The 115,343-nt window shown below is 73.7% G+C and carries 81 protein-coding genes and 1 pseudogene (1 of these 82 running past the window's edge); 39 read left to right on the top strand and 43 right to left on the bottom strand.

The features are described from left to right. Positions 1–1,393: the 5' portion of a non-ribosomal peptide synthetase gene (locus ABT015_RS20240; protein WP_350880871.1), read on the bottom strand. 434 nt of this gene lie to the left of the window's left edge; only the first 1,393 of its 1,827 coding nucleotides appear in the window; it begins with the start codon at positions 1,391–1,393; its stop codon lies off the left edge, out of view. Beyond that, positions 1,390–7,404 (bottom strand): acyltransferase domain-containing protein, encoded by a 6,015-nt coding sequence (locus ABT015_RS20235; RefSeq protein ID WP_350880869.1) that lies wholly within the window; start codon positions 7,402–7,404, stop codon positions 1,390–1,392. Before ABT015_RS20235 ends, ABT015_RS20240 begins: the two co-directional genes overlap by 4 nt. A gap of 785 nt (positions 7,405–8,189) precedes the next feature. Between ABT015_RS20235 and ABT015_RS20230 the strand changes: the two genes are divergently transcribed. Next, positions 8,190–9,581 (top strand): MFS transporter, encoded by a 1,392-nt coding sequence (locus ABT015_RS20230; protein WP_350880867.1) that lies wholly within the window; start codon positions 8,190–8,192, stop codon positions 9,579–9,581. Positions 9,582–9,725: 144 nt separating this feature from the next. Here ABT015_RS20230 and ABT015_RS20225 read toward each other — a convergent pair whose 3' ends face one another. After that, the gene (locus tag ABT015_RS20225) at positions 9,726–10,268 is read right to left on the bottom strand and encodes a hypothetical protein (protein ID WP_350880865.1); all 543 of its coding nucleotides are present in this window, start codon (positions 10,266–10,268) and stop codon (positions 9,726–9,728) included. A gap of 178 nt (positions 10,269–10,446) precedes the next feature. On the opposite strand from ABT015_RS20225, the gene ABT015_RS20220 reads away from it, so the two are divergent. Next, a complete protein-coding gene (locus ABT015_RS20220) occupies positions 10,447–12,525 on the top strand; it encodes an AfsR/SARP family transcriptional regulator (RefSeq protein WP_350880863.1) in 2,079 nt (692 codons plus the stop codon). 37 nt (positions 12,526–12,562) lie between these two features. Here ABT015_RS20220 and ABT015_RS20215 read toward each other — a convergent pair whose 3' ends face one another. Continuing rightward, complete coding sequence (locus ABT015_RS20215; RefSeq protein ID WP_350880861.1) at positions 12,563–13,216, bottom strand: TetR/AcrR family transcriptional regulator C-terminal domain-containing protein; 654 nt, start codon at positions 13,214–13,216, stop codon at positions 12,563–12,565. Between the two features lie 70 nt (positions 13,217–13,286). On the opposite strand from ABT015_RS20215, the gene ABT015_RS20210 reads away from it, so the two are divergent. Both ABT015_RS20210 and ABT015_RS20205 read left to right on the top strand, forming a co-directional pair. After that, entirely contained in the window at positions 13,287–14,738 is a 1,452-nt protein-coding gene (locus ABT015_RS20210) for an FAD-dependent monooxygenase (protein WP_350880859.1), read from the top strand. Positions 14,739–14,980: 242 nt separating this feature from the next. Further along, a complete protein-coding gene (locus ABT015_RS20205; protein ID WP_350880857.1) occupies positions 14,981–16,120 on the top strand; it encodes a WD40 repeat domain-containing protein in 1,140 nt (379 codons plus the stop codon). Positions 16,121–16,134: 14 nt separating this feature from the next. Here the strand turns inward: ABT015_RS20205 and ABT015_RS38000 are convergent. Beyond that, positions 16,135–16,245 (bottom strand): annotated as a pseudogene (locus ABT015_RS38000) (IS982 family transposase); the annotation flags it as partial. A gap of 157 nt (positions 16,246–16,402) precedes the next feature. Between ABT015_RS38000 and ABT015_RS20200 the strand changes: the two are divergent. Together ABT015_RS20200 and ABT015_RS20195 are read left to right on the top strand one after the other, a co-directional pair. Then, complete coding sequence (locus ABT015_RS20200) at positions 16,403–16,816, top strand: actin-binding ADF family protein (protein ID WP_350880855.1); 414 nt, start codon at positions 16,403–16,405, stop codon at positions 16,814–16,816. A gap of 47 nt (positions 16,817–16,863) precedes the next feature. Further along, positions 16,864–17,403 (top strand): GNAT family N-acetyltransferase, encoded by a 540-nt coding sequence (locus tag ABT015_RS20195; protein ID WP_350880853.1) that lies wholly within the window; start codon positions 16,864–16,866, stop codon positions 17,401–17,403. 198 nt (positions 17,404–17,601) lie between these two features. Here ABT015_RS20195 and ABT015_RS20190 read toward each other — a convergent pair whose 3' ends face one another. Further along, positions 17,602–18,504 carry an alpha/beta hydrolase gene (locus ABT015_RS20190; RefSeq protein WP_350880851.1) on the bottom strand — a complete coding sequence of 301 codons (903 nt, stop codon included), beginning with the start codon at positions 18,502–18,504 and terminating at the stop codon, positions 17,602–17,604. Between the two features lie 106 nt (positions 18,505–18,610). Continuing rightward, positions 18,611–19,834, bottom strand: a complete 1,224-nt coding sequence (locus tag ABT015_RS20185) for an FAD-dependent monooxygenase (RefSeq protein ID WP_350880849.1) — start codon at positions 19,832–19,834, stop codon at positions 18,611–18,613. A gap of 329 nt (positions 19,835–20,163) precedes the next feature. On the opposite strand from ABT015_RS20185, the gene ABT015_RS20180 reads away from it, so the two are divergent. Further along, positions 20,164–21,417 carry an MFS transporter gene (locus ABT015_RS20180; RefSeq protein WP_350880847.1) on the top strand — a complete coding sequence of 418 codons (1,254 nt, stop codon included), beginning with the start codon at positions 20,164–20,166 and terminating at the stop codon, positions 21,415–21,417. A gap of 42 nt (positions 21,418–21,459) precedes the next feature. On the opposite strand, the gene ABT015_RS20175 is transcribed toward ABT015_RS20180, so the two are convergent. The 7 genes from ABT015_RS20175 to ABT015_RS20145 form a co-directional block, all read right to left on the bottom strand. Continuing rightward, positions 21,460–22,338: a helix-turn-helix domain-containing protein gene (locus ABT015_RS20175; RefSeq protein WP_244293271.1), complete on the bottom strand. Its 879-nt coding sequence runs from the start codon at positions 22,336–22,338 to the stop codon at positions 21,460–21,462. Positions 22,339–22,450: 112 nt separating this feature from the next. Continuing rightward, positions 22,451–23,293, bottom strand: coding sequence for a class I SAM-dependent methyltransferase (locus ABT015_RS20170; protein WP_350880845.1), 843 nt, complete (start codon positions 23,291–23,293; stop codon positions 22,451–22,453). After that, on the bottom strand, positions 23,290–24,867 hold the full coding sequence (locus ABT015_RS20165; protein ID WP_350880843.1) for a 4-hydroxyphenylacetate 3-hydroxylase family protein: 1,578 nt from the start codon (positions 24,865–24,867) through the stop codon (positions 23,290–23,292). Before ABT015_RS20165 ends, ABT015_RS20170 begins: the two co-directional genes overlap by 4 nt. A gap of 35 nt (positions 24,868–24,902) precedes the next feature. Beyond that, positions 24,903–25,433: a flavin reductase family protein gene (locus ABT015_RS20160; protein ID WP_350880841.1), complete on the bottom strand. Its 531-nt coding sequence runs from the start codon at positions 25,431–25,433 to the stop codon at positions 24,903–24,905. Continuing rightward, a complete protein-coding gene (gene asnB / locus ABT015_RS20155; protein ID WP_350880839.1) occupies positions 25,430–27,265 on the bottom strand; it encodes an asparagine synthase (glutamine-hydrolyzing) in 1,836 nt (611 codons plus the stop codon). The genes ABT015_RS20160 and asnB overlap by 4 nt, the downstream gene beginning before the upstream one ends. A 1-nt stretch (position 27,266) precedes the next feature. Then, on the bottom strand, positions 27,267–28,046 hold the full coding sequence (locus tag ABT015_RS20150; RefSeq protein ID WP_350880837.1) for a hypothetical protein: 780 nt from the start codon (positions 28,044–28,046) through the stop codon (positions 27,267–27,269). A gap of 255 nt (positions 28,047–28,301) precedes the next feature. Next, positions 28,302–29,243, bottom strand: a complete 942-nt coding sequence (locus ABT015_RS20145) for a LuxR C-terminal-related transcriptional regulator (protein WP_350880835.1) — start codon at positions 29,241–29,243, stop codon at positions 28,302–28,304. 742 nt (positions 29,244–29,985) lie between these two features. Between ABT015_RS20145 and ABT015_RS20140 the strand changes: the two genes are divergently transcribed. The 7 genes from ABT015_RS20140 (at position 29,986) to ABT015_RS20110 (ending at position 37,425) form a co-directional block, all read left to right on the top strand. Next, positions 29,986–30,930, top strand: coding sequence for an ABC transporter permease (locus tag ABT015_RS20140; RefSeq protein WP_350880832.1), 945 nt, complete (start codon positions 29,986–29,988; stop codon positions 30,928–30,930). Between the two features lies 1 nt (position 30,931). Beyond that, positions 30,932–31,867 (top strand): ABC transporter permease, encoded by a 936-nt coding sequence (locus tag ABT015_RS20135; protein WP_350880830.1) that lies wholly within the window; start codon positions 30,932–30,934, stop codon positions 31,865–31,867. After that, positions 31,864–32,646, top strand: a complete 783-nt coding sequence (locus tag ABT015_RS20130; protein ID WP_350880828.1) for an ABC transporter ATP-binding protein — start codon at positions 31,864–31,866, stop codon at positions 32,644–32,646. Before ABT015_RS20135 ends, ABT015_RS20130 begins: the two co-directional genes overlap by 4 nt. Beyond that, positions 32,643–33,419, top strand: coding sequence for an ABC transporter ATP-binding protein (locus ABT015_RS20125; RefSeq protein ID WP_350880826.1), 777 nt, complete (start codon positions 32,643–32,645; stop codon positions 33,417–33,419). Before ABT015_RS20130 ends, ABT015_RS20125 begins: the two co-directional genes overlap by 4 nt. A gap of 92 nt (positions 33,420–33,511) precedes the next feature. Beyond that, complete coding sequence (locus tag ABT015_RS20120; RefSeq protein ID WP_350880824.1) at positions 33,512–35,131, top strand: ABC transporter substrate-binding protein; 1,620 nt, start codon at positions 33,512–33,514, stop codon at positions 35,129–35,131. A gap of 67 nt (positions 35,132–35,198) precedes the next feature. Further along, complete coding sequence (locus ABT015_RS20115; protein ID WP_350880822.1) at positions 35,199–36,260, top strand: LLM class F420-dependent oxidoreductase; 1,062 nt, start codon at positions 35,199–35,201, stop codon at positions 36,258–36,260. Positions 36,261–36,333: 73 nt separating this feature from the next. Beyond that, a complete protein-coding gene (locus ABT015_RS20110) occupies positions 36,334–37,425 on the top strand; it encodes an LLM class flavin-dependent oxidoreductase (RefSeq protein ID WP_350880820.1) in 1,092 nt (363 codons plus the stop codon). Between the two features lie 178 nt (positions 37,426–37,603). On the opposite strand, the gene ABT015_RS20105 is transcribed toward ABT015_RS20110, so the two are convergent. Beyond that, positions 37,604–38,362: a helix-turn-helix domain-containing protein gene (locus ABT015_RS20105; RefSeq protein WP_350880818.1), complete on the bottom strand. Its 759-nt coding sequence runs from the start codon at positions 38,360–38,362 to the stop codon at positions 37,604–37,606. A gap of 532 nt (positions 38,363–38,894) precedes the next feature. On the opposite strand from ABT015_RS20105, the gene ABT015_RS20100 reads away from it, so the two are divergent. The 3 genes from ABT015_RS20100 (at position 38,895) to ABT015_RS20090 (ending at position 43,366) form a co-directional block, all read left to right on the top strand. Continuing rightward, on the top strand, positions 38,895–39,632 hold the full coding sequence (locus ABT015_RS20100; protein WP_350880816.1) for a class I SAM-dependent methyltransferase: 738 nt from the start codon (positions 38,895–38,897) through the stop codon (positions 39,630–39,632). 141 nt (positions 39,633–39,773) lie between these two features. Further along, positions 39,774–41,573, top strand: a complete 1,800-nt coding sequence (locus ABT015_RS20095) for an ABC transporter transmembrane domain-containing protein (RefSeq protein ID WP_350880814.1) — start codon at positions 39,774–39,776, stop codon at positions 41,571–41,573. After that, the gene (locus ABT015_RS20090; RefSeq protein WP_350880812.1) at positions 41,570–43,366 is read left to right on the top strand and encodes an ABC transporter ATP-binding protein; all 1,797 of its coding nucleotides are present in this window, start codon (positions 41,570–41,572) and stop codon (positions 43,364–43,366) included. The genes ABT015_RS20095 and ABT015_RS20090 overlap by 4 nt, the downstream gene beginning before the upstream one ends. A gap of 39 nt (positions 43,367–43,405) precedes the next feature. Here the strand turns inward: ABT015_RS20090 and ABT015_RS20085 are convergent, their stop codons facing one another. Then, positions 43,406–43,831, bottom strand: a complete 426-nt coding sequence (locus ABT015_RS20085; RefSeq protein ID WP_350880810.1) for a cupin — start codon at positions 43,829–43,831, stop codon at positions 43,406–43,408. Positions 43,832–43,923: 92 nt separating this feature from the next. Here ABT015_RS20085 and ABT015_RS20080 point away from each other — a divergent pair, with 92 nt between their 5' ends. Beyond that, positions 43,924–44,586: a TetR/AcrR family transcriptional regulator gene (locus ABT015_RS20080; RefSeq protein WP_350880808.1), complete on the top strand. Its 663-nt coding sequence runs from the start codon at positions 43,924–43,926 to the stop codon at positions 44,584–44,586. 28 nt (positions 44,587–44,614) lie between these two features. On the opposite strand, the gene ABT015_RS20075 is transcribed toward ABT015_RS20080, so the two are convergent. The 8 genes from ABT015_RS20075 to ABT015_RS20040 form a co-directional block, all read right to left on the bottom strand. Beyond that, positions 44,615–45,802: an SPFH domain-containing protein gene (locus tag ABT015_RS20075; RefSeq protein ID WP_350880805.1), complete on the bottom strand. Its 1,188-nt coding sequence runs from the start codon at positions 45,800–45,802 to the stop codon at positions 44,615–44,617. Between the two features lie 37 nt (positions 45,803–45,839). Then, positions 45,840–46,076 carry an NfeD C-terminal domain-containing protein gene (locus ABT015_RS20070; RefSeq protein ID WP_350880803.1) on the bottom strand — a complete coding sequence of 79 codons (237 nt, stop codon included), beginning with the start codon at positions 46,074–46,076 and terminating at the stop codon, positions 45,840–45,842. A 154-nt stretch (positions 46,077–46,230) separates the two neighbouring features. Then, the gene (locus tag ABT015_RS20065) at positions 46,231–46,911 is read right to left on the bottom strand and encodes a YczE/YyaS/YitT family protein (protein WP_208869047.1); all 681 of its coding nucleotides are present in this window, start codon (positions 46,909–46,911) and stop codon (positions 46,231–46,233) included. Positions 46,912–47,091: 180 nt separating this feature from the next. Beyond that, positions 47,092–47,724, bottom strand: coding sequence for a LysE/ArgO family amino acid transporter (locus ABT015_RS20060; protein ID WP_350880800.1), 633 nt, complete (start codon positions 47,722–47,724; stop codon positions 47,092–47,094). A 132-nt stretch (positions 47,725–47,856) separates the two neighbouring features. Beyond that, positions 47,857–49,155, bottom strand: a complete 1,299-nt coding sequence (locus ABT015_RS20055) for a coproporphyrinogen-III oxidase family protein (protein WP_350880798.1) — start codon at positions 49,153–49,155, stop codon at positions 47,857–47,859. 65 nt (positions 49,156–49,220) lie between these two features. Then, complete coding sequence (locus tag ABT015_RS20050) at positions 49,221–50,726, bottom strand: radical SAM/SPASM domain-containing protein (protein WP_350880796.1); 1,506 nt, start codon at positions 50,724–50,726, stop codon at positions 49,221–49,223. 35 nt (positions 50,727–50,761) lie between these two features. Next, on the bottom strand, positions 50,762–52,198 hold the full coding sequence (gene amrS / locus ABT015_RS20045; protein ID WP_350880794.1) for an AmmeMemoRadiSam system radical SAM enzyme: 1,437 nt from the start codon (positions 52,196–52,198) through the stop codon (positions 50,762–50,764). 851 nt (positions 52,199–53,049) lie between these two features. After that, complete coding sequence (locus ABT015_RS20040) at positions 53,050–53,688, bottom strand: TetR/AcrR family transcriptional regulator C-terminal domain-containing protein (RefSeq protein WP_350880792.1); 639 nt, start codon at positions 53,686–53,688, stop codon at positions 53,050–53,052. 55 nt (positions 53,689–53,743) lie between these two features. Between ABT015_RS20040 and ABT015_RS20035 the strand changes: the two genes are divergently transcribed. From ABT015_RS20035 to ABT015_RS20015, 5 genes are all read left to right on the top strand, one after another. Continuing rightward, on the top strand, positions 53,744–55,258 hold the full coding sequence (locus ABT015_RS20035) for an FAD-dependent monooxygenase (protein ID WP_350880790.1): 1,515 nt from the start codon (positions 53,744–53,746) through the stop codon (positions 55,256–55,258). Between the two features lie 243 nt (positions 55,259–55,501). After that, positions 55,502–58,306, top strand: a complete 2,805-nt coding sequence (locus tag ABT015_RS20030) for a penicillin acylase family protein (protein WP_502897359.1) — start codon at positions 55,502–55,504, stop codon at positions 58,304–58,306. 217 nt (positions 58,307–58,523) lie between these two features. Then, positions 58,524–59,078 carry a YceI family protein gene (locus ABT015_RS20025; RefSeq protein WP_350880788.1) on the top strand — a complete coding sequence of 185 codons (555 nt, stop codon included), beginning with the start codon at positions 58,524–58,526 and terminating at the stop codon, positions 59,076–59,078. Positions 59,079–59,158: 80 nt separating this feature from the next. Then, a complete protein-coding gene (locus ABT015_RS20020) occupies positions 59,159–60,397 on the top strand; it encodes a threonine synthase (RefSeq protein WP_350880786.1) in 1,239 nt (412 codons plus the stop codon). Positions 60,398–60,546: 149 nt separating this feature from the next. Next, the gene (locus tag ABT015_RS20015; RefSeq protein WP_402448932.1) at positions 60,547–61,932 is read left to right on the top strand and encodes a hypothetical protein; all 1,386 of its coding nucleotides are present in this window, start codon (positions 60,547–60,549) and stop codon (positions 61,930–61,932) included. A 43-nt stretch (positions 61,933–61,975) separates the two neighbouring features. Here ABT015_RS20015 and ABT015_RS20010 read toward each other — a convergent pair whose 3' ends face one another. The 6 genes from ABT015_RS20010 to ABT015_RS19985 all read right to left on the bottom strand — a co-directional run bounded on the left by ABT015_RS20010 (position 61,976) and on the right by ABT015_RS19985 (position 78,367). Beyond that, complete coding sequence (locus ABT015_RS20010; RefSeq protein ID WP_350880784.1) at positions 61,976–63,031, bottom strand: MDR family NADP-dependent oxidoreductase; 1,056 nt, start codon at positions 63,029–63,031, stop codon at positions 61,976–61,978. Then, positions 63,028–64,692, bottom strand: a complete 1,665-nt coding sequence (locus tag ABT015_RS20005; protein ID WP_350880910.1) for a phytoene desaturase family protein — start codon at positions 64,690–64,692, stop codon at positions 63,028–63,030. The genes ABT015_RS20010 and ABT015_RS20005 overlap by 4 nt, the downstream gene beginning before the upstream one ends. A 26-nt stretch (positions 64,693–64,718) precedes the next feature. Then, positions 64,719–66,398 carry a phytoene desaturase family protein gene (locus tag ABT015_RS20000; RefSeq protein ID WP_350880782.1) on the bottom strand — a complete coding sequence of 560 codons (1,680 nt, stop codon included), beginning with the start codon at positions 66,396–66,398 and terminating at the stop codon, positions 64,719–64,721. Beyond that, positions 66,385–75,627: a non-ribosomal peptide synthetase/type I polyketide synthase gene (locus ABT015_RS19995; protein ID WP_350880780.1), complete on the bottom strand. Its 9,243-nt coding sequence runs from the start codon at positions 75,625–75,627 to the stop codon at positions 66,385–66,387. Before ABT015_RS19995 ends, ABT015_RS20000 begins: the two co-directional genes overlap by 14 nt. Positions 75,628–75,695: 68 nt before the next feature. Beyond that, entirely contained in the window at positions 75,696–76,553 is an 858-nt protein-coding gene (locus ABT015_RS19990; protein ID WP_402448923.1) for a sterol desaturase family protein, read from the bottom strand. Positions 76,554–76,906: 353 nt separating this feature from the next. Beyond that, positions 76,907–78,367, bottom strand: coding sequence for a helix-turn-helix domain-containing protein (locus tag ABT015_RS19985; protein WP_350880778.1), 1,461 nt, complete (start codon positions 78,365–78,367; stop codon positions 76,907–76,909). Positions 78,368–78,669: 302 nt separating this feature from the next. On the opposite strand from ABT015_RS19985, the gene ABT015_RS19980 reads away from it, so the two are divergent. Both ABT015_RS19980 and ABT015_RS19975 read left to right on the top strand, forming a co-directional pair. Beyond that, entirely contained in the window at positions 78,670–81,876 is a 3,207-nt protein-coding gene (locus ABT015_RS19980) for a M28 family peptidase (protein WP_502897357.1), read from the top strand. Positions 81,877–82,070: 194 nt separating this feature from the next. Continuing rightward, the gene (locus tag ABT015_RS19975) at positions 82,071–83,309 is read left to right on the top strand and encodes a cytochrome P450 (protein WP_350880776.1); all 1,239 of its coding nucleotides are present in this window, start codon (positions 82,071–82,073) and stop codon (positions 83,307–83,309) included. A gap of 7 nt (positions 83,310–83,316) precedes the next feature. Here the strand turns inward: ABT015_RS19975 and ABT015_RS19970 are convergent, their stop codons facing one another. Then, positions 83,317–83,775 carry a MerR family transcriptional regulator gene (locus ABT015_RS19970; RefSeq protein WP_350880774.1) on the bottom strand — a complete coding sequence of 153 codons (459 nt, stop codon included), beginning with the start codon at positions 83,773–83,775 and terminating at the stop codon, positions 83,317–83,319. A 107-nt stretch (positions 83,776–83,882) separates the two neighbouring features. Here ABT015_RS19970 and ABT015_RS19965 point away from each other — a divergent pair, with 107 nt between their 5' ends. The 3 genes from ABT015_RS19965 to ABT015_RS19955 all read left to right on the top strand — a co-directional run bounded on the left by ABT015_RS19965 (position 83,883) and on the right by ABT015_RS19955 (position 86,865). Next, entirely contained in the window at positions 83,883–85,088 is a 1,206-nt protein-coding gene (locus tag ABT015_RS19965; protein WP_350880772.1) for an MFS transporter, read from the top strand. A gap of 71 nt (positions 85,089–85,159) precedes the next feature. After that, positions 85,160–85,459: a muconolactone Delta-isomerase family protein gene (locus ABT015_RS19960; protein ID WP_350880770.1), complete on the top strand. Its 300-nt coding sequence runs from the start codon at positions 85,160–85,162 to the stop codon at positions 85,457–85,459. A 308-nt stretch (positions 85,460–85,767) separates the two neighbouring features. Then, the gene (locus tag ABT015_RS19955; RefSeq protein WP_350880768.1) at positions 85,768–86,865 is read left to right on the top strand and encodes an eCIS core domain-containing protein; all 1,098 of its coding nucleotides are present in this window, start codon (positions 85,768–85,770) and stop codon (positions 86,863–86,865) included. A gap of 59 nt (positions 86,866–86,924) precedes the next feature. On the opposite strand, the gene ABT015_RS19950 is transcribed toward ABT015_RS19955, so the two are convergent. From ABT015_RS19950 to ABT015_RS19935, 4 genes are all read right to left on the bottom strand, one after another. Then, positions 86,925–87,620 carry a DUF7158 domain-containing protein gene (locus tag ABT015_RS19950; protein WP_350880766.1) on the bottom strand — a complete coding sequence of 232 codons (696 nt, stop codon included), beginning with the start codon at positions 87,618–87,620 and terminating at the stop codon, positions 86,925–86,927. Then, complete coding sequence (locus ABT015_RS19945) at positions 87,617–91,837, bottom strand: glycoside hydrolase family 38 N-terminal domain-containing protein (protein WP_350880764.1); 4,221 nt, start codon at positions 91,835–91,837, stop codon at positions 87,617–87,619. Before ABT015_RS19945 ends, ABT015_RS19950 begins: the two co-directional genes overlap by 4 nt. Positions 91,838–91,921: 84 nt before the next feature. Then, positions 91,922–94,366: an endo-beta-N-acetylglucosaminidase gene (locus ABT015_RS19940; protein WP_350880762.1), complete on the bottom strand. Its 2,445-nt coding sequence runs from the start codon at positions 94,364–94,366 to the stop codon at positions 91,922–91,924. Between the two features lie 215 nt (positions 94,367–94,581). Further along, complete coding sequence (locus ABT015_RS19935) at positions 94,582–95,658, bottom strand: LacI family DNA-binding transcriptional regulator (RefSeq protein ID WP_350880760.1); 1,077 nt, start codon at positions 95,656–95,658, stop codon at positions 94,582–94,584. 170 nt (positions 95,659–95,828) lie between these two features. On the opposite strand from ABT015_RS19935, the gene ABT015_RS19930 reads away from it, so the two are divergent. The 7 genes from ABT015_RS19930 (at position 95,829) to manA (ending at position 105,820) form a co-directional block, all read left to right on the top strand. Continuing rightward, positions 95,829–97,118, top strand: coding sequence for an ABC transporter substrate-binding protein (locus tag ABT015_RS19930; RefSeq protein ID WP_350880758.1), 1,290 nt, complete (start codon positions 95,829–95,831; stop codon positions 97,116–97,118). 97 nt (positions 97,119–97,215) lie between these two features. Continuing rightward, positions 97,216–98,088, top strand: coding sequence for a carbohydrate ABC transporter permease (locus ABT015_RS19925; RefSeq protein ID WP_350880756.1), 873 nt, complete (start codon positions 97,216–97,218; stop codon positions 98,086–98,088). A 5-nt stretch (positions 98,089–98,093) separates the two neighbouring features. Then, complete coding sequence (locus ABT015_RS19920) at positions 98,094–99,002, top strand: carbohydrate ABC transporter permease (RefSeq protein ID WP_350880754.1); 909 nt, start codon at positions 98,094–98,096, stop codon at positions 99,000–99,002. A 76-nt stretch (positions 99,003–99,078) separates the two neighbouring features. Beyond that, complete coding sequence (locus ABT015_RS19915; protein WP_350880752.1) at positions 99,079–100,347, top strand: glycoside hydrolase 5 family protein; 1,269 nt, start codon at positions 99,079–99,081, stop codon at positions 100,345–100,347. Positions 100,348–100,396: 49 nt separating this feature from the next. Continuing rightward, positions 100,397–103,438 carry an alpha-mannosidase gene (locus tag ABT015_RS19910; RefSeq protein WP_350880749.1) on the top strand — a complete coding sequence of 1,014 codons (3,042 nt, stop codon included), beginning with the start codon at positions 100,397–100,399 and terminating at the stop codon, positions 103,436–103,438. A gap of 148 nt (positions 103,439–103,586) precedes the next feature. Continuing rightward, positions 103,587–104,537 carry an ROK family protein gene (locus ABT015_RS19905; protein ID WP_350880747.1) on the top strand — a complete coding sequence of 317 codons (951 nt, stop codon included), beginning with the start codon at positions 103,587–103,589 and terminating at the stop codon, positions 104,535–104,537. A 23-nt stretch (positions 104,538–104,560) separates the two neighbouring features. Further along, on the top strand, positions 104,561–105,820 hold the full coding sequence (gene manA, locus ABT015_RS19900; protein ID WP_350880745.1) for a mannose-6-phosphate isomerase, class I: 1,260 nt from the start codon (positions 104,561–104,563) through the stop codon (positions 105,818–105,820). Here manA and ABT015_RS19895 read toward each other — a convergent pair. The 5 genes from ABT015_RS19895 to ABT015_RS19875 all read right to left on the bottom strand — a co-directional run bounded on the left by ABT015_RS19895 (position 105,703) and on the right by ABT015_RS19875 (position 110,273). Beyond that, complete coding sequence (locus ABT015_RS19895; protein WP_350880743.1) at positions 105,703–106,179, bottom strand: DUF2267 domain-containing protein; 477 nt, start codon at positions 106,177–106,179, stop codon at positions 105,703–105,705. The genes manA and ABT015_RS19895 overlap by 118 nt on opposite strands. A gap of 395 nt (positions 106,180–106,574) precedes the next feature. Then, complete coding sequence (locus ABT015_RS19890) at positions 106,575–107,138, bottom strand: acyl-CoA thioesterase (RefSeq protein ID WP_350880741.1); 564 nt, start codon at positions 107,136–107,138, stop codon at positions 106,575–106,577. Then, positions 107,135–107,434, bottom strand: a complete 300-nt coding sequence (locus ABT015_RS19885) for a hypothetical protein (protein ID WP_350880739.1) — start codon at positions 107,432–107,434, stop codon at positions 107,135–107,137. Before ABT015_RS19885 ends, ABT015_RS19890 begins: the two co-directional genes overlap by 4 nt. Before the next feature lie 289 nt (positions 107,435–107,723). After that, positions 107,724–108,701, bottom strand: coding sequence for a DUF6528 family protein (locus ABT015_RS19880; protein ID WP_350880737.1), 978 nt, complete (start codon positions 108,699–108,701; stop codon positions 107,724–107,726). A 180-nt stretch (positions 108,702–108,881) separates the two neighbouring features. After that, the gene (locus tag ABT015_RS19875) at positions 108,882–110,273 is read right to left on the bottom strand and encodes an NAD(P)/FAD-dependent oxidoreductase (RefSeq protein WP_350880903.1); all 1,392 of its coding nucleotides are present in this window, start codon (positions 110,271–110,273) and stop codon (positions 108,882–108,884) included. A gap of 302 nt (positions 110,274–110,575) precedes the next feature. Here ABT015_RS19875 and ABT015_RS19870 point away from each other — a divergent pair, with 302 nt between their 5' ends. Further along, on the top strand, positions 110,576–111,733 hold the full coding sequence (locus ABT015_RS19870) for a serine hydrolase domain-containing protein (protein ID WP_502897356.1): 1,158 nt from the start codon (positions 110,576–110,578) through the stop codon (positions 111,731–111,733). A gap of 94 nt (positions 111,734–111,827) precedes the next feature. On the opposite strand, the gene ABT015_RS19865 is transcribed toward ABT015_RS19870, so the two are convergent. Next, positions 111,828–112,313, bottom strand: coding sequence for a cysteine/serine endopeptidase inhibitor (locus ABT015_RS19865; RefSeq protein ID WP_350880735.1), 486 nt, complete (start codon positions 112,311–112,313; stop codon positions 111,828–111,830). A gap of 261 nt (positions 112,314–112,574) precedes the next feature. On the opposite strand from ABT015_RS19865, the gene ABT015_RS19860 reads away from it, so the two are divergent. Next, positions 112,575–112,769, top strand: coding sequence for a hypothetical protein (locus ABT015_RS19860; protein ID WP_350880733.1), 195 nt, complete (start codon positions 112,575–112,577; stop codon positions 112,767–112,769). A 58-nt stretch (positions 112,770–112,827) separates the two neighbouring features. Here ABT015_RS19860 and ABT015_RS19855 read toward each other — a convergent pair whose 3' ends face one another. After that, entirely contained in the window at positions 112,828–113,637 is an 810-nt protein-coding gene (locus tag ABT015_RS19855; protein ID WP_350880731.1) for an SMP-30/gluconolactonase/LRE family protein, read from the bottom strand. Between the two features lie 25 nt (positions 113,638–113,662). Beyond that, positions 113,663–113,851 (bottom strand): SDR family oxidoreductase, encoded by a 189-nt coding sequence (locus tag ABT015_RS19850; RefSeq protein WP_350880729.1) that lies wholly within the window; start codon positions 113,849–113,851, stop codon positions 113,663–113,665. Positions 113,852–114,172: 321 nt separating this feature from the next. Here ABT015_RS19850 and ABT015_RS19845 point away from each other — a divergent pair, with 321 nt between their 5' ends. Both ABT015_RS19845 and ABT015_RS19840 read left to right on the top strand, forming a co-directional pair. Beyond that, positions 114,173–114,826 (top strand): 4'-phosphopantetheinyl transferase family protein, encoded by a 654-nt coding sequence (locus ABT015_RS19845; protein WP_350880727.1) that lies wholly within the window; start codon positions 114,173–114,175, stop codon positions 114,824–114,826. 41 nt (positions 114,827–114,867) lie between these two features. Then, a complete protein-coding gene (locus tag ABT015_RS19840) occupies positions 114,868–115,251 on the top strand; it encodes a barstar family protein (protein ID WP_350880725.1) in 384 nt (127 codons plus the stop codon). Positions 115,252–115,343: the final 92 nt, after the last annotated feature.

The raw sequence follows: 115,343 nt of genomic DNA, 5'->3' as shown, positions 1-115,343 counted from the left end.
GCACCATGTAGTCGGGCAGTTCGACGGCGAGCCTGCCGGTGACGGCGCTCTGGAGCGCGGCGTCCAGCCGGGGGCCTCCTTGCGGCGCGTCGTCGGCGGCGGGCACGACGTAGCCGACGAGCCGGTTGCCCCGGACGACGGCGGCGGCCTCCCGGACTTCGGGGCAGCCGGTCAGCCGGGCCTCGACCTCCTCCAGCTCGATGCGGTAGCCGCGCAGCTTGACCTGGTGGTCGGTGCGGCCGAGGAAGCGGAGTTCGCCGTCGTCGGTGAACCTGACGACGTCCCCGGTGCGGTACATCCGCTCGCCGTCGCGGAACGGGTCCGGCACGAAGCGTTCGGCCGTGGTGCGCGGCCGGTTGACGTAGCCGTGCGCGAGGCCGGCGCCGCCGAGGTAGAGCTCGCCGGGCTCACCGGCCGGGAGCGGCTCCAGGTTCTCGTCGAGCACGTAGACCCGGTCGCTGGTGGTCGGCGGGCCGATCGTCGGCTCGTCGGTCCCGTCCTCGGGCACCGGCCCGAACGAGCAGAAGACCGTCCCCTCGGTGGGGCCGTAGGCGTTGAAGACCCGGTCGGCGCCGGTCTCCCGGTAGGTGCGGTCCACCAGCTTGCGGCGCAGGGCCTCGCCGCCGAACACGACCGTGCGCACGTTCGGCGGCAGGGCTCCGGCGTCGAGCAGGCTGTTCATGACCGACGGGACGACGTTCAGGTGGGTGATCCTGTCGGCGTACCGGCTCTCCGGCAGGTGCACGGCGCTCTCGACGAGCACGACGGCGCCGCCGCGGCACAGCGCGTTGAAGATCTCCATCACGGACAGGTCGAAGCAGACCGAGCTCGCCGCCGAGACTCCGCTCAGGTCACAGCCGTCGAGGACCCGGTCCATCTCGGCGAGCATCGCCACGCAGCCGGCGTGCCGGACGGCCACGCCCTTGGGCCTGCCGGTGGAGCCCGAGGTGTAGATGACGTACGCGGTGTCGCCGGGCACGACCGCGACGGGCTTCGCGCCGGGCTCGGTCGTGACGTTCTCCCCGAGCACGACCACGGTCGGTCCGGGCGGACAACTGGCCCGGGACGCGGGTGTGGTGAGCAGCAGGCGGGTCCCGCTGTCCTGGACCATGAAGGTCAGCCGGTCGGCGGGGTAGTTCGGGTCCAGCGGCAGGTAGCAGGATCCGGCGCGCAGGGCCGCCAGGATGCCGACGAGCAGGTCGGGGGTGCGCTCGACGCAGATGCCGACCGGGACGCCGGGGCCCGCGCCGTCGGCGACCAGCCGTTCGGCCAACTCCCGGGAGCGTTCGTTCAGTTCGCCGTAGGTCAGGACGCCGGCGTCGGAGTAGACGGCGGTCGCGTCGGGGTTCTTGAGCGCCTGCTCGACGAACGCGGAGTGCAGCGTCTCGGTCACTGGTCCGTCTCCTCGGGGAGGCCGGTCGGCGCGAGGTCGCCGAGGGCCCGGTCGGGTCGGGCGATCGCGTCGAAGAGCACGGTGCGGTACAGCGCGAGCAGTGCCGTCACGGTCTGCCTTTCCAGGTAGCTCGGTTTGAACTGGACGTGGCCGGCGACCTCGCCGTCGATGTCGGCCATCGAGATCTCGAGGTCGAACTTGGCGAGGTGCCTGCGCACCTGAAGCGGTTCGAGCGGCAGCGCGCCGTCGGGCGTGATGGTGTCGCCGATGCCGTGGAAGAGCTTGACGGACCGGGGGAACGCGTCCGAGGAGAGCCAGTTGACGACCACGTCGAACCACGGGGAGCGGCCCTCGGCCCTCGGCGGGCGCAGCTGGGAGGCCAGCAGGTCGAGGGGGTAGTTCATGTGCTCCAGGAGGCCGAGCGAGAAGGCGTGGACCTCGCGCAGCAGGTCGCGGAAGCTTCGGTCACCGGCGGGGTTCGCCCGCACCAGCACGGTGTTGAGGTAGTAGCCGACGGCGGATTCCCAGCCGGGTTCGGCGCGTTGGGCGATGGCGGTGGCCAGCACCGCGTCCTCGGTGCCGACCGCGCGGTTGAGCGCGGCGAAGAACCCGGCCAGCACGACGGTGCTGATCGACACGCCTTCGCGCACCGCGAACTCCCGCAGCAGGCGGGTCTCTTCGGCGCTCCAGCGGAAGGCGAGGTCGCGGCCCTCGTAGGTGACACCCGGCGGCCGCTCCTTGGTGGACAGGTCGAGGTGGGCGGGCGGGTCGGCCAGCTTCCGCGACCACCAGTCCAGGGCCGCGCCGGCCGCCGGGCCGGCCAGCCACTGCCGCTCCCACGCGACGAACTCCGTGTACGGGGCGACCGGCGCGCTGTCGGCGGGGTCGGCGCCCTCGTAGTACGCCTGGAGTTCGCGGATCATGACGTCGGCCGACGCCGCGTCCGACGCGATGTGGTGGACGAGCACCAGCAGGTAGTGGTCCGCCGGTCCGCGCGTCATGAGGACGATCCGCACCAGCGGCCCGTTGTCCAGGTCGAGCGGCTCGTGCCCGTAGCGGGCCAGTTCCTCGCGGGCCTGTTCGTCGTCCAGGTCGGTGCCGTCCGCCACGACGAACTCGTACACCGGTTCGTCCAGGATGACCTGGTAGGGGCTGCCGCCCGCCTCCACGAAGAGGGTGCGCAGGGCGGGGTGGCGCTCCATCACGGCCCGGACGGCGCGGTCCAGGGCCTTCTCGTCGACGGCGGTCCGGATCCGGGCGGTCACCATGAAGTTGTAGGGCACGGCGTCCGGCGCGACCATCTGCATGAACCACAGCGAGGCCTGGCCGTGCGAGGCCGGTGCCAGGGCGAGGCCGAGGCCGTCGGCGCGCAGCTGGTCCAGGGCCGGTGCGTCGGTGGCCTCCAGCAGTCCGCGCGCGTCCAGTTCGTCCACCAGCTCCTCGGCGTCCAGTTCGGACAGCTCGTCGAGGTACGTCCGGTCCGGCTCGGCCTCGGGGGCCGGGGCGGGAACGGGAGCGGCTGCCGGTACGGGCGGTGCCGTCGCGGGCGCGGCCGGTCCGGCGGTGAGTTCGACGAAGTGGCCGACGACCTCGGAGATGGGCCGGCCGTCCAGGAACACCACCGGCGACACCCGGTGCCCGAACAGCGACTGCAGCCTGTTGACGAGGCGGATCGCCAGCATCGAGTCGAGGCCGAAGTCGAGCATGCTGGCGTTCACGTCGAACCTGCTCACCGGCACGCCCAGCGCGTCGGCGAGCTCGGCGAGGACGGCCTCCGCCACCGGCCGGATCTCCGTCGGCTGCTCCTCCTCCACCACACGGGCCACGGGCACAGCCACGGTTTCGACAGCCGGGGCCGGGGCCGGCGCCTGGGCGGGGCGGGGCTCGGTGTCGATCCAGTAGCGGTCCTTCTGCCACTGGACGAGCGGTGTCTCCACGACCTCGACGTCGTCGCCGAACAGCGGGTCGAAGGTCAGCGGCAGGCCCCTGACGTACAGCGACGCGGCGGCGCCCAGCAGGCAGCGGACGTCGTTCTCGTCGCGCCGCAGGGAGTTGATCGCGTGCACCCGGGCGCCACGGGTCAGCGCGATCTCCTCGACCGCGCCGCGCAGCGTCTCGTGCGGGCCGATCTCGATGAAGGTGCCGACACCCTGGTCGACCAGCGCGCCGATCGTCTCGGCGAACCGGACCTGGTTGCGCAGGTTGTGCACCCAGTAGTCGACGTCGGCGACCGGGTTGACCGTGTCGGCCAGTGCCGTGGAGTGGAAGTCGATGCCGGGCGTCAGCGGGGTGATGCCGTCGATGCCCTCGCGCAGCGGCTGGAGCAGCGGATCCATCCCGGGGCTGTGCACCGGCCGTTCGACCCGGATCCGCCGGGTCGAGATCCCGTCCCGCTTGAGGTCGGCCTCCAGGGCGTCGACGGCTTCGGGCGAGCCGGAGACCGCCGCGCTGGTGGGGCTGTTGACCACGGCGACGGCCGCGTGCGCGGCGTAGGGGGCCAGCCGCGGCAGCAGCTCCGCCTCCGGCAGGTCGACGGAGATCATGGCGCCCGCGGCGGCCTTGCGCTCCAGCAGGTGCGACCGGGCGACCACCACGCGGGCGGCGTCCTCCAGCGACAGCGCACCGGCCACGCAGGCGGCCGCGACCTCGCCCAGGCTGTGCCCGACGACGGCGGTCGGCTGGATGCCGAGTCCGAGCCACACCTTCGCCAGCGAGACCTGGAGGGCGAACAGCACGGGCTGCTGGAAGTCCATCTCCTCGTACCTGGCCTCGTCGGCCGGGGCGGCGAGCCGGTCGAGCACCGAGCAGCCGCCGGCCGCGCGCACGGCGGCGTCGCAGGCGTTCATCCAGGTGCGGAAGCCGGCGTGCGAGCGCAGGAGTTCGCGGCCCATGCCGACCCACTGGGTGCCGCCGCCGGAGAACACCAGCGCGACCCGCCGGTCGACGCTGCCGGAGACCGTGCCCGTGACGACGTCGGGGTGCGGCTGGCCGGCGGCGACCCGGGCGAGGCCGTCCAGGACGTCCTGCCGGTTGCGGGCGAACAGGGCGATCCGGTGGTTGTGGTGGGTGCGCCTGGCGGCGAGCGTGTAGGCGAGATCGCGGACCCGCAGGCCCGCGTCGCGTTCGACGTGGTTGGACAGCTCGCGGCAGGTGTCGGCCAGCGCGCCGGCCGTGCGGGCGGTGACGGGGACGAGGTGCACCTGCTCGTCGGCGGCGGCGTCGCTGCAGCCGGGCGTGACGTGCCGCCCGCGGTCGCCGGCGAGGAAGGGGTGGGCCGCGACGGGGAGGCCGGCGGCGTACAGGGCGCCGAGCGAGCCGAGCAGGGTCGAGGCCTCGTCGGCGCCGCGGCGCAGCGATGGCAGGGTGGCCGCCGTCAGGATCTCCGACACCGACTTGAGCAGGACGGGGTGCGGGCTGATCTCGATCACCGCGTCGACGTCGTGGTCGCGCAGCTTCGTCAGGGCGTCGACCACCCGGATCTCCCGGCGCAGGTTGTCCGCCCAGTAGTCCGGCCCGAGTTCGGCGCCGTCGACGCGCTCGCCGGTGACCGTCGAGATCATCGGGATGCGGGTGGTCCGGGGCCTGATGCCGTCGAGTTCGACCTTCAGCGGGGCGAGGACGTGGTCGACCAGCGGGGAGTGCGGGGCGTGGCCCATCCGGACCCGGTGGTTGGTGACGCCCGCCGCGGTCAGCCGCTGGACGAGGTCGTCGATCTCCTGCGGTGTGCCGGTGACCAGGGTGGAGTTCAGGCCGTTGCGGCCGGAGACGGTGAGCCGGCCGGTCAGGTACGGCTCGACCTCGTCGGCGGCGGTCATCACCACGATGCCCTCGCCGCGCCCCACCGCGAGCTGCTGGAGGAGCCGGCCGTGGTGGGCGGCCAGGCGGGAGGCGTCGTCGAAGTCGAGCGCGCCGGCGATGTGGGAGGCGGCGAACTCGCCGACGCTCTGCCCCACGACGACGTCGGGCTCCACCCCCAGCGAGCGCCAGGCTTCGGCCAGCGCGACCTGGAGGGAGAACAGCAGCGGCTGGAAGACGTCCATGTCGTCGATGCGGCCGTCCGGGGACATCAGCTGCTCGACGAGCGAGAAGCCCAGCAGCTCCCGCATCCGCCGGTCGGACTTCATCATGGACCGGCGGAACACGGGCATCGCGGCGAGCAGTTGCCGGCCCATGCCCACCCACTGCGAGCCGTTGCCCGAGAACAGGAAGGCCACCCGCGGCGTGCGTCCGGTCCGCTCGCCGACGCTGAGCCCGGCGGCCTTCGCCCCGCTGCCGAAGGCGTCGAGCTGGGAGCGGAGTTCGGGCATGTCGCGGGCGGTGGCCGCGAGCCGGAACGGGCCGTCGCCGGGCGTCCGGCGGCAGAGCTCGCGCAGGTCGCTCTCGTCGCGCAGCACCCGGGCCCGCTCGGCCAGCGCCTCCCGGGAGTCCGCGGCCAGCAGGAGCAGCGAGCTCTCGGGGCGCGGCAGTTCCTCGACGGCGACGTGACAGATCGCGCCGCCGAACCCGAACGAGCTGACGCCGCCCCGGCGGGCGTCGGAGCGTCGCGGCCACGGCGTCAGCCGGTCCTGGACGGTGAGGTTGTACTCGTCGAACATGATCTGCGGGTTCGGCGCGCTGTAGTGCAGGCTCGGCGGCAGTACGCCGTTGCGCATCGACATCGCGAGCTTGACCAGGCCGACGATGCCGGCGGCCGCCTCCAGGTGCCCGACGTTGGACTTGACGGACCCGAGCCGCAGCGGCTCCGTACGGCCGCCGCCCAGCACCGCGCCGATGGCGTTGGCCTCGATCGGGTCGCCGAGGGGCGTCGCGGAGCCGTGGCACTCGATGTAGTCCACGAGGTGCGGTGCGATGCCCGCCCGCTGGTACGCGGTGCGGAGCATCTTCTCCTGCGCCTGGGGGTTCGGCGCCGTCATGCCGTTGCTCAGGCCGTCGTTGTTGGAGGAGCTGCCCTTGATCAGGCAGTACACCGGCAGGTCGCGCTCCAGCGCCACGCTCAGCGGGGCGAGCACGACGACGCCGGCGCCCTCACCACGGACGTAGCCGTCGGCGCGGGCGTCGAAGGACTTGCAGCGGCCGTCCGGGGCGAGCGCGCCCATCGCGTCCATGGCGGTGTAGTAGTCGGAGACGAAGCTCAGGTTCACGCCGCCGGCCAGCACCAGGTCGCTCTCGCCCAGCCAGATCGACTGGCACCCCACGTGCACCGAGACCAGCGATCCGGCGCAGGCGGCGTCGATGGCCATGCTCGGGCCCTGGAGGCCGAGGACGTAGGAGACCCGGTTGGCGATGATGCCGTCGTGCATGCCGGTCGCGGTGTGCGGGGTGATCTGGCTGTCGGGGCCGCGGTAGTGCGCCAGGGCGGCGTAGTCGCCCCAGCAGGAGGCCATGAACACGCCGGTGTCGCTGTCGACCAGGCTGTGGGGCGCGATGCCCGCGTCCTCCAGCGCCTCCCAGGACAGCTCCAGGATCAGGCGTTGCTGCGGGTCCATCTGGACGGCTTCGCGGGGCGAGATGCCGAAGAACAGCGGATCGAACCGGTCGATGCCGTCGATGAAGCCGCCCCAGCGCACCCGGTCGTTCAGCAGCTCGCGCCGCGCGGCCGGTACCGGCCCGACGGCGTCGCCGCCCTCGACCAGCAGCTGCCAGAACGACGACGGGTCCGGCCCGCCGGGGAACCGGCAGCCGATGCCCACGATCGCGACGGGCTCGTGCGAGGGCGGTCGGCGGCGCTCGGTGCCCGGAGCGGGCTCGGCGGCACGCGGACCGTCGACGAGCGCACGCGCCAGCCCGTCGACGGTCGGGTACTGCCACATCCAGGTGGCCGGGACCTGCCAGCCGAGGAACTCGGACAGCGAGGCCGCGAGAGTCACCGATCTCAGCGAGTCCAGTCCGTACCGGTGCAGCGGCGCCGAGCGGTCCACCGCGCCCGCGGACACGTCCAAGAGTTCGACGACACGGGAAAGCAGGAAATCGGTTACGGCGGAAATGTCTCGCGCTGCGCGCTCTCGGGGCACGGCGACTCCCTCAACAGGGCGGATGGAATGGGCGGGTGGAGCTTCACGGCCGACCGGCCGGGGGGTTCGGTCCGCACCCGGGCAGCCGGACACAGGGGGCGGCTCATGACGCGGAGGGTCCCCTTCACCGCATCAAGTTCCTGGGTGGGGCCGATGGTTGGCGTGCGGATGAGATCGGCGTTTCCGATCCCCACGTTCACGGCGGGCGAGAACTCCCGTTCGTGTACCGCTGTTTCAGCCGGCGGCGCGGCTCGTTCCCATCGCGGGAGAAATCGCGGGCTGCTCCGGGTCACACCGGTCCGCGAGTGCATCGACGACAGGATCGCGTACGCGGAATCCTCACCTGCACGGCTACTGTCGATGGGCTCCAAGGTCCATTTGGTCAAGCGCGACGAGTATGCTGATTGAGGCAAAATGGAGCGTCAGTGCTAATCCGACCGGCGGACAGCAGAGTGCCAGTTCGTTAATGGTGAGACAAGCGCCATTCGAGGGCCGGTTGAGGCAGTGGCGAGATTTGATCTCCAAGTGTCCGGTTCGAGTGGGAGCCGTCGGCGATCCGAAATGGCACCTCGACCCGGCGGCGCGCCCCGTCACCGCACCCCGGGCGGGATAGGCGCACGACCCCGCGAAAGGCGCGCTCCACCGGCGCGCGACTGGGGTAGACAGCGGCTGAGTGACCCATGCAAGCTGACCCCCATGGCAGTTGAGAATCTTGATGCGGCGTCGTCCGATGCCGACCGTTCCTTAGCCGGGCTCACCGGCCGCGACGTCGACGGCAGGCCCGCATGACGGACGCCACGGACACCACCGGCACCCCCGGCACCACCGACACCCCCGGCACAGCGGCCGAGCCGGCGCTCCGGCCGGGACTGGCACTCGGAGTACTGGCCGGGGCGCTCGCCCTGGACGTGAGCGGTCTCGGAGTCCTCAACGCCGCCCTGCCGTCCGTCGGAGCGCGCTTCGACCTGGACGAGACCACGCTCCAGTGGGTCATGACCGCCTACGCCGTCACGTTCGCCGGCTTCCTGCTGGTGGGCGGCCGACTGGCCGACGTCCTCGGCCGGCGGCGGGTGTTCGAGGTCGGGGTCGCCCTGTTCACCGTGTCCGCGCTGGTCGGGGCGCTGGCCCCGGACACCGCGGTGCTGCTGGGTGCGCGCGCCGTCCAGGGCATCGGCGCCGCCCTGTCCGGCCCGGCGGCGCTGGCTCTGCTCACCGAGACGTTTCCGGCCGGTCCGGCCCGCAACCGGGCCTTCAGCGTGTACGCGGCGGTCGGCGCCGCGAGCTTCAGCGGCGGGGTGATGCTGGGCGGCGTACTGACCCAGTTCCTCGGCTGGCGTTCGGTGCTGTGGTTCTCGGTGCTGCTGGGGCTCGCCGTGCTGGCCGCGACCCGCGCCGGACTGCCCGGTGGCGCCGGGCACAGCGGCCGGCTGGACCTGCCCGGCGCGATCACGGGCACGCTCGGACTCACCCTGCTCGTCGTCGGCGCGAGCAGCGACGGCGCGACGGCGTGGCTCGTCCTCGCCGCCGCGGTGGCCTTCCTGGCCCTGTTCGTCGTGCGTGAGCACCGCACCGCCGACCCCGTGCTCCCGCTCGGCCTCTTCCGGATCAGGTCGGTCCGGGCCGCGAGCCTGGCGGCGTTCCTCCAGTACATGGGATCGGTCGGGCTGCTGTTCTTCGCGCCGCTGTACCTCCAGGGGATGCTGGACTACTCCCCCTTCGAGTCCGGTCTCGCGCTGGTGCCGATGTCCCTGGCCGTGTTCCTCACCGCCAACTTCGCCACCGGACGCCTGCTGGCCCGGTTCACCCCGCGCACGCTGATGGCGGTCGGCCTGGTCCTGATCGGCGGGGGTGCCGCACTGTGGCTGGGCACACCGCACGACGGCGGCTACGTGCAGTACGTGCTGCCCGGCCTGGTGCTCAGCGGCATCGGCCAGGGGCTGAACTTCCCCTCGATGACGTCCGCCGGGCTCACCGGAGTCCCGGCGCGGCAGCACGCCGTCGCCGGGGCGGTGAACGTCGTGGCGCAGCAGATCGGCGCGAGTGCGGGCGTCGCGGTGATGGTCCTGGTCGCCGCGACCAGCACGGACCAGCTCGCCGGCTACCACCTCGCCTACCTCACCGCCGCCGGCGCGTGCGTTCTGGGCGCGGCGGTCATCGCCGTACGACGGCAGGCCTGAGAGGCCCGGCCGACCGGCGGCCGGACGGCCTGGCCGGGCTGGGCCGGGCTGGGCGAACCCCAAGGCGACGGCCCGCACCGCGTGGTGCGGGCCGTCGCCTTTCCACCGGTTTCCACCGGCAGGCCCGGAGGTTCCAGGGGCCGGTCAGTTCCAGGGGTTGGCCGCCTGGTCGTTGATGGCCGTCCAGAACCGGGTGTTGTTGGGGATGTTGCCGTAGGCCCAGAAGGTCCAGCCACCGGTCTGCGCCAGGTCGGACCCGAAGTGGCCGTCGTGGAACTCGGCCTCGCGCCAGCCGGCCCCGAAGGAGGCCTGGCACAGGCTGTCCGCCGCGGCCCGGCTGTTGAGCCGGGCGCCCTTGACCGGCTGGCTGAGGGCGACGGTGCCCTGCGCCCAGCCGTTGTAGAAGCCGATGCTGATCCCGGACGGGGCCGGGCTGCCGTCGACGTTGAGGCAGAGCACGGGCAGCGAGACCGACGGCGCGGTGTCGCCGTTGTAGGCGTTGCTCGGGCTGCCGCCGGGGCCGCCGACCTGGACGGTGCCCTCCGGGCCGTAGGCGACGACGGACCAGGTCATCCCCAGGTGGGTGCCCGGTCCGGTGGCGGCCTCGGCCGGGGCCGCGGACAGCGGGATCAGGGCGGCTGCGGCGACGGCGGTCGCGGTGGCGACGGCCTTCTTCAGACGGTTCATCAACTGCTCCTGGTTCGAGGCGTCTCGTCAGGCGACCGGCTCGTTTCGGCCGGTGCACAGCAAAGGTCTCAACCGGACGCACACAACTGGCATGATCTGGTCATAGATCCATCACCGCCCGTGCCCATCCACTCGCAGCGACGGTCCGGCCCGGCCCGCGGATCCCAGGGAGGGACACTTGGAGTTCAGGATCCTCGGCTCGCTGGAGGTGTGGACCGGCGACGGGAGGCGCGTCCCCTCCGAAGGCTCCCGGCAGGAGCGGCTGCTCGCCGCCCTGCTGCTCAACGCGGACATCTCCGTCCCGGTCGCCCGCCTGGTGGACGCCGTCTGGGACGAGCGGCCGCCGGCCACCGCCACCCGCCAGGTCCGCAACCTCGCCGGGGTGCTGCGGCGCCGCTTCGCCGAGGCCGACCCGGACGCACCGCCGGTCCTGCTGACCGACGGCCGCGGCTACCGCATCACGCTCACCGGCCACCGCCTGGACGCCCGCGCCTTCACCGACCGGCTCGCCCTCGCCCGCCGCGAGGCCGACGCCGGACGATCCCCGGCCGCGGTCGACGGGCTCCGCGAGGCGCTCGCCCTGTGGCGCGGCCCCGCGCTGGACGGACTCGCCGTGGACGCGGACGCCCCGGGCGCGGTCGCGCTGGACGAACTGCGCCTGACCGCCTGGGAGGAGTGCCTCGATCTGGAGCTCGCCCTCGGCCGGCACCGCGCGGCCGTCCCCGAACTGACCGCGCTGGTGGTCGACCACCCGCTCCGGGAACGCTTCACCGGACAGCTGATGCGCGCACTGCACGGTTCCGGGCGCGCGCCCGAGGGGCTCACCGCCTACCGCCGGTTCGCCGAACGGCTGGCCGACGAGCTCGGGCTCGACCCCGGGCCGGAGCTGCGGGCGCTGCACCTGGAACTGCTGGCCACCGAGCCGGCCCGCGCCGAACCGGTCCGCCCCGAAGCGGCGCCGCCCGCAGCGGCCCCGGTGGCCGCACCCCCGGCGGCCGCACCCCCGGTGGAGACACCGCCGCCGCCACCCGCCCAACTCCCGCCCGCACTGCCCACCTTCGTCGGACGCGGCACGGAGCTCCGCGTCCTGGACTCGCTGCTCACGACACCCGCGACCGGTGCCGCCGGCGCGGCCGTCCCCGTGTGCGCGCTCTCGGGCCCGGCCGGGGTCGGCAAGACCACCCTGGCCGTCGACTGGGCCCACCGCGCCCGGGACCGGTTCCCGGACGGCCAGCTCTACGCCGACCTGCACGGCTACTCCGTCGCCGCGCCACTCACCCCGCACACCGTCCTCGCCCGTTTCCTACGCGCCCTCGGCGTGCCCGGCGACCGGATCCCCGCGGCACCGGACGAGGCGGCCGCGCTCTACCGCTCCCTGCTGGCCGACCGCCGGCTACTCGTGGTCCTCGACAACGCCCGCGACGCCGAGCAGGTCCGCCCGCTGCTGCCGGGCGCCCCGGACTGCCGCACGGTGGTCACCAGCCGCACCCGACTCGACGGCCTGACCGCCCGCAACGGCGCCCACCCCCTGGTGCTCGACGTCCTGCCCGCCCATCAGGCCCTCCGCCTCCTGGCCCGCATCGCCGGCGAGCACCGCACCCGCGCCGAGCCGGACGCCGCGGCCGAACTCACCGCCGCCTGCGGCCGGTTGCCCCTCGCCCTGGCCATCACCGCGAGCCGCCTCGCCGCCTTCCCGGGCCGCAGCCTCGCCGACCACGCCGTCGAACTCCTCGACGCGGAGCACCGGTTGAGCGCCCTGCAGATCGACGGCGACGCCACCTCGGCGGTCCGCGCCGCCTTCGACCTCTCCTACCGCTCGCTCCCCGCCGAGGCCCGATCCCTGCTCCGGCTGCTCGCCCTGGCCCCGGCCGTCGGCGTCAGCTCCGGCGCGGCAGCCGCCCTGACCGACACCCCCACCGCCGCCGTCCGGCCCGTCCTCGACCACCTGGCCACCGCCCACCTGCTCACCCACGAGGACCACCACCGCTACCGGCTCAACGACCTCCTGCGCCTCTACGCCGCCGAACGCTGCACCGCCGAGACCGGCACCGCCGAGCGCCGCGCCGCCCTGGAACGCCTCAGCTCCTGGTACCTCCACCACGCCGACTCCCCCGCGCTGCCGCCCGCCCCTCCCGTCGCGGACCACCCGTGGAGCCGGGGCCACCACCTGATCGGCCTCCACCTCGACGAATGGGTCGAGGTGGACCGCCTGGCCGCCCTGGCCGCCTGCGCGGCGCAAGCGCCGGACACCCCCTGATCCCGGGCCCGGCCACCGAGCTCCGCGGTCGGTGCGCCTACCGCACGAGCAGCGTCGCCTCGACGCCGGCCAGAACGGCCGCCAGGCCCTGCTCGAAGCCCTGGTCGAAGTCCTGGAACATCACCCGGCCGGCTTCGGCGGCGAGCGGGTGGGCGGCCAGCCGCTCGGCCCGGGCGTCCAGGTCGTAGCCCTCCTCGCCGTCGAAGGGGTTGGGGCCCATGGCCTGCTCCTCGATGACGTAGCCGATCGTGTAGCTGTACGCCGTGTACCAGGCGCGGGCCGCCGCCTGCGGGGTGAAGCCCGCCCCCGTGAGCAGGAGCAGCCCGGCTTCGAGCCCCGCCGCGTACGAGGTGTCGGTGAACCGGGCTCCGCTGTAGACCCTGGCTCCGTCGCGGTAGCGGAGCAGTTCGGCCCGCAGCCCCCGCATCGTCGCCAGGTAGGCCTCCCGCCAGTCCGCCGCCGGGGGGATCCGGGACGGACCGGCGGCCGCGCGCCGCATCATCTCGGTCGCCATCTCGTCGAGCAGCGCCTGCTTGTCCTTGAAGTGCCAGTACAGCGCCGGTGCCTTGACCTCCAGCGCGGCGGCGATGGCGCGCAGGGTGAGGCCGTCCAGGCCCACCTCGTTCAGGAGTGTCAGTGCGGTGTCGACGACCGTCCGGCGGTCGAGCTTCGGGGTTCTCTGCGGCGTCACGGTTGACAGCTTAACGACGTTAAGTGCAGTCTTCCAGCAGCGACCACTTAACAACGTTAAGGAGATGCTCATGGCCACCCGCGCCACCGACCCGCACACCGACGTCCTGATCGTCGGAGCCGGACCGACCGGCCTCGCCCTCGCCGTCGACCTCGCCCGGCGCGGCATCACCGCACTGCTCGTCGAACGCGAGAGCGGGCTCTTCCCCGGCTCCCGCGGCAAGGGCCTCCAGCCCCGCACCCTGGAGGTCCTGGACGACCTCGGGGTACTGGCCGACATCCGCGCCGCCTCCGGGCACTACCCGCCGAACCTGTTCTGGCGCGACGGCGAGCCGCAGGACGAACGCCGCATGTACGAACCGACCGAGCCCTCCGAGGCCGAGCCCCACACCGAGACGCTGATGCTGCCGCAGTGGCGGACCCAGCAGGTGCTGCACGACCGGCTGCGCGCCCTCGGCGGTTCGGTCGCCTTCGGACGCGAACTGGTGGGCCTGGCCCAGGACGCGGACGGCGTCACCGCCGAGTTCGCCACCGGCGCCCCGGTCCGGGCGCGGTACGCGGTCGCCGCCGACGGCGGACGGTCGGCGGTCCGCAGGCTGCTCGGCATCGGCATGACCGGGCAGGTCGTCGACCCGGACCCGATGCTGGTCGCGGACGTCCTGGTCACCGGCCTCGACCGCGACCACTGGCACGTCTTCCCGCCCAGCGACGGCGCCGCCGGGCGCGGACCGCTCGGCGGCCTGCTGGCCCTGTGCCCGCTGCCCGGCACGGACGAGTTCCAGCTCGTGGCGCAGTACCCGCAGGGCACGGCCGTCGACGCGTCCCTGGACGGCATCCGCGACGTGGTCGCCGCCCGCTCGCACCTGGCCGCCGAGCAGGTCACCGGGGTGCGGTGGGCCTCCGAGTTCCGGCCGCGGGCGGCCCTGGCGGACCGCTTCCGCGCGGGCCGGGTGTTCCTCGCGGGCGACGCGGCGCACGTACACTCCCCCGCCGGCGGGCAGGGCCTCAACACCAGCGTCCAGGACGCCTACAACCTGGGCTGGAAGCTGGCCGCCGTGCTCGGCGGCGCGGCCCCGGAAGGACTGCTCGACACCTACGAGGAGGAGCGCCGCCCCACTGCGGCGGCGATGCTGGACCTGTCGACCCGGGTCCACCACGGCGAGGCCCGCCGGGGCCGGGCGACCCAGCAACTCGGCCTCGGCTACCGGGAGTCGTCGCTGGCCGAGGAGACCCGCCCGGCCCTGCCGGAGGGCGCCCTGCGGGCCGGGGACCGCGCACCGGACGGGCGCCGGGGCGGCGTCCGGCTCTTCGACGCCTTCCGCGGACCGCACTGGACCCTGCTGGCGGTCGGGACCGAGTCCCCGCTCCCGCAGACCGCCTGTCCGGTGGTCCGCATCCCGGACTACGAGGCCTACGGCACCGGCGTGTTCCTCATCCGCCCCGACGGATACGTGGGCTGGGCCGGGGCCACGGCGGACGGCCTGACGACCTACGCCTCCCGGTACGGCGCCCTGCGCCGCTGACGCCCCGGCCCGCCCGGGCCCCGGCCAGGGCCCGGGCGGGCCGCCACGCTCCCCGCCGTACGCCGCCACGCCGGATGGCCCGTCACGCGCCCCGTCATGTGCCGTAGGCATGGGCGGTGCGGTGTCTACCCCGAATGGTCGACTGCGTCATTGGCGCCCAACTCGCCTTCCCCGCCCCATACTCTGACTCCGCCGATGCGGACGCATCGTGTGTCACAGGGGAGGATTTTGTGAAGTCGCTCATGGCAAGGGCCCGTTGGCTGGGCACCGCCGCATCGGTCGGCCTGCTGCTGACCGCCGGGACCGGGACGGCCACCGCACAGCCCGCCACCGCCACGGCCCCCCAGGTCGTCCCGGTGGGGTACGCGTACCCGACGACCGCCGTCACCCCGGACGGCACGAAGGCCTACGTCGGGGTGACCGACGACCCCCGCGGCACGCCCGCGGTCAAGGTCGTCGACACCCGGACCGGCGGGATCACCGCCCGACTCACCCTTTCCACCGACGCGAACTCCTTCGTCGGCGCGCTGGCGATGAGCCCCGACGGCACGCGGCTGTACGCGACCGTGGGGGCACAGCACCTGGTCACCATCGACACCGACAGCGACACGGTGGCCGCCGACGTCCCGCTCCCGGTCCAGCCACACCCCGACGGGTACATGGACGGCTCGCCGGGCTCCCTCGTGGTCGGCCCGGACGGCGCCGGCGTCTACCTGGCCCAGAACGGGCCGCGGCAGCGCTGGGGCTACCAGCCCGGCCGGGTCCTCGCGTACTCGACCGCCGCCGGCGCCTTCACCGCCTCCGTCGGCGTCACCAGCTTCGGCGTCGGTTCGATCGTCCTGCGCCCCAACGGCCAGGACCTGTACGTCACCACCGCGGACGGCCTGGTCCACCTGGCCGCCACGCCCACCTCGCTCACCACCGTCCGCACCTTCACCGCCGGGCACGGTGCCGGCGGCAGCGCGGTGCTCAGCCCCGACGGCAGCACGCTGTACGGCATCGGCGGCTACGACAGCGACTACCTCGTCGACACCGAGACCGACACCGTCACCGAGAACTTCCACTTCGCACCGGGCAGCACCAACCTCGGCTTCCCGGTCGTCAGCCCGGACGGGGGCCGCCTGTACTTCGTCTCCAAGTCGACCGTCTTCATCACCCCGGGCGGGCCCACCCCTCCCGGCTACCACTACAGCAGCGCGATCCTCTCCTACGACACCGAGGCCCACGCGCTCGTCCCCGCCGAGACGGTGAACCCGCAGCAGGTGGAACTCGCCACCGGCCTGGCGCTCGGCCCGGACGGCCACACCTTCTACCTCGGCGGCAACACCTACCCCGGCGGCGTTCCGGGCACTGTCGCCAGTCTGGAGATCATCAAGACCTGACGATCGGTCAATCCTCAGACGAGCAGATCCGATGTGATCAGCGAGCGGGTGACTGGTGCGGCGATCTCGCTGTTGTGCCAGATGCCCGCGGCCATGGCCATGGTGCGTTGGGCGACCTCGATCGCACGCATGTCGCCTTGTCGGCAAAAGCGCTCGAGTGCAGGTGAGTACCGGGATGGGCCGGAAAACGAGCGTGTCACCGGAGCATGGCAGCGGCGGGATTGGGCAGTCTGTCCGGGGTCGGCGGCACTTCGGCCCGCCGGCGACGTGAGGAGTTGCGACATGTCCAGTGGCACCAGCATCGACGACAAGTGCGTCGAGGTCTACCAGGAACTCAAGCTGGGCAAGAAGTACCGCTACGCGTTCTTCGGCCTGAGCGCTGATCTCAAGCAGGTCATCCTCGTGAGCACCGGAACAGAGTCGGACTACAAGAGCTTCGCCGACCAGTTCCCCAAGGATGAATGCCGGTACGCGGTGTACGACTTCAACTACACGAAGGCCGACGGCGAGGAGCGCAACAGGATCCTCTTCTTCCTCTGGACGCCCGAGGGGGCCAAGATCCAGCGGCGGATGATCGCCACCAGCGCGAAGGACGCCCTCCGGAAGAAGTTCGTCGGGATCGGCACCGAGATCCAGGCCACCGAGGCCGCTGAGGTGTCCTACGACGCGGTGCTGGCCAGGGTCAGGGCAGCCTGATCCAACTCGCCACCGTCGGGGCCGGAGCTGGAAGGAGCGCCTGAACCGTGTCGATCACGCTGCGCCGCTACGGCCCCGATTCCGCCGCCGGGATCCACGGGACCGTGCTCGACCTCCACGACGCCGGCCACCCGCCGACGGCGTTCCCGAACTGCCCCGACCCGCGCGCCCGCTTCTCCTGGCTCCTCGACTCCTGGACACAGGAGGCGGGTTGGGAGTGCGTCATCGGCTACGACGGAGAGGTGCCGGTCGGCTTCGCGCACGGCGCGCCGCTGGCCCCCGGCACCTCCTGGTGGCGCTGCCTCCTGACGCCGCCCGACCCCGCCTTCACCGAGGAGACCGGCCTCCGGACCTTCGCCCTCGCCGACCTCGTGGTCAGCCCGCAGTGGCGCGGGCGGGGCGTGGGAGCGCGCATCCACGAGGGACTGCTCGCCGGCCGGCCGGAGCGGCGGGCCACTCTCCTGGTGGACGCCGACCACCCGAAGGTGCGCGCGTTGTACGAGAGTTGGGGCTACTCACCGATCGGGCCCACCATGTCCTTCGACCACGCCGAGCGGATGACGGCCATGGTGCGCGAGACCTGCTGACCGCTGTTCTGTCGAACAGCGGAGGCTGGTCAGATCTCGGTGGTCGCGGCGAACTCCACGAAGCATCCTTCCGACATCGAGAAGGCTCTTGAAGATCTTGCTTCGACTGACCGATTCACCCCAGATTGCCGGTAAATGTCAATCGGGGCGAACTGGTGCAAGCCGGGCACGTTTTCAAGATCCTCATCAGACCCCCAGCTAGGCGGGCGAACGATCCTCGACGATCCGGCGGATCTCGCGCGCCAGGGCGTCGGGGTCGCTGGTCGGCACCATGTGGTCGGCGTCGGCCGCCAGTACGTGGCGGCCGACCTCGGCCCGGCCGACGCGGTGGGCGTGCGAGGCGTTCACGGCCTGCCGGACCTTCGGGCCCATGCCGGTCGAGGTCCGCACGGCCGAGACCACCGTGAGCGGGATGCCGCCGAGGGCCGGCGGATTCTCCTTCATGGCGGTCAAGTCCGCGACGACGGAGCCGAGTTCGGCGCCCCGGGTGCGGATGGTGGAGACGGTGAAACCCTCCTCGCGCATCTCGGCCGCGGCGTCCGCCGGCAGGGCGTCGAGCATCGGGCGGAAGGCCCGGGCCAGCAGGCCGGTGCGGGCCAGCAGCATGCTGACGGCCTGCCCGATCCGCTCCTGGCGGCGCACCGAGGGCGCGAACACCAGGTCGCAGGACTCGTCCGTCGGGTCGGCCAGCACCAGGCCCGCGATCCGCTCGGGGCGGGCCGCCGCGGCGAGCCGGACGATCGGCCCGCCCCAGCTGTGCCCGACCAGGACGAACGGCCCGTGGCCGAGGCCGCCGAGGTGGTCGAGCAGGTCGCCGAGGTCCTCGGCGAGCCGACTCAGCGGGCGCGGCGCCGGGTCCGGCGCGCTGCGGCCGAGCCCGCTGCGGTCGTACGCCACCGTCGCCGCGACCCCGTCCAGCCGGAGCTGCACCGGCGCCCAGTACGAGCGGCTGGAGGCGAGCCCGCCCTCCAGCACGACCGTCGGCGCGCCCGTCGGCGCGCCCGTCGGCGCGCCCTCGCCGCCGGGCCCCGGCCGCCGCATGTAGAACAGCTCCCGGCCGTCCCGTGTCCGCGCCCGCCCCGGCTCACCCTGACTGTGCATCCCCGGCACCGCCCTCACCCTCGGCCATCCATCAAGTTTGGTTAGCCTAGCCTCACTTCCCTGGTGATCGCGACCACCTGCGGGGCGACGGCGGCGACGGGGGCCGTCAGTAGTCGACCAGATCGAAGACCGTGGCGGCGCGGAAGGCCTCGTCCAGCTCGGGGCCGGGCCGGTCGAAGCCCTCCACCCCCTCGGGGTCCGCCTCCGTGGTCTCGAACCGGCCCCTGGTGTGGTCGAGGATGGCCTGATTCGCCGCCACATGCCCGCGCAGCCGCCGCTCGTAGGCCTGGTAGGCGGCCTCGTGGTCGCCGTCGGCCGCGTGCAGTTCCCCGGCCAGCACATAGGCGGCGGTCAGGGCCACGCTGGTGCCCTGGCCGGTGGCCGGGGAGCAGCAGTACCCGGCGTCGCCGAGCAGCGCGACCCGGCCCTGCGACCAGCGGTCCATCCGGATCTGCGCGACCACGTCGTAGTGGAAGGCGTCCCCCTCCCCCAGGGACTTGAGGAACTGCGGCACCTCCCAGCGCAGCCCGGCGCAGCGCTCGGCCACCAGCCGCCGCTGCTCCGCGAGGTCGCGCGGCAGCAGGTCCTCGACCGGCTCGTCGGACATGAAGATTGCGAAGACGCGCAGCTCGCTGTTGTCCCGGACGGTCATCGCCATGCAGCCCCAGGCGGCCTGGCCGTTGGGCTGGTGGATGACCTCCCAGCGGTCGAGGCCGAGGTGGTTGGGGGCGCTCCAGCCGGCGATGTAGATGCTGGTCGGGTGCAGGTAGTCGGCCTCGGGGCCGAAGACCAGGCGGCGGGTGTTCGAGTGCAGGCCGTCGGCGCCCACGACGAGGTCGAAGGACTGCTCGTCACCGCTGGTGAAGCGGACCTGGACGCCCTCCTCGTGCTGCACGAGGGTGTCGATCGACTCGCCGAAGCGGTACCGGACGCCGGGCCGGGCCGCCCCCGCCAGCAGGGCGGCCAGTTCGTCGCGCAGGATCTCCACGTCGGGGCCGTCCACGGCGCCCCCGGTGGCCGTCCACTCGGTGGTGCGCTTGAGCTCGCGGCCGTCCGCGTCGACGAGGGACATGCCGCGCAGTCCGGTCCGGCGGGCCCGGACCTCCTCCAGGAGGCCCATCCGGTCGATGATCTCCAGGGCGTTGCCCCGCACGTCCACCGCCTGTCCGCCGCCCCGCAGTTCCGGGGCGCGCTCGACGACCGTGACGCGGAAGCCGTAGCGCTCCAGCCAGTAGGCGAGGGCGGTGCCGGCGATGCCCGCGCCGGAGATCAGGACCGAGGTGGTGCGCGAGTGGTGCGGTCGGGTGCTGTTCGACGTGGTGCTCGACATGGTGGACCTCCCGTGAGTCGATGTCGTGCCGCCAGTCTCGCCACGGCGGCCGACAGGTCGCTCACAGGACGCTGACACGACCGGCGAGCGACCGCCAGACCGCCGACAGGCCACCGGCAGACCACCGGCAGGCCGCGTCACCGACCGTGTCACCGGCCAGGCCAGGGCGGCAGCCTGTGACCTGGGGTCACAGGATGACCGCCTGTCTGGCTGGCCGCGGGGGCCGTCCGCAGGATGGCCGCATCGGACTCCTGCCCTCCCGTCGCGGCCGCTTCCGCCTGCCGTCCGAAGGCCCGGCCGCTCCCTCGCACGACAAGGTGGTGATCGCTGTGAGCAGCATCTCCGACCCGCCCCGACCCGAACAGGCCGAGGACGTCCCGCCCCTGGCGCCGGCCCAGGCCTTCGAACGGTGGCGCTACGCGGGAGTGTTCCTCCTGCTGTTCCTGTTCGGCACGGAGACCTTCCTGGTGTCGCCGCTGCTGCCGACCATCGCGGACTCGGTGCACACCACCGAGGCGGCCGCCGCCTCCAGCGTCACCGCCTACGTGCTGGTGTACGCCGTCGCGGCGCCCTTCCTCGGGCTGCTGAGCGACCGGTTCGGCCGCCGCCGCACCCTGGTGGCGGGCACCGTGCTGTTCGTCGTGTCCAACGCGGCGGCCGCCCTCTCCACCGGGCTGACGCTGCTGGTCGTCTCCCGCGCGGTGGCCGGGCTGGCGGCGGCCGCGGCCGGGCCGGCGATCTGGGCGCACATCGCCGAGACCGCGCCGGATGCGGTGCGCGGCCGGGCCCTCGGCCTGGGCATGGCGCTGTTCTCCTGCGGCCAGGTGATCGGCGTGCCGCTCGGCGGCTTCCTCGCCGGGCTGGCCGGCTGGCGGTCGGCGTTCTGGGCGCTGACCATCGGCACCGCGGCGGCGGTCCCGCTGCTGCTGAGCCAGGTCCAGCGCCGTTCGGCGCAGGCGGCCGCGCCGCAGGTGGGGGCGGTCCGGGCGATCCTGGCGGGCTGGGCCGACCCGACGCTGCGCCGCGCCCTGCTGGTCAACACGGTGTTCAACACGGCCAACCTGGGCGCCTACACCTTCCTCGGCGCGGTGCTGGTGCAGCGCTTCGACCTGTCGGTGCAGGCCCTGGGCCTGGTGGGCGTGCTGGTCGGTGCGGGCAGCCTGGTCGGCTCGCTGCTGGGCGGCCGGCTCGGGGACCGGGCCAGGACCGCCGGGCGCTCCGACCTGCCGATGCTGCCGCTGTGGGGCGTGCTGCTGGCGGCGGGCGTCGCGCTGGCGGCCAAGGGGCCCGGTCTGGTCCTCGCCCTGGCCGGCGTGGTGGTGTGGTTCCTGGCCTCCGGTGGCTTCGTGACGGACCAGCAGACGCTGGCCGGCACCATCGCCCCGGAGCTGCGGGCGACCTCCAGCGCGTGGCTGACCTCGACCATGTACGCGGGCACCGGCCTCGGCGCCTGGGCGATCGGCACCTTCGGCAACGTCGCGGACGGCACCCTGCTGATCGGCACCGGGCTCGCGCTGGTGGCCGCCCTGGGCGCGCTGGCGGTCAGCCTCGGCCTGCGCCGGTCCACCGCGTCGGGCGCCTGAGGCCCCGCCGGAACGGCCGGGATGCCCGGCAGGGCCGGCGGCTCAGCCGACCCGGCGCTCCCCCTCCACGCCGCCGACCGCGCGCAACGGATGATCGACCAGTTCGGTCATCCGCGCCCGGTCGGCGGCGCCGTGCGGGGTGAACAGCAGCACCGTCGCGGTCGGGTCGTCCACCGGGTGGAAGGAGGACAGCGTCAGCCGGACCGGGCCGAGCCCGGCCGGCTCGACGGTGACGGTGCGGACGGTCAGCTCCGCCACCGAGTGGCACCCCCACCAGTGCCGGAACTCGGGCGCGTCCTCGTCCAGGTGCCGGTAGACCTCGCCGGTGCGCGGATCGGCCAGGGCGGGGCCGGCCTGCGCCCGGAACTGCTGGAAGACGTTCATGGCGAGCGGCTCCCAGTCGCGGAACACGGCCCGCACCCGGTGGTCGGCGGCCATCACCCACATCAGGTTGCGCCGGTCCGCGGGGACGAACTCGGGCGAGCCCCAGAGCGCGACCCAGGCGGCGTTCCAGCCGAGCAGGTCGAAGTGCCGGTCGAGCAGGACGGCCGGGCTGGTGGGCCAGGAGTCCAGGACCGGCCGGATGGCCTCGGCGAGCCGGTCGGCGCCGTCCTCCGAGGCGGCGGCCGCCGTCGGCTCGTGGTAGCCGGCCAGGCGCATGGCGTGCCGCAGCCCGGCCGCGTCCAGCCGCAGCACCCGGGCGATCGCCTCCAGCACCTGCCGGGAGGCGGTGACCCGCCCCTGCTCGACCCAGGTGTACCAGGCCAGGCCGACGCCGGAGAGGGAGGCGACCTCCTCCCGGCGCAGACCGGGGGTGCGGCGCCGGGTGGTGGCGGTGAGGCCGACGTCGGAGGGCTTGAGGAGCTCGCGATGGGCGCGCAGGAAGGCGCCGAGTTCCCTGCCTGCGGGGGGAGTTGACACGGTTGGCTCCTCGGCCCTGGTCGGTGCCGTCGAATGCGGGGGTGTGGGCTGCCACCAGCGTAGACGCAGCCCGCCGCCCACCCCAGGGGTGAGCGGCGGGCTACACATGTTGTTAACGAGACGTCAGCTGCCACAGCCGGACGGGCATGTGGCTGACGTGGCCGCGCTCCTGCTGCCGGCGCCAGGCGCTCTCGCCGACGGCCCGGAAGAAGGCGGGCCGCTGCTGCGCCGGCACCGCACGGCTGTAGTAGTCGCCGAAGGTGGCGGCGTGGAAGTGCTCGTACTGGGCGGCGCCGTCGACGGTGACCACGGCGTCGCGCTCCAGGTGGCCGGCCACCGCGAGGTGCGGGCCCACCACCGCCGCGAGCTCGTCGACGGTCCTGGTCCGGGTCGCGATCGGCAGCACCCCGGCGCGTTCCAGCACGCCGGGCACCTCGTCGTACGGGGTGCCGAGGGCGACCAGGGCGTCGCGGACCAGCTCGTCCTCGCCGCCGAGGCCGTGCTCGTCCCGGGCCGGGTGGTAGGTGGTGAGCAGGAAGCGGCCGCCGGGGGCGAGGTGGGCGGCGGCCCAGGCGAAGATCCGTTCCTCGTCCGGGTACAGCCAGTGCAGCACCGAGGTCTGGGTGATCACGTCGGCCCGGAACGGCAGCGGCTCGGGCACGGTGAGGTCGGCCCGGTGCAGGGCGACCCGCTCGCCGTAGGGCTGGAGCCGGGCGGCGGCCTCGGCGATGCGGTGCTCGGAGCGTTCCAGGCCGACGGCGCGCCGCAGGGAGGGGAAGCGCTCCAGGGCCTCCTGGAGCAGCTGGCCGATCCCGCTGCCGAGGTCGATCAGGGACTCGGGGGCTCCGGTGACCTGGTCGAGCACCCAGTCCCGGTCCTGGACCTGGCGCAGCCGGCTGGCGTCGGCGTACCCCGCGAGGGTACGGGCCTGGATCTCGACGGCGGACGTGCTCACGGCTGGTTCTCCTCCACGGTGGACGACTGCTCGGTCGGCGGCTGGTCGGTCGGCGGCCGGTCGGTAGCCGGCTGCGCCGCGGCGGCGGGCTGCTCCGCGACGCCCTGGTCGACCAGGTGCAGCAGCCGTTCGCGGGCGGCGCTCTGGTCGTACCGCTTGAAGAGGTTGATCCGGTTGCGGGCCAGGTCGCCCCGGTGCACGTACTCGTAGAGGTCCTGGCGCTGGCCGAAGCCGTCGCCGGTCAGCTCCCAGGCGATCCGGAAGAGCCGGGCCTTGCGTTCGGCGTCGATGTCCCGGCCGCGCATGTAGCGGTCCAGGTGCGGGCGCAGCCGGGGGTTGGCGAGGTCCCCGGCGGTGGGCTGGATGAGCAGCCCGGAGGCGCCGATCCTGCGGACGATCTCGACCGCGCTGCCGGCCACCTCGGCCGACCAGACCCGGGAGGCCGCCGTGTCGCCGGGGGCGAACAGGCCGCCGTCGGTGAGGCCGCCGCGCGCCTCGGCGGCGTCGAGGAAGTACTCGGTCAGTTCGGCGTACCCGGCGAGGCGGCCCAGGTCCTCCTGGATGTTGCGGAAGCCGTCCACGCCGATCGACTCGGCGACCAGGGTGGCGCCGGCCAGCAGGGTCCGCAGCCGCTCGCGGTAGCGGATGTGGCCGACGTAGGCGCTCCAGGCGTTGATCCGGCCGAGGCCGGTGCGCGCCAGGTTCGCGTCGCGCAGCAGGAAGACGCGGTCCCAGGGCACCAGGACGTCGTCGAAGAAGAGCATCGCGTCCTGCTCGTCGAACCGCGCGCCGAGCGGGTGGGCGTGCCCCCAGGAGGCGGTGCCGAGCGGTTCGCGGGCGAGGGTGATCAGGCCGGGGGTGTTGAGCGGCAGGGCGAACCAGGTCACGAACTGCTCGCCGCGGCCCTCGGTGAACGACGCCGAGAGGTAGACCAGCACCTCGTGGGCGATCGGGGCGAGCGTGGTGAGCTGCTTGGCACCGCGCACGACGATGCCCCGGTCGTTCTCCTCCACGACGCGCAGGGCGAGGTCCGGGTCGTCCAGCGGGTTGGCGGAGCGGTCGATCTGCGGGTCGCCGAGGGCGTGCGAGAGGACCAGGTCGTTGCTCGCGCAATGCCGGTACCACGCCTCGGCGTTGGCGCCGAAGCGCGGGTCGGCCCCGGCCAGCCGGTGCCGGAAGTCGTAGACGCCGACGGCGATCGAGGCCATGAAGGCGGGTGAGCGGCCCTGCTGCCCCAGTGCCTCGGCGTGCCACAGCTCGGCGCTGCGGCGCTGGAGCCGCAGGTCCTCCAGGGTGCGCGGGGGCTGGTAGGCGCGGGCGAGCCGCAGGCCGCTGTCCGGGTCCTCCCAGGTGAGCAGGTCGCGGTGGGCGGGGTCGTGCTGGAGGTCGATCAGGCGGGCCAGTTCGTCCACGGCCGGGCGGAACGCGGGGTGCTCGGCGGGGTTCGCGATGCGCTTGCCGTCGAGGTAGAGCTCGCGGCCGTCGTCCAGTTCGGCCCGGTACCGGTCGCCGGTCAGCAGGCCGCGGGCGGTGGCGGGTGCGCCGCGGCCGGTGATGGTGCCCAGCAGTGTCATGCGCCAACTCCGTTTGATGTCAAGGGTTCAAGGGTTCAAGGGTTCAAGGGTTTCGGGTCGATCACGCGGTACCGGCCGTCGTGGTAGAGCAGCGGGTCGCCGTCGCCGCGGTCCGCGGCGGCGACCCGGCCGACCAGGATGGTGTGGTCGCCCCCGGGCAGGGTGGCGTGCAGCCGGCAGTCGAACCAGGCCAGGGCGTCGTCGACGAGCGGGGCGCCGGTGACGGCCGTCCGCATCGGCACCGCGGTGAAGCCGCCGAGCGCGCGCCCGGCCCCGGGGGTGGCGAAGCGCCGGGCCACCGCCGACTGACTGTCCGTCAGGACCGAGAGGCCGAACCGCCCGGCGGTGCGGGCCGCGGCCACGAGCGGGCTGTGGCGGCTGACCGCGACGGTGACCAGCAGCGGGTCGAGGGAGAGGGTGCTGAAGGAGGAGACCGTCTTGGCGAAGACCTCCTCGTCCGCGCGGGTGGTGACCACCGCGACCCCGGTGGTCCAGCCTCGGGAGGCGGCCCGGAAGGCCTCCTCGGTGGCCTTCGCCGTGGTCACGGCCGCCGCGGGGCCGCTCATCGCAGCCCCACCCGGTAGGCGCGCAGCCACTCGTCGACCTGGACCAGGTGGTCGAGGCCGCCGACCGGGTTCGGCGCGGTGCGCGGGCTGGGCAGCGGGCGGCCCTCGGCGAGCAGCCGGCGGACCAGCTCGCGGTCCACCAGCTCGAAGACCGGCGCGTTCGGGTCGGCCAGCAGCTCGTGCGCCCGGGCGGTGAGCACCTCGGTGTAGCGGACGGCCGGGGTGGACGGGTAGCCGCTCTTGGGCCGGTCGGTGACCTGCGGCGGGAGGAGGTCCCGGACGGCGTCCCGGAACAGGCCCTTGGCCCGCCCGTCCGGCGCCTTGAGCGCCCACGGGACGTTCCAGAGGTACTCCACCAGGCGGTGGTCGCAGAACGGCACCCGTACCTCCAGGCCGACCGACATCGACACCCGGTCCACCCGGTCCAGCAGCGGGGGGAGCCAGCGGGTGAGCGCGAGGTGGAAGACCTCGCGGATCCGCGCGTCGGCGGCCGACTCGCCGGGCAGGCGCGACACCTCGCCGAGCGAGCGGTGGTAGGCGGCGGCGGTGTACTCCTCGGGGCGCACCTCGGCCCGGACGTCCGGGCGCAGCAGGTCCGCCGGCACGGCCTTGCCGTGCAGCCACGGGAAGGTGGGCGCGGCGACGGCCCGCGCGTCGTGGAAGTACGGGTAGCCGCCGAAGATCTCGTCCGCGGCCTCGCCGGAGAGCGCGACCGTGGAGCGCCGCCGCACCTCGCGGAAGAGCAGGTGCAGCGAGGCGTCCATCTCGCCCCAGCCGGGCCGGTCCCGGGCGCGCAGGACGGCGTCCCGGGCGTCCAGCAGGTCGTCGTCGGGCACCAGGACGGTGGTGTGCAGGGTGCCGATGTGCTCGGCGGCGGCCTGCACGTACGGGGCGTCGAGGGTGGTCCGCCAGGCGTCCGGGGTGCGGTCGGTGCTCCCGGGGAAGTCCACCGAGAAGCTGGCGATCTTCCCGTGGCCGGCCCGTTCGCGGGCGGCCGCGGCCAGCGCGGTGACGGCGCTGGAGTCGACGCCGCCGGAGAGCAGGGTGCACAGCGGCACGTCGCTGATCAGCTGCCGTTCGACGGCGTCGGCGAGCAGGTCCCGGACGGTGCCGCGGGTGGTCGCGGCGTCGTCCCGGTGCTCAGCCGACTCCAGCCGCCAGTAGCGGAGTTCGCGGGTGGCGCCGCGGCCGACGACCACCAGGTGGCCGGGCCGGACTTCGTACAGCCCGCGGAACAGCCCGTGGCCGGCGCTCGGCGCGGCGGGCAGCGCGAACAGTTCGGCGATGCCCTCGGCGTCCAGTTCGGCGCGGAACAGCGGGTTCGCGAGCACCGCCTTGGGCTCGGAGCCGAACAGCACCCCGGTGGCGTGGGCGTGCCAGTACAGCGGCTTGATGCCGAGGTGGTCGCGGACCAGCAGCAGTTCCTCGCGCGCGGCGTCCCACAGGGCGTAGGCGAAGATGCCGTTGAACCTGGCCGGCGCGTCCTTGCCCCACTGGAGGTGGGCCCGCAGGACCACCTCGGTGTCCGAGCGGGTCCGGAAGACGTGCCCGAGGGCCTCCAGCTGCGCGCGCAGCTCGCGGTGGTTGTAGAGCTCCCCGTTGTAGCACAGGACGGCGCCGGCGTCGGGCCCCGGTCGGTCGGCGAGCGGCTGGGCCCCGCCGTCCAGGTCGATCACGGACAGCCGGCGGTGGCCGAACGCGGCGTGCCGGGAGAGCCAGACGCCGTCCGCGTCCGGGCCGCGGCAGGCCAGGGTGGAGGTCATCTCCCGGACCGTCCGCGCCTGGTGGCGCAGGTCGGTGTCCCAGTCGATCCAGCCGGTGACACCGCACATCTCAGGACTCCCCCGGTTCGTCGTTGGCGGCGGGCCCGGCCGCGGCGCTCGACTCCCAGCGGCAGCCGTGGCCGGTCGGGCCGTTGGTCAGGCGGTGCGCGGGCCGGTAGCCCTTGGCGCGGATGTTGGCGGACAGCGCCTCGGTGCAGTAGGTGCAGGGCGAGGCGAGGGTCAGCTGGACGCCCGAGCGGCGGGCCTTCTCGCGGTAGTCCCAGATCGCACAGTGCGTGATGGTGAGCGCCGCGTGCTCGGCGCCGGGCGGGTCCTCGTCGTCGAACTCGTACTCCGAGCCGTACAGTTCGGCCTGCCGGGCGATCCGGTGGATCGGGTCGGCGGCGCCCCGGCCGTGGTCGGGTTCGACCTCGCGGTGCACCTCGGCGTTGGACCGGGCCCAGTCCCCCAGCCCCTCCTCGCCGTAGCGGCGCACGAGGAAACGTTCCATCAGCGCCTGGTCGCGGAAGAACACCCGCTGCCACTCCGGGGCCGGGGCGTCCGGCGCGGGGAGGTCGGCGAAGAGCTCGGACTGCAGCACGAACCAGTCGGTCAGGTGCAGCCCGTTCCCGCGCGACACCAGGTACCGCGTCAGGCCCGCCTCGGCCTCGTGCAGCCGCTGGCGCCAGAGCGCGGACCGCTCGGCGTCCGACATCGCGCGGTACGGGGACCTCGGCTGCTCCGCGCCGGGGCTCCGGTGGCTCGCGGCGGCCAGCACCGCCGTGCGCGGGCCGGCGTCGGCACCCGCCGCACCGGCGGACCCGGTCGGGCCCCCGGTCCTGTCGGACACACCCCCCATCGGGCCATCTCCCTTCGGCTGGACGATCCTTCGGACCGTCTCGTGTGGTGGTCGTTTCCCGCCACGCTACGGAGCGGGCCAGGCGCCCCGGTAGCCCCGAACGGCGCCGCTCAGGGCGCCGATCGTCGCCTCGCGCATGCTCCGAAGGTCACCCGCGGGAGGCGGCCGGAACACGACGGAGGGCGGGCCCCGCGCGCTGCGGGGCCCGCCCTCCGGAGGGTGGCGACGAAGATGTGCTGAGGCGAACTACCCGGCGAGGCCGTGCCGGTGGGCGTAGAGCGCGGCGCGCAGCCGGTCGGGTTGCCCGATCTTGCGCATGGCCTGGGTGAGGTGCTTCTTCACGGTCGCCTCGGCCAGGGCGAGTTCCCGCCCGATCTCGGCGTTGCTCAGTCCGAGCCCTAGCTGGACCAGCACCTCGCGCTCACGCTCCGTCAGTCCGGCGTGCTGCGGCGGCAGTTCGCCGACGTGCTGCGGGGGCACCGCCGCATGGGAGCGGGCCGGCGGCGGCGCCGGCAGGAACACCGACCCGCCCGCCGCGGCGAGTTGGACGGCGCTGATGATCCGGTCCTCGGCCAGGTCGAGCGGGAAGCAGCCGCTGGCCCCGGCCAGCAGCATCCGGCTCGCCTCGGCGGTCGACTCGGCCCGGCGCAGCAGCAGCACCCGGGCGTCGGGCGCCGCGTCCGGGCCGCGCAGCGCCACCACGACGGCGAGGTCGGCCTCCAGGCTCGCGCCCCGGCCGAGCAGGATGACGTCGGGGGCGACCCGGCGCACGGCGGCCACCGCGCGCAGCGGGTCGCCGGTGGACCCGACCACGGCCAGTCCGGGCACGGTCGTCAGCACGCTGCGCAGCCCGGCGCTGGCCACCGAGTGCCGCTCGACCAGGAACACCCGGGCGTCGGCCGTGCGGTCGCGGTCCTCCTCCACGCACATCGGATGGCCGCACCCGCACCCGGTGGCGGTCGGCCCCGCCGGCGGTGGCGGCGTCACCGTCTCCGCCAGCAGCTGGTGACCGGCGATCAGGTCGAGCGGGTTGTCGATCTCGGCCTGCGCCGGGGGTGCGGCGCGCACCGGCGGCGCGCCCGCGGCGGGGGCGTCCACCAGGGTGGCGCCGCCACAGGCGCCGCGTCGGGCGGGAAGCCGGCGGCCGCGCGGGCCGGCCGGGGCGGCGAGCTTGCTCACTGCTGCCATCGCGCACCCCCGGGGGCGGAGGCAGGGCGTCTGAGGTACGGCATGGCGATACGGTCCCCTTGCTGGTGGCGGGCCGGGCCGGTGGGCACGGGTGCTGCGGCGAGGATCCGTCGAGGACGCGCACGGGCGTCGGCTGCGGAATCCGGGACTGGGAAGGGGCGCCGACCGCAGCGGCTGGGAACGGGGCGGTCAGCGCGCAGCGCGCGGGCGACAGAGCTCGTCGAAACACCGTCGGTGCCACGAGCCGCCGATCCCGACCAGGGTGATGTCGGTCCGCCGAATAGCCATGCGGGGAACCCTAGGTCCGGTTCCTCGTGCAGGTCAAGGACGGAACCGTGGCTCGGCGCCCAGGGCAGTGGCGGTCCTGACACTCCGGATGCTGTGACCAGGAGTAACAGCATCAAGTGCTGACTGGCTGTCCGGGCCACCGGTCCGCAACGCTCCTCCAAGCGGCCGCAGCGGCCGGAGCGGCACCGACGTCCCCCGTCCCACGGACCGCCCGACCCGTGCTCCGGCACCCGATCCCGCCCGGACGCGGCATCCGCCCCCGGCGAACGGCCCGTCCCACGGCCCCGGTCCGGCGCGCCGGCACCCCGGACGCCGCCGGTGACTGCCGGTTACCGCCGGCGACCGTCCCGACCCGCTCCCGAACCGCCCCTCCCGGAAGGACCACCAGCCCCATGCCCGCCCCGCCCAACCGGCCCGCCGCCGGCCAGTCCGGCGCCACGCCACGGAGGGCCGGGTGACCCGCTTCCTGCTGCGCCGCCTCCTGCTGGCCGTACCGACCCTGCTCGGCGTCACCGCCGTCGTCTTCGCGACCGTCACGCTCGTCCCCGGCGATCCGGTGGCCCTCTTCCTCGGGCCGGGCGCACCGCCCGAGGCCCGCCGCGAGCTCTCCGAACGGCTCGGCCTGGACCAGCCGTTGCCCGTCCGCTACGCCTCCTGGCTCTGGCACGCGCTCACCGGCGACCTCGGCACCTCCGTCTCCGGCCAGCGCCCGGTCGCCGACCTGCTGCTCCCGGCGCTCGGCCAGACCCTGACCCTGACCGCGGCCGCCTTCCTGCTGGTGCTGGTCGGCGGGGTGGCGCTCGGCGCCGTCGGCGCGCTGCGCCCGCGCGGCCCCGGCGGGCGGATCTCCGGCGCGCTGTCCGCCCTCGCGGTCTCCGCCCCGCAGTACTCGGTGGCCCTGCTGCTGATCGCCGTCTTCGCCGTGGGCCTGCGCTGGCTGCCCGCCGGGGGCACCCACGACGTGTTCGGCTCCGGCGGCCTGCCCGACCTGGCCCGCCACCTGGTCCTGCCGGCCGTGGCCGCCGCGCTCGTCCCGCTCGGGCTCACCGCCCGGGTGTTCCGGGCCGCGCTGGGGGGCGTGCTGGCCGGCGAGCTGGCCGACTCGCTGCGCGCCCGCGGCCTGCGCCCGGCCACCGTGCTGCGGCACTGCGTGCACAACGCCTCGCCGGCGCTGCTGACCATCGGCGGCCTGCAACTCGCCTACCTCCTGGAAGGGGTGATCTTCGTGGAGACCCTGTTCGCCTGGCCCGGCGTCGGCCGGCTGCTGTACGACGCCCTCACCTCCCGCGACCTGCCCCTGGTGCAGGGCGGGGTGCTGGTGGTGGCGGTCGCGTTCGTCGGCGTCAACATCCTCGTGGACGCGGCGCACGCGGCGATCGACCCGCGAGTAAGGAACTGATGTGACGTCACGTGTCCTCGCCCGAGCGAACCTCGGCCTGACCGTCCCCGCCGCGCTGGCCGCGCTGCTGGTCCTGCTCGCGCTCGCCGCGCCGCTGGTCGCCCCGTACGACCCGGCCGCCGGGCGGCTGGCGGACCGGCTGCTCGACCCGGGCAGCCCCGGCCACCCGCTCGGCACCGACGGCCAGGGCCGCGACCTGCTCAGCCGGCTGATCTGGGCCGGGCGCGCCTCGCTCACCGGCGGGCTCGTCCCCGTCGCGGTGGCCGCCGTCGCCGGCACCCTGCTCGGCGTCGTGGCCGGGCTCGGCGGCCGGATCACCGAACAGGCCCTGCTGCGCCTGCTGGACGTGCTCTACGCCTTCCCCGGGGTGCTGCTGGCGATCGCCATCGCCTCGCTGCTCACGCCCGGCCTGGGTGCGACCGTGCTCGCGCTGTCGGTGGTGCTCACCCCCGCGGTGGCGCGGGTCGCGTTCACCGAGACCCGGCGCGTCCGGGCCGCCGAATACCTGGTGGCCGCCCGGGTCAGCGGCGCCGGCTGGGGGGCTCTGGTCCTGCGCCAGGTCGCCCCGGTGGTGGCGCCGGTGGTCCTGGTGTACGCGTCCTCGCTGGTCGGGCTGGCCATCATGTACGCCGCAGGCCTGTCCTTCCTCGGGCTCGGGGTCGCCCCGCCGACCGCCGAGTGGGGCGCGATGCTGGAGGAGCTGCGGCCCTCGCTGCTCACCCACCCCTGGGTGGCGGTCCTGCCGGCCCTGGTCATCCTCGCCGTCTCGGTCGTCTTCAACACCCTCGGCGAGACGCTGCGCACCCGCGTCGGCGACACCGCCGCCCTGCTGGCGCACGCCGCCCCCGCCGCCGCGAGCCGGTCCACCGGCCGGGCCGCCGACCGCTCCGCCGACGGCTCGGCCCGGCCCCGGGCCGCGAAGCGGGTGGGCGCATGAACGCGCTGCTGGAGATCGACGGCCTGACCGTCGAGTACCCCGGCGGGGTCCGGGCCGTCGACGACGTCTCCCTCGCCCTGCCCGCCGGCCGCTCCCTGGTGCTGCTCGGCGAATCCGGCAGCGGCAAGACCACCGTCGCCCGCACCGTGCTCGGGCTGCCGGGCCACGGCGCCGCCGTCACCGGAGGCGTCCGGCTCGCCGGGACCGACCTGCGGGCGCTCGGCGAACGCGAACTGGCCGACGTCCGCGGCCGGCGGATCGGCTACGTGCCGCAGGACCCGACCGCCTCGCTCGACCCGCTGCGCCGGATCGGCCCGCAGCTCGCCGAGGTGCTGCGGCGGCACGGCATCGCCGCCGACCGCCGGGCCGCCCGCGCGGCCGTCCCGAAGCTGCTCGCCACCGCCGGCATCCCGGATCCGGAACGCGTCGCCCGGGCCTACCCGCACGAGCTCTCCGGCGGCCTGCGCCAGCGCGCCGCCATCGCCGTCGCGATCTGCTGCGGCCCGGAACTGCTGATCGCCGACGAGCCGACCACCGCGCTCGACGCGCTGATCCGCGGGCGGATCCTCGACCTGTTCACCACCCTGCGCGCCGACTGCGGCATCGCCCTGCTGCTGGTCACCCACGACCTCGCGGCGGCCCGCCGGATCGGCGGCACCGTGGCCGTCATGCGGGCCGGCCGGGTCGTCGAACTCGGGCCCGCCGAACGGGTGCTGGGCGACCCGGAACACGCCTTCACCGCCGCCCTGGTGGCCGCCGAACCGGGAGCCCGCCGATGAACGCCGTCGACCACACCCGCCCGGGCCCGCTCCTGGTCGCCGACGCCGTCACCAAGCGCTACGGCGACCGGACCGCCCTGGACGCCGTCAGCCTCACCGTCGCGCCGGGCGAGACCGTCGGCCTGGTCGGCGAGTCCGGCTCGGGAAAGTCCACCCTGGCCCGGCTCGCCCTCGGGGTGCTGGCCCCCGACGCCGGCAGCGTCCGCTTCGCCGGCCGCGATCCGTACCGGCTGCGCGGCCGCGCCGACCGGACGCTGCGGGGCCGCCTCCAGTTCGTCCCGCAGGACCCGCGCGGATCGCTCAACCCCAGCCTGCGCGCCGGGGAGGCGGTCGCCTTCGCGCTGCGCCTGCACGGCACGCCGCGCGCCGAACGCGCCGCCGCCGTCGCCCGGCTCTTCACCCAGGTCGGCCTGGAGCCCGCGCTCGCCGACCGCTACCCCCGGGAGCTGTCCGGCGGGCAGCTCCAACGGGTGGCCGTCGCCCGGGCCCTGGCCACCGGACCGGACCTGGTCGTCTGCGACGAACCGACCTCCGCCCTCGACCGCAGCGTGCAGGCCCGCCTGCTCGACCTGCTGACCGACCTCCAGGAACGCACCGGCCTGGCCTACCTGTTCATCTCCCACGACCTCGCCGTCGTCCGGCACCTCGCCCACCGGGTGTTGGTGCTGCGGCACGGCCGGGTGGTCGAGGAGGGCCCGGCCGGCCTGCTCTGGGACTCCCCCGCGCACCCGTACACCCGGGCGCTGCTGGAGGCCGCCACCGGCGTCGCGTGACCCGCCGCCGAAACTCCGTACCGACACACCCCCGCACCACCGAACCCCCGCACCACCGAACCTCCGCACCACCGAACCGACGAGGGATCACCATGACGCGCACCAGCCGTATCCGCTCCAGAGCCGTCGCGCTGCCGGCCGCCGCCGTTCTGCTCGCGGCGGCGGCCGGCTGTGCCGGCTCCGACGGCGGCGGCTCCGCGGGGGCGGGCAGCGGTGACGGCCGCGGCGGCACCCTGGTCATCGGCGCCACCGGCAAACTCCCCAACCCCGACACCGTGATCGGCGGCGCCGGCTTCGAGGGCAAGCGGCTGGTCTCCTTCCAGCTCTACGAGGGCCTCACCCGGTACGAACTGCTCAAGGACACCGACAAGCCGCCGGTCGTCACCGGCGCCCTGGCCACCGACTGGCAGGTCGCCGCCGACGCCAGGACGTGGACCTTCACCCTCCGCAAGGGCGTCACGTTCCAGGACGGCACCCCGTTCGACGCCGACGCCGTGGTCTTCAACCTGGCCCGCTACCTCGACAAGAAGAGCCCCGAGTACACCGACGCCCTCGGCGCCGCCGCCGCCGAGTACGCGGGCGACATCGCCTCGTACCGCAAGACCGACGCCGACCACGTCGAGCTGGTCACCAAGGACCCCAACGGCCACTTCCCCGAGGACCTCGCGCACGTCCTGATCGCGAGCCCCACCGCCGTCCGCAAGTCCGGCTCGGCCGACTTCGCCCGGCACCCGGTCGGCACCGGCCCCTTCTCGTTCGTCTCGCAGACCGAGGGCCAGCAGATCGAGCTGGCCGCCAACAAGAGCTACTGGCGCGGCGCCCCCAAGCTCGACCGGCTCGTGATCAAGGCGCTGCCGGACGCCGCGGCCCGCACCGCCGCCCTGCGCTCCGGCGGCGTGAACTGGATCGAGTACCCGAACCCGGACGACATCGACAGCCTCAAGGCCGACGGCGTCCAGCTCGCCACCAACAGCTACGACCACCTCTGGTACTGGATCCTGGACACCTCGAAGGCCCCCTGGGACAACCCGCTGGTCCGCAGGGCCGCCAACTACGCGATCGACCGCAAGGCCATCTCCGAGAAGCTGCTGCACGGCACCGCCGATCCCGCCTACCAGACCGCGCCGCGCGCCACCGCCGCCTACGACCCCGCCGGCGACGTCTACTCCTACGACCCGGCCAAGGCCCGGCAGTTGCTCGCCGAGGCCGGCGTCCCGAACGGCTTCAGCACCTCCGTCACCGTGCCCACCGGCGGCAGCGGCAACCTACTGCCGGTGCCGATCGCCGAGGCCCTCCAGCGGGATCTCGCCGCCGTCGGCATCAAGGTCGAGCTGCGCACCACCGACTGGACCACGCTGATCGGCGCCGAGGCCAAGGGCCAGGTGGCGCTCGACTCGGACGCCGTCGCCCAGTCCACCACGCTGTTCCAGTCCGAGGCGCTGCTGCCGCTGTTCATCGGCTCCAAGAGCCCGTTCTGGACCGGCCACTACGCCAACCCGCAGGTCGACGAGCTGCTCGCCTCCTCGGCCGCCGATGCCGACCAGACCGCCCGGCAGGCCGGGTACCGCAAGGCGCTCGCCCTGGTCACCCAGGATGCGCCCTGGCTGTTCGTGGTCAACGACCGCAATCCGCGGGCCCTTTCGCCGAAGGTCCAGGGGCTCGTGCAGCCGCAGTCCTGGTTCCTCGACCTGACCACCGTGTGGGTCCGCTGACCCGCGGACACCGCCTCTCCCCCGGCTCCGAAGAGCACCGCGCACCACAGGAAGGACGGCCATCCCGATGACCGACCCGCACCGACCGCACCACCACAGCGGGACCGTCCCGCCCGGCTCCGCGCACGCCCCCGCGCCCGCCGCGCCGCCCAAGTGGGGCATCACCCTCCCGCTGCCCGGCCTGACCATCGACCGGCACCGGTTCCTGGTCGAGCGGCTGCCCGACCTCGGCTACACCGACGTGTGGAGTGCCGAGGGCGGCGGCACCGACGCCTTCACCCCACTGGCCGCCACGGCGGCCTGGTCCCCCTCGCTGCGAATCGGCACCGGCATCGTCCCGGTGCACACCCGCGGCCCGGCCGTGCTCGCCCAGACCGCCGCGACGCTCGCCCAACTCGCCCCGGGCCGACTGCTGCTGGGCATCGGCGCCTCGGTTCCCGCGCACGTCACCGACATCAACGGCATCCCGTTCGACGAGCCGTTCAAGCGGACCAGGGACGTCCTGCGCTTCGTCACCCGGGCGCTGCGCGGCGAGTACGTCACCGGCGGGTTCGACACCTTCGACATCACCGGCTACCGGCTGCCGCACCCGCCGACCGAGCCGGTCAAGGTCATCCTGGGCGCGCTGCGGCCCAACATGCTCCGGCTCGGCTTCAACGAGGGCGACGGCGCCATCACCAACCTGCTGTTCCCGCACGACGTGCCGAAGATCCTGGACGCCGTCGGCCCGCAGCCGCCCGGGAAGGAACTGGTCGTCAAGGTCTTCGTCTGCCCCACCGAGGACACCGACTACGCCCACCGCGCCAGCCGTCCGTTCCTCGCCTGGATCCTCAACCGCGAGCCGTACCGCAAGTTCCACGAGTGGCTGGGCCACGGCGAACTCCTCGCCGAGACCCACCGGCTCTGGGCGGCCGGCGACCCGGAGAGCGCCCAGAAGGCGCTGCCCGACGAGGTCGTCGACGGGCTGTTCATCAGCGGCTCGCCGGAGGAGTGCCGGGAGCGCATCCTCGCCTACCACCGCCCCGGGGTCACCACCATCCAGCTGTACGTGTCGCTGCCGCCCGAGGTGTTCGTCAGCCGCGCCAAGCTGCTCGACACCCTGGCCCGGCTCGGGCCGGCCGCCCTCTGACCGTCGGGCCGCACCCGTCCCCATCCCCTGTCACCCTCACGACGCCCACGACGCTCACGACCGGAGGAGAGCCGTGCCACTCGAAATCCGCGGCGGGGTCCGCGCCGCACCCGTCCCCGGCCACACCGCGCAGGAACGCCAGGCCCTGCGCTGGGCCCCCGACGGCCGCGACCGCACCGCCGACCCCGCGTACGTCGCCCGCACCGCGCGGGAGAACGAGGAGGACGGGCTGGACAGCGCCCTGGTGGTGCAGTCCAGTTCGTGGCCCGACCCGTGGCTGGTGGCCTCGTGGGCCCTGGCCGCCACCACACGGCTGCGCATCGCGGTCGCCCACCGGGTCGGCACCACCGCGCCGACCGTCGCCGCCCGCTCCCTCGCGACCCTGGACCGCCTCTCCGGCGGGCGGGCGGCGGCCCACGTCATCATCGGCTCCAGCGACCACGACACGGCCCGCGACGGCGACCTCCTGGACAAGCAGGAGCGCTACCGCCGGGCCGACGAGTACCTCGACCTGTTCACCCGCTACCTCGCCGCCGACCAGGACATCGACCACAAGGGCGAGTTCTACACCGTCTCCGCCGCCCGGCCCGGCCTGCACCCCAGACCCGGCGGCGAGCTGCTCTCCTTCGGCGGCTCGTCACCGCAGGGCCTCGACCTGGCGGCCCGCTACGCGGAGGTCTACGCCGTCAGCCCGCTGCCGCTGCCGGACACCCGGCGGCGGATCGCCCAGGTCCGCACCGCCGCCGCCGCGCACGGCCGGAGCCTGCGAATCTGGCGGCACGTCACCGTCGTCCTCGCCGACACCGACGAGGCGGCCCGCGACCGGGTCCGCCGGCTGCGCCGCGACGCCCTCCGCCTCACCTCCGGCGGCGGCGGGCCCTGGACGGAGGCCGTCCAGCTCGACCGCGACCGCGAGCGCGGCCGCTCCGACCCGTCCCGGGGCGACGAGCAGGTGGCCGCCTACATCCGCCGCTCCCTCACCGCCGCCTACGCCGGCTCCCCCGCCACCGTCGCCGCCCGCATCGGCCTGCTCCGCTCGGCCGGCGTGGACATCGTCCAGCTCGACCTCCCCGTCGAGACCGACCAGGACCGCGAGCTGCGGCGCAGCCTCGTCCGCCACCTCCGCACCGGCCTCGGCACCCCCGCCGACCGCCGCGTCTGGTGACCGGCGCCCCCGTTCGGCCGGGGAACGCACACCCGGGCGGATCACCGCCTACGACTGCTTCCGCAGCGCGGGCGCCAACGCCTGGACGTCGAACTGCTCTCCGACATCGTCCAGGCCCTCGGCGCGGACCCGGACCCGTGGCGCCGCGCCTACCGCGCCGCCTGCCGGTGACCGCCGGCTATCCGCGGTCCGGACGCGGAACGGCCGGTCCGGCCAGGGTCGCCTCGGGCTTCGTGTGGAGGATCTCGCGGGCCTGCTCCGCCGCGCGGACGATGCTCTCGGAGACGAAGTCGACGAAGCGGGCGATGTTCTCCAGGCGGGTGGCGGCCGGGGTCTGCGGGCCGAGGACGCCGACACCCTGCCGCGCGACCTCGACGAGGTGGGCGGTGGCGCGGGCGCTGGCCATCATCGACTGGTACCAGACGTCGTCGTCGACGACGTAGCGCTCACGGCGGCGCTCGTCGCGCTCCCGGCGGACGAGGCCCTGGCCGTCGAGGAACGCGATCGCCTTGGAGATCGACGGCGGGCTGACCTGGAGGTGCTGGGCGAGTTCGGACGCGGTGAGGCTGCCGCCGTCGGTGAGGGTGAGGCAGGCCAGCACCCGGGCCGCCATCCTGGGCATGCCGGAGGCCATCAGGACGGTGGTGTACGTCTCCTGGTACTCGCGCACGGCCTCGGCGTCGCGCCCGTGGGCCTGCGGGCGCGCCTCCGGCCCCCGGGGTGCGGCCGGCCCGCGCCGCTGGGCGCGGCGGCGTTCGGTGGCGCGGTGGGCCAGGTCGGCACGGTAGGCGGTGGGGCCGCCGTTGCGCATCACCTCGCGCGTGACCGTCGAGGTGGGGCGGTCGAGACGCCTGGCGATCTCCGCGTAGGCGAGGCCGCCGGCCATCCCCGACGCGATCTGCTGGCGCTCCTGCTGAGTGAGCCTGCCTCCCGGCACCGCGATCCTCCCTCCACGCTTCCCCGAAAGCCCTCACCCTAGCGTTCACCCCCGATCCCATGCAACGAACACGGTGGCTGACGTTGCGTTGAATCCAAGGCCACCGCGCTGACCATCGCGCCTTGAACTGCACTTGTGCTGATGGCTATCGGCGATCCGATTTCCGGTCGCCATGAAGGCAACGTAGCGTTTCCATCACCAGAAACAACGAGCCGCAGCAGGGCGGCCGGCTGGGCCCCGCCCGGCGGAGTCAGGGTGGAGCGCCCGCACGGCGGGCGGCCGTTCGGATGAACTTCCCTCGGAATTACCGCGTTCGGGTGACTCGCGGCCGGCCTCGCCCGCCGGGGCCGTTAGCGTGGCTGACCGTCATCGGCCGTCCGGTCGGGCGGAGCTGCGCGCGGCTCGGGGGTCGGGGGTCGGGGAAAACCGAGGGGCGCAGGCCTTCGCGGGATTCCCCATGCGCCTCCACGCGCCGCTCGCCGTCCGGGGGTGATCCCGACACCGTGCTTCACCAGCTGGGAGGTTCTCCGCCATGCCCGTGTCGAGTCGGTACCTGAAAGCCTGGGAGGGCTTCTGGCGCGACGCACCGGCGGAGGCCGGCGCGGTGATCTGGGACGCGGAGCCGGCGCTCACCGCGAGCGTGCACCTCGCGCTGTTCGCCCCCTACCTCGCCGACCCGGCGCTGCCCCTCGTCGACGTCGGCTGCGGCAACGGCACCCAGACCCGCTTCCTCGCCGAACGCTTCGGCCGCGTCCTCGGGGTCGACCTGTCCGCCGCCGCCGTGGAGCTCGCCCGCACCCAGCATCCGGACGGGCGGCCCGAGTTCGCCCGGCTCGACGCCACCGACGGGCAGGGCGTCCGGGAGCTGCACGCCCGTCTCGGCGATGCCAACGTGTATGTCCGCGCCCTGATCCACCAGTCCGAACCGGCCGACCGCCAGCCGGTTGCCGACGCCATCGCCACCCTGGTCGGGGATCGCGGCCGGGCGTTCGTCGTCGAGCTGTCCGCGTCGGCGAAGGCCGTCCTGGTCGGCCTCGCCCAGAGCCCGCAGGGCCCTCCCCCGAAGCTGCGTCCCGTCTTCGAGCACGGCCTCGCCCCCGCCGAGGTCGTCGACTCGGCCTTCGGCGAGCTGTTCCGCACCGCCGGGCTCACCGTCCTCGCCTCCGGCGAACTGCCCTTGTTCCTCACCGAGTTCGCGCCCGACGGCAGCCGGATCGACCTTCCGTCCCACTGGCTGGCGGTGGGCGCGGACGGCGCGCCGCAGCGGTGACCCGGCGGGGGCGGCCGGCCCGCCGTCCGACCTGGGGGTGCGTCAGTTCCGCGGCGGGGCGGTCTGCCAGACTCCGGGAATGAGACACCAACGGATACCGGACCAGTTCACCGCTCGGGGGCCCGCCCGGGAGCAGGCGGGATGACCGGCGCCGGACCGGACCTGCCCCCTGGTGCGCACCGGGTCCCCTACCGCGATCCCGGGGTGCCGGACCACCGGAGTCCGCTGCGCTTCCTCTGGTGGCTGGTGCGCAGGCAGCGCGGCCGCGTCCTGCTCGGCGCGACCTGGGGCAGCCTGTGGATGTGCGCCCTGATGCTGCCGCCCTACCTGATGTCCAGGACGATCGACGAGGGTCTCCGGGCGCGCGACAGCGGCGCGCTGGTCTTCTGGGTGTCGGCCGTCCTCGCGGTCGGCGCGCTCATCGCCGTCCTCGGCATCCTGCGGCACCGCACCATGACCTTCGTCCGGGTGGACGCCGCGTACCGCACCGTCCAGGTCATCGCCCGGCACGTCAACCGGCTGGGGACGACGCTGCCGCGCCAGGTGTCGGCCGGTGAGCTGACCCACCTCCAGGCCGGCGACATCGGCCGGATCGCGCAGACACTGACCATCACCGGGCCCGGCGTCGGCGCGGTCATCGCCTACCTCGCCACCGCCGTCCTGCTGGTCCGGATCTCCGTCCTGCTCGCGGCGGTGATCCTCCTCGGGGTACCCCTGCTGGCCCTCACCGTCGGCCCGTTGCTGGGGAAGCTGCACGGCGCCGAGGGAAGCTACCGCGAGCAGCAGGGGGCGCTGACCGCCCTGGCCGGCGACCTGGTCGCCGGGCTGGGCGTGCTGAACGGCATCGGCGGCAAGCCGATGTTCGCCCGGCGCTACCGGGAGCGCTCACAGGCCCTCGTCCCGCTCGGCTACCGGGTGGCCTCGTTCACCAGTTGGGTGCAGGCGCTCGGCGCCTGCCTGCCGGTGGTCTTCCTGGCCGTGGTGACCTGGCTCAGCGCCCGGATGGCGGCCGCCGGTTCGATCACGGTCGGTGAACTGGTCTCCGTCTACGGCTACGTGGCGGCCCTGCTGGTGCCCGTCTCCGCCTTCGTCGAGGGCGCGGACGACCTGCCGCGCGGGCTGGTCTCCGCCCGCCGGGTCACCGACATCCTGGCGCTGCGGCCGGAGGCGACGCGTAGCCGGACACTGACGAACCCGCCGGAGGCTCCGGCGGTGCTGAGCGACCCCGACTCCGGCCTGCTGCTGCGGCCGGGGAGGCTCACCGCGCTGGCCGCCGCCCGGCCGGAGGAGGCCCGGGCCGTCGTCGAGCGGCTGGGCGGCTACACCGACTCGGACGCCACCTGGGGGGACACCAGGCTGTCCGACTGGGTGCCCGCCGAGCTGCGGCGCCACGTCCTGGTGTCGGACGACGACGCGTACGTGTTCGGCGGCACGCTCCGCTCCGCGGTGTCGATCCGCGGCGACCGCACCGAGGAGGAACTGCGGCGCGCCCTGCACGCCGCCGCGGCCGAGGACGTCGTCGACGCCCTGCCGGGCGGCCTGGACGCGCCGATCCACGACCGCGCCGGCAACGTCTCGGGCGGGCAGCGCCAGCGGCTGCGGCTGGCCCGCGCGCTGCTGGCCGACCCCGAGGTGCTGCTGCTGGTCGAGCCCACCTCGGCGCTGGACGCGCTCACCGAGGCGGCCGTGGCGGCCCGGATCGGCGCCGTGCGCGGCGGCCGGACCACCCTGGTCGTCAGCACCTCCCCCCTGGTGCTCGGCCGCGCCGACGAGGTGGTCCACCTGGTGGACGGCAAGGTCCGGGCCACCGGCACCCACGGCGAGCTGCTCGCCCGCGACCCCGGCTACGCGGCGCTGGTGTTCCGCGGCAGCACCGACGACCGCCCGCAGAGCGTTCCGGCGAGCGGCACGACCGACACCGAGGAAGGACCGGCCCGATGAGCGACCTCGACGGCCCCGACGGCCCCGACCGCCCCCACGACCGCCACGCCCCCCACCGCCTCCCGGTCGCCGACGCCGCGACGGTGCGCCGGGCCAGTTGGCGCCTGCTGGCGGACGACGGCCGGGCGATGGGCGTGATCGTCGCCCTCACCTGCCTCGCCGCCCTCGCGGGCGTCGCCGGGCCGTGGCTGCTGGGCCGCATCGTCACCCGGGTCGAGAACGGCGAGCTGACGGTCGGCCAGGTGGACGGCTTCGCCGCCGCGGTCCTGGGGTTCGCCCTCGCCCAGCTGGTGCTCACCCGCTACGCCCGCCACCTCTCCCACCGGTTCGGCGAACGCGCCCTGGCCCGGCTCCGCGAGGAGGTCGTCGAGCGGACGCTCGCGCTGCCCGGGCGGTACGCGGAACGGGTCGGCGCCGGCGACCTGGTGACCCGCTCCTCGCTGGACGTGGGCACCGTGGCCGCCACCCTGCGCAACGCGGCCCCGGACGTCTTCATCGCCGTCGTCCAGGTGCTGGTCATCCTCACCGCGACGTTCCTGCTCGACCCGCTGATCGGGCTCTGCGCCCTGGTGGGCCTGCCGATCGTCGGGGCGGTGAGCCACTGGTACCTGTCCCGGGCCCGGGAGGCCTACCTCGCCGAGGGGGCCGCGGCGGGCTGGGTCGCCGAGGTCCTCGACTCCACCGCCCGCGGCGCCCGGACCATCGAGGCGTACGGGGTCGGGGCGCGCCAGGACGGCGTGGTCGACCGGGCCGTCGACACCGCCTACCGGGCCCGGGTGCGCACCCTGTTCCTGCGGACCGTGCTGTTCCCGGTCACCGAGTTCGCGCACGCGCTGCCGACGGCACTGATCCTGCTGGTGGGCGGCTTCGGATACCTCCACGGCTCGGTGACGCTGGGCGCGGTGGTGGCGGGCGGCCTCTACATGTGGCAGCTCGTCGACCCGCTCGACCGGGCGCTCAACTGGGTCGAGCAACTGCAGAGCAGCGGTGCGTCGTTCGCCCGCATCAAGGGCGTCGGCCTGGTGTCGCAGGAGCCGCCGGCCACCGGGCTGCGCCCCGCCGGCGACCGGATCGAGGCCGTCGGCGTGCGGTACGCCTACACCGACTCGCACGACGTGCTGACGGACGTCGACCTGGTGGTCCGGCCGGGCGAGCGGCTGGCCGTGGTCGGCCCGTCCGGCGCCGGCAAGTCGACCCTCGGCAAGCTGCTCGCCGGCGTCGACGCCCCGGACGCGGGGCGGATCCTGGTCGGCGGCGTGCCGGTCGCGGACCTCGCCGCGGCGGGCGAGCTGGGCAACCGCGTCGTCCTCATCACCCAGCAGCACCACGTCTTCATGGGCACGCTCCGGGAGAACATGACGCTGGCCGCCCCGGACGCCGAGGACGCGGCGGTCCTGGCCGCGCTCGCCCTGGTGGAGGCGGACTGGGTCCACGACCTCCCGGACGGGCTGGACTCGCTCCTGGGCACCGGCGGGACCGAACTCGGCGCCGCGCAGGCCCAGCAGCTCACCCTGGCCAGGGTCCAGCTGGCCGATCCCCACACCCTGATCCTGGACGAGGCGACCTCCCTGCTCGACCCGACCACGGCCCGGCAGGCGGAGCGGGCGATGGCGGCCGTGCGCTCCGACCGCACGGTCATCTCCATCGCCCACCGGCTCCAGACCGCGCACGACGCCGACCGGGTCGCCGTCATGGAGGCGGGCCGCATCGTCGAGCTGGGCACCCACGACGAGCTGGTCGCCGCCGGCGGGCGGTACGCGGCGCTCTGGCGGTCGTGGAGCGGGGAGTCCTGACCGGCCGCCGCCGAGCGAGCCGCCCGGGGGCGCCTGCGGTCAGGGGGTGTCGGTGCGCTTTTCGAGCCGGGTGCCGTGGCGCAGGGTGAGCGACATCAGGTCGCTGGGGCCGTCGAGTTCGAGGCGGTGCCAGCGGCCGCGGGGGACGACCACGGCGCTGCCGGCGGGCAGCGGCACCATCTCGTCGGCACCTCCCCCCGCGCCGTCCCCGTCCCCGTGCCCGTCCCCGCCCGCGGGGCGGAGGTAGAGCCGCGCGCCGCCGGTGAGGCAGCACACCGCCTCGTCGGCCTCCGGGTGCATCTCCCAGTGGTCGGCGTGGACGTCGGCGTCGGTCTCCACGTGGAAGGCGCCGAGGTGCCAGGTACCCGGCGCGCCACCGCCCATCTGCCGCTCGGCGGCTCGGACTTCGCCGTCGGGGTGGAAGTGCAGGGCCGAGGCGAACAGGTCGACGGCGGTGGGCGTCATGGCGGTGTTCCTTCCGGTCAGCAATTTCTATACGCGTAAGAAAACTAACCCCGCACGGCCGCCGCTGTCGACCCCTGAGCGATGATGGCCCCATGCCGACCCCACCGCGCAGGACCTCGGGCCGACCGCCCCGCATCTCCCGTGAGCAGGTCGTCGAGGCGGCCCGCCGGATCGTGACCGAGGAGGGCGCGGACCGGCTGACCATGCGCCGCCTCGCCTCCGAGGTCGGCAGTACGCCGATGGCGCTCTACCACCACGTGCGCGACAAGGAGGAACTGCTCGTCCTCCTGCTGGACGACTACGCGGCCCGGACGCTGCGCCGGCCCGAGCTGCCCGCCGACCCTCGCGACCGGGTCGTCGACTCCGCCGCCGCGATCCACGAGGCGCTGGCCGGCTGCCCCTGGATCGTCGAGGTGCTGACCGCCGACGACCTGATGTCCGCGTCCGCGCTGTGGTTCGTCGAGCAGATCGTCGACGGCCTCACCGCGTGCGGCCTCACCCCGGAACGGGCCGTCCAGGGGTACCGCACGATCTGGTACTACACCGCCGGCGAGCTGGTGGTCCGGGCGGCGGCGGCCCGGCGGCGCGCGGACGACGAGCGCGCCACCTACCGGGAGCAGGTGTTCGGCGGCCTCGACCCGGACGAACTCCCCCGCCTCGCACAGGTCGCGGACCGCTGGGCCGCACTGACCACCGACGACACCTACCTGGACGGCCTGCGGGCCCTGGTCGACGGCCTCCTCGCCGCCCGTTGACGCCTCGGCCCGCGGGCCCCGACGTGCCTCAAGTCCGTTCCGGGAAGCGGGGCTTGGACTTGCCGTCGCCGAACGGGCCGGTCGAGTGCTGGAGCGAGTGCAGGATGGCGAGGCCCTGGCTGACGATGCCCGCCGCCATCTGGTTGACCCCGTCGCTGCCGTTGAGGACGGTGAGCTCCGCTCCGGACATGCCCCGGGCCGCCGCGTCGGCGAGGGCCGGCAGGTTCTCCACGATCCGGTTGGCCGCGATGAGCTCCTGGTTGCCGCCGCGCAGGGAGTCGGCCCGGGCGGTGTTGGCGTCCGCCTGCGCCTGGGCGAGCGCCCGCTCGCTGTAGGCGCTGCCGTCCGCCTCGAACTTCACCCGGTCGCGCGCGGCCTCGGCCAGCGTCCGCTGCCGGTAGGCCTCGGCGTCCGCCGGGCGCCGCACGTCGGCCTCCAGTTGCTGGGCGGCCAGCGCGGCCCGGCGCTGGGCGAGCGCGGTCTGCTCCTCGATGACGTCCTGGGAGGCCCGGGCCTCGGCGAGCGGCCCGGCCTGGGCGGCCCGGGCCCTGGACTGCTCGGTCTCGGCGAGGAACCCGGCCCGTTTGATCGCGGTGTCGCGCTCGTACTCGGCCTTCAGCGCGGCCGCCTGCTGCTCCCGCTCGGTGGCCTCCTGGTCCGCCTTGGCCTGCGCGATCCGGGCCTGGCTGGCGACCGCCGCCGCGTGCGGCGCGGCCAGGTTGTCGATGTACCCGGTCGAGTCCTCGATCTCCTGGATCTGCAGCGCGTCGACCACGATGCCGAGCTTCTCCATCTCGCCGTGGCTGCCCGCCATCACCTCCTGGGCGACCCGGCTGCGCTCCCGGATGATCTGCTCGACGGTCAGCCCGCCGATGATCGAGCGCAGGTGGCCGGCGAAGATCCGGCCGACGAGCTCCTCCATCTGGTCCTGTTCCGAGAGGAAGCGGCGGGCCGCGTTGGCGATCGACACCGCGTCGTCGCCGACCTTGAACACGCAGACCGCGCGCACGGTGAGCCGGATCCCCTGCTGGGTCACGCAGTCCTCGGCGATCTCCGCCTCCCGCAGGGCCAGGGAGAGCATGCGGACCTTCTGCTTGACCGGCAGGACGAGGCTGCCGTGCCCGGTGACGATGCGGAACTGGGTGTCCTGCGCCTGGTGCTTGGACCCGGAGACGAGCATCGCCTCGTTGGGTGCGGGAACGTGCCAGAAGAACATGACCGACCACCTGACCAGCTGGGATACGAAGCCGCGGCTAGGGCGGCAACAGCTCGACGATCACCGAGCGGGCCGAGATCGCGTCCACCACGACCACCCGGACGTCCCGGCCGACCGGCTCCGAGCACCAGGCCGCGAACACCTCCGAACCACCCCGGAGGGCGACCAGGACCTCGCCCGGGCCGCCCGCCGGAATGGGCACCGTCACCTTGCCGACGGCTCCGACCGGGCTCTGCCGGGAGTCGTCGACCGCGGGCATGCTCTCTCGCGCCACCGGCGCCTCCGGTCCCCACGTCGCACCACACCTGCGGCAACCGCCGACGGCGGCAGTGCCTCGACCCCTTCCACGGTACTCCGGCAACCGGTCCGCCACCGGCCGCCGCCGGAGCGGGCCGGACCGGCACCAGGGCCGGCCGCACCGCCTCCGGTCAGGGCACCGCCAGGGCGACCGCGAAGCCGTGGTCCGGGATGTCCAGGAACCGCCGGTTGAACCGGACGAAGGGCTCGATCAGCAGGTCCACGAAGACCAGGAAGGCCACCGTGCCGATGCCCACCGGACCCCCCAGCAGCCAGCCGCAGAGCAGCAGCACTCCTTCGATCAGCCCCTTCGCGCACCAGAACGGCCAGGTCCAGCGGTGCCGGATGGTGATCGCCAGCAGGTCGATGGCCCGGATGCCGAAACCGCTCATGATGATCAGCGCCGAGGCGTAGGCGCACAGCAGCGCGCCGAGCAGCATCAGCGGGTAGCTGCTCAGCCCCAACCAGGCCGCCGGCCGCAGCCATTGGAAGAGGTCGATCAGGCTGCCGCACAGGAAGAAGGTCACGAAGGGCGAGACCACCGGGCGCTTGCGGTTCCACGCCGCCCACGCCCCGATGCACACCACCGCGACGGCCGCCTGGCACAGGCCGATGGTGAGCGGCAGGTGCTTGAGCACGCCCAGCGAGAAGACGTCGAGCGGGTCGGTGCCCAGATCGGACTGGATGAAGAAGTGGGCGCCCGTCGAGAAGACCACGCAGCCGGCCAGGTACACCAGCGCCCTGGGCAGTAACTCGCCCAGCCGCCAGGGTTTTCCGTTCGGATCGACGCCAGGGGGACGGTGGGACGCCATCGGTTCCTCCAGGGGGACGGGCGTCCGGCCCGCCGCCGCCCCCGAGGCGCGGAGGCGGGCGGCGGCGCGGACACCGGGCTGTTCGGAAGCCGGGGCCCGACACCGAACTCCCGCCGCACAGCCGGGAGTTCGACGAAGAGCCTCGGTCAGCCGCCGCCCGACGCCGTCACCGCGGCCGGTTCAGGCGAGCGACTGGTAGGCCAGGAAGCCGCCGAAGAGGATGACCCCGATCCCGGCGACCAGGTCGACGCCCTTCAGCAGCCGGGCGCTGAAGCGCCGGCGGAACACCACCACGCCCGTGCTCAGCAGCGTGAACCACAGGAGCGTGCCGCAGCCCACGCCGACCAGCATGGACACCGAGGCGGGCAGCGTCCCGGTGACGTTCGCCGCCGTGGCCGCGGCGAAGGCGGCGGCCCAGTAGCCGATCGTCGCCGGGTTGGAGGCGGTGGCCGCCAGCGCCGTGCGGAACGCCGCCAGCGGGCGGACCACTTCGGGGTTGCGCTCGTCCTCGGCGGCCGCCTGGACCCGGAAGGCGGAGCGCAGCGAGCGAGCGCCGATGTACACCAGAACGGCGGCCCCGGCCAGCCCCAGGGCCGTGCGCAGCGCGGGGACGTCCAGCAGCCTGCCGACCCCGGCGAGGCCCAGGCCGGCGTAGGCGATGTCCACCAGGGCCGCGCCCAGACCGATCGCCCAGCCGGTCGGGAAGCCGTCGCGCAGGACGCTGCGCACGCACAGCAGGCCGATGGGGCCGAGGGGCAGGGCGACCAGGAAGCCGAGGCTGAGCCCGGCGAACCACGCGGGGAGGATGTTCACCGCGGTCCCCCGCAGGTCACCGCGATCATTCCGGTCCGGAGGAAGTCCCGGCGAAAGCCCCGGCGGAAGGCCTGGTGCGAGCACGTGCGCGACAATTCGCTCTGCCCCTCGTGACAACACCCGCCGATCAGGTCACTCGACGAGCTCCGATATGCCGAACCGTACCTCATCCCCTTCGGCGGGACTGAGATCTTCCGGCGCGTAGAACAGCTCGTACACATTGGTCGACAACAACTGACCGAGCCTGGTCAGCGCATACACGTCCGTGCCCCGTTCCTCCAGCCAGCCCTTGTCGACGAGCTGCTCGATCTCCGCCCCGAAGACGGCCTCCATGGTGACGCCGAACCGGTCGCGGAAGTCCGGCCGGTTGACCTCGCACATCTTGAGGCCGCGGATCATGACGCGGCGCATTTCCTGTTCCTTGGTGAGGTACGTGGCGAAATCCAGCGGGATTTGACCACTTCCGACCATCTCGTAGTACTTCTTGAGCGGCTTGACGTTGACGAACAGCCGGTCGTGGATCACGCTCTTCGACGAGACGCCGAATCCGATCATCGGCCAGGTCCGCCAGTAGTACTCCAGGAAGCGCGAGTAGTCGGCGCAGCGGTCGGGGTGGTAGTACCCCGTCGAGCTGCGCCGGGCGAAGCCCGCCGCCTGCAGCGCGTCGATGGCGTACTCGTACATCCGGCGCTCGTCCTGCGCCGAGGGGAGCGCCATCTTCCCGGACGTGATGAGCGAGTGGAACGCCGTCTTGGGCCAGATCTCCAGGCCGTAGGCCGTGATGCAGGCCGGTTCGAGTTCGATGGCCCGGTCGACGCTGCGCTTCCAGTCGTCCACGGACTGGCCGGGCAACGGGAAGATCAGGTCGATGTTGGTGTGCGTGAAACCGCCGTCGACGACGGTGCGGAAGGCGCGTTCGGCGGTGGCGAGGTCGTGCGAGCGGTTGCAGATCTCCAGCAGCCGGTCGTCGAAGGCCTGGACCCCGACGCTGAGCCGGGTGAATCCGGCCTCCCGCATCCGCGCGATCTTGGCCTCGTCGACCGTCGAGGGGTCGAATTCCAGGCCGATCTCCGCGCCCTCGTTGAATTCGAACGATTCCCGGCAGGCGTCCAGCAGCCGGGCCGTCTGGTCGCCGGTGAGGATACCCGGCGTACCGCCGCCGAAATACACCGCGTCGACCCGGAACGCGGGGAAGGCCCGATTGGCGGCGAAGGCGCGGATCTCGCGTTCGAGCGCGTCGACGTACTGGGCGAAGTGCTGCTCGTTCCGGTTGATGTAGACGGTGTAGTCGCAGAATCCGCACTTGGTGATGCAGAACGGGACGTGCAGGTAGAGCACCGCGTTCTCGGGGCGGAAGTACTCGTCGTACTCGTGGTGCCGGTATTTGAACGGGTACGTGTGGATGTTCCGTCGGATGATCTTCTCGGCCATCTGCTGTCGCTCCTTCGTCGGGGCCGGCCTGGCGTGGTGGTGGACGGGTCCGGGGGTGGAGGCCGTCAGCAGAGGACCTGGAACGGGCGGACGTCGGCGGCCGTGTCGAGGGCCGGCCGGTCGTTGGGGACCACCGGGCGCCCGCACGAGACGAAGAGGTCGTCGTAGCGCGCCCGCGACCGCTCGCGGTAGTCGGCGGCGGAGCGGGCCAGCATCTTGACGACCTCCTCCGCGAGCATCAACTGGTACTGGCAGGACTCGGTGTTGAGGACGTTCACGTCACCCGAGGCCACGTGGTTCTCCTGCCGGCAGCCCCCGCCGCACAGGTAGCGGGCCCAGCAGGACCCGCACACCCGGTGCTCGTCGACGGTGCGCCGCCACTCGGGGTGGTCCCGGGTGAGGCCCTCGGCCCCGGTGCCCACGTCGAAGCCCTGGTCGCCGACCAGGCGGTGGCAGGGGCTGACGCTGCCGTCCGGGGAGTGCGTGTAGTACGTCCGGCCGCCCGAGCAGAACGCCAGCGCCGCCGCGCCCTCGGTGACCATCTGCACGGCGCGCTCGTACTCCAGCACGCCCTTGAACCGGTTGTCGGGGGCGAACAGCCGCGGGTAGTGGACCAGGAAGTCCTTGAACTGCTCCACGATGCCGGGCTGGAGGAAGTGGTTGATGTACTGGATGCCCTTGGGCTCGGACAGCTTCCGGTCCCCCAGCGTGAGGGCGATGGGCACCGTCGTGCCCTGCTCCACCGGGTAGACGCCCGGATAGATCTGGAAGTAGTCGAAGAGGTCGAGCCCCCACAGGTCGAGCACGCTCTCGGTGAGGCTGGGCCGCGCCGTCGCGATGGTCATCCGGGCCACCAGGGTGACGTCGTCGCCGCACGCCTCGCGCAGCCGGAACAGGTTGCGGATGATCCGGTCGTAGGAGCCCTTCCCGTTCTTGGACGGGCGGTTGGCGTCCTGGACCTCGCGGCCGCCGTCGATCGAGACCGAGACGATGAACCGGTGGTCGCGGAACAGCTCCTCGACGCCCTGGGGCATCAGGGTGAGGTTGGTCGAGATCCGGTGGACGAACTCGGTGCCCGAGCGCCCGGTGAGGTCGCGGGCGCGTTCGCAGATCTTGCGGATCACCGTGAAGTTCGCCAGTGGCTCCCCGCCGAAGAACTCGAAGCGGACCCGCTGCCCGGGCGCGGCGTAGCGGTGGATGAAGTCGAAGATCCAGGCGATCGAGTGCTCGCCCATCGCCTCGGTGATCCGGCCGTAGTCCCCGCCCTCGGCGAAGCAGTACGTGCAGGCGAGGTTGCACACGTTCGTCAGGTTGACGTTGACCGCGAAGTCGGCGCCGTCGGACAGCGCGCTCTCCCGGAGCCGGAGGCGATTGGCCTCCCGGCCGGTGGCGGCGCCGGCCTGCAACCGCTCCCAGGCCCGCCGCTCGTCCGGCCGCAGGTGGCCGACGCCGGAGGCCAGCCGCTCGGCGGTGTCCGCCGGGGCGAGCAGCAGCCGGTGGCTCCCGGTGATGAGGACGGCCGACAGGTCGTCACTGAACGGCAGGACGCGGTAGTCGGTCCCGTGCCGCATCGGGCCCGCCTGCTCCGTCGTGCTCGCGGGCCCGGTCATGACCTGGCGCGGGGCTGGAAGAGCGGCAGCGGCGAGACGTCCTCGTTCAGCGTTCCGGCGGAGGCCTCCACGGTCGGGAAGTGCGCGCGGTCGAAGACCTGGTGGAGGCTGGAGGTGCACTGCGGCGGTACGGCCACCTGGACGCCGACCTCGCCCGACGTGCTCTTGGCCGCGATGTACCGGAAGCTCTCCTGCGGGGCCAGGTCGATGACCTGCCAGCCCTGGTCCGCGGCCGGGTCGCCGTAGCGGCGGTGGTAGGCCCGCACCGGCGCGGCGGAGGTGTTGCGCACCTGGACGTGCAGGGCGCGGACGTCGCCGTGCCAGTCGAAGCGGGCCAGATCCAGGCCCTCGGCGGCGGGGAGTTCGGGCACCCGGGCGCGCGGGTGGGCGTCGGGCAGTTGGACGATCGACGAGCGGGCGCCGCAGCCGACGCAGGCGCCGGCCGCGTCCAGCCCGACCAGGTCGGCGTTCAGGCCGTAGCGGGTGATCTGGAGCTGCCCGCACCGGTGGCACCAGGTGTTGGTCGACTCCGTGTCGTACACGTTCCCCAGGTAGACGTGGTTGAGCCCCATGTCCATGGCGACCTTGCGGGCCCGTTCCAGCCGGTCGACGGGGGTGCGGATGGTGTTGGTCATCTTGTAGTCCGGGTGGAAGCGCACGAAGTGCGTGGGCACGTCGGGGCTGAGCCGCTCGCCGACGAACCTCGCCATGTCCCGGGCGGTCGCCTCGTCGTCGCTGAGGTCGGTGACCATCAGCGTGGAGACCTCGACGTGCTTCCCGGCCCGGAACACCTGCTCGGTGCCCTCCAGGACCGGTTCCAGCCAGCCCTTGGTGATCTTCCGGTAGTACTTCGGGTCCAGGGACTTGATCGACACCGAGAAGATGTCGATCACCGGGATCAGTTCCTCGATCGCCTCACCGCTGATGAAGAACGCGGACTTGTAGAGGTTGACGATTCCCGCCGCCTTGGCGAGGGCGGCCGTCTCCACCACGAACTCGTGCCACACCACCGGGTCGTTGTAGGTCCAGGAGATCACCTTCACGCCGTGCCGGACGGCGATGTCCACGACCTCCTCGGGCGTGTAGTGGTAGACGTCCTTGTCCTCCACGTGGCGCGCCTGCGACGTCTTCCAGTTGTGGCAGTAGTCGCAGTTGAGCATGCAGCCGACGTTCCCCATCGAGAGGATCCGAGCGCCGGGCGCGTAGTGGAACACCGCCTCGGTCTCGATGGTCTCCTCGGTGGCGTGGACCGAGCGCCCGTAGTTCAGGGTCACCAGGCGGCCGTCCCGGTTGGCCCGGACCATGCAGAATCCGTGCTGGCCGGGGCGGATCCGGCAGTTCCGGGGGCTGAGATGACATCGGACCACGCCGTCGTCCAGGCGTTCCTCCAGCCTGGCGGGGCGTGGTTCCTTGTCCCAGGTGTTCTGCGACATGGCTGTTCCTTCCGTGCGGTGGTACGGACACGGTGGTACGGAGGCGGTGGTGCGGCGGCGACGGATCGGGGCCGGACGAATCGGGGCCGGACAGGTGGATCCCGGACGGCCCGGCGCGGTCGTCCGCACCGGGCAGGGCCCTCCGGATCAGGCCGTCGCCGGAGGAGGTGCGGTCACGTGCGCGGGGCACGCCGGGGCGGGGCGCGCCGGGGCGGCGCGGTCGGGAAACCCGAATTCCCGCACTGTGGTGTGGAATTCGACATCGGCCCGCCCGTACATCCGCCCGTACATCCGCCCGTGGTCCGGAACGCCACTGTCCCGGTGTCTCGCTTTCACCGGGCGGGCCGGTTCCGCGCGGGTTTCCGCGGTCACGAACGTCAAGCGGATCTCACTTTCCCTCATGACGAAGCCACTGCTGAGAAAAACGCCTCGCGAAGAGGCCGAAGCGGAGCGGGAGTTCGGTGAGAAATTCGCCAACTGCGATGAGCTTCGGCGTACGGGCTCCCGCCTGTCAAGAAGTCCGCGTGCCGCCCGATCCGGCCAACACCGCGAAGCGGACAGGGCCCTCCGGTCGCGGCGGGGCGCAGGTTAGGCAAGCCTCACAAACGGTGATCTCGCGCCTGCCCAGCGGGTTCCCGGGCCGGGGAACGGCGGGCGTCGATCCGGCGGGGTGGCGCCGCCGGGATCGCCCGATGTGGGAGGAGGGCCGAAAATCGCCGCCGGTCGGCGGAACACCTGCCGCCACAGAGCCGATCGGCCGCCCCACCCGCCGCTCGCCGCGCACCGGCAAAGGCGGTTCCGAGGGGGGCGTGTGGAGCGGCCGGGGCAACGAGGAGGCGGCTGCTGGGAATTCAGGGGGCGGTGGGGCCGGACGGGGAGAGGATCCGCGAGAGGCCGAACTCGAAGCGCTCGGTGAAGGCGACATCCTCCATGTGCGGGACGACCCGGGCGAGCGCCGGGTAGTCGCCGCCGGCGAGGGCCGGGACGAGGGTGTGCACGCCGTCCTGCGCGGCCAGGGCCTGCTCCTCCTGGACCAGGCCGAGGGTCAGGTACTGGATGCTCCAGAACACCCAGGACGCGCGGCGCTCGTCCAGTCCGCTGTCGAGGAGCGCGGCGATCATGGCGTCGGCGAAGCGCAGGGTGCCGGGCTCGGCGGCGTAGGTGCCGGCGACGATGACCGCGCCGTCGCGGTGGGCCAGCAGGCACCGGCGGTAGCGGTGGGCGAGTTCGCGGGCCCGTTCGTGCCAGGGCGCGGGCAGGTCGTCGAGCGGGATCTCGCCGACGATCGCGTCCGCCATGAGCTCCAGCAGGCGGCCCTTGGTCTTGGCGTGCCAGAGCACGGTGTTCATCCGGACGCCGAGCCGTTCGGCGACGCCGCGCACGGAGACGGCGGCGGCGCCCTTGTCATCCAGCAGGTCGAGGGCGGCGCGAACCACCGTGTCGGCGTCGAGTCGGGTCCGGGGGGTGTCCTGGGCTTGCTTCTTGGTCACTGACCTAGTCTACTGGAGCCAAGTCGTTGGTCACTGACCAAGAGGGGAATGGACCATGGAACAGGTCGTCATCGCCGGCGGGGGCCCGGTCGGGCTCTGGCTCGCCGCCGAACTCCGGCTGCAGGGCATCGAGGTCACCGTGCTGGAGAGCCGCACCGAACCCGACCCGCACTCGCGGGCCACCACCGTGCACCCGCGCACCCTGGAACTGCTGGCCTCCCGCGGCCTGGTGGAGCCCTTCCTCGCCGAGGGCGTGCGCATCCCCGGCGGGCACTTCGCCGCCCTGCCGCCCCGGCTGGACTTCAGCCGGCTGGACACGCCGTACCCGTTCACGCTCTCGCTCCCCCAGGTGCGCACCGAGGAGCTGCTCGCCGAACACCTCCGCTCGACCGGCGCCCGGCTGCTGCGCGGACACCGCGTCACCGGGCTGGAGCAGGACGACGACGCGGTCACCGTCCACGTCCTCGGCCCGGACGGGCCCTACCAGCTGCGCACCGCCTACCTGGTCGGCTGCGACGGCACCCGCAGCACCGTGCGCGAGGCGGCGGGCATCGGCTTCCCCGGCACCCCGGCCAGCGCCTGGGCCTGGATGGCGGACACCGTGCTCGACGCGCCGCCGCCCTGGCGCTCCGTCTCCAACGAGCACGGCACCGTGATGATCTTCCCACTGCCCGACGGGGTGCACCGGGTGGTCGGCAACGACACGGCGACCGTCCGCACCAAGCCCGGCCCGTTGACCTTCGAGCAACTGCGCGCCAAGGTCCTCGGGATCACCGGGACGGACTTCGGGATGCGCGAGGCCGGCTGGATCTCCACCTTCGGCAACGCCTCCCGCCAGGCCGACCGGTACCGGCACGGGCGGGTCCTGGTGGCGGGCGACGCCGCGCACTCGCACTTCCCGGCCGGCGGGCCCGGACTCAACGTCGGCATGCAGGACGCCGCCAACCTCGGTTGGAAGCTCGCCCGCACCATCACCGGCTCCGCCCCCGACGGCCTGCTCGACAGTTACCACGCCGAGCGCCACCCGGTCGGAGTGGAGCTGCTGCGCTCCACCCACGCCCAGTCCGGGCTGATGATCGACCACTCGCCGATGACGCTGGCCCTGCGCGACCTGCTCGCCGAACTCATCACCGGCGTCGACGAGTTCTCGGACGAACTGGCCGGTCGCGCGGCCGGCCTCGCGGCCGCCTACCCGGCCGACCCCGCCGACGGGGCGCACCCGCTGACCGGCTCCCGGGCGCCCGACCTGCGACCGGCCGGGGCGGCGGGCGGCCCCGGCCTGTTCACGCTGCTGCGAGCGGGCCGCCACGTCCTGCTCGACCTCACCGGTCGGGCCGGACCCGAGTTCGCCGCCCTCGCCCACGCCACCCACCCGGGCGTCACCGTTGCCGGCGGGCCGCTCGCCGCGTCACGGCCCGCCTGGCGCGGCGTCACCGCCGCCCTGGTCCGGCCCGACGGGCACCTGGCCTGGCTCACCGAGGAACAGCACCTCCCCACGCTGGTCACGGCCGCACACGCGGCCGTCACGGCGACGACGGCCCACCCTGCCGCCGCGATCCCCCTGCACTGAGGACCGGTCGGCCCCCGGGCGCCCCCTCCGGGCCCCGAGGGCCGCCGACCTGGCGCCGCTCACCACCACCCCGGCCACCCGCCGCCGCCCGCCTCGCCACCCGCCTCGCCGCCGGACGGCAGACGGCCCCGCTGGATCGCCAACCCGGCCGCGCCCCACCGGAAATGGCATGCACGCCACTAGCCAACCGGTCAGTAACGCCCCTACCGTCGAGCTCCCGTGGCTTCGACGGAGGAGCTCCCCTTGCGCCTACGCCCCCACCCCCCGCGTTTCCCGGCCGCCGCCGTCGCGTCGGCCCTGCTCATCACCGCCGCCCTGACCACCACCCCCACCGCTGCCGCCCCCGCAGCCCCGACCGCCACCGCGGCCGACTACTGCGGCGGCCACTGCCGAGACATCCTGCCGCCCGGCGAGAACGGCAACGCCACGCTCGCCGAGATCCTGCTCAACCGGATGTTCGGCAGCCGCCCCGCCCACACCGACGACCAGCTCGGCCCGTACGCCGCCCTCGCCTCCGGCTACCCGGGCCTGACCGAGGCCAAGCTGCGCGACTTCTTCAACGACGCCTCCTTCGGCGTCCCCGCCGACCAGGTGGCCAGCACCATCAGCCCGCGCGCCGACGTCACCATCGTCCGCGACAAGGCCACCGGCGTCCCGCACATCACCGGCACCACCCGCTACGGCACCGAGTACGGCGCGGGCTACGCCGCCGCCCAGGACCGCCTGTGGGTGATGGACCTGTTCCGGCACGTGGGCCGCGGCCAGCTGTCCGGCTTCGCCGGCGGCGCCGCCGCCAACCGCCAGCTGGAGCAGAGCTTCTGGCAGGCCGCGCCGTACACCGAGGCGGAACTGCAACAGCAGATCGACGCCCTGGCGGCCCGCGGCGGCCGGGCCGCCCAGGCCCTCACCGACGCGAACGCCTACCTGGACGGCATCAACCAGTACGCCAAGGAGTCCTACAACGCCCGCACCTTCCCCGGCGAGTACGACCTGACCGGGCACATCGACCCGATCACCAACGCCGGGTCGATCGAGCCGTTCAAGCTGACCGACCTGGTCGCCCTGGCCTCCGTGGTCGGCGCCCTGTTCGGCTCCGGCGGCGGCGGTGAACTCGCCTCCGCCCAGGTCAAGTCGGCCGCCGAGGCCCGCTACGGCAAGGACGCCGGGGACGCGGTCTGGAAGTCGCTGCGCGAGGCCGACGACCCGGAGGCCGTCCAGACCCTGCACGACGGCCAGCGCTTCCCCTACGCCCCGGTCCCCGACGCCCCGCAGGGCGAGGCGCTGCCCGACCCCGGCTCGGTGGTGCCCGAGCGGATGATCTACGACGCCACCGGCACGGGCGCCGGCGCCGCGCGGACCGCAGCCCCGGGCGTGCTGCCCGGCAACCTGCTCACCGCCAAGCACGGCATGTCCAACGCCCTGCTGGTCTCCGGCGCCCACACCGACGACGGCCACCCGGTCGCCGTGTTCGGCCCGCAGACCGGCTACTTCGCCCCGCAGCTGCTGATGCTGGAGGAGATCCAGGGCCCCGGCATCAGCGCGCGCGGCGCGGCCTTCGCCGGCCTGAGCTTCTACGTGCAGCTCGGCCGCGGCCAGGACTACGCCTGGAGCGCCACCTCCGCCGGGCAGGACATCACCGACACCTACGCCGTCCCCCTCTGCACCACCGACGGCTCCCCGGCCACCACCGCCGCCGGCTCCTACCTCTGGCACGGCCAGTGCGTCCCCTTCGACCGGCTGGAACGCAAGAACACCTGGAACCCGACCACCGCCGACTCCACCGCCGCCGGCTCCTACACCCTGGTGATGTACCGCAGCAGGTACGGCCTGGTGACCGCCCGCGGCACGGTCGGCGGCGCCCCCGTGGCCTTCACCTCGCTGCGCTCCACCTACCGGCACGAGGCCGACTCCATCATCGGCTTCCAGGAGCTCAACGACCCCGGCGCGGTGCACGACGCGACGAGCTTCCAGCAGGCGGCGCAGGACATCAACTACACCTTCAACTGGTTCTACGCCGACTCCCGCGACATCGCGTACTACAACTCCGGCAGCAACCCGGTGCGCGCCCCCGGGGTCGACGCCGGCCTGCCGCTGCGCGCCGAACCGGCCTACGAGTGGGCCGACTTCGACCCCGCGACCAACACCGCCCGGTACACCCCGGCGGCCGAGCACCCGCAGTCCGTCAACCAGGACTACTACATCTCCTGGAACAACAAGCAGGCCGACGGCTTCACCTCGGCCGGGTTCGGCAACGGCTCGGTGCACCGCGGCAACCTGCTCGACGACCGGGTCAAGGCGCTGCTGCGCAACGGCGGCAAGGCGAGCCGGGTCTCGCTCACCCAGGCCATGGCGAGCGCCGCCCTGGCCGACCTGCGCGCCGAGGACGTCCTGCCGGACCTGATCCGGGTGCTGCGCAGCGCCCCCGTCACCGATCCGGCCGCCGCCACCGCGCTCCAGCAGTTGGAGGCCTGGCTGGCGAACGGCGCCCAGCGGAAGGAGACGTCGCCCGGCAGCCACGGCTACGCGGACGCCGCCGCGATCCGCGTCCTGGACGCCTGGTGGCCGCTGCTCGCGGAGGGCGTCATGCGACCCGGCCTCGGGGACCAGCTGTTCGCGGCCCTGACCGGCGCCCTCCAGATCAACGAGTCGCCCTCCGGCGGCCAGACCGGACCGGGCGGCGGCGGCCCCGTGAGCGCCAACGAGGCGATCCCGCACAAGGGTTCGGCCTTCCAGTACGGCTGGTGGAGCTACCTGGACAAGGACCTGCGGTCCGTCCTGGGCGACCAGGTGGCCGGCCCGCTGGCCCGCCCGTACTGCGGCGGGGGCGATCTGGCGGCCTGCCGGGGCGTGCTGCTGGACACCCTGAAGCGGGCGGCCGCCCAGACCCCGGCCCAGGTCTACCCGGGCGACGCGGACTGCTCCGCCGGCGACCAGTGGTGCGCCGACACGATCATCCAGCGCCCGCTCGGCGGTGTCACGGACGACAAGACCACCTGGCAGAACCGTCCGACCTACCAGCAGGTGGTGCAGTTCCCGGGCCACCGCTGAACCTCGCGGACGCCCGCGGGTGCCCCCGCCCGCCCCGGGCGGGGGCACCCGCGTGGAAGACAGCGGCCCGGGCCCGACGGGCGGGGACCGGGCGCAGCACCTAGCGTGGTCCGGGGCGACCGGGGCGGCACCGCCCCCGGGGTCGGCTACCCCCGAGGACCCGACCCCCCGCGATTCCCCGGAGAGGCCCCACACACGCCCAGGAGGTAAGCCGACCATGACCGTCTCCCTGTCCGAGCTCACCGGGGACTACGTCCTCGACCCCGCCCACACCCGGATCGGCTTCGTGGCGCGCCACGCCATGGTGACCAAGGTCCGCGGCTCCTTCACCGCCTTCGAGGGCAGCGCCCATCTGGACGGCGCCGACCCGGGCCGTTCCACCGCCCGGGTGACGATCCGGACGGAGAGCATCGACACCGGCGTCGAGCAGCGCGACCAGCACCTGCGCACCAACGACTTCCTGGACGTGCCGAACTTCCCGACCATCGCCTTCGCCACGACGGCGGTCGAGCCGCGCGGGGACGGCGAGTTCCGGGTGACGGGCGACCTCACCGTCAAGGACGTCACCCGGCCGGTCACCATCGACGTCGAGTACACGGGCAACGCCGTCGACCCCTACGGCAACCTGCGGGTGGGCCTGGAGGGTTCGGTGACGATCAGCCGCAAGGACTTCGGGGTGACCTGGAACGCGGCCCTGGAGGGCGGCGGCGTCCTGGTCGGCGACAAGGTCGTCCTGGAGTTCGACGTCTCGGCCGTCCGACAGGCTCAGTAGCGGCCGCGGGAGCCAGGAGCAGCCCACCGGGCCCCGGAATCCGCCGGACCGGACGGCGCAGGCCCGGTTAGGCTCCTGACATGGCGACAGACAGCTCCCTCGCAACCAGCCAGCGCTCCCTCGGCGATCCCTCCCTCGACTACCCGTTGTGGCCCCCGCTCACCACGGGCTGTCCCCGCACCGGCACCGAGGACGTTTCCTACCCCGTCGAGGTCGACTACGCCTACCGCGAGGCCGACGCGGCCGCCCTGTTCGCCCCTGGCGCGGACGCCGGGGCGCCGCGCGGCGGGCTGGAGCGGTGGGCCCCCCTGCTGCCGCCGCTGCTCGCGCCGGGCCTGGGCGAGGGCGGCACGCCGCTGGTCGAGCTCGAACCCGGGGTGTACGTCAAGGACGAGGCCCGCAACCCGACCTGGAGCCACAAGGACCGGCTGAACCGCTGCACCACCAGCGCCGCCGTGGGCGTCGGCGCGCCCGGGATCGCGGTGGCCTCCTCCGGCAACCACGGCGCGTCCGCCGCCGCCTACGCCGCCCGGGCCGGGCTGCGCTGCGTGGTGATCACCGGGCCCGGCCTGCCGCCGGCCGTCGACGCGTTCCTCAACGCCTACGGCGCCGTCGTGCTGCCGGTGCCGTGGGAGGCCCGCTGGCCGCTGCTGCGGCAGGTCGTGGACCGGCTGGGCCTGCACCCGGTCAGCAACCTCACCACCACCCACACCGGCCACGCGTACGGCCCCGAGGGCTACAAGACGGTGGCGTACGAGATCTTCCGGGACATCGGCGTGCCGGCCGCGGTGTTCGTGCCCACCGGCTACGGGGAACTGCTCTTCGGCGTCTGGAAGGGCTTCAGCGAACTGCACCGGCTCGGCCTGGCCGACCGGGTGCCGCGCATCGTCGCCTGCGAGTCCGCGTCCGGCGCGCCGCTCGCCCTGGCCGTCCGCCAGGGCCTGCCGGCGGCCCGGGTGACGGTGGGGCCGAGCGAGGCGTACTCGATCGCCTCCCCGGTCTGCGGCTACCGGGGCGTGGTCGCGGTCCGCGAGAGCGGCGGCCGGGTGCTGACCCTGGACGACGGCCGACTCGCCGCCGCACAGGCCGAACTGGCCCGCGCCGGGCTCTGGACGGAGCTCTCCGCGGCGGCCGGGCTCGCCGGGCTGCGCAGCCTCGGCGGCGTCGAGGGCCTCGGGGAGGCCGAGGGTCCGGTGGTGTGCGTGTCGACGTCCAGCGGGTTCAAGGACCGGGGCGTCGGCGCGCGGACGACCGCGCCGGTCGCCCCGGAGTGGGAGGAGGTCCGCCGCCGCCTGCACACGGCCGGAATCCGCGGCTAGCAGTATCCACGCCGACTCCCTTCCGGCGTTGGAGGCCTGCTGTTCGCCATCCGGTCCGCCCGCGTAGGGTTGGCGTTCGCCGCGGCCGCCCAGGCTGGTCCGGATCCGCACCGCCCCCGCTCCTCTCCGTGCGTCGAAGGGCTGTCACCGTGTCCCGTTCCCCCCGCCGTCTGCTCCCGCTGGCCGTCGCCGTCGCGGCGCTGCCCGTACTCGCCCTGCCGGTCGTCCCGGCCGCCGCGGCCTCGTACGGCACTCCGACGATCACCTTCTCGGCCGGCTACCTGTCCGGCGCGGTCGGCGCCACCGGCGATCCGACGGTGTCCGTGGCGGTGGCGCAGAGCGGGGCCGCGGCCTCGGCGCTGACCGTCGCCGCCTCGGCGAGCACCCGCAGCGCCGTCGCGCGGACCGGCGACGTGGCGGTGACGGGCACCGGCGGCACCCGCACCCTGGCGGTCGCCGCGCAGGGCGTCGGCTACACCGACCTCACCATCAAGGTGACCGGCCTGGGCGGCAAGACCGCGACCCGCACCCTGCACTACGCGGCCTCCCCCGCCGTCCGGTTCCCGGCCGCCAGCCGCTACCTCACCGGCTCCAGCGACGCCTCCGCCGCGGTGGACGCGGGCGGCGGCTACATCCTGGTCGGCGACGACGAGTCCAACGTGCTGCGGCTGTACGACCGCAACGCCTCCGGCGCGCCGGTCCGCACCTGGGACTTCAGCTCCGCGCTCGGCGTCTCCAAGGAGATCGACATCGAGGCCGCGGCCCGGGTCGGCGACACGATCTACTGGACGGGCTCGCTCGGCAACAACAAGGACGGCAAGGTCAAGCCGGACCGGCACACCGTGTTCACCACGAAGGTCACCGGTTCGGGCGCCGACACCCAGCTGTCACTGGCCGGTTCGTACCACGGCCTGCGCGACGACCTGATCGCCTGGGACGGCGCCCACGGCGACCGCTACGGCTTCGCGGCGGGCGCGGCGGACGGGCAGGCGCCCAAGCAGATCGACGGATTCAACGTCGAGGGGCTGGAGTTCGCCCCGGGCAGCACCACCACCGCGTACATCGGCTTCCGCGCGCCGCTGACCCCGGCGGTCACCGGCGGCCGCGCGCTGCTCGTCCCGGTCACCAACCTCCCGTCGCTGCTGTCCGGTTCGGCCTCGCACGCGACCTTCGGCGAGCCGGTCGAGCTGGACCTCGGCGGGCTCTCCATCCGCGACCTGCGCCGCAACGACCTCGGCCAGTACCTGATCGTGGCCGGCTCCTGGTCCGCCGAGGACAACTCCGCCCCGTACGCCCTCTACCGCTGGAACGGGCAGCCGGGCTCCCAGCCGGTCAAGCTGGTCGACCTGCCGACCACCGACGCCGGCGCCTGGGAGGCCGTCCCGGACGTGCCGAACCTGGATGCCCCCGGCGCCCGGGCCCAGCTGATCACCGACGACGGCTCCGCCGACCTGTACGGCGACGGCACCGCCGCCAAGGACCTCGCCCAGCCGGAGTGGAAGAAGTCCCGCTCCACCTGGTTCACCCTGAACTGACCTGCGCGCGACCGGGGCGGGCGCACGAACCGCCCGCCCCGGCTCAGAGTTCGACGAGTACCTTGCCCCGGCTCGCGGAGCGGTCCACGTACAGGCTGCGGTAGGCGGCCGGGATGTTGTCGAAGCCCCGGTGGACGGTCTGCTGGTAGCCGAGGTCCCCGCTGCGGACGAGGGCGCCCAGTTCCTGCCGCAGCGCCGACCAGTTCTCCTCGGTGAACCACTCCAGCGAGAAGATGCCGCGGATGGTGGTGCGCGGGAACATGATCATCGGCAGCAGTCGCGGGCCCGCCCAGTCGCCGCCGACCTGGCTGCCCCACTGCCAGCAGACCGCGACCCGGCTGTCCACGGCGAGCAGGGAGAAGACCGCGTCGGTGAGCGCCCCGCCGAGGCTGTCGAAGTAGCGGTCGATGCCGGCCGGGGCGAGCTTGGCGAGTTCCTCCCGCAGTCGCTCGGGGTCGTCTCCGTCGCGGTAGAGCAGGACCGCGTCGAAGCCCAGGGCGCGCAGCCGGTCGGCCTTGCCCGGGGTGGCCGTGGTGCCGATGACCCGGGCTCCCCGGTGCCGGGCCAGCTGTCCGACCACCGAGCCGACCGCCCCGGACGCCCCGCTGACCAGCACGGTGTCCCCCGGTCGGACCTTCAGGAACTTCTCGACCGTGCCCCAGGCGGTCATCCCCGGGCCGCCGAGGACGCCGAGGGCGGTGGAGATCGGCAGGGCGTCGTCGTAGTCGCTCCGGTCCAGCCGCCGGTAGGCGGGGAAGACCATCGGGAAGGTGCCGGTCTGCCAGAGCGCCGGGGCGCCGTTGCTGATCACGTGGCTGCGCCAGCCGCCGAAGCCCTGGACGAGGTCGCCGACGGCGAAGGCGGCGCCCGGCCCGGCCTCCACGACCTCCATGATGGAGTCCGCGCCCATGTGGTCGCCGATCGGGGTGTCCAGGGCGATCCCCTGGAGGTACGGGTCGACCGAGACGTACCTGGTCCGCAGCAGCATCTGGTCCGCGGCGAGGCGGACGTCCACCTCCTCGACCACCTTCCGGTACATCCGATCGACGTCCGGCACACCGTCCACGTGCTCGCGGACGACCCACTTCTCGACCCTCATGAGGTGACTCCAAACCGCCGGTCGGCGGGCCCGACCGGTTCGATGACCAGGGTGGGCGGCGGCGCGCTGTCGTCCACGGCGGCGGTGAACGGCCGGCCGTCGTCGCGGCAGATGAACTGGACGACGTGCCGGCCGGCGGCGGCCGCCCGGATCAGTCCCCCGGTGGTCGCCCACACGCCGGAGAGGTAGAAGTTCGCCAGGCCGGGAAGCCCGGGCCCGTTGCGCTTGACCTCCTCCTCCAGCGTCTCGCCGCTCTCCACGAACGGCTGCCAGCCGAGCACCGTGCCGTCGTAGTTGCCGGTGTAGCGGACCTGGGTGAGCGGGGTGGACACGTCTTTGACCGCGACGGCGTCCCTCAGACCGGGGTGGTGCCCGTCCAGGAACTCCACGATGGCGTCCCGCACCCGCCGCTTCTCGCGCTGGTACTCGCGCCCGCGGCCCACCGGCAGGGTGTGCAGTTCCTCGCCCCGCCGCAGCCGCGGCGCCTGCTCCGGGCCGGTGCTCAACTCCCGCCAGGGGGCGATGTCGCAGAAGTAGCTGGCGTAGACGACGGTCGTCGCGGCGGGCGACAGCTCGGGGTAGTGGCGGCTGCGGAACTGGACGTTGATGCTGGGGTGGCGGATACCGGTGAGCCGGTCGGCGACCTCGTCCTCCAGCAGGTAGGTGGTGCACGGGTCCCCGGCCGGGAAGGGGCGGCGCAGGCCGAGGAAGACGGTGAGGTAGCCGGGGAAGACCATGCCGGGCTCGGTGATGGTCCGGGTGTACAGCCTGCGGTAGGTGTCGTTCAGGTAGCGGCCCTTGAGCAGGTCCAGCATGGTGGTGCGTCCGTCGCAGGCGGCGACCACGATGTCCGCCCGGATCTCCCGGCCGTCGCTCAGCCGCACCCCGACGGCCCGGTCCTGCTCGACCAGGATCTCGGCCACCTTGGTGTTGTAGCTGATCTCGCCGCCGAGCCGCCGGTAGCGCTGCTCGATCGACCGGGCCAGCCCGAGCGAGCCGCCCTCCGGCACTCCGGCCGACTGCCCGGCGTGCGAGGCGAGTTGGAAGTAGGTGGGCAGCACCGGGAAGTTGGGGTGCTTCTCGTAGAGGATGAAGTTGAACGCCTCGCGCAGCAGCGGGCTCCGGAAGCGCGCCGAGTAGTCGCTCATCAGCACCGTGATCGAGCGCCGGATGACGTTGAAGTACGGCAGGAACGAGGCGAGCATCCGCCAGCGTTCGGCCCGGCCCATCAGTCCGACCGGCTTGAGGAAGGGGTAACGGACCAGGGCGCGGCGGAACTTGCGCAGCCCTTCGCAGAACTGCCGGATCCGCCGGGCGTCCTCCGGGGCGAGGTCGAGCAGGTGCGCTTCGAGGCGGTCGGGGTCGGAGTAGAAGTAGACGGCGCGGCCGTCCCTGGTGCGCACCACGTTGAAGACGTCGAAGTTGCGCATCACCTTGCCCTGCAGCGCGCCGAGTTCGAGCCAGATCTGGTGCATCTCGTTGCCGGGGCCGCTGCCGAGCAGCCAGCTCACGCAGCAGTCGAAGGTGAACTCGCCGCGGTCCCAGGCCGTGCAGCAGCCGCCGGGGAGTTCGTGCATCTCCAGGACGGTGGTGCGGTAGCCGTTCATCTGCGCGTAGCAGCCGGTCGACAGGCCGCCCAGCCCGCCGCCGACGATCACCATGGTCTGCCTGCTGGTACTCATCCCGGTCATTCCGGCACTCCCACGGTGGCCCGGTCGAGTTGCGGCAGTTTGCCCAACTTTCCCGCGTGCCAAGGTTCCTGGTTGTCACTGGGCCAGGCCCGGAACGGCCGGCCGAGCTCCCGGCAGAGGTACTGCGCGGCGTACCGACCGCTGGTGGCGGCGCGGATCAGCCCGCCGAGGCCGGCCCACTGCCCGGCCATCGAGAAGCCGCGCAGACCGGGCAGCCGCATCCGGTCCCGGTTGACCAGCCGGTTGGCGGCGTCCTCGGCCTCGGAGAAGGCCTGCCAGGCGAGGATGCTGCCGTAGGTGTTGCCGGTGAACCGCTCGGTGGTCACCGGGGAGGCGACGTCGACGAGTTCGATCCGGCGGCCGAGCCCCGGGTACGTCCGCTCCAGGAACTCCCGGACGAACGCGGCGACTTCCTGCTTGCGCGCGCGGTAGGCGCGGCGGTCGCGGACCCGCAGGTTCTTCCAGGAGCGGTAGTCGCTGAAGTAGGTGCAGTGCAGCACCGACTTGCCGGGCGGCGCGAAGCCCTCCGCGTAGTCCGAGCGCATCTGGACGACCAGGCTGTGCTGGAGCGAGCCGGGCAGCCGGGCGCCCTGCTCGGGCGACAGCAGGTAGGTGGTGCTGTGCGGTTCGCCCTCGGGCAGCGGGCCGTCCACGCCGACGAAGGCCGAGACCACGGCCGGGTACAGGTTGCCGGGCTTGTCCAGCAGCTCGCCGTACAGCCGGTCGGTGGCGGGGCTGGACCAGCGGCCTTCGAGCAGCCGGTCGAGCACCGCCGGCCCGTCGCAGGCGGCCACCACGTGGTCGGCGAAGTGCTGGGATCCGTCGCGGAGTCGGACGCCGACGGCGCGGTCCCCCTCGACCAGGATCCGCTCCACCCGGCAGCGGTAGCCGATCACCCCGCCGAGCGAGGTGTAGCGCTCCTCCACCGAGCGGGCCAGACCGAGCGAACCGCCCTGCGGGAAGCCCGCGTTGCCGTTGTGCGCGGCGGCCAGGGTGTACAGGTACGGCAGCAGCGGGAAGCCGGCCGGCTCCTGGAGGAACATGTTGGGCAGCGCCCGCCGCAGCAGCGGGTCCTGGAAGCGCTCGGCGAAGCCGCTCATCGGGGTCGTCGCGGTCCGCCAGAAGAGCCGGAACGCGGGCAGCACGGTGCGCAGGGTGCGCAGCCGCTCGGCCGGGCCGCGCAGCGGCGGCGGGGTGAGGTCCCAGGGCAGGTCGATGGCGGCGAAGCGGCGCAGGTCCCGGCAGAAGGCGCGGATCGGCTTGGCGTCGCCGGGGGCGGTGGCCAGCAGGTGCCGTTCCAGCCGGTCCGGGTCCCCGTAGAAGGTGACGGCGCGGCCGTGTTCGTCGACGACGCGGTTGAAGACGTCGAAGCGGGTGACCGACTTGCCGTCGAGGGCGCCGAGTTCGCGCCACACCTGGTTCGCCCCGGTGCCCTCGGCGGTGCCGATCAGCCAGTCGATGCAGTAGTCGAACAGGTAGCCGTGCCGGGACCACGCGGTGCAGCAGCCGCCGGGCAGCACGTGCTTCTCGAAGATCCGGGTCTCCATCCCGCTCATCTGCGCGTAGCAGCCGGTGGAGAGCCCGCCGATGCCCGCGCCGATCACGATGACCCGGGGCGGGCCGCCGGGGGCCCGCCCCCGGCTCGACCAGTCCGGTCCGCGCTCAGGCCCGGCCATCGGCGGTGCCTCCGGCCAGGATGGCGCCCGCCAGTTCGGCGTTGCGGGCGGCGAACTCGGCGTCGAGCATCTCGGCGTGGCTGCCGTGCCCGGCGTGGACGGCCGTCCCGGCGCTGGAGGCGCCGTGCCAGGAGCCGTGCTCGCCGCCCGCGTGCAGCGCCAGCCGGTCCCGTTCGCAGACCACGTTGAGCGGGGCCTTCAGGACGCCCTGGTTCGGGGTGCGACTGCAGAAGGACAGGTAGTCCCGGGCCTGTTCGAGGGTCTCCTGGGCGACGATCCGGGAGCCGGTGTGCCGGTGCAGGTGCTCGTGGAGTTCGCGTTCGAAGACGGCCAGGTGCTCCTCGCCGAGCTCGAAGGGCTCGGGGATCCGGTAGGAGTCCATCACCAGGACCGAACTGACCGTACGGCCCCGGCGTTCGAGCTCCCGGGCCACCTCGAAGGCGAGGTTGCCGCCGAGCGAGTAGCCGAGCAGGACGTACGGCCCCGCCTCCTCCAGTTCCTCGACCAGGTCGGCGTAGCGGGCGGTCTTGTCGTCGCCGGTGAGGTAGTTGAAGGCGGCGAGCCGGTGGTCGGGCAGGTGGGCGGCGAGCTGGCGGTAGACCAGGCCGTGGCCGCCGGCCGGCGGGAAGCAGAACACCGTCCGCGCCTCGGGCGCCCCGGGGTTGAACCAGAGGTACGGCTGCCCGCCGGCGACTTCGCCGGTGATGATCTGCTCCAGCGTGCGGGCCATCCCGTGCAGGGTGGTGACCTTGAACAGCAGGCCGACCGGGATGCTGATGTTGAACTCGGTCTGCAGGTGGTGGATCAGCTCGATCAGCCGGATGGAGCTGCCGCCGAGTTCGAAGAAGTCGTGCTGGAGGCCGACCTCCGCCACGCCGAGCAGGTTGCTCCAGTGCTCGGCGGTGCGGATCTCGTAGAGGGTGACGGGCGGTTCGTGCTGCGCGCCGCCGGTGTCGATCCGGGGCTCGGGCAGGGCGGCCAGGTCGACCTTGCCGTTGGGGGTGAGCGGCAGGGCGGGCAGTTCGGTGAGGTGGGAGGGGATCATCACGGTGGGCAGGTGCTCGGCCAGGTGGCGGCGCAGTTCCCGGCGGTCCAGGGTGGTTCCCTCGGCAGGGACCAGGTAGGCGGCCAGCACGGCTTCACCGGTGGAGTCCTCACGGACCGTCACGCAGGCCTGGGCGAGTTCGGGGCGGGCGGTGAGGTGGGCCTCGATCTCGCCGATCTCGATCCGGTGGCCGCGCACCTTGACCTGGTTGTCGATCCGCCCGAGCAGGTGGGCGGTGCCGCGGGCGTCCCAGTGGCCGAGGTCGCCGGTGCGGTAGAGCCGGACGGGCGGGCCGTCGAGCTCCAGGGTGGTGAAGCGCCGGGTGGTCTGCTCCGGGTCGTTCGGGTAGCCGGCGGCGACACCGGCACCGCCGATCCACAGCTCGCCGGGCACGCCGGGCGGTACCGGCTCTCCGTAGTGGTCGAGGATGTACAGCGCGCTGTTGGGGAAGGGCCGGCCGATCGGCACCATCCGGCCGGGTTCCAGGGTGTCCGCGCCGCCCTCGTAGTAGCTGGTGTCGATGGTGGCCTCGGTCAGGCCGTAGGAGTTGACCAGCCGGGTGTCCGGCCCGCACAGGGCGCGCAGCCGCCGGTGCTCGGCGGCCTTCCAGGAGTCGGAGCCGACGACCAGTAGCCGCAGGAAGTCCAGCCGCAGGCCCTCGCGTTCGCAGTGGGCCAGCAGGCCGCGGGCGACGGCGGGCACGAACTCGCCGCAGTCGACCGACTCCTCGCGCATGGTGCGGTACAGCCGGGCGGTGTCGAACAGCAGGTCGCGGTCGACCAGGACGAGGGTGCCGCCGGTGCTCAGCGCCCGGGCGAGGTCGCCGGAGAACACGTCGAAGGCGGTCCCGGCCATCTGGAGGTGCACCCGGGCCTCGGTGTCGAGGCGGTACTCGGCGCGCCAGCCCGCGGTGACGGCGGCGAGGTTGCGGTGGTCGACCCGCACGGCCTTCGGGCGGCCGGTGGAGCCGGAGGTGTGGATGACGTAGGCGGGGCGGTCCGGGTCGGCGGCGGGCAGCGGGCCGCTCTCGGCGGCCGGCCGGTCGAGCTCGTCCAGGGTGACGGGGCGGACGGGCGGTTCGGTGCCGAACGGGTTCCGTTCGGCGACCACGACGAGGGCGGCTCCGGCGTCGCTCACCTGGTAGGCGAGCCGGTCGGCCGGGTGGCCGGGGTCGAGCGGCAGGTAGGCCGCGCCGGCCCGCCAGATCGCCAGCAGGACGACGACCAGCTCGGGTGACTTGTCCAGGCAGACCGCGACCACCGAGCCTTCGCCGACGCCGAGTTCGCGCAGCCGCAGGGCCGTTCGCTGGGCCCGCCGGTCGAGTTCGCCGTAGGTGAGGCGGCGGGCGCCGTCCGGGCGGGGGGCGGTGACGGCGACGGCCTCGGGGTGTTCGGCCGCGGCCTTGGCGACGAGTTCGGGCACCGGGGTGTCGTGGTCCACCCGCCGGTCGGCGCCGCTGAAGCCGGTGAGGATGCGGCGGCGTTCGGCCTCGTCGAGCATCCGCAGCCGGCCGACCGGGCGGTCGGCGCCGGCACTGGTCATGGCGTCCAGCAGGTTGCGGTAGTGCGCGGCCAGCCGCTCGACGGTGGCGGCGTCGAAGAGGTCGGAGTTGTACTTGAACACGCAGTGGAAGCAGCCGTCCGCGCGGTCCTCGTAGGCGGACAGCGTCAGGTCGAACTGCCCTTCCTCCTCGGGGAGTTCGATGTACTCCAGGCAGTAGCCGAAGCGCTCCACGGCGACCTTGTGGGTGAGCAGGATGAACATCGCCTGGAACACCGCCGAGCGGCTGGGGTCGTGCTGGAGCCCCAACTGCTCGACCAGCAGCGGGAACGGGTACTCCTGGTTGTCCAGGCCGCCGAGCACGCTCTCCCTCACCCGGGCCAGCAGCTCGGCCACGGTCGGCTCCCCGGCCAGGCTGACGTGCAGCGGCAGCGGGTTGACGAAGTAGCCGTAGACGGAGGCGAACTCCTCCTGGGTGCGGCCGGTGACGGGGCTGCCGACCACGATGTCCTGCTGGCCCGACCAGCGGTGCAGCAGCAGGTAGTAGGCGCTGAGCAGCACCATGAACGGGGTGGCGTGGTGCGCCCGGGCCAGCTCGTGGACGCGGGCGGTCAGGTCGGCGTCGAGCCGGAAGAACGCCGAGGCGCCGCTGTGGGTCTGCACGGCCGGCCGGGGCCGGTCGGTGGGCAGCGCGAGGACGGGCATCTCGGCCGGCAGGTGGCCGCGCCAGTAGTCGAGCATCCGCCGGGCGTCGGGGCCGGCCAGGAAGCGGTTCTGGTGGTTGAGGAAGTCGAGGTAGCGGGCGGCCACGGCGGGGAGTTCGGGGGTGCGGCCGTGGCGCAGCGCCTCGTAGACCTCGAACAGCTCCTCGATGAAGGTGAAAGTGGAGATCGCGTCCGACACGATGTGGTGGACGGCCTTCATCAGGACCCAGCGGTCCGGTCCGCGCCGGAACAGCCGCAGCCTGACCAGCGGGTCGTTCGCGAGGTCGTACGGCCGCCGGTACTCGGCGACGATCAGCGCGTGGATCTCCTCCCAGGGGCGGCCCTCGACGTCGAACAGTCCGGTGTCGGCCACCGCCTCCGGGCGGATCCGCTGGACCGGCCGGCCCTCCTCGGCGGTGAAGGCGGCCCGCAGCCCGGGGTGCCGGGCGACCAGCGCGCGGAAGGCCGCGAAGACCAGCTCGGGGTCGAGCTCGGCGCGCACCTCCACCGCGCCGCCGATGTTGTAGGCGAAGCCGTCCGGGTGCAGCTGGCGCAGGAACCACAGCGCCTGCTGGTTGTGGGTGAGCGGGTAGCGGGCCTCGTCGGTGTGCAGCTCGACCTCGGCCTGCTCGGGGCCGCCCTCGGCGTCGAGCCGCTCGGCCAGGCCGGCGACGAGCAGGTCGACCAGGTCGCCGACGGTGCCGTTGCTGAGCAGCGCCACCACCGGTAGGGCGACGCCCAGTTCGCCGTGCACCCGGGCGCGCAGTTCCATCGCGAGCAGCGAGTCCAGGCCGTGCGCGCCGAGCCTGGTGTCCGACGCGATCCGCTCGGCGCCGATCCGCAGCACGGCCGCGGCGGCGGCGGTGAAACGCTCGGTGACGAGCCGGTGCCGGGTCGGTGGATCCGCGGTGCGGTAGGCGTCCAGGAAGCCGCCGGTCTCGGCCGGGGCCTGCTCGGCGGCACTGGCGGCCAGCTCGGCGACCAGCGGCGGCGGCGCGGGGTACCAGGCGAGGAAGGTCGGCCAGTCGACCACGGTGGCGACCAGCAGCTGGGCGCGGTCCTGGCCGAGGACGCGTTCCAGCACGGCCGTGCCGGCGTCCGGCGGGAGCGAACTCATGCCGCGGGCGTCGCGGTAGTGGGCGACCAGGCCCAGTTCCTCGATCATGCCCGTGGCCCAGGGGCCCCAGTCGAGGCTGAGCGCGGGCAGGCCGGCGGCCCGGCGGTGGTGGGCGAGGGCGTCCAGGAAGGCGTTGCCGGCCGCGTAGTTGGTCTGCCCGGCGGTGGTGAGCAGTGCGGCGACGGAGGCGAACAGCACGAAGTGGTCGAGCGGTTCGTCGCGCAGCAGCCGGTGCAGCAGGTGGCCGCCGACCACCTTGGGGGCGTATCCGGCGTCGAAGGCGGCCCGGTCCATCTGCGGCACCAGCACGTCCTTGACCTGCCCGGCGAGGTGGAACACCCCGCGGATGGGCGGGCGTTGGCGTTGCCGGTAGTCGGCGAGCCAGGCGGCGAGGGCGGTCTCGTCGGTGACGTCGACGGGGGCGAGCAGCGGTTCGGCGCCGAGCGCCTGGAGTTCGCGCAGGAAGGCGATCCGTTCCCCGGCCGGGCTGGCGGGGTCGGTCCGGTACCACTGGTCGCGCTCGGGCAGGGCGGTGCGGCCGACCAGGATCAGCCGCCGGGCGCCGCGCCGGACCAGGGTGCGGCAGAGCAGCCGGCCGAGCGCGCCGAACGCGCCGGTGACCAGGTAGCTGCCGTCGGGGCGCAGGACCGGCGGCAGCGGACGGGTGAGGCCCTCGGCCTGGCGGAGCCGGCTGGTGCGGCGGTGGCCGGCCCGCAGGGCGATCTCCTGCTCGTCCCGGGAGGCGAGTTCGGCGAGCAGCGCCTCGGCCTGGTCGAGCGGGTCGGCGGCGGGGTCGAGGTCGATCAGGGTGCCGCGCTGGGCGACGAGTTCCTGCTGCCAGAGCACCCGTCCGATGCCCCAGGCGGGTGCGCCGAGCGGTTCGACCCGGTCGCCGGGGTCGGCGGCCTGGGTACCCCGGGTGACGATGTGCAGCCGGGCGTCCGGGAGGGCGGCGGGCAGGGCCTGGGCGAGGGCGATCAGCGCGTAGCCGCCGAGGGTGGCGAGCTGGTCGAGCCGGTCGGCCGTGGTGGTGTCGAGGGCGGGCTGGTCGAGGTTCCACAGCTGGACGACGGTGCGGTAGCCGGGGCCGAGGTCGGTGAGGAGCCGGGTGAGGTCCTCGGCGGAGTCCGGGCGGACGGTCGAGTGCCCGTCACCGGGCCGGTAGCCGGTGCCGGGCCGGACGAGGTGGCAGCGGGCGCCGCGTTCGGCGGCCAGCGCGGCGAGGCGTTCGGCGAGGCCGCCGGCGTCGGCGAACAGCAGCAGGTCGCCGAGGTCCTGGTCGGCGGGCGCGGCCGGGGCGTCCGTCCAGGCGAGTTCGGTGAGCCAGCCGTCGATGGTGGCGAGGCCGACCGAGGCGGGGGCCTGCGCGACGTCGGCGACCCGGAAGCCGGTGATCCGGCCGACCGGGGTGCCGTCCTCGGTGTACAGGGCGAGGTCGCCGACGAGTTCGCCGCCGCCCTCGCGGGTGACGGTGGCGTGCGCCCACAGCGGCCGGTCGCCGGCCTGGTCGAGCCGGACCTCCTCGATGGACACCGGCAGCCGGACGCCGCCGTCCTCGGGGGTGAGCAGCCGGGTGGCCAGCAGGGTCTGGAAGCAGGCGTCGAGCAGCACCGGGTGGAGCTGGTGGTCGGCCGCCTCGGGGCCGAGCCGGTCGGTCGGGCTGATCCGGGCCAGTGCCTCGCCGGGGCTCGCCCACACCTCCTGGACGGCCTGGAAGGCGGGCCCGTAGTCGTAGCCGCGGGCGGCGAGGAGCCGGTAGCAGTCGGGGCCGCCGAAGCGCTGTCCGCGGGCGCGGATCGCCTCGGCGTCCAGCGCCGGGCCGTGGGCGCGGCGCTGGCCGGTGCGGACCCGGCCGCCGGCGTGCACCACCGGTTCGCCGCCGGCCGGGGTGGAGGCGATGGTGAAGCGGGCGTCCTCCGGGGCGTAGCCGAGCTGGACGGGGGTGGGCTCGGTGTCGGAGAGGAACAGGGCCCGGTTCAGCTCGATCTCGGCGAGCACCACCTCGGTGCCGCCGGTCAGGGCGCGGACGGCCTGGGCGGCCATCTCCAGGTACCCGGCCGCCGGGAAGACGACCTGGCCCTCGATCCGGTGGTCGGCCAGGTAGGGCAGCCGCTCGGGGTCGAGTGCGGTGGTCCAGGCGGGCTGGGCGCTCGCGGTGCGGCGGCCGAGCAGCGGGTGGTCGACCTCGCCGAGCCGGACCTGCCGGACGGCGCTCGGCTCGACCCAGTACCGGTCGCGCCGCCACGGGTAGCCGGGCAGCGGCACCGGGCGGCCGGCCGGGTGCAGTGCGCGCCAGTCCGGTTCGACGCCCAGGGTGTGCAGTTCGGCGAGCGACCGGGTGAAGCAGGCGGGCTCGTCGGCGTGCCGGCGGATGGACGGCAGGGCCTGCGCGCCGTCGACGCACTCGCGGATCGCGTGGCCGAGCACCGGGTGCGGGCCGATCTCCAGGAACAGGCCGTGCCCGTCCTGGGCCATCCGTTCGACGGCGGCGCGGAAGCGCACCGGGTTGCGGACGTTGTGCCACCAGTACCCGGCGTCGAGTTCGGGGCCGCGGGCGAGGCCCTCGCGGGCGGTGAGGTAGAGCGGCAGCCGGGCCTCGTTGGGCTTGAGCGCGGCGAGCGCGGCGGTCAGCTCGTCCCGGATCGGGTCCATCCGCACGCTGTGGTACGGGACTTCGACGTCCAGGAAGCGGGTGAACACCTCCTGGCCGCGCAGTTCCTCGGCGAGTTCGCGCAGCGCGTCGGTGTCGCCGGCCAGGGTCACGGTGGAGGGGCTGTTGACGGCCGCCAGCGAGACCCGGGCGCGGTACGGGCGGATCCGGCGCTCCGCCTCGGCCTCCGGGAGGCCGACGGCGAGCATGGTGCCGGTGCCGGCCAGCCGCTGCTGGAGGCGGCTACGGGCGAGCACCACCCGGACGGCGTCGGCCAGGTCGTACACCCCGGCCTCGTGGAACGCGGCGACCTCACCGGTGCTGTGCCCGACCACCGCGTCGGGGCGCAGGCCGTGGCTGCGCCAGAGCGCGGACAGGCCCAGCTGGACGGCGAAGTTGGCGGGCTGGGCGAGCCAGGTCTCGGCCATCCGGGAGTCGGCCTCGTCGCGGTGCAGTTCGTCGAGGAGGGACCAGCCGGCCTGCTCGCGGATCTCCCGGTCGCAGGCCTGGACGGCCGCCCGGTAGACCGGTTCGTTCTCGTACAGGCCCCGGCCCATGCCCCACCACTGTGGGCCCATGCCGGTGAACACCCAGGCGAGGCGGCGCTGTTGACGCTCCCTGGCGCGGCCCTGGAGCACCCGGGGGTGCGCCTCGCCGCGCTCGTGGGCGGCCAGCGCCTCGTCCAGGTCGTCCCGAGTGGAGTAGACCACCGCGAGCCGCTCGGGCAGGTGCTGGCGCCGGTGCGCCAGGGTGTGGCCGAGGTCGTCGAGCGGCACCCCGGCGGCGAGCTCCCGGCGGAGTCCGGCGGCGAGTTCGGGCAGCCCGGCGGCGTCCTTGGCGCTCAGCGGCAGCACGGTGCAGGCCGGCTGCGGGGCCGGGGCGGCGGGCCCGGGGCTCGGCGGCTCCTCCAGCAGGACGTGCGCGTTGGTGCCGCCGAAGCCGAAGGAGTTGACGCCGGCCCGGGCCGGTCCGTCGTGCTCGGGCCAGTCGATCGGGGCGGTCGGGATGTCGAAGGGCAGCGCGTCCAGGTCGATGCCGGGGTTGGGCCGTTCCAGGTTGAGGTGCGGCGGGATCCGCCGGTGTTCGAGGGCGAGGGCGGTCTTGATCAGCCCGGCGACGCCGGCGGCGGCCTCGGTGTGCCCGATGTTGGTCTTCACCGAGCCGACGTAGCAGCGGTCGCCCGGGCGGCGGCCGATGCCCAGCACCCGGCCGAGCGCGGCCGCCTCGATCGGGTCGCCGACCGGGGTGGAGGTGCCGTGCGCCTCGACGTACTGGAGGCTGCCGGGCACCACCCCGGCCTCGGCGCAGACCCGTTCGATCAGGGTGACCTGGGCGTCCGCGCTGGGGACGGTGATGCCGTTGGTGCGCCCGTCCTGGTTGACGCCGCTGCCGAGGATGACGGCGTGCACCGGGTCGCCGTCGCGCAGCGCGTCCGACAGCCGCTTGAGGACGACCACGCCGACCCCCTCGGCCCGGACGTAGCCGTCGGCGGAGGCGTCGAAGGCGCGTGAGCGGCCGTCGGCGGACAGGAAGCCGCCCTTGGTCTCGGCGATCGTGTACTGCGGCGCCATGTGCAGCAACGCGCCGCCCGCCAGGGCGAGTTCGGTCTCTCCGCGGAGCAGGCTCTGGCAGGCGAGGTGCACCGCGACCAGGGAGGAGCTGCAGGCGGTGTCGATCGAGACGCTGGGGCCGCGGAAGTCGAAGCAGTGCGAGATCCGGTTGGACACCATCGTCATCATGGTGCCGGTGGCGGTGTGCGCGGCGAGCGTGCGGAAGTCGAGGTCGGCGAACTGGAGGATCTTGTAGTCGAGGGTGAAGGCCCCCATGTAGACGCCGACGTCGCGGCCGGCCAGTTCGCCGGGGCGCAGGCCGCCGTCCTCCAGGGCCTCCCAGCTGACCTCCAGGAGCTTGCGCTGCTGCGGGTCCATGTGCTCGGCCTCGCGCGGACTGATGCCGAAGAAGTCCGGGTCGAAGGTGTCGAAGCCGTCGATGTAGCCGCCCCGGCCGCCGATCAGGCGGCCCGGTTTGGAGCGGTCGCGGCTGCCGAGCGTGCCGGTGTCGTAGCGGTCGGCGGGTGTCGCGGTGAGACAGTCCCGGCCCTCGACGAGGTTGCGCCAGTAGGTCCGGTGGTCGTTGGCGTGTCCCGGCAGGCGGCAGCCGATGCCGGTGATCGCGATCCGGTCGCAGGGCACGGCGAAGGGCGAGGTGGTCATGATCCAATCCGAGGGTGATGGCGTGGCGGCGCGGACACGGGCGGAGGAAGAGCGGCCTCGCGGGCGGGTCAGACGGACGGCTCGGTGGTCTTCACCTGGCGCCAGGGGTGCAGCAGGGTGGCGCCCAGCTCGCCGGTGGCCGGGAAGGCGGCCGGATCGGCGAGGCCGACGGCGGTGGGCACCCGGCCGGGGCGCCAGGTGAAGCTGCCGAACACGTGGTCCCACAGCGAGAGGTCGGAGGCGTAGTGCCCGGCCTCAGCGAGGTCGGTGCTGTGGTGCAGTCGGTGGAGCTCGGGGCCGGCCAGCAGGTGGCCGAGGAGCCCGAGGCGGACGTCGATGTTCGCGTGAACGAAATACCCCTGCGCAAGAATGAATATTCCGACCACGAACACGGATTCCGCCGAGAAGCCGATCAGCGACAGTAGGAGTTGCACCACGGACTGCGCGACGAACACGTCGAGAAAATGGTTCACGCCGTTGTTCGCGACATTCACCTTGTCCGGCACGTGGTGGACGCCGTGCAGGCGCCAGAGCCACCGGTTGTGGTGGGACCAGCGGTGGACGAGGTAGTCGCCGAGCGAGCCGACCAGCAGCGCGAGCGGGATCTCCACGGCGAACGGGAGCACCGGATGGGCCGCCCCGAGCACCTGCACCAGAGCCGTCACCAGCCCCTGGGCGATCGCGCCGCCGGCCATGCTCAGCATGAAGTACACGGAGTACCAGCGCAGTTCACGCCCGCTCGGATGCCAGTCGGTCCGGTACGGGATCACCCGCTCCAGTACGGCCAGGTACCCGAGGACGCCGACCAGCACGAGCGGGGAGACCCGGTCGGGCTCCCAGTGGAAGTGCAGTGTGGCGACGGCCGTGCACAGCACCCCCAGGAGCAGAAGCGGATGAGCGAGCCTGCGTGCAATGGCGGACAGCACGCGCCCCCTTGGTTATTCGCGAACTAATGACTGGAAACGTCAGAGACTCTAGCGGGAGCGGTCAGCTACGGCAGTCATTCGACGTGTTAACGCCATAAATAACCCGATCGGAGGAAGATCCGCGCACGAAGTTGACACAAGACCGGCGCGAAAGGGGCGCGTTTGTTCGCAGACGTGGAGAAACCGGAGCGCAGCGGGGTCGAGCACACGCCGGGCGAGGTCGCACGCCCCCCTGGCACAGAGGGCCGATCCGGACCCGGATCCGGAGCCCGGTCCGACGAGGGCGGCGCGGGTGGCACCGGGCGAGCGCGAGCCGGGCGTGAGGGCGCGGGCCGTGCGGGTGGCGCCGCCCGTCAGGATCCGGCCAGCTCCGCCAGCCGCCACGCCTCGTCCGGCCGGTACGCCGCGAGGCGGTCGCGCAGACCGCGCAGCTCGTACCCGACCAGAGCCGGCAGGGCCGCCGCCGGGGCGGTCTCCAGGGCGGGCCCGAGCAGTTGGACGGCCGTCTGCGGGTCGTGCGCGCAGGCGTGGCAGTCCGCCACCCGGACGGTGAAGAGGAGCCGGCTGGAAGGGAGCTGGGCCGGGCCGAGCAGGCCGAGCGCGGTCTCGGCCGCGGTCAGCGCCCGGCGGGCCAGCCGGGGGTCGTCGACGACCGCGGCGAGGTCGCGCAGCGCGGCGGCCGCGCCGGACTCCACCCGCAGCCGCATCGAGGCGATGGAGAGCCAGGGCGCGTCGTCCTCGTCCCGGGCGCCGATGTGGTCCAGGTGCAGCCGGGCGCGGCCGAGGTGCCGGATGGTGGCCCGGACGTCGCCGGTGAGGGCGTGCGCACGGGCCTGGCCGATCTGGCCCATCGCGCCGGCCCAGTGCCGGCCGGGGGCGGCGCGGCCGGTCTCCCGGGCGTAGCCGAGGGCGGCGGCCGGGTCGCCGTCCATCCGGGCGAGGGTGCTCATGTCGCTCAGTGCGGCGACCTGGGTGGCCTGGTCCCCGGCGAGCTCCGCCCAGGCGAGCGCGCGGTCGAAGCAGGCCATCGCGGTGGCGTTGCGGCCGTCCTGCATCCGCAGCGCGCCCGCGGCGTGCGCGTGCTCGGCGGCCAGCCGGGCGAGCGGGCGGCGCTGCGCGGCGGGGGCGGCGGCGAGCCGGGCGAGCACGGCCTGCAAGGTGCGCTCGACGGCGGCGGCCAGGCCCGGCAGGCCGCCGGCCTCGCCGGAGCGCAGGTGGGCGGCGAGCAGCCCGGTGAGGGCGTGTGCGGTGGCGGCGTCCAGGGGCGGCGCGGCGGCCGGGTTCGCGGCACAGAACTCGGCGTGCAGCACGGCGAGTTCGACCGGTCCGGGGACGTCGCAGCCGTCGGCGCCGTGCAGCGGGCAGAGCAGCCCGTAGTCGGGCAGCCGGGGCGGCGGCTGGGCGGGGGCGCTCCAGCGGGCCGGGCCGCCGGGCCCGTTCACGGCCGCGGTGGGCAGCGGGGGCCGCAGCAGGGCGGGCGCGAGGGGCGCCAGGGAGGGCAGTTCGGCGGTCTCGGCCCGCTGGCAAGCGGCCCGCAACTCGCCGCCCGCGCCGAGGAGTTCGTCGATCCGGTCGGCGATCCGGGGGGTGACCCGGCGGGCGCCGTGCTCGATCTTGCTCACCGCGGTGTGGTCGTAGCCGATGCCGGCGCCGAGTTGGGCCTGGGTGAGGCCGGCCCGGCGCCGCCAGTGGCGCAGCCGGGCGCCGAAGTCCCGCCAGGCGCCGAGCTCCTGGGCCGGCGGTGCGGCGGGTGGGGCGCCGGACGGGGACGGAGGTGCGGACGCCGGTGCCACGGCCACGCGGTTGCGGTGCACGGCTGCCTCCTCCGGTCGCTTCCCCCGGGCCCCTCGCCAACCTTCCGACCATCAGGACGGTACTCGATGACACCCGGTCCGTACATGAGGTGGTCTCAACCACTCGGGCAAAAGCCCAGCTTGACGGAATTTGCCAACCCTATGCATCGCGTGCACCAGCCATTGACCAGAGCATGACGCCGTGTGAGGGTTCCGGCACCCGAACGCGGACGGCCCGCACGGCCGTCCCCCAGACACGGCCCTGCGGTGCGCCACCAGCCATGCCGTCCGCGGTCGAGGACCCCCACATGCTAGGAGCCTCGATGCAACGCAGAGTTTCCACAGGACGGTTGCTGACCACGGCGACCACCCTGACCGTGCTGGCCGGCATGATCGCCGCCACGGCCGGGCCGGCCACCGCCGCGCCCACCCCCTCTCCCGCACCACCCAGCGCCCTCGCGGCAGCCGTCAACGCCGCCGACGCGGCCGCGGCCGCCGGTCTGGACGCACTGGCCAAGGGCCCCGGCGAGACCTACGAGCGCCGGGCCGTCACCCCCTGGCTCGGCGGCCTCTACTCCGTCGCCTACGACCGCAGCTACCGCGGCCTGCCGGTGGTCGGCGGCGACGCCGTGGTGCTCGCCGACAGCCAGGGCAAGGTCCGCGGCCTCCAGTCGGCCGCCACCGGGCCGGTCGGCGGCTCGATAACCCCGCAGGTCAGCGCGGCGAACGCGGAGAAGACCGCGCGCACCAAGCTGGCCGCGGTGGACTCGGTGGCCGAGCGCCGCCTGGTCGTCCGGGTCAAGGACGGCGCGAGCCGACTCGCCTGGGAGACCGTCCTCAAGGGCCGCACCGAGAGCGCGCCGAGCACGTTGCACGTCTTCGTGGACGCCGCCAGCGGCGAGGTGATCGACAGCTACGACGATGTCCGCGCCGGCACCATCAACAGCAAGTGGAACGGCCCCGGCCCGCTGACCATCAGCACCACCAACTCCGGCGGCTCGTACTCGCTGCGCGACCCGAACCGGCCCGGCCTGACCTGCTCCGACTACAGCAGCGGCCAGGTGTTCAGCAAGTCCTCCGACTCCTGGGGCACCGGCAACCCCTCCAGCAAGGAGACCGGTTGCGCCGACGCCATGTGGGCGGCCCAGAAGGAATGGGACATGCTCCGCGACTGGCTCGGTCGCAACGGCCACAACGGCAACGGCGGCAGCTGGCCGGTCAAGGTCGGCCTCAACGACGTCAACGCCTACTGGGACGGCAGCTCCGTCTCCATCGGCCACAACCAGAACAACGAGTGGATCGCCGCCCAGGACGTCGTCGGCCACGAGTTCGGCCACGGCATCGACCAGTACACGCCCGGCGGCGCCAACAACGAGAACGGCCTGGGCGAGGGCACCGGCGACATCTTCGGCGCGCTCACCAAGGAGTACGTCAACCAGCCCGCGCCCTACGACTACCCCGACTACCAGGTCGGCCGGCAGGTCAACCTGGTCGGCCAGGGGCCGATCCGCAGCCTCTACCAGCCCTCCCTGGTCAACAACGACCCGAACTGCTACTCCTCCTCCATCCCCAGCACCGAGGTGCACGCGGCGGCCGGCCCGCTGAACCACTGGTTCTACCTCCTGGCGATGGGCTCCAACCCGGGTGGCGGCAAGCCCACCAGCCCGACCTGCAACAACTCCTCGGTCACCGGTATCGGCGTCAAGCAGGCCGGCCAGATCTTCTACGGCGGCATGCTGCTCAAGACCAGCGGCATGACCTACAAGCGGTACCGCACCACCACCCTGACCGCCGCCAAGAACCTCGACCCGACCTGCAACTACTTCAACCGGACCAAGGCCGCCTGGGACGCGATCAGCCTGCCCGCGCAGAGCGGCGACCCGACCTGCACGCCGTCCGGCAACAACGACTTCTCGCTCGCGCTCGGCCCGGCCTCCGGCTCGGTCCAGCCCGGCGCCTCGACCACGGCGACGGTCTCCACCGCCGTCACCTCGGGCACCGCGCAGACCGTCAACCTGACCGCCTCGGGCGCCCCGACCGGGGTCACCGCGACGCTCAACCCCTCCTCCGTGCAGACGGGTTCGTCCGCGACGCTGACCCTGTCGGCCTCCTCGGGCGCCCCGGCCGGGACGTACGTGATCACCGTCACCGGCACCGCCGGCGCGGCCACCCACACCGCCCAGTACACCCTGACCGTCGGCGGTGGGGGCACCCCCGGCGGGCCCGCGCCCGACATCGACGTCGCCAAGGTCCAGGCCCACCTGACCCAGCTGAACACCATCGCCAGCCAGAACGGCGGCAACCGCCGGGCCGGCAGCGCCGGGCACAGCCAGTCCGTGGCGTACATCAAGGGCAAGCTGCAGGCCGCCGGCTACACCGTGACCGAGCAGACCTGCACCTCCTGCACCTACCAGTCCAACAACCTGATCGCCGACTGGCCCGGCGGCCCCGCCGACCAGGTCACCATGTTCGGCGCCCACCTGGACAGCGTCTCGGCCGGTCCCGGCATCAACGACAACGGCTCCGGCTCGGCCACCCTGCTGGAGAACGCCCTCGTCCTCGCCCAGCAGAACCCCACCCTGACCCGGCACGTCCGGTTCGCCTGGTGGACCGGTGAGGAGCAGGGCCTCCAGGGCTCGCAGTCCTACGTCGGCCAGCTCAGCTCCACCCAGCGCTCCGCGATCAAGTCCTACTACAACTTCGACATGGTCGGCTCGCCCAACGCCGGCTACTTCATCAACAACATCACCTCCGCCGCCTCCGCCCCGATGAAGGCCTACTGGGACTCCCTCAACCTCCAGCCGGAGGAGAACGTCGAGGGCCAGGGCCGCTCGGACGACTACTCCTTCCAGCAGGCCGGCATCCCCACCTCCGGCTACGCGGCCGGCGCCGACGCCGTCAAGACCTCCGGCCAGGCGGCCAAGTGGGGCGGCAGCGCGGGCCGTTCGTACGACTCCTGCTACCACCAGTCCTGCGACACCACCAGCAACATCGACCCGACCGCGCTGAACCGCAGCGCCGACGGCGTGGCCTACACCATCTGGAAGACCTCCGTCGGCGGCACCACCCCCGCCAACGACTTCTCCCTCGCGGTGAACCCGGCCACCGCCACCGTCAACCCCGGCGACTCGGCCACCGCGACGGTCTCCACCGCCACCACCTCCGGCTCCGCCCAGACGGTCAACCTGACCGCCTCCGGCGCCCCGGCGGGTGTGACGGTCTCCTTCAGCCCGTCCTCGGTGCAGTCCGGCGCCTCGGCCTCGCTGACCATCGCGACCGCCGCGAACACGGCGGCCGGCACCTACAGCATCACGCTCACCGGCACCGGCTCCGCCACCCACAGCACCAGCTTCTCGCTGGTCGTGGGCAACGGCCCGACCAACCCCGGCGGCACCTGGACGCCCGGCACCACCTACCAGGCGGGCGACGTCGTGACCTACAACGGGGTCAGCTACCGCTGCCTCCAGGGCCACACCGCCCAGGTCGGCTGGGAGCCGCCCATCGTCCCCGCCCTGTGGCAGGCCGTGTGACCCTTAGGGCACCCGCCTGACACCCCGTAAGCCGCTGCGCCGCGGTCCGTCGAGGGGGACGGATCGCGGCGCAGCTGTGTGCCGGACGCACCCTCCGGGTCACCGGGCGTAACCGGTCCGCCACCCGACTGCCGTACAGTCTGCCGCGGGGCGGGCCGCCCGCCCACGACGGCCGACCCCCGAGGAGACTCCCGGTGACCACCGACACCCGCCCCGTACCGGAGCTGGCCGCCGAGGCCGTCGAGCAGTGGCGCAGCGAGGAGGCCGACCTCGTCGACCTGCTCGCCCGGGCGCAGCGCGGCCTCGGCGGCATCGCCGCCTTCCGGCTCGGCCCCACGCCCACCGTGCTGGTCACCGACCCGGCCGCCGTACAGCACGTGCTCGGCCGCCACCCCGACCGCTACGTCAAGCGCTCGCACCGCGCGCGGATGCTGGTCGGCGACGGCGTGCTCTCCGCCACCGGAGCCGCCTGGAAACGCCAACGGCGGCTGCTGCAGTCCCAGTTCACCGGCACCGGGATGCGCCGCTACGAGCAGCGGATCGCCGCCGCCGCCCGCCGGACGGCCGACCGCTGGGAGGGGTACGCGCGCACCGGCGAGACCTTCGACCTCGGCGAGGAGATGCGCGGATTCGCCCTCGACACCGTCTGGCGGTCCCTCACCGGGCTGCCGCTGGACGACCGTACCGACCGTGAACTCCGTTCCGTGGAACGGGTGGTGGCAGCCATGCCGACCCTGCCCACGGACGCCGGGGACGCCCGGGACGCCGTCGCCGCCGACCTCGCCCGGATCGACGCCGTCGCGCTGGCCGCCATCGACGCGGCACGCTCGGCGACCGACGCCGAGGAGCCCGGCGTGCTGCGGGTCCTGCTCGACGCCGCGGCCCAACACCCCGAGTACACCGACCGGTTGATCCGCGACGAACTCGTCACCCTGCTCGTCGCCGGGCACGAGACCACCGCCACCACCCTGACCTGGCTCTTCCTCCTCCTCGACCGCCACCCCGAGGCGCGCGGCGCGGACCCGCAGGCCCTGGTCGGCGAGGCCCTGCGGCTCTACCCCCCGGCCTGGCTGCTCCCCCGGCACGCCGTCGAGGACGACGTGATCGACGGCCACCGCATCGCCGCCGGCACCGACGTCCTGGTCTGCCCCTACCTCACCCACCGCGACCCGGCCCTGTGGCCCGACCCCGAACGCTTCGACCCCGCCCGCTTCACCGCCACCGGCACCCGCCCCACCCAGCTCGGCGCGTACCTCCCCTTCGGCCTCGGCGCCCGCGCCTGCCTCGGGACCCAGTTCGCCCTCCGCGAGACCACCGCGCTGCTCGAACTCCTGCTGCCCGCCCACACCGTGCGGTTCCGCTCCGTCCCGACCGGCTCCGCCTACAGCATCACCGTCCGGCCCGACGGGCCGACGCCGGCGGTGCTGGGGTAGGTCCTGTTCAACCGATCCCGGTCGCGGGCGCGGGCGGGAGGAAGTCGTCGGCCAGCTCCTCGCCGGCGAGGGCGGCGGCGACGCGGGCGTCGATGTGCGCGTGGGTGACCGGGCAGTCGAGCGGGCGGTCGCGGTGGCAGTCGAGCATGTGGGTCAGGACGGCCGCGGCGCGCTCCAGGCGGCGGGCGCGGGCCGCCATCTCGTCCCGCTGCGCCGCCAGCAGGGCCTTCCGCTCCCCCGCCTGCTCGCTCGCCATCACGGCGGCCGTCCCGGCGAGCGGGATCATGCCGTCCACGTGCCAGAGCTGGACCAGGGCGAGGCGTTCCAGGGCCGCCCGGTCGTACTGGCGCACCCGGCCGCGGCGGGCGGCGGGGGTGATCAGGCCGCAGTCCTCGTAGTAGCGCAGGGCGGGGACGGAGAGGCCGAAGGCCTTCGCCACCTCGGTGATCGAGTGGAGCTGCTCCACGTGTCGTCTCCTTCACGGTTCACGGCCGGCGGGTTGCGCTCAAGCACACTTGAGCGCGGAAGCTTAGGCAAGCCTAACTTCCTGCCGCAGCGAAGGGTTCGCCGCTCATGCCGCTCAGCACCGCCTCCGCCCCCAGCTCCGCCCCCGACCAAGCCTCACCCGGCCGCGCCGCCCCCGCCTCCGGCGCGCTGCTCGTCGTCGGCTTCGTCCTGCTCAGCCTCAACACCCGGGTCGCGTTCGGGCAGGTCGGACCGCTCGCGCCGGTCGCCGGCTGGGGCCAGGGCACCGTCACCGTGCTCGGGCTGCTGCCCCCGCTCTGCATGGGCCTGTTCGCACCGCTCGGCGCCCTCGCCCGGCGGCGGATCGGCGAGGAGCGCGGGCTGTTCTGGGCGAGCGTGCTGCTCGTCGTGGGCGCGCTGCTGCGCACGGCGGGCCTGCCCGGGCTCTACGCGGGGACGGTGCTGGTGGGCATCGCGGTGGCGGTCGTCAACGTGCTGATCCCGGTGTTCGTCCGGGCCCGCTTCGCGCCCCGGCGGATCGGCACCATGATGGGCGTCTACGCCCTCGCGATGGGCGCCGGGTCGGCCGTGGTCGCCGCCCTCGTCGCGCCGGTCGCCGACGCGTGGTCCTGGCGGGCCGCGATCGGCCTCGCCGTCCTCCCGGCCGTCCTCGCGGCGGCGGGCATGGCGCCGCAGCTGCGGGTGGAACGGCGGATACCGGCCGCCGCCGCGCGGGTGCGCCGCCGGCCCGTCGGCCGCACCGCGCTCGCCTGGAGCCTCACCGCCTTCTTCGGCATCCAGACCCTGGTCTTCTACGCCACCCTCGCCTGGCTGCCCTCGATCCTGGTCGACGCGGGCCTCAGCCGCACCGCCGCCGGCACCGACCAGGCCGTCCTCATCCTCGGCCTCGCCGTCGGCGGCTTCCTCGCGCCCGTCCTCGCCGCCCCCCGCGCCGACCAGCGGCCGCACCTGCTCGCCGTGGTGGCCGTCTGCGTCCTCGGCCTGCTCGGCATCGTGCTCGCCCCCGCCACCGGCGCTCCGCTCTGGGCCGGCATCCTCGGCATCGGCATGGGCGGCGGCCAGGCCCTGGCCGCCGTGCTCTTCGCCCGCCGGGGCACCGACCACGACCACGTCGCCGCGCTCTCCACCATGGCCCAGACCTGCGGCTACCTCCTCGCCGCCACCGGCCCCGCCCTCACCGCCGCCCTCCACAGCGCCACCGGCTCCTGGACGGCCCCGCTGCTGACCATGGTCGGCCTGCTGCTGGCCGGCTCCGTCCTCAGCCTGCGCGCCGGCCACGACGCCCGGCCGTGACCGGCGTGGCTCCGCACCCCCGGCGCCTGCGCCCCTCGATACTCCGGTAGACCCGTAACGAGAGGACGCCGATGGAATTCCTGGTCGACATGGTGACCACCGTCCCGGACAAAACCACCGACGAGGCGATCGCCGACCTGCGGGCCCGCGAGGCGCGGCGGTCGGGCGAACTCGCCGCCCAGGGCGTCCTGTTGCGGCTCTGGCGCCCGCCGCTCGCCCCCGGCGAATGGCGCACCTGGGGCCTGTTCAGCGCCCCCGACGAGGAGCGGTTGGAACAAGCGCTCGCCACCATGCCCCTGCGGGTATGGCGCCAGGACACCGTCACCCCGCTCTCCCCCCACCCCAACGACCCCGGCCTTCGGCAGCACTAGCGGGGCCATCGGGCCGTGCCCGGGCCGCTGACGAGGGATGTGGCCCCGGGGGACATCGGACGTTGCCCTGACGTACCTTCCGCTGGAGGTACGGGGTCGAACAGACTGGGAGTGACTGTCGCCGATCCCTCGAAGGGGCCCTTCCTGTGCGTGCCCATGACTCCGGTAGTGCGTTTACCGCCGACCGACGACCGGGCCGTACCAGTCGGCCCACCGCTCCCGCCCGGCTGCCGCCCGGTGCCCGGGCGGTGACGCCGGCGGCGCTCACCGCCATGCAGCGGGCCGTGGGCAATACCGTGGTGAGCCGGATGCTGGAGCAGGAACAGGAACAGCACGCCGCGGCCGACGTGCAGCGCTCCGCCGTCCACGAGGTGCTGCGGAGCCCCGGCACGCCGATGGCCGACGGGCTCCGGGCCGAGATGGAGACGCGGCTGGGCGCAGACTTCTCCGATGTCCGGCTGCACACGGGTGCGACCGCCCGGGAGTCGGCGGCGGGGATCGGCGCCCGGGCGTACACCTCGGGCAGCCACATCGTGCTCGGTGCCGGAGGGGGCGACAAGCACACGCTCGCACACGAGTTGACCCATGTCATCCAGCAGCGCAGCGGCCCCGTCGCGGGCACCGACAACGGGAGTGGGCTGCGGGTCAGCGACCCCTCGGACCGGTTCGAGCGCGAGGCCGAGGCGAACGCCTCCCGGGTGCTGTCCCGGCCGCTCGCCCGGGAGTCCGAAGCGGAGCACGCGGCCCACGCGCACGGCACGCAGGCCGCCGAGCCCTCGGTGCAGCGGCGCCCCACGGCGAAACCCGCCGGGGAGGAGGGCGAGCACACCCACGTCGACGCCGACTATCCGGGCCTGCGGCTCATCCTGGACCAGGAGCTGACCGACGAGCACTACGAGAAGATCTACCAGCTCGCGGGCTCCGAGGAACGCGTGATCTTCGACGAGGACGGCAGCTACGGGTACATCAAGGTCGACGACGGCCTGGAGACCTACTACAAGCTCGTCAACATGGAGGTCGGCCCCGAGCAGGCGCAGGCGGACCTGAGCGGCCACGTCAACCGGCAACGGGACTCCAGCTACCACGTCCGGGCCGGTGCCGGGACCTTCGAGGGCGGGCAGATCAACCAGTTGCAGGACTTCGCCGCGCAGGGCGTGCGTCCCGGCCAGCTGGTCGAGGTGAGCGTCGCGTTGCTGCAGCAGGCCAGCGGTCGGGCGCAGACCGTGGCGGGCGGGCTCGACGAGAAGCGGCTCAGCGCCGCCGTCACCGGCATGAGGAACAGCGCCGCGCTCGAACCGATCAAGATCCGGGTCGACGGGGGCGGCATCAGCATCCAGGACGGAAACCACCGCCTGGGCGCGGCCGTCGAGCTGGGCTCCGCGTACGCGCCCTGCAAGATCGTCTGACCGCCCGCGCCGCTGCCGACCTCGCCGGTGATCCCGGCGAGGTCGGCAGCGGTGGTGCCTCAGTGGCGGTGGTGGTTGTCGGGCTGGGCCGGGTCGCCGGGGTGTTCCAATCCCTCGACGAGGGTGAGGCGTCGGGCGCGCTCGTGGTCGAGCCAGCGGACGAAGGCGGCGCGTCGGGCGGCCTCGGTGAGGTCGGCGGTGGGGTCGTGCTCCTCGGTGACGGTGTGCACGGAGCGGAGGGCGGCCGTCCAGGGGCCGGCGGTGACCCAGGTGCCGGGCGGGGCCTCGCGGAGGGCTTCGGCGAGGGCGCTCGGGAGGGTGTCGGGGTCGGCGTCGAGTTCGCCGTCGGGGAGGGCGAGGTGCCAGACGGCCGACGGCGGGCGGGCGGTCAGGGTGCGGTAGTGGGCGAGGTCGTCGGCGGAGGGTTCGACGGCGGCGGTGACCGACGCGTAGACGGCCCGGACGGCCGCGCTGCCCTCGTAGGCGGCGGCGGTGATGGAGCCGAGTTCGACGGCGGCCTGCTGGTCCAGCCGGGCCGGGCCGGTGGACCGTACGGGCAGGTCGCGCTCGGTGGCGACCGCCTCGCACAGCGCCTCGGTCAGCAGCACCTGGGCGACCCAGCGGGTGAGCTGGCGGTCCTCCGAACTGCCGGGCTGGGGCAGGGCGGTGGAGCGCGGGCCGGTGCGGAGGGCGGCCAGGCGGTGGTCGAGGGCGGTACGCGGGAGCGGCCGGCCGTCGAGCAGACCGAGGGTCATGCCTCCACCTCCAGGGCGACGGTCGGGGCGTACTGGCAGCGGCCGAACCACATGACCTTGGCCAGCGCCCAGTACGCGCCGGGGTCGGTGGATTCGGGGGCGGCGATCTCGAAGTCCACGGTCGAGGACGATCCGGCCGGGACGGTGAAGCCGCGGACCGGGTCGGCGATGGCCTCCCAGGTGCCCCAGGGGGAGACGAGTTGGAGTTCGCCGCGGATCTCGCCGCGGGTGCGGTTGGTGAGGGTGAGGCCGAGGGTGGTGCGGTCGCCCGGGGTGACGCGCAGGGCCTCCTCGGAGACGGCGACGTCCAGGCCGGTGTCGCGGCCGGCGGTGGCCTTGGTGCCCTGGGCGATCGTCCAGTCCTCGGGGGTGTCGCCGGGGACGGGCAGCAGGTCGGGGAGGTCGCCGACGGCGATGGTCACGACGTCCTCGATCTCCTGGCCGTCGTGCGCGATCCGGACGGCGGCGAAGTGCAGGCCGGGCAGCGCATCGGCGGGCGGGGTGAGGGTGACCGGGAAGCGCAGGTGGCCGCCGGGCTCCAGCCGGTAGGGGCGGCTGCCGAGGCTGGTCTGCCAGCCCTCGGGCGGCAGGACGACGGCCGTGCCCTCGACCGCCGCGTCGCGCAGTTGCGAGGACAGGGCGACGGAGAGTTCGACCGCCTCGCCGTCCGTCCGCAGCAGGCCGGGCGAGACGCCGACGGAGACCGGCAGGTAGCCGAGCGGCGCCGGGCCCCGGTTGTGCAGCCAGTAGCGGGCGTGGACGGGCTGCGCGGGTTCGGCGACCGGGCCGAGGACCGGGCCGCCGGGTGCGGCGGAGACGCCGGGGGCGGCGAGCAGGGTGGCGATCTGCGAGCCGGCGAGGTCGACGCGTTCGGTGGCCTCACCGAGGGGGCGTTCCAGCAGGTCGGCGGGCCGCAGGTGGCTCAGCCCGAGTGCGCCGCCGAGTTCCGCCGTGCGCCCGAGACCGGTCGACTCGACCAGCCGGACGGCGAGTTCGCTCCCGACCGGTGCCGCCGAGCCGTGCGCGATGGGGTTGCCGGCGGGCTTGAGCGCGCCGAGCAGGACTTCGCGCTGCGGTTCGATCCGCAGCCAGGAGAGGGTGGCCGGCAGCGGGCCGTCCTGGAGCGGCGCGATCCGGGCGTGGAGCGGGTGGTTGAACTCCTGGCCCTGGGCGGGCAGGGTCTGGCTCCGCCAGTCGCCGGGGCCGCCGACCAGTGCGTAACTGAACTCGTGGGTCCAGTGCTGGAGTTGGAAGGAGGCGCCGTCGGGCAGGGTGCGCCGGGGCGGGTCGATCCAGACGCCGGAGGGCCAGCCGGTGCAGGAGCGCATCAGCGAGAGGTGCAGGGCTCCGGTGCTGTCGACCGCGAAGCCGGGCAGGCCGAAGCTGAGCAACGCGACGGTGTGGTCGGCGAGTTGGTCCACGACCTCGGACGGGCAGACGGCGCCGATCCGGGCGTCGGCGAGGTCGGCGACCAGCGCGGCGGCGTCCGTGACGACCAGCGCGGGCAGTGCCCGCAGGTCCCGCAGGTCGGCGCCGGGCTGCCAGACCTCGGCGAGCGGGGTGAGCGCGGGCACCCAGACCGCGCCGTGCGTCTTGAGGACGCTCGCGTACTCCTCGCCGGCCCGCTCGATCAACTCCCGGGCGGCGTCGTTCTCCTCCGGCCCGCCGAGGACGATCCGGAAGTCGGGCAGGTTGGAGTCGACGTCCAGCCAGCCGTACCGGGCCCAGTCGGCGCCGGAGGTGGTGGCGGTGACGCCGACCCGGGCGAGGGCGACCACCAGCGGGCGGGCGTCGGCGGCGTCGTCCAGGCTCGGCACGACCACCTCGGCGACGCCCAACGCCCGCTCCCCCAGCGGCGATCCGGCGGGATCGGACAGCACGGCGCGCGCGGTGGCACCGAGGCCGAACCAGGTGTTGGCCGGGTTGTCCAAGGTCCACGGCGCCTCGGCGCAGTCGACGTCGGGCAGGGCGAAGCCGCGCCCGACGACGGCCCCGGCGACCTCGCTGACCGGCAGCGCGCCGGGCAGGTCGACGGGGAAGCGCAGCCGCAGCAGCCGGTCGGCGCCGGAGTAGTCGACGACCCGGGTCCGGCAGTCGACCCGGTCGAGGCCGCGCCACAGGGTGACGGTCTGCTCGTAGCGGATCCCGTCGACGGTGCCGCCGATCACCAGCCGCTCACCGAGCGGGCCGGTCTCGCGGCGCACGTCGGCCGGGGCCGTGCCGGAGCCGCGCACCGGTCCGCTGGGCACCAGGTGCCAGGGGCCCTCGCCGAAGTCGGGGTGCTGCGGGTACTCCTCGTAGACCCGCAACTCGTTGCCGATCCGGCCGCCCTGGATCAACTCTCGGTCGTGCAGGAGGTCGTGGACGGAGGACAGGCCGCCGCCACGGACGGGGTCGGCGCTCACCCGGTAGCGGTCGTTGGTGATCACCACGCCCTCGGCCGCCGTCCAGGGCTCCGCCGCCGGGCCCTCCACCAGCCGCCAGGTGCGCCAGCCGAGCGCGGGGACGTCGGCGGCGAGGAAGCGCAGGGCTCCCCGGTCGACGGTGCTCGGCACGGGCTCGCCCCGGTCGTCGAGCACCCGTACCGCCCCGGTCTGCGGGGGCAGTTGGACGACGACCAGGTCGGTCCGGTCGAAGGAGAGCGTGTTGGTGACGACCACCGCCGACCCGGCGGCCACCGCCGACCCGCTGGCCCCCTCCGGGCGGACACCGGCGGTGGAGATCCGCGCGGTCAGCGCGTCCAGCGCCTCGTCCCGGACGGCGGCCGCGAGGTCGTGGGCCTCGCGCCAGCCGCCGAGCAGGTCGAGGTAGACCTGGTCGGACTCGGAGCCGGTGATGGCGTCGTGGTGGGCGCCGTAGGCGAGTTGGCGCCAGACCTTGTCGAGGGCGGCGGTGGGGTACTGCCCCAGGCCGTGGACGGCGGCGAGGGTGGCGAGCTTCTCGGCGTCGGCGGCGGCGACCTCGCCGGCCCGCTGGGCCTGCTTGGTGTCGATGTACGAGACGTCCTTGCCGGTGTAGACCGGGTTCATGTCGCGGGTCTGCGGGCTGGGCCGCCGGCCGGTGGCGGCGAGTTCGGCCCGGACGGCGTCGAGGAAGTCGCGCGGGGTGGCGCAGACGAAACGCGGCCAGAGGTACTTGGCGGCCCAGGAGCGGTGGATCTCGGTGACCCACTTGTTGGGCGGGGTGTAGTCGGTGCCGACGGGCAGCAGCAGGTTCCTGGTCGCGCCGACGGGCTTGAGCTTGCGGTACAGCTCGTAGACGGCCTGTTCGGCGGTGGCGAGGTCCGGGGAGGAGTCCATCCACCAGCCGGCCGAGTAGTGGTGCGGCATGTAGTGGGTGAGCACGCCCTCGCCGGAGGGGGCGATCCACTCGAACTCGCTCGGGAACTGCATCACCCGGGCGTCGTCCTTGGCCTCGCGGAAGTTCTTCTGGATCGGGCCCCACTGGTGGAAGGGGCCGCGGGCCCAGGCGCTGCCGGTGAGGCCGGCCGCGGCGAGGTGGCCGGGGAACTGCGGGTCGTGCCCGAACACGTCGAGCTGCCAGGCGGTCTGCGGGTCTCCGCCGAGGATGTCGCGCTGGTAGCCGATGCCGTAGACGAGGTTGCGGATGGTGGTCTCGGCGCCGGTGAGGTTGGTGTTGGGCTCGTTGTAGGTGCCGCCGACGAGTTCGACCTGGCCGCGCTCCAGCAGCGTGCGCAGGGTCTCGCGGCGCTCGGGGTGCTGGTCGAAGTACGGCTTGAGGTAGTCGACTTCGGCGAGGACGAACTTGTACACCGGGTCCCGCAGCGCGAGGTCCATGTGCGCGTCGACGAGCGCGAAGCCGTTGCGCTCCCAGAGGGGCCGGGTGGTGGCGTCGGCGGAGAGCAGTTCCCAGGGGGAGGTGTAGGCGGCCTGGGTGTTCCACCAGACCGGGTCGTAGTGGAAGTGCGAGACCAGGAACATCGTCCAGCCGGGCTCGGCGACCTCCACCAGGGCCTCCACAAAGGCGCCCTCCGCCTCGACGGTGACGGGGAGTTCGGTGCCCGGCTCGGGGGCCCCGGTGAGCTCCAACGGGACTTCGACCAGCCCCGTGCCGGTCGCCTCGCCGCGCACGCCCGGACCGCTGACGGTGATCCGGGCGGCCGGGCCGTCGAGGGTGACCCGCAGCAGTTGGCGCGGGGCTTCCTCGGGGCCGGTGAAGAGGTCGGTGTTCTCGACGGCGGTGATGGTGACCGGCACGGGGAGGGTCCTTTCGGTGCAGGTACGGGGGCCGGGCGCGGGGTCGGGTGCCGCGCGCCCGGCGGGAGTTGCTGACGTGCCCGGTTACTGGCCCCAGGCCTCGAACTCGTAGATGCGGGCGGCCGGGTCGGTGTTCTGGGTGGGCTTGGTGACGACCAGCCGGACGTAGCGGGCGGTGGTGGTCACCGGGTGGGTGGTGGTGCCCGCGGTGTTGCCGGTGACGTCGGCGACCGTCGTCCAGGGGTCGCTGGTGTTCGAGCGGACCTGGATCGAGAAGTCGCGGGTGTTGAAGGCCGCGCTCTCGCCGCCCGCGCCCGCGTGCTTGACCACGAACTTCGACAGCTGCTTGGCCGAACCGAGGTCCACCTCAAGCCACTTGGAGCTGTTCAGGCTGCACCACTTGTCGCCGGTGCCGCCGTTGACGCTGCCGTTGACGGCCTTGGCCGGGCCTTCGTCGGCGTTGCACTGGCCGGAGGCGGTGGCCGGGCGGTTGAGCGCCAGGTTGCCGCCGGTCGCGGGCGGCGTGCCCGTCCAGCCGACGGTGGTGGAGGCGGCGGTGGAGCGGCCGTAGGTGGTGGAGACGGCCTCGACGTCGAGGGTGGTGGCGTCCTCGGTGCCGGCTCGGTCGAGCCGCCCGACGTAGTACGCGTCGTTGGGGGTCGCGCCGAGGAAGGTCCGGCTGCCGTCGGCGTTGCGCCGGTACACCTCGTAGTGGTGGACGTCGCCGCCGGGCGCGGCCGTCCAGGAGAGCCGCAGCGACTGGCTGGAGCCCGCCGTCACGTCGCTCGCACCGAGGACGGTGAGGCCGCTGGGCGCCGCCGGGGCGCCCGCTTCGCCGTCGTGGACGGAGATCTGGCCGATCCGCACGTCGTAGGCGGGGTCGGAGCCGTCGGCCCGGAGGGCGAGCTGGGCGATGGTGCGGCCCGCGTACGGGGCGAGGTCGAGGGTGTGCCGCTCCCAGCCGGTGCCGGAGTTGGCGCCGACGTCGATCGTGGTGAAGCTGTTCGGCGCGTCGGTGAAGGAGACCGCGGCCTTGAGCTTGGTGGGCCCGGCGGCCGGGGTCTTGACGACCAGGTCCAGTTTGGTGTTCGCGGCGACGGGCAGTTTGGTCTCGTACAGCCGCACGGTGTTGGCGGCGTCCAGGGTGCCGGTGAGGCGCAGCGAGGAGCCGCCCTGGTAGGCGTCGGTGAAGTCGACGGACGGGGTGAGCTTGCTGCCGCCGGAGTCGACCATCCACCGGTAGGTCGGCGGAACGTCCTGGAGGGACAGGTTGTTCCAGCCGCCGGTGGCGACCCGGGTGCCGGCGGAGTTGTAGAAGTCCCCCTGCCCGGTGTTGAAGTTGGTGACGAAGGGCTTGGCGGTGATCGGCGAGGACTCGGCGACGTAGCCGGCCAGGCCGGGCCAGCTGTCGGAGGGGTTGGCCTTGGACGGGTCGTTCTTGGCGCCGACCCAGTAGCGGGCGTCCTTGGCGTAGAAGTCGGCCCGGTCGGTGGCGGACTTCCAGGTCCATTCGGGCCGGTAGAGGCCGAGCGAGGTGGTGTGCGGCTGGCCGGTCGGGAAGAGGGACTTCCAGTCGACGCCGGTGTTGTAGCCGTTGGCCTCGGTGTCGATGCCGGAGTAGAGGTCGTACTCGCTGCGGCCGAGTTGCCGGGCCAGCGCGCGGGAGGAGTTCAGGCCGCCGGAGCTCCAGTTGAAGTTCAGGAACATCGAGTCCGAGGTGCGCTTCGAACCGTCCTGGAGGAACGGGGAGTTGGCGGAGGTGAGGGCGTTCTGCCAGTTGACCGAGCCGGAGGTGGTCATGGCGTCGTACCACATGAACTCGGTGCCGCTCTTGGCCTTGCTGTACTGCATGAGGTTGCGCACCTCGGTGGCGAGGGCCGAATCGCCGCCGCCGGTCTCCTGGTTGATGAACCAGCCGTCGAAGCCGTAGTACTGGGCGGCCTGGGCGAGCTTGTCGGCGACGGGGTACGTGTTGCCGGACTTCTGGACGAAGTCGCGGAGCCACTGGAGCTGGCCGCCGTAGGCGGCGGGCGGGAAGAAGACGGTGCCGTAGACCTTGACGCCGTTGCGGTGGGCGGCGTCGATGACGGTCGGGTTGGGGGCGAGGATCAGGCCCTCGCCGGCCGAGCCGCCCCAGAAGACCAGCTTGTCGACGTACTGCCAGTAGCCGAAGGCGTAGTAGTTGGGGTCGGCGGAGCCCTGGGAGGGGTTGTTGGAGGTGGGCCCGAAGGAGACCAGGGAGGCGATCTTCCCCTCGCCGGCGCGGGCGTTGGGGTTGGCTTTGAGGGCGGGGTCGCTGGTGCGCGGCTGGAGCGGGACGCGGGAGCGGTTGAAGCGGGCGTCCGGGTCGGTGGCCGGGTCCCAGTTGAGGATGGTGGAGGGGTACCAGTACGAGGCGTAGGGCTGGGTGCCGGGGGTGCCGGCGGCCGGGGTGGTGGGCGTCTGCGGCCCGGCGTGGGCGGCGGGGGCGGCGCCCAGCACGGCGGCCGCGAGGGCGGCGCTGAGCAGCAGGGGTATCCGTCGTGACATGCGGTGGCTCCGATCGAGCGGAGGTGGGTGGGGGCGGGCCGTCGGCGTGGACGGGCCGGGTGCATGTGGGCGTGGCGGTGCGCGAGGACGCGGGGTGACCGCGCCGCGGCTGCGGCCGGCCGCAGCCGCGGCGCGGCGGGCCCGCCGGGGGTGCGGGCCTGCGGAGGGTGCGGGCCTGGGTGCGCGCCGGGCGGAGGCCGCTCGGCGCAGCGAACCTAAACCGGTTCAGGAGCGCTGTCAACGACTCGCGCAGCAACCACCCCGTCGGGCGGCTCGGCCCCCGGCGGCGAGGTGGACTCGCGCACGGTCAGCCGCGGTGTGGGCATCTGCAGGTCGCGCCCGGAGCCGGCCTCGTCGAGGGCCGCCAGCAGGCTGCGGGCGACCTGCTCGCCGAGCGCGAAGGTGTCCCGGCTGAGCGCGGTCAGCGGCGGGTGGACGATCCGGGCCAGCACGGAGTCGTCGAAGGACACGATGGACAGTTCGGCGGGCACCGCGACGCCCATCTCCCCGGCCACGCCGAGCCCGGCGACGGCCATCACGTCGCTGTCGTAGACGATCGCGGTGGGCCGCCGGGGCCGGGAGAGCAGGGCGCGGGTGGCGGCGGCGCCCTCGGCGTCGCTGAAGTCGGTGGGCACCGACACGGCCTCCTCCAGCCCGAGCCGGCGGGAGGCGTCGCGCAGCGCGCGGATCCGGCGCTGGGTGTGCTGGAAGTGCGGCAGCCCGGCCAGGTGGGCGATCCGGCGGTGCCCGATGGCGGCCAGGTAGTCGACGATGGAGAGCATCGCCTCCCGGTCGTCGGCCCAGATCCGCAGCGGACCGGCGCCCTTGCCGGGCCCGCCCAGGACGACGGCGGGCAGGCCGAGTTCGTCCAGCACCGGCAGCCGCGGGTCGCGGACCTGGAGGTCGACGACGATGAAGCCGTCGACCCGGTGCTCGGAGGCCCAGCGCCGGTAGACCTCGATCTCGGCGGCGGTGTCCTCGACCACCATCAGGTGCAGCGCGACGGAGCTGGCCGAGAGCACCGCCTGGAGGCCGGACAGCAGTTGGCTGAAGAACGGCTCGACGCCGATGGTGCGGGCGGGCCGGGCGATCACCAGCCCGACGGCGTCGGCCCTGGCTCCGCCGAGGGCCCGGGCGGCGCTGTGCGGGCGCCAGTTCATCTCCTCGGCGACCCGCAGGATCCGGGCCCTGGTCGCCTCGCTCACGCCGGGGCGGCCGTTGAGCGCGAAGGACACCGCGCCCTTGGAGACACCGGCCTGGCGCGCGATGTCGGCGATCGTCGGTCTGGGCACAGAACCCGACTCCTCTCTTGACATCCAAGTTTAGGCGGGAGCATAGTCCCTGGCATAGCTAGACCGGTTTAGTAAGACAGGTTCTGGAACTCGGCACCACCCCCGTGACCCAAAACCACCCCCCGAGCTCGGCACGATCCCCCACCCACCCCCAGGACCGGGAGACCCTCATGCGAAGAATCTGGGCGGCACTGACCACGACGGCGATCACCGCGGCCGCACTCACCGGCTGCGGACTCGGCTCCAGCGAAAGCAAGAACAGCGACAGCGTGGCGAGTGCGGCCGCCACCGGCGAGGTCAAGGGCAAGGTCTCGATCCAGACCTGGGCGCTCAAGCCGAAGTTCACCGACTACATGCAGGGCATCCTCGACGGCTTCAAGAAGAAGTACCCGGGCGTCGAGGTCGAGTGGCTCGACCAGCCCGGCGAGGGCTACTCCGACAAGGTGCTCAGCCAGGCCGCGTCCGGCGGCCTGCCCGACGTGGTCAACCTCCCGCCGGACTTCGCCTTCCCGCTGGCCAAGAAGGACGTCCTGCTGGACGTCCTCAAGGCCGACCCCAAGCTCGCCGACGAGTACGTCGCAGGCGGCGTCGAGGCCTACCGCTACACCGGCCTGAACGGCACCTTCGGCTACCCGTGGTACCTCAACACCGATGTGAACTACTGGAATTCGGAACTCCTGACGAAGAACGGGCTGGACCCGAAGAAGCTCCCCGCCAGCCTGGACGACCTGATCGCCCAGTCCCGGGCGATGAAGGAGAAGTCCGGCGGCCAGACCTACCTGATGAGCCGCAAGCCGGGCCTCGGCGACCTCTACAACGCCGGCGTGAAGCTCATGTCCGACGACGGCAAGTCCTTCACCTTCAACACCCCCGAGGCCGCCGCGCTGCTCGACAAGTACCGCGACGCCTTCAAGGAGGGCCTGCTGCCCAAGGACGTGCTGACCAACACCTACGTCGGCAACTCCAAGCTCTTCAACGCGGGCACGGCCGCCTGGACCACCGGCGGCGGCAACTTCATCACCAGCCTCGCCACCGACAACCCGACGATCGCCCCGAAGATGGTCTCCTCCCCCACGATGGGCGTCCCGCCGCTGTACGTGCAGGGCCTGGCCATCCCGAAGAACACCAAGAACCCGGCCGCCGCCGTCGCCCTCGCCCGCTGGGTCACCAGCCCCGAGAACCAGGCCGCGTTCTCCCACCTGACCAGCGTCTTCCCGTCCACCAAGGCCTCCGCGAACGACCCGTTCTTCAGCAAGAGCGACGGCACCAACGCCGGCGACGCCAAGGTGGTCGCCTTCGACTCGCTCGCCAAGGCCAAGCTGATCCAGCCCGTCCAGGTCGACGACGCCATGAGCACCATCATCAACCAGCAGATCGCGCTGGCGATCAGCGGCGACGCGAGCTCCAAGCAGGCGCTGGACTCCGCCGTCGAGCAGTGCAACAAGCTGCTCAAGGGCTGACGGCCAGGCGCCACCCCGACCGTACCGGTCAAGCGGCGGGCCACCCCCGCCCGCCGCACCCGGGAATGACCCGCACCACCCCCAGGAAGGCAACGGCATGACCCACCGGCGTTGGTTCACCCCCTGGCTGCTCGCCGGGCCCGCGATACTCTGGCTGGCCGTCTTCAACCTCTGGCCGGCCGTCAACACGGTGATCCTGTCCTTCACCAACGCCAAGCCCCTGGGCGGCGGGCAGTTCACCGGCCTGGAGAACTACGGGCGCCTGCTCGACGACGAACAGCTCGCCGACGCCCTGCTCAACAGCATCGTCTTCATGCTGGTCTGCCTGCCCCTGCTGACCATCCTGCCGCTGCTGCTCGCCCTGCTCGTCCAGCGCAAGATCCCCGGCATCACCTTCTTCCGCACCGCCTTCTACACCCCGGTCATCGCCTCCGCCGTCGTGGTGGCGCTGATCTGGGGCTGGGTGCTGGACGACCGCGGCCTGGTCAACGGCCTGCTCCGGCAGTCCGGTCTGACCGACTCCCCGGTCGCCTTCCTCACCGACCGCTGGCTGCTGCTGTTCAGCGCGATCGCCCTGACCGTCTGGAAGGGCTTCGGCTACTACATGGTCATCTACCTGTCCGCCCTCGCCAACGTCCCGCGCGAACTGCACGAGGCAGCGGCCGTCGACGGCGCCAGCCCGATCCGCCGGTTCTGGCACGTCACCCTGCCCGGGGTGCGGCCGACCATGATGCTGGTCTCCGTCCTCATCTCGGTCAGCGCGCTGCGCGTCTTCTCCGAGCTGTACGTGCTCTCCCACGGCCAGGGCGGCCCGGGCGGGCGGGACATGTCGGTGGTGATGCTGATCCAGATGTACAGCCGCGGCTTCAACGGCCACCTCGGCTACGCCTCCGCGCTCAGCCTGATGCTGTTCGTCATCACCCTCGGCCCGATGCTGCTGCTGATGCGCCTGAACCGGAAGGCGGCCTGAACACCGTGACCTCCCCCCGTTCGAAGGCCGCCCGCCGCGCCCAGAGCTCGCAGGGCTCCCAGGGATTCCGGGGCTCCCGGGGTTTCAACACCCCCTCCCCCGCCCAGACCGCCGGCCGCTACCTGCTGCTGGTGCTCGTCCTGCTGCTGGTGGTCGGGCCGTTCCTGTGGCAGCTCTCCACCTCCCTCAAGGGTCCCAACGAGGACGTCTACACCAGCACCCCCAGCTTCATCCCCGAACAGCTGACCTTCGGCAACTACGGCAAGGTCGCCGAGACCATCCCGGTCTGGACCTACGCCCTCAACTCGCTGATCGTCGCCGCCATCTGCATCACCGGCAACGTGGTCGGCTGCACCCTGGCCGGCTACGCGCTCGCCCGGCTGCGCTTCCGCGGCGCCAAGCTCGTCCTCGGCCTCTTCCTCGCCACCCTGGTGCTCCCCGGCGAGGTCACCATCGTCTCCCAGTACGTGCTGGTGCGCGGCCTCGGTCTGGCCGACAGCCTGACCGGCGTCGCCCTGCCCGGCGCGATCGCCATGCTCAACGTGCTGCTGATGCGCACCGCCTTCGCCGCCGTCCCGCTCGAACTCGACCAGGCCGCCCTGGTCGACGGCGCCACCGTGTGGCAGCGCCTGTGGCACATCGGCCTGCCCAACGTGCGCGGCATGCTCAGCGTGATCGTCATCTTCACCTTCATCGGCGCCTGGGACGACTTCCTCTGGCCCCTGATCGTGCTCAACGACCCGCAGAAGTACACCCTCACCGTCGGACTCCAGTACCTCAACGGCACCTTCTCCGCGAACCCGCGGCTGATCGCGGCCGGCACCATGATCGCCTTCCTGCCGATCGTCGTGGTGTTCGGCGTCTGCCAGCGCTTCTTCTTCAAGGGCGTCGAGGAGGGAGCCGTCAAGGGTTAGGCCCCGTCCGGCCGTGTCCGACGATTCCCGACCCCACCGCCCGTTCGCCCCACACCCGTTGAGGAATCACCCGCCCATGAGCACCCCCGCACCGCAGCGCCCCCGCTTCGGCGTCAACTACACGCCCAGCGCCGGCTGGTTCCACCACTGGCTCGACTTCGACCTCGACGCCGTCCGCGCCGACTTCGACTCCATCGCCGCACTCGGCCTGGACCACGTCCGGGTCTTCCCGCTCTGGCCGCTGTTCCAGCCCAACCGCACCCTGATCCGCCCGCGCGCCGTCGAGCAGCTGGCGGCCCTGGTGGACGCGGCCGGCGAACGCGGACTGGACGTCGCGGTGGACGGCCTCCAGGGCCACCTGTCGAGCTTCGACTTCCTGCCCTCCTGGACGCAGACCTGGCACCGGCGGAACATCTTCACCGACCCCGAGGTCCTCGACGGCCAGGCCGCCTACCTGCGCACCCTCGCCGAGGCGCTGCACGAGCGGCCCAACTTCCTCGGCATGACGCTCGGCAACGAGATCAACCAGTTCTCCGGCGAACCCCACCCCGACCCCGACCGGATCACCCCCGGGCAGGCCGACGCCTGGCTGCGCCGGATGCTCGACGCCTGCGAGCAGGGCGCGCCCGGCCGGATGCACCTGCACGCCTCCTACGACGCCGCCTGGTACCTGGACGAACACCCGTTCACCCCCTGGCACTCGGCCCGGATCGGCGCCGCCACCGCCGTGCACTCCTGGGTGTTCAACGGCACCGCCCAGCGCTACGGCGCCCACTCCACCGCCACCGCACAGCACGCCGCCTACCTGGTCGAGCTCTCCAAGGCCTGGGCGGACGACCCGGCCCGCCCGGTCTGGCTGCAGGAGGTCGGCGCCCCCGCCCCGCACATCACCGCCGAGGACGCCGCCCGGTTCACCGGCGCCACCGTCGAGGCCGTACTCGACTGCCCGGACGTGTGGGGCGTCACCTGGTGGTGCTCGCACGACGTGGACCGCTCGCTGGCCGACTTCCCCGAGCTGGAGTACAGCCTCGGCCTGCTCACCACCGACCGCGCGGTCAAGCCGGCCGGCGCCCGGCTGGCCGAGGCCGCCGCCGAGGCGCGCCGCTCCTGGCAGCCGCCGGAGCCGCGCACCACCGCCGTGGTGGTGGCCACCGGGGACGAGGTGACCGCGCCCAAGCGCTCGGTCTGCGGGCCCGGCGGCGCCGTCTACGAGGCGTTCATGCGCCTCGCCGAGGCGGGCGCCCGCCCGACCACCGTCCTCGCCGAACACGCCGAGGACCAGGCCCACCTGGCCGCGCGCGGGATCACCGAGGTGGTCCACCCGGACGACGTACCTTCTCTCTGACCCTTCGCCTCAGCCGTTACCCCTCAGTCACGCAACGGAGCCCGCTGACATGCACGATGACCGCACGCTGGTCGAGTCCCGCCTCAATCGCGTCCTGGACGAGCGCATCCGCCCGGCCGTCTACCCCGAGTCCGTCCCGCTGGAGGTCGGCATCTGGACGGCACCCGGCGAGCCCGTCCCGGTCGCCGAGGGCCTGGCCGCGCCGCGCACCCCGATCGCGGTCGGCGACGCCTGGGGCGCGCCGTGGGGCACCAGCTGGATCACCGTGACCGGCACCGTGCCGCAGGCCTGGGCCGGGCGGACGGTCGAGGCGCTGATCGACCTCGGCTTCGACGCCAACATGCCCGGCTTCCAGTGCGAGGGCCTGGTCTACCGCCCGGACGGCACCCCGGTGAAGGGCCTCAACCCGCAGAACCAGTGGGTGCGCGTCGCCGCCCCCGCGGCCGGCGGCGAGCAGGTGCTGCTGCACGTCGAGGCCGCCTCCAACCCGGTCATCCTGGACTACCACCCCTTCCTGCCCACCGAGTTGGGCGACAAGGACACCGCCGGCGACCAGCCGCAGTACAAGCTGACCCGGATGGACCTCGCCGTCTTCGACGAGACGGTCTGGCAGCTGGTGATCGACCTGGAGGTGCTCGGCGAGCTGATGGCCGAGCTGCCGGTGGACGGCGCCCGCCGCTGGGACGTCCTGCGCGCGGTCGAGCGGGCGCTCGACGCGATCGACCTCCAGGACGTCAACGGCACGGCGGCCGCCGCCCGTTCGGAGCTCGCCGACGTGCTGGCCGCGCCCGCCGTGCCGTCCGCGCACCGGATCAGTGCGATCGGCCACGCGCACATCGACTCGGCCTGGCTCTGGCCGCTGCGCGAGACCGTCCGCAAGGTGGCGCGCACCACCGCCAACATGACCGCGCTGCTGGAGGACGAGCCGGACTTCCTCTACACCATGTCCCAGGCGCAGCAGTTCGCCTGGATCAAGGAGCACCGCCCCGAGGTGTACGCCCGGGTGCAGAAGGCGGTGGCCGAGGGCCGGTTCGTCCCGGCCGGCGGCATGTGGGTCGAGTCCGACACCAACATGCCCAGCTCGGAGGCGATGGCCCGGCAGTTCGTGCACGGCAAGCGGTTCTTCCTGGACGAGTTCGGGGTGGAGAACCACGAGGCGTGGCTGCCCGACACCTTCGGCTTCACCGGCGGCCTGCCGCAGATCATCCGCAACGCGGGCTCCAAGTGGCTGCTGACGCAGAAGATCTCGTGGAGCCAGATCAACAAGTTCCCGCACCACACCTTCCTCTGGGAGGGCATCGACGGGACGAGGATCTTCACCCACTTCCCGCCCGTGGACACCTACAACTGCTCCATGAAGGGCAGCGAGATCGCCCACGCGGCGAAGAACTTCAAGGACAAGGGGGTGGCCCGGCACTCGCTCGCCCCGACCGGCTGGGGCGACGGCGGCGGCGGCACCACCCGCGAGATGGTCGCCAAGGCGGGCCGGATGAAGGACCTGGAGGGCTCGGCCACCGTCCGCTGGGAGAAGCCCGCCGAGTTCTTCGCCAAGGCCGAGGCCGAGTACCCGAACCCGCCGGTCTGGGTCGGCGAGCTCTACCTGGAGCTGCACCGGGCCACCCTGACCAGCCAGGCGAAGACCAAGCAGGGCAACCGGCGCAGCGAGAACCTACTCCGCGAGGCCGAACTCTGGTGCGCCACCGCCTCGTTGCGCACCGGTGCGGCCTACCCGTACGAGCAACTGGACCGGATCTGGAAGACCGTCCTGCTGCACCAGTTCCACGACATCCTGCCCGGCTCCTCCATCGCCTGGGTGCACCGCGAGGCCGAGGCGACGTACGCGGCGCTGGCCGCGGAACTGGACTCGCTGATCGACGGCGCCCAGCAGGCCCTCGCCGGGGACACCGCCGGCGGGCGCGAGCTGGTGTTCAACTCGGCGCCGCACCCGCGCTCGGCCGTCCCGGCCGGCGGGGCCGCACCGGCCGTGTTCGGCGCGGGCGCCTGCGAGGTCGTCGAGCGGCCCGAGGGCGGCTTCCTGCTGCGCAACGGGCTGCTGGACGTGGTCGTGGACGCCGACGGCCTGGTGGCGTCGGTGGTCGAGGTGGCGAGCGGCCGGGAGAGCGTCGCCCCCGGCACCCGGGCCAACCTGCTCCAGCTGCACCCGGACTTCCCCAACATGTGGGACGCCTGGGACGTCGACCAGTTCTACCGCAACACCGTCACCGACCTGACCGCCGTGGACGCGCTGACGGCGCTCTCCGCCCCCGACCAGGCCGCCGTCCGAGTGGCGCGCTCCTTCGGCTCGTCCACCGTCGTCCAGACCCTCACCCTGCGGGCGGGCGAGCAGCGGCTCGACATCGACACCGAGGTCGACTGGCACGAGACCGAGAAGTTCCTCAAGGCCGCGTTCCCGCTGGACGTGCACACCGAGCGCTACGCCGCCGAGACCCAGTTCGGCCACCTCTACCGGCCCACCCACACCAACACCAGCTGGGACGCCGCCAAGTTCGAGGCCTGCAACCACCGCTTCGTCCACCTCGACGAGCCCGGCTGGGGCGTCGCCCTCGTCACCGCCTCCACCTACGGCCACGACGTCACCCGCGCCGTGCGCGACACCGACGGCGGCACCACCACCACGGTCCGCTTCTCGCTGCTGCGCGCGCCCCGCTTCCCCGACCCGAAGACCGACCAGGGCCTGCACCGCTTCCGGCACGCCCTCGTCCCGGGCGCGGCGATCGGCGACGCCGTCCGCGAGGGCTACCGGATCGGCCTGCCCGAGCGGCGCGTCACCGGCAGCGCCGAGCAGGTCGCGCCGCTGGTGCGGCTGGACAACGACGCGCTGGTCGTCAGCGCGGTCAAGCTCGCCGACGACCGCAGCGGCGACCTGATCGTCCGGGTCTACGAGGCGGGCGGCGGCCGCGCCCGGGGCCTGCTCACCACCTCCTACCCGCTGGCCGGCGCCGTCCCCTGCGACCTGCTGGAGCGGCCCTGGGACGGCACCCGCGGCGAGGTGACCGTGGAGGACGGCGCGGTGCGGCTGGCGCTGCGGCCGTTCGAGCTGGTCACGCTGCGCCTGAGCGCGGCGGGCTGAGCACCGCCGGCATATGGCGTGCGGGGCCCCGCTGTCAGGGCCACCGCACGCCATATGCCGCGCCCCGCCTGCCGCACTACGCTGATCGGCGCCCCGGCCCGCCCGCCGGGGCGCCGCCCCCGCCCGAACCCGCCTGGAGCCCGCCGCGATGACCCTCGCCCCGCCGCCCGCCGCCACCCCGCTGTTCGCCGCCGTGGACATCGGCGGCACCAAGATCGCCGGTGCGCTGGTCGACGGCCACGGGCAGCTGCGGCACCGGCACCAACTGCCCACCCCGGCCCGGGAGCCGGGCGCAGCCGTGCTCGCCGTCGTGCACGAGGTGCTGGACCGGCTCGCCGCCACCGCCGACTGGGCCGCCGTGACGGCCGTCGGGATCGGCAGCGCCGGCCCGGTCGACCTCGTCGCCGGCACCGTCAGCCCCGTCAACATCCCCGGCTGGCTCGACTTCCCGCTGGTCGCCGAGGTCGCCGCGCACCCGGCGGTCGCCGCCCGGCGGCTGCCCGTCCACCTGGCCGGGGACGGCGTCGCGATGGCCGCCGCCGAGCACTGGCAGGGCGCCGCCCGGGACGCGGCCAACGCGCTGTGCCTGGTGGTGTCGACCGGGGTCGGCGCCGGGCTGGTGCTCGACGGCGCCGTCCGCCCCGGCCCGAGCGGCAACGCCGGCCACCTCGGCCACATCACCGTCGACCTGGACGGCGAGCCCTGCCCGTGCGGCTCGCGCGGCTGCCTGGAGGGCCTCGCCAGCGGCACCGCCATCGCCCGCCGGGCCCTCGCCGAGGGCTGGCGCCCGGCCGGGGAGGACCGCTCGGCCCGGGCCGTCGCCGCCGACGCCGAGGCGGGCGACCCGGTCGCGCTCGCCTCCTTCGACCGCGCCGCCCAGGCCCTCGCCGCCGGGATCGCCGCCACCGCGGCCCTGGTCGACCTCGACCGGGTGGTGGTCGGCGGCGGCGTCGCCACCGCCGGCGACGTCCTGTTCGCACCGCTCGCCCGCCACCTCGACCGCTACGCCACGCTGTCCTACATCCGCGGCCTCGACGTCCGCCGCGCCGAACTCGGCACCGATGCCGGGCTGATCGGCGCGGCCGCGCTCTGCCGCTGACCCGACCCCTCGGAGGCCGCGCCATGTCGCTCCCGCCCTTCGCCCTGCTCCACAACCCGGTCCGCCCGTACGCGTGGGGCTCGCCCACCGCCATCCCCGCGCTGACCGGCACCGCGCCGACCGGAGCCCCGCAGGCCGAACTGTGGATGGGCGCACACCCGTCGGCGCCCTCCGAGCTGCTGGCTCCGGACGGCGCCGGCCGACCACAGCCGCTGGACGAACTCATCCAGCGGTACCCGAACGCCATGCTCGGGCCGGACACCGTGGGGCGGTTCGGCCCGGCGCTGCCGTTCCTGTTCAAGGTGCTGGCCGCCGACCGGGCGCTCTCCCTCCAGGTCCACCCGACCCGGACCCAGGCGGCGGCCGGGTACGCGGCCGAGGAGGCCCGCGGGATCCCGCTCGACGCACCCGAACGAGTCTTCAAGGACCCCGGGCACAAGCCCGAACTCATCTGCGCCCTCGGGGACTTCGAAGCGCTGTGCGGCTTCCGCCCGGCGCCCGGAACGGCCCGGCTGCTGGACGCGCTCGCCGTCCCGCTGCTCGCCCCCTGGGCGGACGACCTCCGCGCGCGCCCCGCCGCCGAGGCCCTGCCCGCGCTGCTGCGCCGGGCTCTGGCCGAGGACCGACCTACCCGACCCCAACTCGCCGACGTGACCAGGGCGTTGCACCGGCTCGCGGCCGAGGGCGGCCCGTTCGCCGAGGCCTGCGCCGGCTACGCCCGCGCCGCCGCGCAGTACCCCGGCGACCCGGGCCTGATCGCCGCCCTGCTGCTCAACCACGTCCGGCTCACGGCGGGCCAGGCCCTCTACCTGGACGCCGGGGTGCCGCACGCCTATCTCCGGGGCGTGGGCGTGGAGTTGATGGCCAACTCGGACAACGTGCTGCGCTGCGGGCTCACCCCCAAGCACGTCGACGTCGACGGCCTGCTGGCGGTCACGTCCTTCCGCACCGGTGAACCGCAGGTCCTCGCGGCGCTCCCGGGCGACCGGTTCGAGGACGAATTCTCCTCCCCCGCCGAGGAGTTCAGGCTCTCCCGGCTGCGCCCCGGCCCGGCCGCCGTCCGCGCCGAGCTACCCACCCCGCAGATCCTGCTGTGCGTCGAGGGCCGCGCCCGACTGCACGCCCCCGGCTTCGCGGACCTCGACCTCCCCCGGGGCGCGTCCGTCTACCTGCGGCCGGGCGCCGGGCCGGTCGAGCTGACCGGCCGGGGTGCGGAGCTGTTCCGGGCCACCACCGGCGCGCCGGCCCAGGCCGGCACCGGGTGGCCGAACAGCAGGTCGTAGCCGTCCGGGAGCTGCTCGACCACGCGGTCGACCAGCTCCTGCGGGGCCAGGTCGGCGAGGGTGCCGAGCACGGCCCCGATGTCCCACGGCCCGGTCGCCTCGGTAGCGCCGTCGATCCAGCCGACCACGCCGCGCACGAAGCGCTCGGCGGTCAGCGGTTCGGCGGCGGGCCCGGCATCGCGCAGCAGCGGGGCGTACGCCTCGGGCAGCACCTCGGCGAGCTCGGCCCGTTCGGCCCCGACCAGGTGCTCACCGAGCAGTGCGAGCACGACCCGGATGGCGTGCTCCGCCTCCGCCTCGCTCGGGTACTCCCCGCAGTCGACGACGCGGGCGCGGAAGTCCTCCGGGGAGATGGTCATCGCGTCCTCCTTCCGGTCGGCGGGACCGGCTGCGCTCCGCCCGGAAGCCGGAGGCCGAGAGCCGCCGGCCCTCTCGCGGGCGGTCCCTGGCCCGGTGGCCCGGTGGTGGCGGACGGCTGGTGGCGGACGGCCCGTGGCGGACGGCTGGTGGCGGACGGCCCGTGGCGGACGGCTGGTGGCGGACGGCCCGTGGCGGACGGCTGGTGGCGGCGAGGTCCGGTCGGCTGCGCCGTCACGGTCTGTGACCGCCTGGGGTTCGCCGGTACCCGTGCTGCTCAGCGTACTGCGGCGCGGCGGCACGGCGGCAGGGAGACCGGCCGGACGGATCGACGCCGTTGTCGATCACGCCGCCGGCCCGCGCCCTGCCCGGCGCGGGGCCACCAGGGGCCCGGGTGTCAGGCCGCCGACGCCCGACACCGTCTGCGGGTGCGGTGCGGCAGAGCGGCGCCCGAGCGGGCCGCCACGCGCTGCGGCGGAGGCCCCGTGACCGGCGCGGCCGGTGCGGCGGGCACAGCCTGCGCAGTGGGGACCCGCACCGCGTCCGGCATAAACGCCTCGAGAAAACTGCGCTCGTTCGAACTGAGTTTGCGCGAGCGGCCGGACTCACGGTCCCGTGCGACCACCACGGTCCTGGCCCGCATAAAGGTGAGCGGGTCACGGCAGACATCCACCACGATATGCATGGAACTTCGCCCGATCCGTTCAACCGTCAACTGCACCGACAATGGCTCGGGCCGGTGGTACAACTGCTCCAGAAAATCGATCTCGTGTCGCGCGATAATGAATCCGGACGGGAACAGGGCGTCCCGGACGGCGGTCTCGTGGTGGCAGAACATGTCGTAAATCCCCTCCTGGACGTAGCCGACCAGTCGGGCGTTGTTGATGTGCCCGTTCTCGTCGACGTCGCTCCACCGGGTGGGGCAGGACAGCACGTGCACGCCCGGGTGCAGCGCGCTCACTGCTGCGTCAGCCCGGCACCGGTCGCGGCGGGGAGCAGCGCCCGGCGCAACCTGGCGTAGTAACCGGACTGTTCCGCCGCCATCCGGGCCGCCGTCCAACCCTCCTCGGCCGCCTCCGCGGCGACCTGGACGACCAGGCTGTCGAGCACCGCGTCGACCGACCGGCAGAGTTCGGCGACCGCCGCGAGACGTTCGGTGACATCGGCGCCGACGGCCGCGCCCCGGGCCGGGAAAGCGGCCAGCGATTCCGCCGCGAGCTGCAGGTCGTCGACGGTGTCCGGCATTTTCTCCGGCATGTTTTCCGGCATCAGATTCGACACGTTTTTCTCCATGACTCATTCCGGCCATTACGGCCCGGTAACTGGTGTTCGAATACACCGAATCGGTGTCGGCCCCCCGACGCCTTCGACGCTATCCCAAGCCGACACGGTCGACGGATGGTTTACGGACGGCGACGGGAAACTCACTTCTATTGGAGTAGTTTGCCGGGGTACACAATATGCCCCATCATCCGAATGCCGTCGGCAGAACGGGTGGCATCGGCGACCCGAACCCCGAAACCGGCACCTGCACGTCGAAGATCTGCTACCAGCCTCCCCACCACCTCGCCTTGTAGAGATGCGTCCCCCGCAGCATCCGCGTCCCGTCCGGCCGGTGCAGGGTGATCACCGAGGTGCACCAGGAGCACGGCCCGCTGTGGTCGGGGGCCACCGTCAGCAACCGTCCGGTGCCGGGCTCGTCCCCGACGCTCTTCACGTCCCGGACCGCTGCGGGGCCGCCCAGCCGCACGGCGGTGAAGCGGTCGGCCGCCGGGTCGTACCGCCACAGGCCGGCCAGCGTGCTCACCCAGAACCGCCCTGGCTCGGCCAGCACCGGCGCGAGGTCGTGCCCGCCGTGGTCGGGCAGCGGCGTCGACCGGACGGCGGTCAGGGTGGGCGCCGCCGGGGTGCCGCCCACCCGCAGCGCGGTCAGCACGTCGTCGCCGAGCACCCAGAGCAGGCCCGTCCGGCCGTCCCAGTGCACGCCGTGCGCGCCCGGGAGCGGGTAGCCGGCGTGGGCGGTGGCACGCGGCCCCTGCGAAGCCGCGTACAGCCGCACCCACCCGCCGCCGCTCGCCGCGACCGCGACATTGCCGTCCGGCAGCAGCTCGATGCTGTGCGGATTGGCCGCCCCACCCAGGTCCGCCGCCCAGTGGGTCGCGCCGGTGGTGGTGTCCACGACGGCGGCCAACCCGCCGGAGGCGGTGGTCAGCAGGTAGCGCCGGCCCTGCCGGACCCGGCTCTTCGCCTCGTCCGGATTCGTCCAGCTCCGCGCGGGCGTCAGGTCCGCGAGCCCGGCCGCCCGGTCGGCGCTCCAGCCCCACACGACCGGCAGCCGCCCCGGGCCCCGGTAGGCCATCAGCTCCTCGGCGCTCTGCAGCACCAGGACGCCACGCGACTCCTGGTCCACCACCACGACCGCCCACCCGGGCGACCTGGCCTGCGCGCCGGTCGCCGGCGCGCAGAACAGCAGGGCGCACCCGGCACACAGCGCGCACAGGGCCACCAGCGTTCTCCTCAGCACGCCCCCACCGTGCTTGCTCCCGGGCCGCTTTGCACGGCGGAGCGTCCGAACGGCCGTGGCGAGCACGGTGGCGGATCCGAGGTGCCGATCCGCCACCGTGCCCGCTACCGCCCACCGTGCTCGGTGGCGCCCGGATCCGCGCGGGCCCGCTCCCTCACACCCGGATCCGCGCGGTCGTGTTCACCACCTCCCGGAGACGACGTCCGCGACGCGGGCGATCGGCGAGGTGGTGGCCCGTCCGCCCGCCTCCTGGCGGTCCGCCGCGTGGTAGGCCGCGTACATCGCGTGCACCCCGATCCAGCGCAGCGGCTCGGGCTCCCAGCGGCGCACGGTGTGGCCCACCCAGGGCAGCCCGGTCAGCCCGGTGTCCCGCCCGAGGACCAGGTCGCGCAGGGTCCGGCCCGCCAGGTTCGTCGTGGTCACCCCGCTGCCGACGTACCCGCCCGCCCAGCCGAGGCCACTCGCCCGGTCCAGCTCCACCGTGGCGCACCAGTCCCGGGGCACGCCGAGCACGCCCGCCCAGGCGTGGTCGATCCGGGCGCTCGCGGCCGCCGGGAAGAAGCGGTTCAGGATCTGCCGGAGCTGGCGCACGGTCTCCACCTGGGTGCCGCCGTCCGCGTCCGTCCGCGAGCCGAACCGGTACGGCACACCCCGGCCGCCCAGCGCGATCCGGTCGTCCGCGGTGCGCTGCGCGTACATGTAGGCGTGCGCGAAGTCGCCCAGCACCTCGCGGCCCTGCCAGCCCGCTTCCGCCCAGAAGGCGGGCGGCAGCGGCTCGGTGGCGATCATCGCCGAGTTCATCGGCAGCCAGGTCCGCCGCTCGCCGCGAAGGCCCGCCGTGAACCCCTCGGTGGCGCGCAGCACGTACTCGGCGGTCACCGTGCCCTGCGGCGTCACCGCGCGCGGCCGGGCGTACGCGGTGCCCGGCAGGATCGCCGTCACCGCCGTCCCCTCGTGCACCGCCACCCCGAGGTCCCGCACCACCCGCGCCAGCCCGCGCACCAACTCCGCTGGTTGGATCCGCGCACCGTACGGCGTCCAGGTGCCGCCGAGGGCGCCCGCGACGGCGATCCGGTCGGCGGCCTCCTTGGCGCCCAGCAGCTCGACGCGGTCCTCACCGTACGCCCGCTCGGCGGCGGCGAAAGCCTTGAGCCGCTCCAACTGGGCGCTGTTCCTAGCGACTTCGAGTACGCCGCCACGCACGATGTGCGCGTCGATCCGCTCGGCGGCGGCGACGTCCACGACCTCCCCGACCGCCTCGTCCATCGCCCGCTGCATCGCCGCCGCCGCACCCGGCCCGTACCGCTTCGCGAACGCGCCCCGGCCCGCGAACCCGTTGTACAGCCACCCGCCGTTGCGCCCCGAGGCGCCGTAGCCGCAGAACCGGCGCTCCAGCACCGCGATCCGCAGCGACGGCTCCGCCTTCTTCAGGTAGTACGCCGTCCACAGCCCGGTGTACCCGCCGCCGACGATACACACGTCGACGTCCGCGCTCCCGGGCAACGCCGGCCCCGGCTCCGGCAGCCCGCTCGCCGCGTACCAGAACGACACCTCGCCGTTGACCGCCACCAGAACCTCCCACACCCGTCGCCGACCTGCCCGGACGCTACGCCGCACCGGCCACGCCGGAACACCCCCACACTGCCAAGATCCCCGGGCCGGGCCAGCCACCCTGTCAGTCCGCCAACAGCTCCAGCACCCGCAGGCCGCGCCCTGCGAACCGGCGCCGGCTGAACCGCTTTCATACCCCGCAGGTCGTAGGCCATCAGGACCACGGCTCCGACCCCGCCTCCTCCTGCGCGCGGACGACCGCCGTCGGTGCCGCGTGGTGCCCTGGAGTCCCGGGCACGCGGCCCGGCGAGAGGAGACGCTCCGTGAACCCGTCCACGCCGTACAGGACTCGACCACTCCGGCTCAGCGCAGCGGCCGTCGCCGCGGGCGCACTGCTGCTCGGCATGGCCGCCGCGCCCGCGGCCCAGGCGGCGGGCCCCCGGGCCGACGTCGTGCAGCAGCGGCTCGACGCGCTGGTCCGGCAGGACGGTGTGCCCGGCGCGCTGGCCACCGTGCGGGACCGGAACGGGCACTCCCGTACCTACACGGCCGGGGTGGGCGATCTGGCCACCGGCGCGGCGGTGCCGGTGGACGGGCAGGTCCGGGCGGGCAGCAACACCAAGTCCTTCACGGCCGTCGTGGTCCTGCAACTCGTCGCCGAGGGCAAGGTCGACCTGGAGGCCTCCCTCGACACCTACCTGCCGGGCCTCGTCCGCGGCACCGGCGCCGACGGCAGCCGCATCGACGGGCGGAAGATCACCGTCCACCAGATCCTCCAGCACACCAGCGGCCTGCCCGACTACACCCACTTCCTGCCCGACCAGGGCCTCTCCCAGTACCACGAGCCCCGCGACCTGCTCGACCTCGCGCTCGCCCAGAAGCCCGACTTCGAGCCCGGCAAGGGCTGGAAGTACTGCAACACCGGTTACCTGATCGCCGGTCTGATCATCCAGAAGGTCACCGGGCGGCCCGTCGGCGAGGAGATCACCCGGCGGGTCATCGACCGCATCGGCCTGCGCCACACCTACTTCCCCGCCCAGGGCGACATGACGGTGCACGAGCGCCACCCGCACGGCTACTACACCGAGGAGCCCGGTGACCAGCCGCTGGACGTCACCGAGCAGGACATGTCCTGGGCCTGGACGGCCGGCGCCCTGGTGTCCACGAACAGCGACCTCAACCGCTTCTTCCGCGCCCTGCTCGGCGGCGAGTTGCTGGCCCCGGCCCAGCTCGCCCAGATGCAGGTGACCGTCCCCGCCGAGTACATGGGCCCCGGCGGCCGTTACGGGCTGGGGCTCGCCAGCCGTCCGCTGTCCTGCGGGGGTGTGTACTGGGGCCACGGCGGCACGCTCCCGGGCTACGTGACCCGCGGTGGTGTCACCGAGGACGGCCGCGCCGCCGACATCGCCGTCACCACCCTGCCGTCCGCCGATGTCAAGCAGCGCGTCGCCGACGCCGTCGACGCCGCGCTCTGCCGCTGAGGCGCTGAGGCGCTGAGGCGCTGAGAGCGGAACCCGGGCGACGACCGTGCCCGGCCCCGCGTCACGGGGCGGGCACGGTCACTCATCCGCCGTCTCAGCCGATGGTCGAGCCGGTGACGGGCTCGGAGAGTTCGACGGTCTTGCCGTTCAGGCCGGCCTTGACGAACTGCCAGGTGAGGCCGTTGATGACGCCCTGGCCGAGCGGGGCCAGCTGGGCGAACGCGGGCTGGCTGAGGTCGAGGTGGCTGGCATCGCAGGAGGGGCACTTGTCCCGGACGGGGACGGTGACGGTCTTGCCCTGGTAGCTGACCTTGACCGAAATGCCCTGACACAGGGGGTCGTTGTTGGGGTTGGCGCTGGTCCACCAGGTGTGGGAGACCGCGACGAGCATCTGGTTGGAGGCGTTGATCTGGGTGCCGCAGGCGCCGTAGCCGGCGTCGTTGTAGTAGGTGGCCTTGCCGGCCATGGGCGTGTTGATCGGTATCGCCGCGCTGGCGGTGCCGGCGGTGAGGGCGATGAGGGCGGCGGCCGCGAGCGGGGCGCCCGCGAGGATCCTGAGGTTCTTGCTGATGGCGCGCATGGTTCCCTCCGGTTCTCTAGCCATGGGCATGACAGGCAGAAGTCGCCGAAGCCGCACGAGGGTTCAGCGAAACCGCCCGATGCCCGTCCGAGTGAAGAGAACGTATGCGCTCGACGGTGGCGTGGTCCAGACCGCCGCCATGTTGACATGAACACAAGTCAGGAATCTTTACCAATACGGCCGAAGGGGCGAAGATACGTGACCGCGTCGCGCCGCAGGGTGTTGACAGGCCACCACGCCCACCCCCGGAGGCCCCGCCCCATGCGCACCGCACTCGCCGCCCTGCTCCTCGGCGCCGCCCTGATCCCGGCCGCCGCCGCACCCGCCAACGCCGCACCCGTGCCCCGCGCGGTGAACCAGGGCTACAACATCCCCGTCGGCGGCGTCACCGACCTCGGCGCGCTGCCGGTGCTCGGCAGCCTCGGGCTGGACTTCGCCCGCCTGCTCGGGCAGTAGGGGCGCGGCCCCCTCGAATCCGGCACCCTCGAATCCGGCACCCTCACAGCCGGCACCCTCACAGCCGGACGCTGAACAGGCCCCCGGAGAGCGGCTCCTGGTCGGACCGGGCGGACGTGATGTAGAGCGTCCGCCCGTCCGGCCCGCCGAAGGCGCAACTGGTGACGCGCGGCACCGGCAGCTCGACCGACGCCAGCACCTCGCCCTCGGGCGAGAGGCAGTGCACCGCCCAGCCGTCCCAGAACGCCACCCACAGGTTTCCGTCGGCGTCGAGCGTCATGCCGTCCGGGTAACCCGGCAGGTGGGAGACGTCGAGCGTGCGGATCCGCTCGCCGAGGGGGCCGTGCTCGGGGTAGGGGTAGAGGGCGATGCGGCGCGTGGTGGTGTCGATGTGCCAGAGCCGGTCGGGCTCCGGCCAGGCGAGGCCGTTGGGGATGTCGAGCCCGCCGAGGATCGCCCGGACGCCGCCGTCGCGCTCCAGCCGGTACAGCGATCCGGGCTCGCGCGGCTCCCCCCGCCCCATCGAGCCGGCGACCGGTCGGCCGTACGGGTCGGTCTTGCCGTCGTTCATCCGGCGGTCCGGGCGGTCGGCCTCGACGGCGGCGACCAGCGCGGTGCGGCCGGTGGCCGGGTCGAGCCGCTCGAAGCCGCGCTCGGTGGCGAGCATCAGCCCGCCGTCGCCGTACGGCATCAAGGTGCCGGGGGTGACGTCGAGTTCGACCGAACTGATCGCGCCCGAGGCCGGGTCCAGGGTGAGCACCCGCCGGTCGGGGATACCGATCCAACGCAGCAGTTGCGCGGACTGGTCCCACAGCGGGCCCTCGCCCAGCTCCAGGTACGGTGTGTCGGCGACCGGTTCGGCACGCACAGCGGGGCCCTCCTCGAACAAGGTGTCAGCGCAACAGGGCTTCGGGCGGCATCGCGGTCGTTCCACCGTCCACGGCGAGGCGGGCACCGCTGACGACCGAGGATTCCTCGCTCGCCGGGAAGCCGACCACTCGCGCGACCTCGGCCGCACTGCCGAACCGCCCCAGTGGGGACGACCGTAGCATCGCGGCGCTCGGCCGCGGATCCGTCCGCACGCGCCGGTTTGCGCTCGACCGGGACGAGCGCCGAAAGCGACCGCCGCCGTTGTTGTCGCCGCTCGCTCGCTCTCCGACCGTCCGTCCGTCCGTCCCACCGTCGCCCGGGCGCTGCGCGAGGCGGCGGCCGCCTTCGGGTGACGGCCCGGGGCGCCGGTGGCCCCGGCGTGTCGGTGGTCCCAGTGGTCCCAGCGGTCCCGGTGCTCCGGGTGGTCCGGGTGGTCCGGGTGGATCTTCCCCGGAAGGCCCGCCGGGACCACCCCCACCCGGTTAGGCTCGATCCGCGCGGCGGCCGTCCGCGCACCGACCGAGGGGGAGCGTGTGATCAGGGACCTGCTGCCGGACGCCGTCGTGACCGAGGTGTCCTACGACGACCCGCCGGAGGCCCGGCTGGAACCGGCCGAGGAGGCCGCCGTCGTCCAGGCGGTGGCCAAGCGCCGCCGGGAGTTCACCACCGTCCGCCACTGCGCCCGCACCGCCCTCACCCGCCTCGGCATCCCCTACCGCCCGCTGGTCCCCGGCCTGCGCGGCGCCCCGAGCTGGCCCGACGGCGTCGTCGGCAGCCTCACCCACTGCGAGGGCTTCCGAGCGGCGGCCGTCGCCCTCTCCGGCGACCTCGCCTCGGTCGGCATCGACGCCGAGCCCGCCCTGCCGCTCCCGGACGACGTCCTGGACGTCATCGCGCTGCCCGAGGAGGGGAAGCGGATCGTCGACCTGCTCGCCGAGCACCCCGACACCCCGTGGGACCGCATCCTGTTCAGCGCCAAGGAGTCCGTGTACAAGGCGTGGTTCCCGCTCACCGAGCAGTTCCTGGACTTCAGCGAGGCCGACCTGGTCCTCTCCCCCGACGGCTCCTTCACCGCCCGCCTGCTCGTCCCCGGCCCGAACGTCAACGGCCGCCGCATCGAGGGCTTCGAGGGCCGCTGGGCCGTCGGTGACGGGCTGCTCGCCACCGCCATCGCGGTCGCCCGGTAGTCCGGCGCACCGGCGACCGCACTCGGCATATCCTCGACCCCGTGACCGTGACCTATGTGATAGCTGGCACCCGGATCCACACGCTGGACGACTTCTGGGACGTGGTCGGTGAGACCATCGGCAGCGACGGCTACTTCGGCCGGAACCTCGACGCCTTCGCCGACTGCCTGCGCGGCGGTTACGGCACCCCCGAGGACGGCGACTACCTGATCGAGTGGCGCGACCACGCGGTCTCCCGGCGCAACCTCGGCTACCCGGAGACGGCCCGCCAGCTGGAACTGCGGCTGGCCCACTGCCACCCCGCCAACCGCGAGCACGTCCGCGCCGACCTCGCCGCCGCCCGGGCCGGCAAGGGGCCGACGGTGTTCGACTGGCTGGTCCGGATCATCGAGGAGGAGCACCCGGGAGGCCTCCGACTGGCCTAGGGCGCGTATTCGGTCGTGATCAATCTGCGCGATTTACCTTCGCAGCGGGTCCAGTTCCGGTAAACCGTGGTGCGTGACGCGAGCGCAACTGA

Source organism: Kitasatospora sp. NPDC094016 (assembly GCF_040304045.1).
Lineage (GTDB): Bacteria > Actinomycetota > Actinomycetes > Streptomycetales > Streptomycetaceae > Kitasatospora.
Note: the sequence above shows the minus strand (reverse complement) of the source record. Positions and strands in the feature narration are given on the sequence as shown.

Excerpts from the sequence above, each read along its gene's own strand:
- ABT015_RS20085 (WP_350880810.1), bottom strand. The coding sequence starts at position 43,831 with ATGACGCCCACCGCCGTCGACCTGTTCGCCTCGGCCCTGCACTTCCAC.
- ABT015_RS19860 (WP_350880733.1), top strand. The coding sequence starts at position 112,575 with ATGCGCACCGCACTCGCCGCCCTGCTCCTCGGCGCCGCCCTGATCCCG.
- ABT015_RS20010 (WP_350880784.1), bottom strand. The coding sequence starts at position 63,031 with ATGAGGGTCGAGAAGTGGGTCGTCCGCGAGCACGTGGACGGTGTGCCG.
- ABT015_RS20020 (WP_350880786.1), top strand. The coding sequence starts at position 59,159 with ATGGCGACAGACAGCTCCCTCGCAACCAGCCAGCGCTCCCTCGGCGAT.
- ABT015_RS19950 (WP_350880766.1), bottom strand. The coding sequence starts at position 87,620 with ATGACCCTCGGTCTGCTCGACGGCCGGCCGCTCCCGCGTACCGCCCTC.
- ABT015_RS19930 (WP_350880758.1), top strand. The coding sequence starts at position 95,829 with ATGCGAAGAATCTGGGCGGCACTGACCACGACGGCGATCACCGCGGCC.
- asnB (WP_350880839.1), bottom strand. The coding sequence starts at position 27,265 with ATGTGCGGTGTCACCGGCTGGATCGACTGGGACACCGACCTGCGCCAC.
- ABT015_RS20145 (WP_350880835.1), bottom strand. The coding sequence starts at position 29,243 with ATGGCAGCAGTGAGCAAGCTCGCCGCCCCGGCCGGCCCGCGCGGCCGC.
- ABT015_RS20090 (WP_350880812.1), top strand. The coding sequence starts at position 41,570 with ATGAGCGACCTCGACGGCCCCGACGGCCCCGACCGCCCCCACGACCGC.
- ABT015_RS20075 (WP_350880805.1), bottom strand. The coding sequence starts at position 45,802 with ATGTTCTTCTGGCACGTTCCCGCACCCAACGAGGCGATGCTCGTCTCC.
- ABT015_RS19915 (WP_350880752.1), top strand. The coding sequence starts at position 99,079 with ATGAGCACCCCCGCACCGCAGCGCCCCCGCTTCGGCGTCAACTACACG.
- ABT015_RS20095 (WP_350880814.1), top strand. The coding sequence starts at position 39,774 with ATGACCGGCGCCGGACCGGACCTGCCCCCTGGTGCGCACCGGGTCCCC.
- ABT015_RS20225 (WP_350880865.1), bottom strand. The coding sequence starts at position 10,268 with ATGAACCGTCTGAAGAAGGCCGTCGCCACCGCGACCGCCGTCGCCGCA.
- ABT015_RS19960 (WP_350880770.1), top strand. The coding sequence starts at position 85,160 with ATGGAATTCCTGGTCGACATGGTGACCACCGTCCCGGACAAAACCACC.
- ABT015_RS20050 (WP_350880796.1), bottom strand. The coding sequence starts at position 50,726 with ATGCGGCACGGGACCGACTACCGCGTCCTGCCGTTCAGTGACGACCTG.
- ABT015_RS20160 (WP_350880841.1), bottom strand. The coding sequence starts at position 25,433 with ATGAGCGGCCCCGCGGCGGCCGTGACCACGGCGAAGGCCACCGAGGAG.
- ABT015_RS20120 (WP_350880824.1), top strand. The coding sequence starts at position 33,512 with ATGACGCGCACCAGCCGTATCCGCTCCAGAGCCGTCGCGCTGCCGGCC.
- ABT015_RS19980 (WP_502897357.1), top strand. The coding sequence starts at position 78,670 with ATGCAACGCAGAGTTTCCACAGGACGGTTGCTGACCACGGCGACCACC.
- ABT015_RS19910 (WP_350880749.1), top strand. The coding sequence starts at position 100,397 with ATGCACGATGACCGCACGCTGGTCGAGTCCCGCCTCAATCGCGTCCTG.
- ABT015_RS20005 (WP_350880910.1), bottom strand. The coding sequence starts at position 64,692 with ATGGTGATCGTCGGCGGCGGGCTGGGCGGCCTGTCGACCGGCTGCTAC.
- ABT015_RS19940 (WP_350880762.1), bottom strand. The coding sequence starts at position 94,366 with ATGTCACGACGGATACCCCTGCTGCTCAGCGCCGCCCTCGCGGCCGCC.
- ABT015_RS19995 (WP_350880780.1), bottom strand. The coding sequence starts at position 75,627 with ATGACCACCTCGCCCTTCGCCGTGCCCTGCGACCGGATCGCGATCACC.
- ABT015_RS20190 (WP_350880851.1), bottom strand. The coding sequence starts at position 18,504 with ATGCACAGTCAGGGTGAGCCGGGGCGGGCGCGGACACGGGACGGCCGG.
- ABT015_RS20210 (WP_350880859.1), top strand. The coding sequence starts at position 13,287 with ATGGCCACCCGCGCCACCGACCCGCACACCGACGTCCTGATCGTCGGA.
- ABT015_RS20080 (WP_350880808.1), top strand. The coding sequence starts at position 43,924 with ATGCCGACCCCACCGCGCAGGACCTCGGGCCGACCGCCCCGCATCTCC.
- ABT015_RS19965 (WP_350880772.1), top strand. The coding sequence starts at position 83,883 with ATGCCGCTCAGCACCGCCTCCGCCCCCAGCTCCGCCCCCGACCAAGCC.
- ABT015_RS20205 (WP_350880857.1), top strand. The coding sequence starts at position 14,981 with ATGGCAAGGGCCCGTTGGCTGGGCACCGCCGCATCGGTCGGCCTGCTG.
- ABT015_RS20130 (WP_350880828.1), top strand. The coding sequence starts at position 31,864 with ATGAACGCGCTGCTGGAGATCGACGGCCTGACCGTCGAGTACCCCGGC.
- manA (WP_350880745.1), top strand. The coding sequence starts at position 104,561 with ATGTCGCTCCCGCCCTTCGCCCTGCTCCACAACCCGGTCCGCCCGTAC.
- ABT015_RS19895 (WP_350880743.1), bottom strand. The coding sequence starts at position 106,179 with ATGACCATCTCCCCGGAGGACTTCCGCGCCCGCGTCGTCGACTGCGGG.
- ABT015_RS19885 (WP_350880739.1), bottom strand. The coding sequence starts at position 107,434 with ATGCCGGAGAAAATGCCGGACACCGTCGACGACCTGCAGCTCGCGGCG.
- ABT015_RS20035 (WP_350880790.1), top strand. The coding sequence starts at position 53,744 with ATGGAACAGGTCGTCATCGCCGGCGGGGGCCCGGTCGGGCTCTGGCTC.
- ABT015_RS20185 (WP_350880849.1), bottom strand. The coding sequence starts at position 19,834 with ATGTCGAGCACCACGTCGAACAGCACCCGACCGCACCACTCGCGCACC.
- ABT015_RS20065 (WP_208869047.1), bottom strand. The coding sequence starts at position 46,911 with ATGGCGTCCCACCGTCCCCCTGGCGTCGATCCGAACGGAAAACCCTGG.
- ABT015_RS20230 (WP_350880867.1), top strand. The coding sequence starts at position 8,190 with ATGACGGACGCCACGGACACCACCGGCACCCCCGGCACCACCGACACC.
- ABT015_RS19925 (WP_350880756.1), top strand. The coding sequence starts at position 97,216 with ATGACCCACCGGCGTTGGTTCACCCCCTGGCTGCTCGCCGGGCCCGCG.
- ABT015_RS20200 (WP_350880855.1), top strand. The coding sequence starts at position 16,403 with ATGTCCAGTGGCACCAGCATCGACGACAAGTGCGTCGAGGTCTACCAG.
- ABT015_RS20125 (WP_350880826.1), top strand. The coding sequence starts at position 32,643 with ATGAACGCCGTCGACCACACCCGCCCGGGCCCGCTCCTGGTCGCCGAC.
- ABT015_RS20115 (WP_350880822.1), top strand. The coding sequence starts at position 35,199 with ATGACCGACCCGCACCGACCGCACCACCACAGCGGGACCGTCCCGCCC.
- ABT015_RS19865 (WP_350880735.1), bottom strand. The coding sequence starts at position 112,313 with ATGCGCGCCATCAGCAAGAACCTCAGGATCCTCGCGGGCGCCCCGCTC.
- amrS (WP_350880794.1), bottom strand. The coding sequence starts at position 52,198 with ATGTCGCAGAACACCTGGGACAAGGAACCACGCCCCGCCAGGCTGGAG.
- ABT015_RS19955 (WP_350880768.1), top strand. The coding sequence starts at position 85,768 with ATGCTGGAGCAGGAACAGGAACAGCACGCCGCGGCCGACGTGCAGCGC.
- ABT015_RS20165 (WP_350880843.1), bottom strand. The coding sequence starts at position 24,867 with ATGACACTGCTGGGCACCATCACCGGCCGCGGCGCACCCGCCACCGCC.
- ABT015_RS20100 (WP_350880816.1), top strand. The coding sequence starts at position 38,895 with ATGCCCGTGTCGAGTCGGTACCTGAAAGCCTGGGAGGGCTTCTGGCGC.
- ABT015_RS20055 (WP_350880798.1), bottom strand. The coding sequence starts at position 49,155 with ATGGCCGAGAAGATCATCCGACGGAACATCCACACGTACCCGTTCAAA.
- ABT015_RS19905 (WP_350880747.1), top strand. The coding sequence starts at position 103,587 with ATGACCCTCGCCCCGCCGCCCGCCGCCACCCCGCTGTTCGCCGCCGTG.
- ABT015_RS20025 (WP_350880788.1), top strand. The coding sequence starts at position 58,524 with ATGACCGTCTCCCTGTCCGAGCTCACCGGGGACTACGTCCTCGACCCC.
- ABT015_RS20000 (WP_350880782.1), bottom strand. The coding sequence starts at position 66,398 with ATGGCCGGGCCTGAGCGCGGACCGGACTGGTCGAGCCGGGGGCGGGCC.